At 70.6% G+C, this 115,343-nt stretch carries 103 protein-coding genes, 3 tRNA genes, 1 other RNA gene and 1 riboswitch (2 of these 108 running past the window's edge); of the genes, 51 read left to right on the top strand and 56 right to left on the bottom strand.

Going from position 1 to position 115,343, the window contains the following annotated elements:
- From A4U64_RS09245 to A4U64_RS09220, 6 genes are all read right to left on the bottom strand, one after another.
- On the bottom strand, positions 1-391 hold the 5' portion of the coding sequence (locus tag A4U64_RS09245) for an SRPBCC family protein (RefSeq protein ID WP_006933347.1). The gene continues 47 nt to the left of window position 1, outside the view; 391 of the gene's 438 nt are visible here — the first part of the coding sequence; it begins with the start codon at positions 389-391; its stop codon lies off the left edge, out of view.
- 129 nt (positions 392-520) lie between these two features.
- Positions 521-919, bottom strand: a complete 399-nt coding sequence (locus A4U64_RS09240; RefSeq protein ID WP_065922488.1) for a polyketide cyclase / dehydrase and lipid transport — start codon at positions 917-919, stop codon at positions 521-523.
- Positions 920-996: 77 nt separating this feature from the next.
- Positions 997-2,124, bottom strand: a complete 1,128-nt coding sequence (locus tag A4U64_RS09235; protein ID WP_006933343.1) for a glycosyltransferase family 4 protein — start codon at positions 2,122-2,124, stop codon at positions 997-999.
- A 42-nt stretch (positions 2,125-2,166) separates the two neighbouring features.
- Positions 2,167-3,495 (bottom strand): hypothetical protein, encoded by a 1,329-nt coding sequence (locus A4U64_RS09230; protein WP_029544220.1) that lies wholly within the window; start codon positions 3,493-3,495, stop codon positions 2,167-2,169.
- A 58-nt stretch (positions 3,496-3,553) separates the two neighbouring features.
- On the bottom strand, positions 3,554-4,600 hold the full coding sequence (locus tag A4U64_RS09225) for an NlpC/P60 family protein (protein WP_006933341.1): 1,047 nt from the start codon (positions 4,598-4,600) through the stop codon (positions 3,554-3,556).
- A gap of 202 nt (positions 4,601-4,802) precedes the next feature.
- A complete protein-coding gene (locus A4U64_RS09220; RefSeq protein WP_006932087.1) occupies positions 4,803-5,384 on the bottom strand; it encodes a C40 family peptidase in 582 nt (193 codons plus the stop codon).
- 14 nt (positions 5,385-5,398) lie between these two features.
- Positions 5,399-5,567: riboswitch (cyclic di-AMP (ydaO/yuaA leader) on the bottom strand.
- A 452-nt stretch (positions 5,568-6,019) separates the two neighbouring features.
- On the opposite strand from A4U64_RS09220, the gene A4U64_RS09215 reads away from it, so the two are divergent.
- Together A4U64_RS09215 and A4U64_RS09210 are read left to right on the top strand one after the other, a co-directional pair.
- Entirely contained in the window at positions 6,020-7,801 is a 1,782-nt protein-coding gene (locus A4U64_RS09215; protein WP_029544223.1) for a DEDD exonuclease domain-containing protein, read from the top strand.
- A 41-nt stretch (positions 7,802-7,842) separates the two neighbouring features.
- Positions 7,843-8,118, top strand: a complete 276-nt coding sequence (locus A4U64_RS09210; protein WP_006932084.1) for an Lrp/AsnC family transcriptional regulator — start codon at positions 7,843-7,845, stop codon at positions 8,116-8,118.
- Between the two features lie 27 nt (positions 8,119-8,145).
- Here A4U64_RS09210 and trpD read toward each other — a convergent pair whose 3' ends face one another.
- Together trpD and A4U64_RS09200 are read right to left on the bottom strand one after the other, a co-directional pair.
- Entirely contained in the window at positions 8,146-9,216 is a 1,071-nt protein-coding gene (trpD, locus tag A4U64_RS09205; RefSeq protein ID WP_180986951.1) for an anthranilate phosphoribosyltransferase, read from the bottom strand.
- A 68-nt stretch (positions 9,217-9,284) separates the two neighbouring features.
- The gene (locus A4U64_RS09200; RefSeq protein WP_029544227.1) at positions 9,285-9,731 is read right to left on the bottom strand and encodes a hypothetical protein; all 447 of its coding nucleotides are present in this window, start codon (positions 9,729-9,731) and stop codon (positions 9,285-9,287) included.
- Positions 9,732-9,868: 137 nt separating this feature from the next.
- On the opposite strand from A4U64_RS09200, the gene ctaE reads away from it, so the two are divergent.
- From ctaE to qcrB, 4 genes are all read left to right on the top strand, one after another.
- Positions 9,869-10,480: an aa3-type cytochrome oxidase subunit III gene (ctaE, locus tag A4U64_RS09195; protein ID WP_006932077.1), complete on the top strand. Its 612-nt coding sequence runs from the start codon at positions 9,869-9,871 to the stop codon at positions 10,478-10,480.
- Positions 10,481-10,543: 63 nt separating this feature from the next.
- Positions 10,544-11,413, top strand: a complete 870-nt coding sequence (gene qcrC / locus A4U64_RS09190; protein ID WP_006932071.1) for a cytochrome bc1 complex diheme cytochrome c subunit — start codon at positions 10,544-10,546, stop codon at positions 11,411-11,413.
- Positions 11,410-12,537, top strand: a complete 1,128-nt coding sequence (gene qcrA / locus A4U64_RS09185; RefSeq protein WP_029544230.1) for a cytochrome bc1 complex Rieske iron-sulfur subunit — start codon at positions 11,410-11,412, stop codon at positions 12,535-12,537. The genes qcrC and qcrA overlap by 4 nt, the downstream gene beginning before the upstream one ends.
- Entirely contained in the window at positions 12,534-14,180 is a 1,647-nt protein-coding gene (gene qcrB, locus A4U64_RS09180; protein WP_029544233.1) for a cytochrome bc1 complex cytochrome b subunit, read from the top strand. Before qcrA ends, qcrB begins: the two co-directional genes overlap by 4 nt.
- 756 nt (positions 14,181-14,936) lie before the next feature.
- On the opposite strand, the gene A4U64_RS09175 is transcribed toward qcrB, so the two are convergent.
- Together A4U64_RS09175 and ctaC are read right to left on the bottom strand one after the other, a co-directional pair.
- Positions 14,937-15,353 carry a cytochrome c oxidase subunit 4 gene (locus tag A4U64_RS09175; protein ID WP_006940002.1) on the bottom strand — a complete coding sequence of 139 codons (417 nt, stop codon included), beginning with the start codon at positions 15,351-15,353 and terminating at the stop codon, positions 14,937-14,939.
- A 31-nt stretch (positions 15,354-15,384) separates the two neighbouring features.
- On the bottom strand, positions 15,385-16,449 hold the full coding sequence (gene ctaC / locus A4U64_RS09170; RefSeq protein WP_144415028.1) for an aa3-type cytochrome oxidase subunit II: 1,065 nt from the start codon (positions 16,447-16,449) through the stop codon (positions 15,385-15,387).
- Between the two features lie 272 nt (positions 16,450-16,721).
- Between ctaC and asnB the strand changes: the two genes are divergently transcribed.
- The gene (gene asnB / locus A4U64_RS09165) at positions 16,722-18,647 is read left to right on the top strand and encodes an asparagine synthase (glutamine-hydrolyzing) (RefSeq protein ID WP_065922487.1); all 1,926 of its coding nucleotides are present in this window, start codon (positions 16,722-16,724) and stop codon (positions 18,645-18,647) included.
- Positions 18,648-18,710: 63 nt separating this feature from the next.
- Here asnB and A4U64_RS09160 read toward each other — a convergent pair whose 3' ends face one another.
- Together A4U64_RS09160 and A4U64_RS09155 are read right to left on the bottom strand one after the other, a co-directional pair.
- Positions 18,711-19,682: a carbohydrate kinase family protein gene (locus A4U64_RS09160; protein ID WP_006947778.1), complete on the bottom strand. Its 972-nt coding sequence runs from the start codon at positions 19,680-19,682 to the stop codon at positions 18,711-18,713.
- Between the two features lie 137 nt (positions 19,683-19,819).
- Complete coding sequence (locus tag A4U64_RS09155) at positions 19,820-20,170, bottom strand: HesB/IscA family protein (protein ID WP_029544238.1); 351 nt, start codon at positions 20,168-20,170, stop codon at positions 19,820-19,822.
- Between the two features lie 145 nt (positions 20,171-20,315).
- Between A4U64_RS09155 and A4U64_RS09150 the strand changes: the two genes are divergently transcribed.
- A complete protein-coding gene (locus A4U64_RS09150) occupies positions 20,316-20,981 on the top strand; it encodes a DUF3043 domain-containing protein (RefSeq protein ID WP_006947776.1) in 666 nt (221 codons plus the stop codon).
- 21 nt (positions 20,982-21,002) lie between these two features.
- Here the strand turns inward: A4U64_RS09150 and A4U64_RS09145 are convergent, their stop codons facing one another.
- A complete protein-coding gene (locus A4U64_RS09145) occupies positions 21,003-21,221 on the bottom strand; it encodes a hypothetical protein (RefSeq protein WP_006947775.1) in 219 nt (72 codons plus the stop codon).
- A gap of 134 nt (positions 21,222-21,355) precedes the next feature.
- On the opposite strand from A4U64_RS09145, the gene cobT reads away from it, so the two are divergent.
- Both cobT and A4U64_RS09135 read left to right on the top strand, forming a co-directional pair.
- Positions 21,356-22,459, top strand: coding sequence for a nicotinate-nucleotide--dimethylbenzimidazole phosphoribosyltransferase (gene cobT / locus A4U64_RS09140; protein WP_050035372.1), 1,104 nt, complete (start codon positions 21,356-21,358; stop codon positions 22,457-22,459).
- 53 nt (positions 22,460-22,512) lie between these two features.
- Positions 22,513-23,265, top strand: a complete 753-nt coding sequence (locus A4U64_RS09135) for an adenosylcobinamide-GDP ribazoletransferase (protein ID WP_006947773.1) — start codon at positions 22,513-22,515, stop codon at positions 23,263-23,265.
- A 98-nt stretch (positions 23,266-23,363) separates the two neighbouring features.
- On the opposite strand, the gene A4U64_RS09130 is transcribed toward A4U64_RS09135, so the two are convergent.
- Together A4U64_RS09130 and gcvT are read right to left on the bottom strand one after the other, a co-directional pair.
- Positions 23,364-24,467 carry a branched-chain amino acid aminotransferase gene (locus tag A4U64_RS09130; RefSeq protein ID WP_065922486.1) on the bottom strand — a complete coding sequence of 368 codons (1,104 nt, stop codon included), beginning with the start codon at positions 24,465-24,467 and terminating at the stop codon, positions 23,364-23,366.
- Between the two features lie 33 nt (positions 24,468-24,500).
- The gene (gene gcvT, locus A4U64_RS09125; protein ID WP_065923447.1) at positions 24,501-25,601 is read right to left on the bottom strand and encodes a glycine cleavage system aminomethyltransferase GcvT; all 1,101 of its coding nucleotides are present in this window, start codon (positions 25,599-25,601) and stop codon (positions 24,501-24,503) included.
- 73 nt (positions 25,602-25,674) lie between these two features.
- Here gcvT and A4U64_RS09120 point away from each other — a divergent pair, with 73 nt between their 5' ends.
- From A4U64_RS09120 to A4U64_RS09095, 6 genes are all read left to right on the top strand, one after another.
- Positions 25,675-27,183, top strand: coding sequence for a leucyl aminopeptidase (locus A4U64_RS09120; protein ID WP_065922485.1), 1,509 nt, complete (start codon positions 25,675-25,677; stop codon positions 27,181-27,183).
- Positions 27,184-27,440: 257 nt separating this feature from the next.
- Positions 27,441-29,189: a 2-oxoglutarate dehydrogenase, E2 component, dihydrolipoamide succinyltransferase gene (sucB, locus tag A4U64_RS09115; protein ID WP_065922484.1), complete on the top strand. Its 1,749-nt coding sequence runs from the start codon at positions 27,441-27,443 to the stop codon at positions 29,187-29,189.
- 110 nt (positions 29,190-29,299) lie between these two features.
- Positions 29,300-30,190 carry a TIGR01777 family oxidoreductase gene (locus A4U64_RS09110; RefSeq protein ID WP_065922483.1) on the top strand — a complete coding sequence of 297 codons (891 nt, stop codon included), beginning with the start codon at positions 29,300-29,302 and terminating at the stop codon, positions 30,188-30,190.
- Between the two features lie 46 nt (positions 30,191-30,236).
- Complete coding sequence (gene lipB / locus A4U64_RS09105) at positions 30,237-31,019, top strand: lipoyl(octanoyl) transferase LipB (protein WP_006947767.1); 783 nt, start codon at positions 30,237-30,239, stop codon at positions 31,017-31,019.
- A gap of 68 nt (positions 31,020-31,087) precedes the next feature.
- A complete protein-coding gene (lipA, locus tag A4U64_RS09100; protein ID WP_006947766.1) occupies positions 31,088-32,098 on the top strand; it encodes a lipoyl synthase in 1,011 nt (336 codons plus the stop codon).
- Between the two features lie 55 nt (positions 32,099-32,153).
- Positions 32,154-32,894, top strand: coding sequence for a DUF4191 domain-containing protein (locus A4U64_RS09095; RefSeq protein WP_029544250.1), 741 nt, complete (start codon positions 32,154-32,156; stop codon positions 32,892-32,894).
- A 77-nt stretch (positions 32,895-32,971) separates the two neighbouring features.
- Here A4U64_RS09095 and A4U64_RS09090 read toward each other — a convergent pair whose 3' ends face one another.
- Positions 32,972-33,448, bottom strand: a complete 477-nt coding sequence (locus A4U64_RS09090) for an RDD family protein (protein WP_065922482.1) — start codon at positions 33,446-33,448, stop codon at positions 32,972-32,974.
- Positions 33,449-33,661: 213 nt separating this feature from the next.
- Here A4U64_RS09090 and glnA point away from each other — a divergent pair, with 213 nt between their 5' ends.
- Positions 33,662-35,098 carry a type I glutamate--ammonia ligase gene (gene glnA / locus A4U64_RS09085; RefSeq protein ID WP_006947761.1) on the top strand — a complete coding sequence of 479 codons (1,437 nt, stop codon included), beginning with the start codon at positions 33,662-33,664 and terminating at the stop codon, positions 35,096-35,098.
- Positions 35,099-35,235: 137 nt separating this feature from the next.
- Here the strand turns inward: glnA and A4U64_RS09080 are convergent, their stop codons facing one another.
- Positions 35,236-36,396 (bottom strand): hypothetical protein, encoded by a 1,161-nt coding sequence (locus A4U64_RS09080; protein ID WP_065922481.1) that lies wholly within the window; start codon positions 36,394-36,396, stop codon positions 35,236-35,238.
- Positions 36,397-36,408: 12 nt separating this feature from the next.
- Positions 36,409-37,335 carry a metal-dependent hydrolase gene (locus A4U64_RS09075; protein ID WP_065922480.1) on the bottom strand — a complete coding sequence of 309 codons (927 nt, stop codon included), beginning with the start codon at positions 37,333-37,335 and terminating at the stop codon, positions 36,409-36,411.
- A 246-nt stretch (positions 37,336-37,581) separates the two neighbouring features.
- On the opposite strand from A4U64_RS09075, the gene A4U64_RS09070 reads away from it, so the two are divergent.
- Positions 37,582-38,232, top strand: a complete 651-nt coding sequence (locus A4U64_RS09070) for a TetR/AcrR family transcriptional regulator (protein ID WP_065922479.1) — start codon at positions 37,582-37,584, stop codon at positions 38,230-38,232.
- A 112-nt stretch (positions 38,233-38,344) separates the two neighbouring features.
- Here A4U64_RS09070 and A4U64_RS09065 read toward each other — a convergent pair whose 3' ends face one another.
- On the bottom strand, positions 38,345-39,886 hold the full coding sequence (locus tag A4U64_RS09065; protein WP_006947747.1) for an amino acid permease: 1,542 nt from the start codon (positions 39,884-39,886) through the stop codon (positions 38,345-38,347).
- A gap of 217 nt (positions 39,887-40,103) precedes the next feature.
- On the opposite strand from A4U64_RS09065, the gene A4U64_RS09060 reads away from it, so the two are divergent.
- On the top strand, positions 40,104-40,613 hold the full coding sequence (locus tag A4U64_RS09060; RefSeq protein WP_006947744.1) for an Lrp/AsnC family transcriptional regulator: 510 nt from the start codon (positions 40,104-40,106) through the stop codon (positions 40,611-40,613).
- A gap of 83 nt (positions 40,614-40,696) precedes the next feature.
- On the opposite strand, the gene A4U64_RS09055 is transcribed toward A4U64_RS09060, so the two are convergent.
- Together A4U64_RS09055 and A4U64_RS09050 are read right to left on the bottom strand one after the other, a co-directional pair.
- The gene (locus A4U64_RS09055) at positions 40,697-41,788 is read right to left on the bottom strand and encodes a Glu/Leu/Phe/Val family dehydrogenase (RefSeq protein WP_029544260.1); all 1,092 of its coding nucleotides are present in this window, start codon (positions 41,786-41,788) and stop codon (positions 40,697-40,699) included.
- A gap of 55 nt (positions 41,789-41,843) precedes the next feature.
- Positions 41,844-45,305 (bottom strand): indolepyruvate ferredoxin oxidoreductase family protein, encoded by a 3,462-nt coding sequence (locus tag A4U64_RS09050; RefSeq protein WP_065922478.1) that lies wholly within the window; start codon positions 45,303-45,305, stop codon positions 41,844-41,846.
- 690 nt (positions 45,306-45,995) lie between these two features.
- On the opposite strand from A4U64_RS09050, the gene A4U64_RS09045 reads away from it, so the two are divergent.
- On the top strand, positions 45,996-46,316 hold the full coding sequence (locus tag A4U64_RS09045) for a PASTA domain-containing protein (RefSeq protein WP_065922477.1): 321 nt from the start codon (positions 45,996-45,998) through the stop codon (positions 46,314-46,316).
- A gap of 210 nt (positions 46,317-46,526) precedes the next feature.
- On the opposite strand, the gene thiM is transcribed toward A4U64_RS09045, so the two are convergent.
- The 4 genes from thiM to A4U64_RS09025 form a co-directional block, all read right to left on the bottom strand.
- Positions 46,527-47,375, bottom strand: coding sequence for a hydroxyethylthiazole kinase (thiM, locus tag A4U64_RS09040; protein ID WP_065923446.1), 849 nt, complete (start codon positions 47,373-47,375; stop codon positions 46,527-46,529).
- 38 nt (positions 47,376-47,413) lie between these two features.
- Complete coding sequence (locus A4U64_RS09035; RefSeq protein WP_065922476.1) at positions 47,414-50,425, bottom strand: bifunctional [glutamine synthetase] adenylyltransferase/[glutamine synthetase]-adenylyl-L-tyrosine phosphorylase; 3,012 nt, start codon at positions 50,423-50,425, stop codon at positions 47,414-47,416.
- Between the two features lie 120 nt (positions 50,426-50,545).
- Positions 50,546-51,883 (bottom strand): glutamine synthetase family protein, encoded by a 1,338-nt coding sequence (locus A4U64_RS09030; protein WP_029544266.1) that lies wholly within the window; start codon positions 51,881-51,883, stop codon positions 50,546-50,548.
- 84 nt (positions 51,884-51,967) lie between these two features.
- Complete coding sequence (locus A4U64_RS09025; RefSeq protein WP_065922475.1) at positions 51,968-53,512, bottom strand: alpha/beta hydrolase; 1,545 nt, start codon at positions 53,510-53,512, stop codon at positions 51,968-51,970.
- Between the two features lie 192 nt (positions 53,513-53,704).
- On the opposite strand from A4U64_RS09025, the gene panB reads away from it, so the two are divergent.
- The 3 genes from panB to pip all read left to right on the top strand — a co-directional run bounded on the left by panB (position 53,705) and on the right by pip (position 56,046).
- The gene (panB, locus tag A4U64_RS09020; RefSeq protein ID WP_006947723.1) at positions 53,705-54,553 is read left to right on the top strand and encodes a 3-methyl-2-oxobutanoate hydroxymethyltransferase; all 849 of its coding nucleotides are present in this window, start codon (positions 53,705-53,707) and stop codon (positions 54,551-54,553) included.
- A 93-nt stretch (positions 54,554-54,646) separates the two neighbouring features.
- Complete coding sequence (locus A4U64_RS09015; RefSeq protein WP_006947721.1) at positions 54,647-55,087, top strand: hypothetical protein; 441 nt, start codon at positions 54,647-54,649, stop codon at positions 55,085-55,087.
- Positions 55,087-56,046: a prolyl aminopeptidase gene (pip, locus tag A4U64_RS09010; protein ID WP_065922474.1), complete on the top strand. Its 960-nt coding sequence runs from the start codon at positions 55,087-55,089 to the stop codon at positions 56,044-56,046. Before A4U64_RS09015 ends, pip begins: the two co-directional genes overlap by 1 nt.
- Before the next feature lie 3 nt (positions 56,047-56,049).
- On the opposite strand, the gene A4U64_RS09005 is transcribed toward pip, so the two are convergent.
- From A4U64_RS09005 to rnpB, 4 genes are all read right to left on the bottom strand, one after another.
- Entirely contained in the window at positions 56,050-56,646 is a 597-nt protein-coding gene (locus A4U64_RS09005) for a CHAP domain-containing protein (protein WP_006947713.1), read from the bottom strand.
- A 27-nt stretch (positions 56,647-56,673) separates the two neighbouring features.
- Positions 56,674-58,083 (bottom strand): RNB domain-containing ribonuclease, encoded by a 1,410-nt coding sequence (locus A4U64_RS09000; RefSeq protein WP_065922473.1) that lies wholly within the window; start codon positions 58,081-58,083, stop codon positions 56,674-56,676.
- Positions 58,084-58,099: 16 nt separating this feature from the next.
- Positions 58,100-58,279: a hypothetical protein gene (locus A4U64_RS08995; RefSeq protein ID WP_006947711.1), complete on the bottom strand. Its 180-nt coding sequence runs from the start codon at positions 58,277-58,279 to the stop codon at positions 58,100-58,102.
- Between the two features lie 211 nt (positions 58,280-58,490).
- An RNA gene (gene rnpB, locus A4U64_RS08990) (RNase P RNA component class A) lies at positions 58,491-58,904 on the bottom strand.
- Positions 58,905-58,960: 56 nt separating this feature from the next.
- Between rnpB and A4U64_RS08985 the strand changes: the two genes are divergently transcribed.
- A complete protein-coding gene (locus A4U64_RS08985) occupies positions 58,961-59,485 on the top strand; it encodes a DUF1697 domain-containing protein (RefSeq protein ID WP_065922472.1) in 525 nt (174 codons plus the stop codon).
- 76 nt (positions 59,486-59,561) lie between these two features.
- Here A4U64_RS08985 and A4U64_RS08980 read toward each other — a convergent pair whose 3' ends face one another.
- The 3 genes from A4U64_RS08980 to A4U64_RS08970 all read right to left on the bottom strand — a co-directional run bounded on the left by A4U64_RS08980 (position 59,562) and on the right by A4U64_RS08970 (position 62,619).
- Entirely contained in the window at positions 59,562-60,665 is a 1,104-nt protein-coding gene (locus A4U64_RS08980; protein ID WP_006947709.1) for a bifunctional RNase H/acid phosphatase, read from the bottom strand.
- The gene (locus A4U64_RS08975; RefSeq protein WP_065922471.1) at positions 60,662-61,399 is read right to left on the bottom strand and encodes a zinc ribbon domain-containing protein; all 738 of its coding nucleotides are present in this window, start codon (positions 61,397-61,399) and stop codon (positions 60,662-60,664) included. Before A4U64_RS08975 ends, A4U64_RS08980 begins: the two co-directional genes overlap by 4 nt.
- 86 nt (positions 61,400-61,485) lie before the next feature.
- Complete coding sequence (locus A4U64_RS08970) at positions 61,486-62,619, bottom strand: Nif3-like dinuclear metal center hexameric protein (RefSeq protein ID WP_006947706.1); 1,134 nt, start codon at positions 62,617-62,619, stop codon at positions 61,486-61,488.
- 79 nt (positions 62,620-62,698) lie between these two features.
- On the opposite strand from A4U64_RS08970, the gene A4U64_RS08965 reads away from it, so the two are divergent.
- From A4U64_RS08965 to A4U64_RS08950, 4 genes are read left to right on the top strand one after another with little or no spacing between them, the layout of a single operon-like run.
- On the top strand, positions 62,699-63,400 hold the full coding sequence (locus A4U64_RS08965) for an HAD hydrolase-like protein (RefSeq protein WP_006947703.1): 702 nt from the start codon (positions 62,699-62,701) through the stop codon (positions 63,398-63,400).
- A gap of 49 nt (positions 63,401-63,449) precedes the next feature.
- On the top strand, positions 63,450-63,857 hold the full coding sequence (locus A4U64_RS08960) for a low molecular weight protein-tyrosine-phosphatase (protein ID WP_232334196.1): 408 nt from the start codon (positions 63,450-63,452) through the stop codon (positions 63,855-63,857).
- 28 nt (positions 63,858-63,885) lie between these two features.
- Positions 63,886-64,725 carry an SURF1 family cytochrome oxidase biogenesis protein gene (locus A4U64_RS08955; RefSeq protein ID WP_006947694.1) on the top strand — a complete coding sequence of 280 codons (840 nt, stop codon included), beginning with the start codon at positions 63,886-63,888 and terminating at the stop codon, positions 64,723-64,725.
- Positions 64,726-64,748: 23 nt separating this feature from the next.
- A complete protein-coding gene (locus tag A4U64_RS08950; RefSeq protein WP_006947692.1) occupies positions 64,749-65,108 on the top strand; it encodes a DUF5655 domain-containing protein in 360 nt (119 codons plus the stop codon).
- A 33-nt stretch (positions 65,109-65,141) separates the two neighbouring features.
- On the opposite strand, the gene A4U64_RS08945 is transcribed toward A4U64_RS08950, so the two are convergent.
- Both A4U64_RS08945 and A4U64_RS08940 read right to left on the bottom strand, forming a co-directional pair.
- The gene (locus A4U64_RS08945; RefSeq protein ID WP_006947691.1) at positions 65,142-66,980 is read right to left on the bottom strand and encodes an AMP-dependent synthetase/ligase; all 1,839 of its coding nucleotides are present in this window, start codon (positions 66,978-66,980) and stop codon (positions 65,142-65,144) included.
- Between the two features lie 64 nt (positions 66,981-67,044).
- A complete protein-coding gene (locus A4U64_RS08940; RefSeq protein ID WP_006947690.1) occupies positions 67,045-68,715 on the bottom strand; it encodes an MFS transporter in 1,671 nt (556 codons plus the stop codon).
- Between the two features lie 505 nt (positions 68,716-69,220).
- Here A4U64_RS08940 and A4U64_RS28745 point away from each other — a divergent pair.
- The 4 genes from A4U64_RS28745 (at position 69,221) to A4U64_RS28475 (ending at position 70,937) form a co-directional block, all read left to right on the top strand.
- Positions 69,221-69,532: a hypothetical protein gene (locus A4U64_RS28745; RefSeq protein ID WP_006947688.1), complete on the top strand. Its 312-nt coding sequence runs from the start codon at positions 69,221-69,223 to the stop codon at positions 69,530-69,532.
- Positions 69,469-69,828: a hypothetical protein gene (locus tag A4U64_RS28740; RefSeq protein WP_232334195.1), complete on the top strand. Its 360-nt coding sequence runs from the start codon at positions 69,469-69,471 to the stop codon at positions 69,826-69,828. The genes A4U64_RS28745 and A4U64_RS28740 overlap by 64 nt, the downstream gene beginning before the upstream one ends.
- A 61-nt stretch (positions 69,829-69,889) precedes the next feature.
- Positions 69,890-70,102, top strand: a complete 213-nt coding sequence (locus A4U64_RS08925) for a hypothetical protein (RefSeq protein WP_231772735.1) — start codon at positions 69,890-69,892, stop codon at positions 70,100-70,102.
- Positions 70,103-70,343: 241 nt separating this feature from the next.
- Positions 70,344-70,937 carry a hypothetical protein gene (locus A4U64_RS28475; protein ID WP_185713552.1) on the top strand — a complete coding sequence of 198 codons (594 nt, stop codon included), beginning with the start codon at positions 70,344-70,346 and terminating at the stop codon, positions 70,935-70,937.
- A gap of 522 nt (positions 70,938-71,459) precedes the next feature.
- Here the strand turns inward: A4U64_RS28475 and A4U64_RS08920 are convergent.
- Entirely contained in the window at positions 71,460-72,269 is an 810-nt protein-coding gene (locus A4U64_RS08920; protein WP_006947676.1) for a hypothetical protein, read from the bottom strand.
- A gap of 979 nt (positions 72,270-73,248) precedes the next feature.
- Here A4U64_RS08920 and A4U64_RS08910 point away from each other — a divergent pair.
- Complete coding sequence (locus A4U64_RS08910; protein ID WP_050035387.1) at positions 73,249-74,679, top strand: DUF1254 domain-containing protein; 1,431 nt, start codon at positions 73,249-73,251, stop codon at positions 74,677-74,679.
- Positions 74,680-74,735: 56 nt separating this feature from the next.
- Here the strand turns inward: A4U64_RS08910 and A4U64_RS08905 are convergent, their stop codons facing one another.
- From A4U64_RS08905 to A4U64_RS08890, 4 genes are all read right to left on the bottom strand, one after another.
- Positions 74,736-76,397, bottom strand: coding sequence for a SulP family inorganic anion transporter (locus A4U64_RS08905; RefSeq protein WP_221776294.1), 1,662 nt, complete (start codon positions 76,395-76,397; stop codon positions 74,736-74,738).
- Positions 76,398-76,650: 253 nt separating this feature from the next.
- A tRNA-Val gene (locus A4U64_RS08900) sits at positions 76,651-76,725 on the bottom strand.
- Positions 76,726-76,759: 34 nt separating this feature from the next.
- Complete coding sequence (locus A4U64_RS08895) at positions 76,760-77,224, bottom strand: peroxiredoxin (protein WP_006947670.1); 465 nt, start codon at positions 77,222-77,224, stop codon at positions 76,760-76,762.
- 46 nt (positions 77,225-77,270) lie between these two features.
- On the bottom strand, positions 77,271-77,693 hold the full coding sequence (locus A4U64_RS08890; protein ID WP_006947669.1) for a DUF3052 domain-containing protein: 423 nt from the start codon (positions 77,691-77,693) through the stop codon (positions 77,271-77,273).
- 356 nt (positions 77,694-78,049) lie between these two features.
- On the opposite strand from A4U64_RS08890, the gene aceE reads away from it, so the two are divergent.
- The 6 genes from aceE to A4U64_RS08860 all read left to right on the top strand — a co-directional run bounded on the left by aceE (position 78,050) and on the right by A4U64_RS08860 (position 86,487).
- Positions 78,050-80,902: a pyruvate dehydrogenase (acetyl-transferring), homodimeric type gene (gene aceE / locus A4U64_RS08885; RefSeq protein WP_065922469.1), complete on the top strand. Its 2,853-nt coding sequence runs from the start codon at positions 78,050-78,052 to the stop codon at positions 80,900-80,902.
- 42 nt (positions 80,903-80,944) lie between these two features.
- Positions 80,945-82,258: a PucR family transcriptional regulator gene (locus A4U64_RS08880; protein ID WP_006947663.1), complete on the top strand. Its 1,314-nt coding sequence runs from the start codon at positions 80,945-80,947 to the stop codon at positions 82,256-82,258.
- 128 nt (positions 82,259-82,386) lie between these two features.
- Positions 82,387-83,304 (top strand): ACP S-malonyltransferase, encoded by a 918-nt coding sequence (locus A4U64_RS08875; protein WP_029544298.1) that lies wholly within the window; start codon positions 82,387-82,389, stop codon positions 83,302-83,304.
- Between the two features lie 115 nt (positions 83,305-83,419).
- Positions 83,420-83,698, top strand: coding sequence for a meromycolate extension acyl carrier protein AcpM (gene acpM, locus A4U64_RS08870; RefSeq protein WP_006947659.1), 279 nt, complete (start codon positions 83,420-83,422; stop codon positions 83,696-83,698).
- Between the two features lie 8 nt (positions 83,699-83,706).
- A complete protein-coding gene (locus A4U64_RS08865; RefSeq protein WP_050035391.1) occupies positions 83,707-84,954 on the top strand; it encodes a KasA/KasB family beta-ketoacyl-ACP synthase in 1,248 nt (415 codons plus the stop codon).
- A 99-nt stretch (positions 84,955-85,053) separates the two neighbouring features.
- Entirely contained in the window at positions 85,054-86,487 is a 1,434-nt protein-coding gene (locus A4U64_RS08860; RefSeq protein ID WP_065922468.1) for an acyl-CoA carboxylase subunit beta, read from the top strand.
- 70 nt (positions 86,488-86,557) lie between these two features.
- On the opposite strand, the gene A4U64_RS08855 is transcribed toward A4U64_RS08860, so the two are convergent.
- From A4U64_RS08855 to A4U64_RS08845, 3 genes are all read right to left on the bottom strand, one after another.
- Positions 86,558-87,064 carry a DUF3145 domain-containing protein gene (locus A4U64_RS08855; protein ID WP_006947655.1) on the bottom strand — a complete coding sequence of 169 codons (507 nt, stop codon included), beginning with the start codon at positions 87,062-87,064 and terminating at the stop codon, positions 86,558-86,560.
- Between the two features lie 103 nt (positions 87,065-87,167).
- Entirely contained in the window at positions 87,168-87,998 is an 831-nt protein-coding gene (locus A4U64_RS08850) for a serine hydrolase domain-containing protein (protein WP_065922467.1), read from the bottom strand.
- A gap of 37 nt (positions 87,999-88,035) precedes the next feature.
- Positions 88,036-89,163 carry an NDMA-dependent alcohol dehydrogenase gene (locus A4U64_RS08845; RefSeq protein ID WP_065923445.1) on the bottom strand — a complete coding sequence of 376 codons (1,128 nt, stop codon included), beginning with the start codon at positions 89,161-89,163 and terminating at the stop codon, positions 88,036-88,038.
- Between the two features lie 818 nt (positions 89,164-89,981).
- On the opposite strand from A4U64_RS08845, the gene A4U64_RS08835 reads away from it, so the two are divergent.
- The gene (locus A4U64_RS08835; protein WP_157127577.1) at positions 89,982-91,586 is read left to right on the top strand and encodes an MBL fold metallo-hydrolase RNA specificity domain-containing protein; all 1,605 of its coding nucleotides are present in this window, start codon (positions 89,982-89,984) and stop codon (positions 91,584-91,586) included.
- A 324-nt stretch (positions 91,587-91,910) separates the two neighbouring features.
- Here the strand turns inward: A4U64_RS08835 and A4U64_RS08830 are convergent, their stop codons facing one another.
- A complete protein-coding gene (locus A4U64_RS08830) occupies positions 91,911-92,750 on the bottom strand; it encodes a class I SAM-dependent methyltransferase (protein ID WP_006947644.1) in 840 nt (279 codons plus the stop codon).
- Positions 92,751-92,954: 204 nt separating this feature from the next.
- On the opposite strand from A4U64_RS08830, the gene A4U64_RS08825 reads away from it, so the two are divergent.
- Complete coding sequence (locus A4U64_RS08825) at positions 92,955-93,605, top strand: sigma-70 family RNA polymerase sigma factor (RefSeq protein WP_065922465.1); 651 nt, start codon at positions 92,955-92,957, stop codon at positions 93,603-93,605.
- A gap of 52 nt (positions 93,606-93,657) precedes the next feature.
- Here the strand turns inward: A4U64_RS08825 and A4U64_RS08820 are convergent, their stop codons facing one another.
- On the bottom strand, positions 93,658-94,122 hold the full coding sequence (locus tag A4U64_RS08820; RefSeq protein ID WP_065923443.1) for an ArsI/CadI family heavy metal resistance metalloenzyme: 465 nt from the start codon (positions 94,120-94,122) through the stop codon (positions 93,658-93,660).
- 191 nt (positions 94,123-94,313) lie between these two features.
- Between A4U64_RS08820 and A4U64_RS08815 the strand changes: the two genes are divergently transcribed.
- A complete protein-coding gene (locus A4U64_RS08815; RefSeq protein WP_006947641.1) occupies positions 94,314-95,054 on the top strand; it encodes a PIG-L deacetylase family protein in 741 nt (246 codons plus the stop codon).
- Positions 95,055-95,472: 418 nt separating this feature from the next.
- On the opposite strand, the gene A4U64_RS08810 is transcribed toward A4U64_RS08815, so the two are convergent.
- Positions 95,473-96,873, bottom strand: a complete 1,401-nt coding sequence (locus tag A4U64_RS08810; RefSeq protein WP_157127576.1) for a sensor histidine kinase — start codon at positions 96,871-96,873, stop codon at positions 95,473-95,475.
- Positions 96,870-97,550 carry a response regulator transcription factor gene (locus tag A4U64_RS08805; protein ID WP_006947639.1) on the bottom strand — a complete coding sequence of 227 codons (681 nt, stop codon included), beginning with the start codon at positions 97,548-97,550 and terminating at the stop codon, positions 96,870-96,872. Before A4U64_RS08805 ends, A4U64_RS08810 begins: the two co-directional genes overlap by 4 nt.
- A 411-nt stretch (positions 97,551-97,961) precedes the next feature.
- On the opposite strand from A4U64_RS08805, the gene A4U64_RS08795 reads away from it, so the two are divergent.
- From A4U64_RS08795 to A4U64_RS08780, 4 genes are all read left to right on the top strand, one after another.
- Positions 97,962-98,261, top strand: a complete 300-nt coding sequence (locus A4U64_RS08795; protein WP_065922462.1) for a hypothetical protein — start codon at positions 97,962-97,964, stop codon at positions 98,259-98,261.
- 1 nt (position 98,262) lies between these two features.
- Entirely contained in the window at positions 98,263-99,225 is a 963-nt protein-coding gene (locus tag A4U64_RS08790) for an FAD:protein FMN transferase (RefSeq protein WP_231772717.1), read from the top strand.
- Complete coding sequence (locus tag A4U64_RS27665) at positions 99,222-100,721, top strand: 2Fe-2S iron-sulfur cluster-binding protein (protein WP_084648615.1); 1,500 nt, start codon at positions 99,222-99,224, stop codon at positions 100,719-100,721. Before A4U64_RS08790 ends, A4U64_RS27665 begins: the two co-directional genes overlap by 4 nt.
- A 328-nt stretch (positions 100,722-101,049) precedes the next feature.
- Entirely contained in the window at positions 101,050-102,840 is a 1,791-nt protein-coding gene (locus A4U64_RS08780) for a glycoside hydrolase family 15 protein (protein ID WP_065922460.1), read from the top strand.
- A gap of 253 nt (positions 102,841-103,093) precedes the next feature.
- On the opposite strand, the gene A4U64_RS08775 is transcribed toward A4U64_RS08780, so the two are convergent.
- Together A4U64_RS08775 and A4U64_RS08770 are read right to left on the bottom strand one after the other, a co-directional pair.
- A tRNA-Ile gene (locus A4U64_RS08775) sits at positions 103,094-103,167 on the bottom strand.
- Positions 103,168-103,392: 225 nt separating this feature from the next.
- Positions 103,393-103,465, bottom strand: a tRNA-Asn gene (locus A4U64_RS08770).
- A 147-nt stretch (positions 103,466-103,612) separates the two neighbouring features.
- Here A4U64_RS08770 and A4U64_RS08765 point away from each other — a divergent pair.
- A complete protein-coding gene (locus A4U64_RS08765; RefSeq protein ID WP_010594277.1) occupies positions 103,613-103,858 on the top strand; it encodes a hypothetical protein in 246 nt (81 codons plus the stop codon).
- A gap of 16 nt (positions 103,859-103,874) precedes the next feature.
- Here A4U64_RS08765 and dnaG read toward each other — a convergent pair whose 3' ends face one another.
- From dnaG to A4U64_RS08750, 3 genes are read right to left on the bottom strand one after another with little or no spacing between them, the layout of a single operon-like run.
- Positions 103,875-105,797: a DNA primase gene (gene dnaG, locus A4U64_RS08760; protein ID WP_006947623.1), complete on the bottom strand. Its 1,923-nt coding sequence runs from the start codon at positions 105,795-105,797 to the stop codon at positions 103,875-103,877.
- A 17-nt stretch (positions 105,798-105,814) separates the two neighbouring features.
- Positions 105,815-107,086 (bottom strand): deoxyguanosinetriphosphate triphosphohydrolase, encoded by a 1,272-nt coding sequence (locus A4U64_RS08755; protein WP_006947621.1) that lies wholly within the window; start codon positions 107,084-107,086, stop codon positions 105,815-105,817.
- Between the two features lie 11 nt (positions 107,087-107,097).
- Complete coding sequence (locus A4U64_RS08750; protein WP_373566438.1) at positions 107,098-107,787, bottom strand: YdcF family protein; 690 nt, start codon at positions 107,785-107,787, stop codon at positions 107,098-107,100.
- A gap of 84 nt (positions 107,788-107,871) precedes the next feature.
- Here A4U64_RS08750 and A4U64_RS08745 point away from each other — a divergent pair, with 84 nt between their 5' ends.
- Complete coding sequence (locus tag A4U64_RS08745; protein ID WP_065922459.1) at positions 107,872-109,890, top strand: TPM domain-containing protein; 2,019 nt, start codon at positions 107,872-107,874, stop codon at positions 109,888-109,890.
- A gap of 67 nt (positions 109,891-109,957) precedes the next feature.
- Here A4U64_RS08745 and A4U64_RS08740 read toward each other — a convergent pair whose 3' ends face one another.
- Complete coding sequence (locus A4U64_RS08740; RefSeq protein WP_006943913.1) at positions 109,958-111,349, bottom strand: glycine--tRNA ligase; 1,392 nt, start codon at positions 111,347-111,349, stop codon at positions 109,958-109,960.
- A gap of 168 nt (positions 111,350-111,517) precedes the next feature.
- On the opposite strand from A4U64_RS08740, the gene A4U64_RS08735 reads away from it, so the two are divergent.
- Entirely contained in the window at positions 111,518-111,904 is a 387-nt protein-coding gene (locus tag A4U64_RS08735; RefSeq protein ID WP_006943912.1) for an ArsR/SmtB family transcription factor, read from the top strand.
- A gap of 8 nt (positions 111,905-111,912) precedes the next feature.
- Positions 111,913-112,341 (top strand): Fur family transcriptional regulator, encoded by a 429-nt coding sequence (locus tag A4U64_RS08730; protein ID WP_006943911.1) that lies wholly within the window; start codon positions 111,913-111,915, stop codon positions 112,339-112,341.
- Positions 112,342-112,351: 10 nt separating this feature from the next.
- Here the strand turns inward: A4U64_RS08730 and A4U64_RS08725 are convergent, their stop codons facing one another.
- The 4 genes from A4U64_RS08725 to recO are packed head-to-tail and all read right to left on the bottom strand — an operon-like array spanning position 112,352 to position 114,912.
- Positions 112,352-112,867: a T3SS (YopN, CesT) and YbjN peptide-binding chaperone 1 gene (locus A4U64_RS08725; protein WP_006943910.1), complete on the bottom strand. Its 516-nt coding sequence runs from the start codon at positions 112,865-112,867 to the stop codon at positions 112,352-112,354.
- Positions 112,864-113,337 (bottom strand): hypothetical protein, encoded by a 474-nt coding sequence (locus A4U64_RS08720; protein ID WP_065922458.1) that lies wholly within the window; start codon positions 113,335-113,337, stop codon positions 112,864-112,866. The genes A4U64_RS08725 and A4U64_RS08720 overlap by 4 nt, the downstream gene beginning before the upstream one ends.
- On the bottom strand, positions 113,334-114,140 hold the full coding sequence (locus A4U64_RS08715; protein WP_037200968.1) for an isoprenyl transferase: 807 nt from the start codon (positions 114,138-114,140) through the stop codon (positions 113,334-113,336). The genes A4U64_RS08720 and A4U64_RS08715 overlap by 4 nt, the downstream gene beginning before the upstream one ends.
- Positions 114,097-114,912, bottom strand: a complete 816-nt coding sequence (recO, locus tag A4U64_RS08710) for a DNA repair protein RecO (protein WP_080688608.1) — start codon at positions 114,910-114,912, stop codon at positions 114,097-114,099. Before recO ends, A4U64_RS08715 begins: the two co-directional genes overlap by 44 nt.
- Before the next feature lie 286 nt (positions 114,913-115,198).
- On the opposite strand from recO, the gene A4U64_RS08705 reads away from it, so the two are divergent.
- Positions 115,199-115,343, top strand: the start of a protein-coding gene (locus tag A4U64_RS08705; RefSeq protein ID WP_157127575.1) for a permease. The gene runs 1,370 nt beyond the window's last position; only the first 145 of its 1,515 coding nucleotides appear in the window; the start codon lies at positions 115,199-115,201; its stop codon lies off the right edge, out of view.

Here is a 115,343-nt window from a genome sequence, read left to right as displayed (position 1 = left end):
TCACCTTCTCGGCCTTTCGTTTGAACAGGCCGATCATCGGGATGGTCAGGTCCACCGTCAGCTCGTAGTACACGGTGGTGCCGCCCTCCGGCGCTTCAGTCAGGATGTAGGAGCCGAACTGGGCCTTCTGGATCTCGCCCGCGACGAGCTCCCAGCTGACCGATCGGCCGTCCGGGGCCCACTGGTAGACCAGCTCGTAGGTGTCGCGCACCACCCCTGCGTCGAGCACGAACCGGACCCGCTCCGCGCGTCCCCCGGACTCGACGGCGAGCACTTCCACGGACTTCGCCGCCGAAACCCAGGCGGGGTACGCGTCGAAGTCGGCGATCACGGCCATCACCCGATCGGACGGAGCATCGATGGTGATCGACCTCTTGGTCTTCTCGGCCATGCGACCAACGCTTCCTTTCCCTCTGTCCCCGCCGTCCGTCCCACCGGTCGGCACACGCGGGAACCGTTGTCTATCACACCGTAGTAGTTCCGGGGAGGGCTCGTCGCCTGCAGGTGCTCGGCCGTCGGATCAGGGATTTCCGTCCCGGGGCGGTTCGCCGGCGGCGCGGTCCGCGTCCAGTCGCCGTTTGACGTCGAAGGTCATGGCCTTGCCGGCGACGCGACGCCGGTGGTTCATCGTGGCGAGGTCGAGTTCGCCCACCCGCTCCGGCGGCACCCCGGTCGGTTCGCAGTGCAGGAAGTAGTGCACGATCGCGCCGTCGAGCATCGGCTCGAGCCAGACCTCCATCGTGCCGTTCAGCGCGCCGGCGACCGACCACCGGATGCCCTTGTCGGCCCGGTCCTCGCGGACCGTCAGAGCCAGGTCGGGCCACCACGCACGCCAGCGGCGGGGCTCGGCGATCTCGGCCGCGATCCGCCGCGGCGCCGCGGCGACGAAGGTCTGATCGGCCACCTGAATGCTGCTCACGGGGAAAGCTTCACACACCGCCGGTTCCGGCTCGTCCAGGGGGCCGGGTCGGTCGGGCGCGCGGGCCGGTCGGGGCGTCAGGCCAGCAGGCGCCGCAGTTTCGCACCGAGCACGTCCCACCGCCATTCGGCGCCGACCCAGGCGCGGCCCGCCGCGCCCATCGCCGCCGCCCGGTCGCGGTCGGCGAGGACGTCGGCGACGGCGCCCGCGACCGCCGCGACCGACGTGCCGTCGACGACGACCCCGGTCTCCCCTGCGCGTACGGTCTCCGGCGCACCGCCGGACCGGCCCGCCACCACGGGCACCCCGGTGGCGGACGCCTCGAGGTAGACGATCCCGAGACCCTCGACGTCGAGGCCGGCGCCGCGCGTACGGCACGGCATCGCGAACACGTCCGCGATGGTGTGGTGGGCGGGGAGTTCGGCAGCCGGCACCCCGCCGGTGATCACGACGTGGTCGTCGACCCCGACCGCGCGGACCAAGTCCCGGAGGCGGTCCTGGTACGGGCCGCCGCCGACGATCACGAGCACCGCCCCGTCGATGCGACGGCGGACCTCCGGCAGCGCACGGATGAGCATGTCCTGGCCCTTGCGGGGCACGAGCCGGGACAGGCACAGCACGGTGGGCCGGTCGCCCAGCCCGTACCGGGCGCGCAGTTCCGCGCGAGCGGCGGGGTCCGGCCGGAACACCTCGGTGTCCACGCCGGAGGGCAGATGCTCGAGCCCCGCGCCGGGCCCGAACGCCGAGGCGAATCGACCGCGGGTGTACCGGCTGACGTACGTGACGGCGTCGGTGTGGTCACCGATGCGGCGCAGCGCCTGCCGTCCGGCGGGCACCATCGACCAGCCCACCTCGTGCCCGTGGGTGCTGGCCAGGACCCGGCGGGCACCGGCGCGGCGCAGCACGGGCGCGAGCAGGGCGAGCGGCGCCGCGGCGCCGAACCACACGTTCTCGCAGGCCCGGTCGCTCATCAGCCGGGTGGCCCGCCGTGCCACTGCGGGGGTCGGCAGCATCAGGGTGGTGGGGTGGCGGACAACCTCGAAGGGTTGCCGGGCGTCGAACTTCACGTGGCTGTCACCGCGCCATCGCGGGGCGTACACGACGAGTTCGTCCGGGGGCAACTGGGACGCGAACGCCTGCAGGTAGGACTGGATCCCCCCGGGCCGGGGCGGAAAGTCGTTGGTGACCAGCAGCGTTCGGGGCATGCGCTCACCGTAGGCGGTGCCGTGGCGGGCGCGGACGCCGGGTCAGCCGACCCGGGCCGGCACCTGCGCCTCGAGCCAGGTCTGCCATCGGGCGACGAATTGCTCCGCATCCGCACCGAGCACGTCGCCGAGCGCGGCGTCGAGTTCCGCGGCGTCGACGGGCCCGGTGGCCAGCCGCCGGTACAGGGCGGTGAGACGATCGCCGCCGAACTCCCCGGCGACGAACGTCGCGATCGACCACGCGCTCTCGTACGCCAGACGCGCACCGTCGCCGGCGAAGTCGGCGTCTGTAGGCAGCGCGGTGGGCGCCCCACGCTCGGCGACGGCGGCGGCGAGGGTGGGCGCGATGACGCCGAGGGCACCGTCGGCGTTGCGGTAGCCCACGTAGTCGGCGTAGCCCTCGAGGATCCACAGCGGCGACCCGTCGACCGTGTCGGTGCGGGCCGCGACGTGGGTGAGTTCGTGGCGCAGGATCGCCCGCAGGCCCGCCGCGTCCAGCCGCTGCCCGGCGGCGGGGCTGAAGACGATGCGCTGGCCGGTGGTCTCGCCGCGCTCGTGGTCGACAGCGTCGGACACGGCGACGGCGGCGATCTCCGCGCCGTTGTAGCGGCTGCCGACCTGGGCGGTGAACTCGTCGTGCGAGGCGGTGACGAGCACGAGGGCGCGGCGGGGCCACTCGGTTCCCCACGCGGCGTCCACGGCCTCCACCGCGGCCTCGAGTTCGCCGGCGATGTCCGAGACGAGGGACGAGTGCTCGGGGTGCCCGACGACGAGGGACCGCCCCCCGGCCCCGGTGTCCACGGCCCGGACCAGCAGCGGTCCGTAGTCCCACGGCCCCCGCCAGGTGGTGGTCTCCGCACCCGGCAGCGGGCGGTCGTCGACGAGGCGCCACTGCTCACCCCGGCGGGCGAGGAGCAGCGTGACGGGCTTGCGCGTCGGTTCGTCGTCGATGCCCTCGACGGCGTAGCGCAGCAGGACGGTGTGGGCGCGGGCCTCGTCGGCGCCGAGGCGGGCCCCGACGTCGTCGGTCACGTCGGTTCCGGGGTCCTGGCCGAGCTCGTAACCGAAGTCCGCCAGCGGCAACGCGGCGAGGGCCTCGGCGCGCCGCACCTCCGCGTCGAGCAACCCCGGGCGGGCCTGCGGGTCCACGAGGGCCGCCAACGCCGCCCGGTCGGCGGAGCGCACGGCCCGGGACCAGGTGTCGAGCAGCCCCTGCACGGCCGTGCGCGACGCCGGTTCGGCCGGCTCGTCGTCGGGCGTGAACGCGAGCGTGAGGCCGACGGCCACGACCGCGACGATCAGCCCGGCCACGCCGAGTCGCTCCCACCGGCGGCTGCCGGGGGGACGGCGGGACGAATCGGGCGCGGGCACGGCGGCCAGTGTAGGTCGCGCTCACACCGGCGCCGTGGGGGTGGCGGCACGACGGGCGTCAGTACCGGCGGGCGTTGTGGAACGGCATCCTGTCCATCGGGGCGACCTTGACGGGCACGCCGTACGTGGAGGCGTGCAGGACGTTGCCGTTGCCCGCGTACAGCCCCACGTGCGAGGCGTCGTCGTAGAAGGTCACGACGTCGCCGGGCTGGAGCTGGTCGCGCGGGACGGGGGTGCCGCCCTGGGCCTGGGCCTGGCTCGAGCGCGGCAGGCTCTTGCCGATCTGCTTGTAGGCCCACACCACGAGGCCGGAGCAGTCGAACGCGGAGGGGCCGGTGGCGCCCCAGCTGTACGGGCTGCCGATCCTGGTCATGCCGGCCTGCAGGGCACCGCTGCCGCTACCGGGGGCGAGGCCCGACAGGATCTTCTCGGCGTCGAATCCCGGCGGGAACGGCGCGCCGGCCAGCGTGGCCTTCTCCTCGGCGCTCAGCTCGGCGAAGGCGGCGAGCACCTCGTCGATCTGGGCCTCGAGCTCGCTCTGCTGCCGCTGCAGATCGTCGCGCACGGCTTGCGCCTGCTCGGCGGCGGCACGCGCCTCGTCGACCGAGCGCTGGGACGCCAGCGCCGCCTCCGCGGCGGCCGACGACGCGGTGCGGAATCCCGCGACCTGGTCGGCGGTCTCCTGGGCGATGACGTCGAGTGCCGACATCTGGTCGAGCAGCTGCTGGGGTGAGTCGCTGACCATCAGGGCGAACAGCCGGTTGGTGCGGGCACCGCGGTAATTGGCGACGGCGAGCTTGTCCACGGTCGGGCGGAAGACCGCGAGTTCTGCTTCCGCGGCGGCCAGCGCCTCGCGGTCGCGGGCCAGCTCCGCGTCGGCGGCGCGCTGGGCGTCGACCTTCGCGTCGAGATCGATTCCGGCATTGTGCAGCGCCTCGGTGGTCTGCTCGGACTTGCGCGACAGCTCGGCGAGCCGCTCCAGGGCGACGGTGGGGCTCTCCCCCACCGGGTCGGCTCCGGCCGGGGCGGCCGCGAACGCCACCGTCAGCAGCACTCCGATTGCCACCAGCGCCCGAAGCGACCGTTTCGTCCTGTCCACCACCACGGGACCAGGTCCTTTCGTTCGACGTTGCGCACCCGTTACCCGAAAAATCTCGATCAGGTTACGGAAGGGCATTGGTTCGTGTCTACCCACCGGTAGGTCACGCAGCGCCGGGTAGGCGAATCCCGGAAAACCGGCGGGGGCGGACCGGCATCGACCGGTCCGCCCCCGCTGCGCCACTGCGTGGCAGTCGTCGAGTCGTCGCTCAGTAGCGACGGGCCCCGTCGACCGGCATCGAGTTCACCGGGGCGACCTTCACGGGCTGGCCCGAGGTCGACGCGTGGATGACGTTGCCGTTGCCGATGTAGATGCCGGAGTGGCTGCCGCCGTAGAAGGACACGACGTCGCCGGGCTGCAGCGCCGAAACGTCCACGGCGCGACCGGCGGAGGCCTGCTCGTAGCTGGTGCGCGGCAGGTTCAGGCCGGCCTGCTTGTAGGCCCACTGCACCAGGCCGGAGCAGTCGAAGGCGTCCGGGCCGGCGGCGCCGTAGACGTACGGGGCGCCGAGCTTGGTGTGAGCGGCGTCCACGGCGCGCTGTGCGACCGAGGTGACCGGCGCGCTGAAGGGCGCGGCCGGCGCCGGCGCGGCACCCTGCGGGGCCGGCGGGACGAGGTTGGTGACCTCCGGCGGGAGGGTCACACCCGCCGGCAGCTCGAACGAGCCGACGCCGGGAATGGTGATCGGTTCCGCGAGGGCGGGACCCGCCGAAACAGTGACCGCGCCGAGAGCGAGGGCACCGGCGACGACGGCGCGCCGCACGGTGCGCTTGGAAATCTGAGACGCCACGAGGGGGTTGCTCCATTTCTTCCGTTCGTCCGCCGACCGAGTTAGCTGACGGGTTCGGGCTGGGAAGATCAGCCCTACCCCTTCGTCCCGCTGGCGCGGTCGGAGGGGATTCACCCCAGAGGACAACGTGGGTCCCCGGCTCGGGCACCCGCTGCGGGTGCGCCGATTAGGCGGTGACCGAGCGGCGTCTCCCCTCTGGTGGTTCGACATCCTCACCGCTTGGTCTCGAAAAGATTACGAAATCGCATCGGAGGATGTCGACCGTCCGCGCCGGAGACGCCGCGGATTGACGGGTATGTCCGATTCGGGTCCCACGACCCGGCCCGTTCGATCACGGAAACATAACGGTCGGTTCGGGACGCGGCAGGCCCGCGGCCGCTCCGGGCGCCTCCGGCGGCCTGCGCCCGGAACCCGTCGCGTTGTCGCAGGTCGAACCGGCGATCGCGAGCGCATCGACGAAGCGAGAAGCCGCCGACCGAGGCGGCGCCTGCCCTCCGGTCGCGGTATCGATACCCTCTCGCGCCGCCGCCCACACCCACACGGCCGACCGAAGATGTGATCCTCGTCTCCCCGGACCGTTCCGGGTGTCTCCGCCCCGTCCCCGGGGTGTCGGACCCGCCCCCTACCCTGGCGTCGTGACCGTGCCCCACCGAACCGAGCCCGCCGTCGGGGTGCAGCTCGGTTTCGACGAATTGGACACGCCGCTGCGGGAGACCACCTTCGTCGTCGTCGATCTCGAGACCACCGGCGGCAGCTCCACGGACGACGCGATCACGGAGATCGGGGCGGTCAAGATCCGCGGCGGCGAGGTGCTCGGCGAGTTCGCCACGCTCGTCGACCCGGGCCGGTCGATCCCCCCGAACATCGTGCAGCTCACCGGCATCACGACCGCCATGGTCCGTGCCGCGCCCCGGATCGAGCAGGTCCTGCCCTCGTTCCTCGAGTTCGCCGCCGGATCCGTGCTCGTCGCGCACAACGCGGGCTTCGACGTGGGATTCCTGCGGGCCGCGGCGTCCCGGTCCGAGGTCGCGTGGCCCCGCTTGCAGGTACTGTGCACGGTCAAGCTCGCGCGCCGCGTCCTCGGCCGGGACGAGGCACCGTCCGTGCGGCTGTCCGCGCTCGCCGAGCTGTTCCGGGTGTCCACCACGCCCACGCACCGCGCCCTCGACGACGCCCGGGCAACCGTCGACGTCCTGCACGCGCTCATCGACCGCGTCGGCAACCAAGGGGTACACAGCCTCACCGAACTGCGGGACTATCTGCCGGCCGTCACCGCCGAGCAACGCGCCAAACGGTCCCTCGCGGCGCACCTGCCGCGGCGGCCCGGCGTGTACCTGTTCCGCGGGCCCTCGGACGAGGTGCTGTACATCGGGACCGCGGTCGACCTGCGCCGCCGCGTGCGCAACTACTTCACCGGATCCGAGACCCGGCCCCGCCTGAAGGAGATGGTGGCACTCACCACCCGGATCGATCACGTCGAGTGCGCCCATGCCCTCGAGGCCGGGGTGCGGGAGCTGCGGCTGCTCGCCGCGCACGCCCCGCCCTACAACCGTCGCTCCAAGTTCCCCACCCGGGGCTGGTGGATCACCCTCACGGACGAGGCGTTCCCCCGGCTGTCCGTCGTCCGCACACCGACCACGGCGCCCCCGGCCCCGACGTGCGGCGGCCCGACCGACGCCGTCGGCCCGTTCTCGTCGCGGGCCGACGCCGTCGCCGTCGCCACCACCGTCGCCGAGTTCTGCCTGCTGCGGACCTGCACCCGGCGCATCCCCCGCACGAAACGGCACGGCGAGCACTGCCCTCCGGAGGCCGTGGGGGCCTGCGCCGCCGCCGCGGCCGGGCTGCAGACCCCCGTCGAGTACGCGCGGCAGGTGGACCTCGCCCGGGCGCTGCTGCGCGGGGAGGACGACGCGCCGCTGCATCGGATGCGCGAGCGCATCGACCATCTCGGCGCCGCCGAACTGTTCGAGAGCGCGGCCCGGCTGCGGGACCGGGCGGCCGACGCCGTGTTCGCGCTGCGCCGGACGCAGCGCCTGGCCGCCCTCGCGGCGGTGGACGAGCTGATCGCCGCCCGCCGACGCGCCGAAGGGGGTTGGGAGTTCGCGGTGATCCGGGCCGGCCGGCTCGCGGCAGCGGGAGTCGCTCCACGCGGCGTCCCGCCGATGCCCGTCGTCGACGCGATCGCCGCCGCGGCCGAGACCGTGCGCCCGACGACCGCGCCGCTGCGGGGTGCGCTCGTCGAGGAACTGGGACTGCTGGCCCGCTGGCTCCACGACGACGGAGTCCGCATCGTCCGGACCACCCAGGGCTGGTCCGAGCCGCTCCGCGGCGCCGGGGCGTGGGCGCAGTGGGGTGAGCTCGCCCGAACGGCACGCGCCGGGGCCGAGCCGGTCACGATCGCGCACCCCCTACGCTGAGGGCTCGCCCGCAGGTCCGTCCCCGGAAGCCGAGGAGAGCAATGATCCACGCCATCGTCCTGATCCACGCCGACGCCCACCGCATCCCGGAGACCGCCCAGGCGGTCGCGGACCTGGCCGGCGTCGACAAGGTGTACTCGTGCGCCGGCGACATCGACCTGATCGCGCTGCTGCGGGTGCGCGACCACGAGGAGATCGCCGAGGTGGTCACCCGCGGCATCAACAAACTCGACGGCGTGACCAGGACGGCGACGCACATCGCCTTCCAGTCGTACTCGAGCGCCGACGTCGAGGCCGGGTTCTCGATCGGCGAATAGGACGGACGCCCCGGCCCGTCGTCGCGCTCAGCCCGCGGCGGCGAGCCGGTTGGTCACCTCGACCCAGCGGGCGAGCACCGCAGCCGCCGCGCCCGAGTCCAGCGCCTCGGCTGCCGTCTGCATCCCCGCCGCCAGGGCACTGGCGAGCGATCCCTCGAACCCCCGGAAGGCGGCGATCGCCCCGGCGGCGTTCAGCAGGACCGCGTCGCGTACCGGCCCGTGCTCCCCTGCGAGCACCGCCCGCGCGATCACGGCGTTCTCGGCGGCGTCGCCGCCGCGCAGCGCGTCCAGCGGCACCCGGGCGACGCCGAGGTCGGTGGGATCCAGGCTCACGGTGCTCACGCTGCCGTCCCGGACGACGTACACCGTCGACGTCGTGGAGGTGGTCAGTTCGTCCAGCCCGTCGTCGCCCCGCACGACGAGCGCCGAGTTGCCCCGCTCGGCGAGGACACCGGCGACCGTGCCGATCAGCTCCGGAAAGGCACATCCGATCAGGCCGGCGCGGGGCCGGGCCGGGTTGGTCAGCGGCCCGAGCACGTTGAACACCGTCGGGATACCGATCTCCTTACGCGGTGCGGCCGCGAACCGGAGCGCCGGGTGGTAGACGGGGGCGAAACAGAACCCGATGCCGGCCTCGGCGACCGACTCCGCGACGGCCTCGGGACCGAGGCTGATGTGCACGCCGAGCGCCTCGAGCACGTCCGCGCCGCCGCTCTTCGACGAGGCCGCCCGGTTGCCGTGCTTGACGACGCGGATGCCGCACGCGGCCACCACCAGCGACGCCATGGTCGAGATGTTGACCGTGTTCGCCCGGTCCCCGCCGGTGCCCACGATGTCGACGACGTCGTCGTCCACCGGCACCAGCCGGGCGTGGCCCAGCATCGAGTCGGCGAGGCCGAGCAGCTCCTCGGGCGTCTCCCCCTTCATCTTCAGCGCGACGCCGAACGCGGCGATCTGCGCGGCCGTGGCGTTGTCGGACATGATCTCGTCCATCGCCCACTGGGCCTCCGCACGCGCGAGGTCGCGTCCGGCGGTGAGCCCACCGAGGACCGCCGGCCAGCTCCGGGCCACCGCATCCGCCTGTCGTCCAGCGTTCATCGCACCTGCCCTCGCCGCATCTCGCTCCTCGGTGCGCCGCCGTCGTCGGCGGCGCATGCCGGAAGAGCTTAGCCAGGGCCGATCTCCGGCTGCAGGGCGTCCCACCCGAGCGCGGTACCGCCGAGCCGTTGCGCCAGACCGGCCATCCGCGACCGCTCCTGCGAACAGTGCAGCGCATCGAGCACCTGCACCCGCTGCAGCAGGACGGCCTGGAGGCCGGGCCCGGCCGGGTTCGCCGGCTGCGCCGGGGCGTACCCGTCCTGCGCGGCCAGGGCGATCGCCCGCTCCACGGAATCGGCCGGCAGCTCGAGATGGTGCCGCAGGACGGCCTCCGACTCCGGCGACCAGGCCGGTTCGGTCGCCGCGCCCCGCTCGAGGGCGGTCGAACAGGCCTCGACGTCGTCGAAGGACGAGACCACCACCACCAGGTCCGGCCGTGCCGGATCCAGGGGCTCCGGACCCCTGCGCGAGAACGCTCGCCGGACCCGGCCCCACACCCCTCCGCCACTGCTCATCGCACCACGATCCCACGCGCCACGGGCAGTGCACGACCGCCCCCGGAAAACGCGATCGCACGGCGCCCACCAGCGAAGACGCGCCGATTTCGGCCCCGATTGCCCACGAGTTACTACGAGCAGTCATACTTGCGAACGTGACGAGCGCAGTAGGGACTTCAGGAACTGCAATCACCCAGCGCGTGCACTCGCTGAACCGGCCCAATCTGGTCAGCGTCGGCACCATCGTGTGGTTGTCCAGTGAGCTCATGTTTTTCGCAGGGCTCTTCGCCATGTACTTCGTGGCGCGGGCGCAGGCCGACGGCAACTGGCCGCCGGAGCCTGTCCACCTCAATCTGGCGTTGGCGGTGCCGGTCACCCTCGTGCTGATCGCCTCCTCCTTCACCTGCCAGATGGGTGTGTTCGCAGCCGAACGTGGCGACGTGTTCGGCCTCCGGCGGTGGTACATCATCACCCTCGCCATGGGCACGTTCTTCGTGCTCGGCCAGGGCTTCGAGTACACCCAGCTGGTCGGCGAGGGCGTGACGATCTCGAGCATGGTGTGGGGTTCGGTCTTCTACATCACGACCGGCTTCCACGGCCTGCACGTCATCGGCGGCCTCGTCGCCTTCGTGTTCCTCCTCGTGCGCACGAGGGTCAGCAAGTTCACGCCGGCGCAGGCCACCGCGGCGATCGTCGTCTCCTACTACTGGCACTTCGTCGACATCGTGTGGATCGCGCTGTTTGCCACGATTTATTTCATCCGTTAGCCAGCTGAACGCCCAGGCAGCCCCCTGACGTCCAGTCCGTCCCGACATACCAAAGGGATACAGATGAGTTCATCCCCACCTCTCGCTTCCGAGGGTGACATGCCCGGTCAGTCCGCGGCCGCGTCCGCCAAGTCCCGCCGTCAGCGCAAGCTGCGCCGCCGCGTCACCGGTGCGCTGGTGCTCGCCCTCGGCCTGCTCAGCGCCGGCTTCCTCGCCTCCGCGCTGACTCCCGCGCCGCAGGTGGCGACGGCGAACGAGGACCAGTCGGCCCTGATCCGCGAAGGCAAGCAGCTCTACGAGACCTCCTGCGTCACGTGCCACGGCGCCAACCTGCAGGGTGTGCAGGACCGCGGCCCCAGCCTGATCGGTGTCGGCGAGGCGGCCGTGTACTTCCAGGTCTCCACCGGCCGCATGCCGATGATGCGCAACGAGGCCCAGGCCGTGCGCAAGACGCCGAAGTTCGACGCGGCCCAGACGGACGCCCTCGGCGCGTACATCCAGGCCAACGGCGGCGGCCCGACGCTCATCCGTGACGAGAACGGCGAGATCGCCCAGTCCTCGCTGCGCGGCAACGACGTTGCCCGCGGCAGCGAGCTGTTCCGCCAGAACTGCGCCTCATGCCACAACTTCACCGGCCGCGGCGGCGCGCTGTCGTCCGGCAAGTTCGCGCCGGCGCTGGATCCGGCGAACGAGCAGCAGATCTACACGGCGATGCTGACCGGCCCGCAGAACATGCCCAAGTTCTCCGATCGTCAGCTCACGCTGGAGGAGAAGGAGGACATCATCGCCTACGTCAAGGCCTCCGGCGAGACGAACAGCCCCGGCGGATACGGCCTGGGCGGTTTCGGCCCCGCCTCCGAGGGCCCGACGATGTGGGTGGTCGGGATCGTCGCCGTCGTCGGTGCGGCACTGTGGATCGGAGCAAGGTCATGAGTGGCGGCGAAACGCCGAACAAGCACACGATCGAGAACCTCGATCAGATGAGCCGCGACGATCTCGTCGCGCTCGGCACCAACCTCGACGGCGTGGACGTGGCGTTCCGCAAGGACCGCTGGCCCGTCGCGGGCACGCGCGCCGAGAAGCGCGCGGAACGGAACGTCGCCTTCTGGTTCGGGCTGGCGGGTGTGTCGGCTCTCGCGTTCATCGCGGTCTTCATCTTCTGGCCGTGGGAGTACCAGGGCCCCGGTGAGGACAACTACACGCTGTACAACCTGTACACGCCGCTGCTGGGCCTGACCCTGGGTCTGGCCATCCTCGGCGTCGGCGTCGGCGCGGTGCAGTTCACCAAGAAGTTCATCCCGGAAGAGGTGTCGATCCAGGATCGGCACGACGGAGTCTCTTCGGAGGTCGATCGGCGGACGATCGTCGCCGAGCTCTCCGACTCGCTGGACACCTCCACGCTGCCGCGTCGCAAGCTGATCAAGCGCACGGCACTGTTCGGTGGCGGCGCGCTCGGCCTCGGCCTGATCATGCCGCTCGGCGGCCTGATCAAGAACCCCTGGGCCGAGGGCGACGAGTCGCCGCTGTGGGTCTCGGGCTGGACGCCCCGGTACCCGGGCGAGACGATCTACCTGCGTCGCGACACCGGACGCCCGAACGACATCGTCCTGGTCCGCCCGGAGGACCTCGATGCCGGCGGCATGGAGACCGTGTTCCCCTTCCGCGAGTCGGACCGCGGTGACGAGCACGCCCTCCTCGAGGGCCTGCGCGGCATCCGCAACGCCGTCATGCTGATCCGCCTCCGGACCGAGGACACGGCGAGGGCGATCAAGCGCAAGGGTCAGGAGAGCTTCAACTACGGCGACTACTTCGCCTACTCGAAGATCTGCACCCACCTGGGCTGCCCGACGTCGTTGTACGAACAGCAGACCAACCGCATCCTGTGCCCCTGCCACCAGTCGCAGTTCAATGCCCTGGAGTACGGCAAGCCCCTGTTCGGTCCTGCTGCTCGCGCACTGCCGCAGTTGCCTATTACAGTGAACGAAGAGGGCTTCCTCGTCGCCAACGGTGACTTCATCGAGGCTCTCGGTCCGGCATTTTGGGAGCGTCGCCCGTGAGTACTGCAACACCATCCCGCGCCGCCCACGCGGCGGAGAACATCGACTCGCGCTATCACCCGGCCGCCGGGCTGCGGCGTCAGATCAACAAGGTGTTCCCCACCCACTGGTCCTTCCTCCTGGGTGAGATCGCCCTGTACAGCTTCGTGATCCTGCTGATCTCGGGTGTGTACCTGACGTTGTTCTTCGATCCGTCCCTCGCGCACGTCACCTACGACGGCGCCTACACCCCGCTGCGCGGCGTCACGATGTCGCGTGCGTACGAGACGACCCTGGACATCTCCTTCGAGGTGCGCGGCGGTCTGTTCGTCCGGCAGATCCACCACTGGGCTGCGCTGATGTTCGCCGCGTCGATCATCGTGCACCTGCTGCGCGTGTTCTTCACCGGTGCGTTCCGCCGTCCGCGTGAAGCGAACTGGGTGATCGGCTCGCTGCTGCTGATCCTGGCGATGTTCGAGGGCTTCTTCGGCTACTCGCTGCCCGACGACCTGCTTTCCGGCACCGGCCTGCGGGCCGCGCTGTCCGGCATCACCATCAGCATCCCGGTGATCGGCACCTGGATGCACTGGCTGATCTTCGGCGGCGACTTCCCCGGCATGCTCATCATCCCGCGCCTGTACGTCGCGCACGTGCTGCTGATTCCGGGCATCATCCTCGCCCTGATCGCAGCCCACCTGGCCCTGGTCTGGTACCAGAAGCACACCCAGTTCCCCGGCCCCGGCCGTACCGAGCAGAACGTCGTCGGTGTCCGGATCCTGCCGGTGTTCGCGGTCAAGTCCGGTGCGTTCTTCGCCATCACCTTCGCCGTGCTGGCGCTGATGAGCGGTCTGCTGCAGATCAACCCGGTCTGGAACATCGGCCCGTACAACCCGTCGCAGGTGTCCGCCGGCTCGCAGCCCGACATCTACATGATGTGGACGGACGGCCTGGCCCGTATCTGGCCGGCGTGGGAGATCTACCTGTTCGGCCGCTACACGATCCCCGCGGTGTTCTGGATCGCAGTGATCATGGGCCTGGTCTTCACGGTCCTCATCGCCTACCCGTGGATCGAGAAGAAGTTCACCAAGGACGATGCGCACCACAACCTGCTGCAGCGTCCGCGGGACGTGCCGGTCCGGACCGCGATCGGCGCGATGGCTCTGACGTTCTACGCCATCGCGACCATCATGTGCATCAACGACATCATCGCCTACAAGTTCGACATCTCGCTGAACGCGATGACGTGGATCGGCCGCATCGGCATCCTGCTCGGCCCGCCGCTCGCCTACTACCTGACCTACCGGTTCTGCCTGGGCCTGCAGCGCAGCGACCGCCAGGTGCTCGAGCACGGCATCGAGACGGGCATCGTCCGTCGACTGCCGCACGGCGAGTACATCGAGATCCACCAGCCGCTCGGCCCGGTGGACGACCACGGTCACCCGATTCCACTCGAGTACCAGGGTGCACCGGTGCCGAAGCGCATGAACAAGCTCGGCACCGCCGGCAAGCCCGGCGCGGGCAGCTGGTGGAGCGCGGACCCGGCCGAGGAGGCGACGGCACTCGAGGCCGCGCACCACGAGGCCGAGGTCGAGCAGCGCGCCATCCTGAGCGAGTACCAGACGCGCGTCCACGGCACCACGGACGGCGACGGCAAGGCGCACTGACGGTCGCTCGAGTCCGAAACCACGGGAGGGGCCCCGAACCGGAAACGGTTCGGGGCCCCTCCCGTTTCTCCGTGGTCCCTGCGGCTTCCATCCCCGGTGGCTTCCGGTCGGTGCGGACGACCGGATCCGGTCCCCGCACCCCACCCCTCCCCCACTGCGACGGACGGCCGGGAACCCGAGCGGACCGTCGGCTCACCGGCCCTCGGACGGGCCGGGCGTGTCGCGGTACGCGAGTCGGTTCGAGCGCGGTACCGCATCGGCGTCTGCCCGGGGGCGCGCGGTGTCCTGCCGCCGCGTTCCGCGCGGTGTCCTGCCGCCGCGTTCCGCGCGGTGTCCTGCCGCCGCGTTCCGACGGGACCATCCGGGTTCGATTCCGACCCGCGGCGCGGTATCACCCCACCGCCGGCACGGCGGCGAGCGCCACCTCGACGAGGTCGCCGCCGTAGTACCTCAGCAGCGCCCGCCTGTGGATCCGCCGTGGCTACGCCGGGCGGGTGAGTAGGCGTGAGGGCTCTCGCGGCCGGGACAGCGGCGCGCCGCGACACTGCCCGCCCGGCACCCCCGGCGTCGGCCCCGTTCCCCACGACCGGGCCATGGACGATTCCCCGGTGACACCCCGCCGAGCCGTGACGCGAACCGCGCACGGCGAGCACGGCCCGAGGCTCCCCGTCCGGGCACGGAACGGAAACGGCCGCGGGGCGGCCTCACCGTGTGGTGAGGCCGCCCCGCGGCATCGGATCTACGCGCTGTGTGCGCTCAGTGCTTCTCGGGTCCGACGTGGTACTCGAACACCAGGCCGGCCGCAGCAGCGAGGATCAGGATCACGGCGAGGACGATCAGCCACGGCTGGAAGAAGGCCAGCGCGATGGCGGCGAACGCAGCCGCCCCGGCCAGCAGGATCGGCCAGTAGCTACCCGCGCTGAAGAAGCCCAGGTCGCCTGCGCCGTCGCTGATCTCGGCCTCCTCGTAGTCCTCCGGGCGGGTGTCGAGGCGACGGGCCACGAACCGGAAGTAGGTGCCGACGATGAGCGTCAGGCCGGCGGAGAGCACGATCGCCGTCAGGCCGGCCCACTCGATGCCCGTGCGGGACAGGCCGGTGAACACTCCGTACACGATGGCGACGAGCACGAAGAACACCGTCACGACTTCGAAGAGCTTGGCTTCGATCTTCATATCAGCTTGTCCTTGGTCGGAGGTTTACCGGTCAGTTGCCCGCGGTGACGACACCACTGGCCGCGCGGTCGGTGCGGTCGGTCTTGAAGGGGGTGGTGGACGTCGCGACCGGGGACTCGCCGATGCGCTCGAGCGCCTGCGCGTTGGTCAGGCCCTCGCCACCGTCCTCGACGGGCTTGCGGAGCTCGATGTACTCCGCGAACCGCTCCGGGCTCACCGCGCGGACCTCGAAGTTCATCATGGCGTGGTAGGTGCCGCACATCTCGGCACAGCGGCCGACGAACGCGCCTTCCTCCTGGATCTCGGAGATCTGGAAGACCGGATCGGAGCTGTTGTTCAGCGGGTTCGGGTTGACGTCACGCTTGAACAGGAACTCCGGCACCCAGAAGGAGTGGATCACGTCGGACGAGGCGAGCACGAACTCGATCCGGCGATCGGTCGGCAGGACGAGGACCGGGATCTCGTTGCTGGTGCCGACCGTCTCGATCTTGTTGTAGTGCAGGTACGACAGGTCCTCGGCCTCCTGGCCGTGGATCGGGGCCGGGATCTCGTGCTCGCCGCCGGCATGCTCCTCGGTGTCGCCCTCGACCGCGGCCTGCGCGATCTCGTCCGTCCCCTCGTAGCGCGCCGTGCCCTCACCGAGGTCGACGGTGCGGTAGCCGAACTTCCAGTTCCACTGGAACGCCGTGACGTCGACGACGACGTTCGGGTTGTCCTCCTTCTCGAGGACGTAGTTCTGCACCACCACGGTGAAGTAGAACAGCACCGCGATGATGACGAACGGGACCGCCGTGTACAGCAGCTCGAGCGGCACGTTGTAGGCCGTCTGCCGCGGGAATTCCGGCGAGTCCTTCTTCTTGCGGTGGAAGATGACCACCCAGAAGGTCAGGCCCCACACCAGTACACCCATGACGAGGGCGGCGACGACCGACCACGTCCACAGCTCACGCATACGCTCGGCCTGCGGGGTAATCCCCTCCGGCCAGCCGAAACGCAGGACTTCCTCGCTGCTACATCCCGTCAGCAGCACGGCTGCAATACCGAGAGATGCTGCCAGCCCGAACCGCCGAAGGATCCGACCTTGCGCCACGTTCACGCCTTCCTGATCGCCGCAATTCCACTAGGGCACACCCGGAGGGCAGACCCAATTACTACGCAGCGTAGACCAAACCCGGCCGCGATCCATCCCCGGGGCGCACACAACGTGTCGCGTCGTCGCGTGCCCGCTGCTCACGGCCCGGGTCGACGCCGGCCACCGGCTGCCGCGACCCCCGGCCTGCGGCATACTGCCATGCAGACCGTCGGTCCCTGCTGCGGCAACATCCCGGGGGCCGAATCCATCCCAACCGGAATGAGGTATCGGACGCCGTGTGCGGACTGCTCGGGTTACTGACCACTGACGGCACCAGCGACGACGCCGTCGCCAGGGTCGACTCCGCGATGCACTGCCTGCGTCATCGCGGACCGGACGAGCACGGCACCTGGCACGACGGCGACCTGGTCTACGGGTTCAACCGGCTGTCGATCATCGACATCGCGCACTCGCACCAGCCGCTGCGGTGGGGCCCGCCGGAGTCCCCGGAGCGCTACGCCCTGACCTTCAACGGTGAGATCTACAACTACGTGGAGCTGCGGGCCGAGCTGGCGGAGAAGTACGGGGCGCAGTTCGCCACCGAGGGGGACAGCGAGACCATCGTCGCCGCGTACCACTACTGGGGCACCGAGGCGGTGCGACGGCTGCGGGGCATGTTCGCGTTCGCGATCTGGGACACCGAGACGCGCGAGCTGTTCCTCGCCCGCGACCCGTTCGGCATCAAGCCGCTGTTCCTCGCCACGGGCACCGGCGGCACCGCGTTCGGCAGCGAGAAGAAGAGCCTGCTCGAGCTGGCCGATCTGATCGGGATCGGCACCGAACTCGCCCCCCGCGCCGTCGAGCACTACACGGTGCTGCAGTACGTTCCCGAGCCGGAGACCCTGCACAAGGAGATCCGGCGGCTCGAGTCCGGCTGCTACGCCCGGGTGCGCCCGGGGGGCCGGCCGGAGATCACGCGCTACTTCGAGCCGACGTTCCCGGTCCGGCCCTTTGCCGCAGGCCGCGAGCGCGACCGGTACCGGGAAATCGCCGAGGCGCTCGAGGATTCCGTCGCCAAGCACATGCGTGCCGACGTGACGGTCGGGTCGTTCCTGTCCGGCGGCATCGACTCCACGGCCGTCGCGGCGCTCGCGATGCGGCACAATCCGAACCTGATCACGTTCACCACCGGGTTCGAGCGCGAGGGCTACTCGGAGGTCGACGTGGCGGCCGAGTCCGCCGCCGCGATCGGCGCCCGCCACGTCGTCAAGGTCGTCTCCCCCGCCGAGTTCGCCGCGGCGATCCCCGAGATCGTGTGGTATCTGGACGACCCCGTCGCCGATCCCGCGCTGGTGCCCCTGTGGTTCGTCGCCAAGGAGGCCCGCAAGCACGTGAAGGTGGTGCTCTCCGGGGAAGGTGCCGACGAGCTGTTCGGCGGCTACACCATCTACCGCGAGCCGCTGTCGCTGAAGCCGTTCGAGTACCTGCCGAAGCCGTTGCGGCGCGCGGCCGGGAAGCTGTCCGAGCGCATCCCCGAGGGCACCCGCGGCAAGAGCCTGCTGCATCGCGGGTCGATGACCCTCGAGGAGCGGTACTACGGGAACGCCCGCAGCTTCAACGACGCGCAGCTGCGGGCGGTGCTGCGCGACTTCCGTCCGGAATGGACGCATCAGGACGTCACCGCACCGATCTACGCCCGCTCCGCCGGCTGGGATCCCGTCGCGCGGATGCAGCACCTCGACCTGTTCACGTGGCTGCGCGGCGACATCCTCGTCAAGGCCGACAAGATGACGATGGCGAACTCGCTGGAGCTGCGGGTGCCGTTCCTGGATCCCGAGGTCTTCCGCGTCGCCTCGCAGGTGCCGCTGGATCAGAAGATCACGAAGAACACCACCAAGTACGCGCTGCGCCAGGCCCTCGAGGATATCGTCCCGCCGCACGTGCTGCACCGCGCGAAGCTCGGCTTCCCCGTGCCGCTGCGGCACTGGCTGCGCGGCCCGGAGCTGTTCGAGTGGGCCCGCGCCGTGATCGCCGAGTCGGGCACCGAGCACCTGCTGGACAAGGCGGCCGTCGGCCGGATGCTCGACGAGCACCGCGAGGGCCGCGTCGATCACAGCCGCCGGCTGTGGACGGTGCTGGTGTTCATGATCTGGCACGGCATCTTCGTCGAGCAGCGCATCGTGCCGGACATCCAGGAGCCGGCCTACCCCGTCGAGGTGTAGGGCCGCTACGCGGCCGGTGTGTCCTTCGGGCGGTGGGAACCGCCCGAAGGACACACCGGCCGATCACGGCAGGATCGCGGCGATCTCGTCCGCGGCCGTCTGCCCGTACGCGACCGCCAGCCGCTTGACCGCGTCGGGACGGTCGAAGGTCCATTCCTGGGTGCCGGTCGTCTCGAGCACGAGCACCGCGACGAGCGAGCCGAGCTGGGCGGCACGCTCGAGACTGAGGCCCGCGCGGTGTCCCAGCAGGAAGCCCGCCCGGAATGCGTCGCCGACGCCGGTGGGATCCACCTTGGCCCGCTCGGGCACGACGCCGACGTGAATCCGGTGGCCGTCCCGTTCGACGATCTCGACGCCGTGGCCGCCGAGCGTGGTGACGCGCAGACCGACCATTGCGCGGATCTGCTCCTCGGTCAGGCCGGTCTTCTGCTGCAGGAGCCCCCACTCGTACTCGTTGGTGAACAGGTAGGCGGCACCGTCGATCAGCCGGGCCGCCTCGTCGCCGCTCAGACGGGCGAGCTGCTGGGACGGGTCGGCCGCGAACGGCATGCCGAGCTGTCGGCACTCGTCGGTGTGCCGGGCCATCGCCTCCGGGTCGTTCGCGCCGATCAGGACCAGATCGACCCCGTGCGCCCCGGTCACGTCGGCGAGGGAGATGTCCCGGGCCTCGGACATCGCGCCGGGATAGAACGAGGCGATCTGTGCCATCGCCTCGTCGGTCGTGCACACGAAGCGCGCGGTGTGCGCGGTCTGCGACACGTGCACGGGGTCGCAGTTGACGCCGTTGCCCTCGAGCCACGCACGGTACTCGGCGAAGTCGGCGCCGACCGCCCCGACGAGCACCGGCGACCCGCCGAGCACACCCATCGCGTAGGCGATGTTGCCGCCCACGCCGCCGCGACGGACCACCAGGTCGTCGACCAGGAAGCTGAGCGAGATGTGGCTGAGCTGGTCTGCGACGAGCTGCTCGGCGAAGCGTCCGGGGAAACGCATGAGGTGGTCGGTGGCGATGGAACCGGTCACGGCGATGGTCACGTGGCTGGGCCTTTCAGCGAAGGACTGGGACCGATCTCACGCTACCCGCACCCACCCGCACAGCACTGCGGCCCCGACGCGAGTGCGCGTCGGGGCCGCAGTGCGGACCGCGTCCTTCGGACACGGGCGGACTTACGTCAGTTGAACGAATCGCCGCAGGCGCAGGAGCCGGTGGCGTTCGGGTTGTCGATCGTGAAGCCCTGCTTCTCGATCGTGTCGACGAAGTCGATCGACGCGCCTTCGACGTAGGGGGCGCTCATGCGGTCGACGGCGAGAATGACGCCGCCGAAGTCGCGGGTGAGGTCACCGTCGAGCGTCCGGTCGTCGAAGAACAGCTGGTAGCGAAGGCCCGCACACCCACCCGGCTGCACGGCGATGCGCAGCGAGAGGTCGTCGCGGCCCTCCTGGTCGAGCAGCGCCTTCGCCTTGGCGGAGGCGGCCTCGGTCATGGTGACGCCGTGAGTGGCGGTCTCTTCCTGCACAGTCATGGGCGCTCCCTAGTCTTTCGTGTTCCAACCCGGTTGCCTCAACGGTACCGCGCGCGCATCTATTCCTCATGCGCGCCTCGGACCGCACGCGGGCCTGACCGGGGGCGATTTTCCGGCCGGGACGGTTTTCCCATAGCCTGGAGGGGTGAAGTTGCTACGCCGCGGCGGTTCCGACGAATCCGACAACGGGGACCTCGGCGCGTCCGAGTCCGTCGCCGACCCGCAGTCCGAGGGCGGCAAGGGAACGACCGGCAAGGGCCGTCCGACCCCGAAGCGCCGAGAGGCCGAGGCCCGCCGGCGTGGTCCCGTCGCTCCGGCTCCGTTGACCGCCAAGGAAGCCCGGGCGCGCCGCAAGGCCGCCAAGCAGTCCCTCTCCAAGGAGGAGCGCAAGGCGCAGTCCGCGGAGCGCCGCGCCGCCGCCGGCGAGCGCCGCACCCGCATGCTCGCGGGCGAGGAGAAGTACCTGCTGCCGCGCGACAAGGGGCCCGTGCGGGCCTACGTGCGCGACCTGGTGGACAGCCGCCGCAACCTCGTGGGCCTGTTCATGCCCATGGCGCTGGTCCTGATCATGACGATGTTCCTCGGGCCGGTGGTCCAGCAGTACGTGACGCTCGCGATGTTCGCGATGATCGTGCTCATGGTGATCGAGGGGATCTACCTCGGCCGCCTCGTGAACAAGAAGGCCCGGGCCCGCTTCCCCGACACCACGGAGGGCGGCTTCGGCCTGGGGTGGTACGCGTTCGTGCGAGCCTCGCAGATCCGCAAGCTCCGGGCGCCGCTGCCACGGGTTTCCCCCGGCGACGCCGTCTGACCGCGCGGGCCTGCGCACCGGTCAGTGGTGCGGTGCTCGGCGCGCATCGATCGTGCTGCGCACCCAGCCGGCCGACGGGTCGCCGCACAGGGGCGACGACGGATCGTGCGGCCGGAAGTGGTTGTGGCGCCACCAGGCCCGCGTCACCCACCGCGGGGCGGGGCGGGAACGGGCCCGCGCGAGTTCGAGGCCGGCGACGAGCGCGGCCAACACGAGGACGATCACGACGACCTGGCTCATGACGGACAGTCTGTCGCCGGTGCAACGCCCGAGACAGTGGCAGCAAAGCCATCTACCGTCGATTTTCTGCCACGGCGCGGGTTGATAGCGTCCAGCGGTGGCTTCGACCTCCGCCACTTCGTGAAAGGTGCCCCGTGAGCAGCGAATCGGTCCACTCCGCCGACGTCGTCTTCCCGCCCGTCGTCGCCCCCGACCGGGAGGTCCGCCGGCGCGCCGACGCCCGGCAGCGCGATCTCACCAAGCCTGCCGGTTCCCTCGGCCGGCTGGAGGAGCTGGGGTGCTGGGTCGCGTCCTGCCAGGGGCAGGTACCGCCCCACCCGTTCACCCGTCCCCGGGTGGTGGTGTTCGCCGGCGATCACGGTGTGGCCCGCGGCGGTGTCTCGGCGTATCCCCCCGAGGTGACCGCTCAGATGGTCGCCAATTTCCTCGCCGGCGGCGCCGCGGTCAACGTTCTCGCCGCCACCGCCGGCGCCGGGGTCCGGGTGGTGGACATGGCCGTCGACGGGGACACGGATCCGGCGGTTTCCGCACACAAGGTGCGCCGGTCGAGCGGCTCCATCGACCGGGAGGACGCGCTCACCGAGGAAGAGACCCTCCAGGCGATCACCGCCGGGCGAGCCGTCGCCGACGAGGAGGTCGATGCGGGAGCCGACCTGCTCGTCGCGGGTGACATGGGGATCGGCAACACCACCCCCGCGACGGCGCTGATCGCCACGCTCACCGGCACCGAGCCCGTCGCGGCCGTGGGACGCGGCACCGGCATCGACGACGCCGCCTGGATGCGCAAGGTCGCCGCGATCCGCAACGCGATGCGCCGCGCACGGCCCCACGCCCGCAACCCGGTGGCGCTGCTGCGCACCGCGGGAGGCGCCGACCTCGCCGCGATGGCCGGGTACCTCGCGCAGGCGTCGGTACGCCGGACCCCGGTCGTGCTCGACGGGGTCGTCGTCACCGCCGCGGCGCTCGTCGCCGAGGAACTCGCCCCGGGAGCCCGGGACTGGTGGATCGCCGGGCACCGCTCCACCGAACCGGCCCACACGCTGGCCCTGCGGCACCTGAATCTGGATCCCCTCGTCGACCTGGGGATGCGTCTCGGCGAGGGCTCGGGGGCGGTCGCCGCGCTGCCGATCCTGCACGGCGCGGTGGCGGTCCTCACGAACATGGCGACGTTCGCCGAGGCCGGCGTGAGCACCCGCGACGAGGACGCCACGCCGGGCGCCGATCCGCGCGACGACTGATGCGTGGCATCGCCCTGCAGCGACTGATGCGTGGCATCGCCCTGCGGCGACCGATGCGTGGCATCGCCCTCGCCCTCTCCTGGCTCACCGTGCTGCCGGTTCAGGGACCGGGGCGCATCGATCGCGGCGCCGGGGGCGCGGCTATCGCCGCGGCGCCGGTCGCCGGCCTCGTGCTCGGTCTCGGGACCGCAGGCGTGCTGTGGGCGGCGGTCGCCGCCGGCTGCACTCCCCTGCTCGCGGGCCTGATCGGGGTGGGGTTCCTGGGCCTCGCGACGCGCGGCATGCACCTCGACGGCCTGTGCGACACGGCCGACGGGCTCGGCTGCTACGGACCGCCGGAGCGGGCTCGTGAGGTGATGAAGTCGGGCGGCGCCGGACCATTCGGGGTGGCCACCCTGGTGGTCGTGCTCGGTGCGCAGGCCGCCTCGTTCGGGGCGCTCGCCGACGCGCGATCCTGGCCCGCCGTGATCCTCGCCGTCACCGCCGGCCGGGTCGCGGTCGTCCTCGCCTGCCGACGCGGCGTGGCCGCAGCCCCGGGCAGCGGGTTCGGTGCCCTGGTGGCGGGGACACAGCCGCTCGGGGTGGGCGCGCTGTGGGCCGGCGTCGCGCTCGTCGCGGCGGCCTGGTGCGTGCCCGGCTCCTGGTGGGCCGGCCCGGTGACGGTGGCCGTGGCGCTCGGTGCTGCACTGCTACTGGTGCGGCACTGCGTCCGCCGGTTCGGCGGCCTCAACGGCGACGCGCTCGGGGCCGGCCTCGAGACGACGGTGACGATCGTGGCCGCGGCGCTGAGCGCGGCCGTCGCGTAGGCCCGGCCGAGCCGGGCTCAGCGCAGGGCCCGGCCGAGCCGGGCTCAGCGCAGGGCCCGGCCGAGCCGGGCTCAGTGCAGGGCCCGGCCGAGCCGGGCTCAGCGCAGGGTGGTGAGCCAGCCGTGGGTGTCGGCGAACGTCCCCCGCTGGATGCCGGTGAGGGTGTCACGCAGGGCCATGGTGACCTTGCCGGGCTCGCCGTCGGCCACGGTGAACTCGCCGTCCCGGCTCTTGACGGTGCCGACCGGGGTGATGACCGCCGCGGTGCCGCACGCGAAGACCTCGGTGATCTCGCCGGTGGCGACCTTCGACTCCCATTCCCCCACCGAGATCTTGCGCTCCTCCACCTCGAGGCCGGCGTCCCTGGCCAGGGTGAGCAGGGAGTCGCGGGTGATGCCGGGCAGCAGTGAGCCGGACAGCTCCGGCGTCACCAGCCTCGCGTCGGCGCCCGATCCGAAGATGAAGCACAGGTTCATGCCGCCCATCTCCTCGATGTAGCGGCGCTCGACGGCGTCGAGCCACACGACCTGGTCGCAGCCCTGCTCGGTGGCCTGCGCCTGCGCCAGCAGCGACGCGGCATAGTTCCCGGAGAACTTGGCGTCGCCCGTGCCGCCCGGCGCGGCCCGCACGTACTCCTGCGAGATCCACACGCTCACCGGCTTGACGCCGCGGGGGAAGTACGCGCCGGCCGGGGAAGCGATCAGCATGTACCGGTACTGGTTCGCGGGCCGCACGCCGAGACCGGCTTCGGTGGAGAACATGAACGGCCGCAGATACAGCGACTCCTCGCCACCGGCGGCGGGCACCCATTCGTGGTCGGCCTCGACCAGCTCCGCGATCGAACGGACGAACAACTCGTCCGGCAGCTCGGCCATGGCCAGGCGCCGTGAGGACCGGCGCATCCGTTCGGCGTTGGAGTACACGCGGAAGGCCGCGATGCTGCCGTCGGGCTGCCGGTAGACCTTCAGACCCTCGAAGATCGCCTGCCCGTAGTGCAGCACCATCGCGGCCGGGTCGAGCTGCATCGGGCCGTACGGCTGGACGGTGGCGTCGTGCCAGCCGCGGCCCTCGGTGTAGTCGATCGTGACCATGTGATCGGTGAAGTACCGGCCGAACCCCGGATCCGCCAATATCTCTCCACGCCGCTCCGCGGAGGCGGGCGAGGGGTGCGGAACGTGGGCGAATTCGAGGACACCGGTCATGACCGTTGATCCTATCGAACCGCCCGCGCCGCCCTACTTGGTGTGGTCGGGGACGAACGGTGCGACGACCAACCGGGCGCGCAGGGCGCGTCCCCGGACGTCGACCGCGACCTCGTCACCGGCGGCCAGGCCCGCCGCCGTATCGAGGAGCGCCAGCGCGATACCGACCTTGAGCGTCGGGGAGAACGTGCCGGACGTGGTCTCCCCCACCGCGTTTCCGTCGCGCAGCACCTTCAGGTCCGGCCGCAGCACGCCACGGTCGAGCGCCTGCAGCCCCCACAGCCGTCGCGCGGGACCGGACTCCTTCTCCGCGACGAGCGCCGCACGTCCCCGGAACGCCGGCTTGCTCCAGCCCACCGCCCAGCCGCAGCGGGCCTGCAGGGGCGAGATCGCCTCCGACAGCTCGTGCCCGTGCAGCGGGTAGCCCATCTCGGTGCGCAGAGTGTCGCGGGCCCCGAGCCCGGCAACCTGACCGCCGGCGGCACGCACGGCGTCGGCCAGCGCCCGGAACAGCGCCTCGGCGTCGGCCCAGCGCGGCACCAGTTCGAAGCCGCGCTCACCGGTGTAGCCGGTGCGGCACACGCGGACCGGCACGCCGTTCCACTGCGCGTCCACGAAGCTCATGTAGCCGAGGTCGGTGGGCAGCCCCAGCCCCTGCAGGACAGCTTCGGAGGTCGGTCCCTGCACGGCGAATACGCCGTGGTCGCGGTGCTGGTTCGTCACCGTCACGCCCTCGGGCGCGTTCGCGGCGAGGACGGCGACGACCGCGGCGGTGTTCGCGGCGTTCGGCACGAGGAACAGCTCCTCGTCGGAGACGTAGTAGACGATCAGGTCGTCGGTGACACCCCCGGACTCGGTACAGCAGAGGGTGTACTGGGCCTTGCCCGGGCCGATCTTGCGCAGGTCGTTGGTGAGCGTCGAATTGACGTAGTCGGCCGCGCCCGGACCGGCGACGAGGGCCTTGCCCAGATGGCTGACGTCGAACAGGCCCACGTTCTCGCGCACGGCGGTGTGCTCGGCGACGGTGCCGGCGTACGAGACCGGCATCTGCCAGCCACCGAAGGCCGCGAAGGTCGCACCGAGTTCGGTGTGGACGGCGTGGATCGGGCCCTGCAGCAGTGACTGGTCGCTCATGCGCCCCACGCTATCCCACCCCCCGGGATCATTAGCATCGGTGCCACGACCCCCTTCCCCCTAGGAGACGCCCGTGAGTGCCCTTTCGCCCACCCTGCCCGAACTCGTTCTCGCCGGAAGCGTTTCCAAGCGCGCGGACGTCCTCGTCATCGGCCTGACCGCAGGCGACGACGGTCCCGAGGCCCTGCTCGGCAACGGACTGGTCGACGAGGACGTCCTCGGCGGGCTGCTCGACGCCCTGCAGTCCGTCGGCGCCAAGGGCAAGGCCGAGGAGGTCACGCGGATCCCCGCGCCCGCCGCCCTGCCGGTCACCAGCGTGCTCGCCGTCGGGCTCGGCGCCGCCGGCAAGATCGACGCCGAACAGGTGCGCCGCTCCGCCGGCGCCGCGGCGCGCGCCCTCGCCGGCGCCTCCGTGGTCGCGACGACCCTGTCCGCCGTGGATCTCGGCGCCGCCGCGGAGGGCTTCGCGCTCGGCGCGTACACGTTCACCGAGTTCCGCACCGCGAAGTCGAACTCCGGCGACGTGCAGCCCCCCGCCCGGATCGAGCTGCTCGTCGCGTCGCCGCGCGCCCGCGAGGTCAAGGCCGCGCTGGCCCGGGCGACGGCCGTCGCCGAGGCGGTCGCCACCGCCCGCGAGTTCGTCAACACCCCGCCGAGCCACCTGTTCCCGGCCGAGTTCGCCGACCGCGCGCAGGCGCTCGGCGCCGCCGCCGGGCTGCGGGTCGAGGTGCTGGACGAGAAGGCGCTCGAGCAGCAGGGCTACGGCGGCATCGTCGGGGTCGGCAAGGGGTCGTCGCGCCCGCCGCGGCTCGTGCGGCTGAGCTACTCCGCCAAGAAGCGCAAGGCCCCGAAGGTGGCGCTCGTGGGCAAGGGCATCACGTTCGACACCGGCGGCATCTCCATCAAGCCGGCCGCCGGGATGGAGAACATGACGTCCGACATGGGCGGGGCCGCGGCGGTGGTCGCGACGGTCGTGCTCGCCGCGAAGCTCGGGGTGGCGGCAGACGTGACCGCGACGGTGCCGATGGCCGAGAACATGCCGTCCGCGACGGCACAGCGTCCCGGCGACGTGCTCACCCAGTACGGCGGCACCACCGTCGAGGTGATCAACACCGACGCCGAGGGTCGTCTCATCCTTGCCGACGCCATCGTCCGTGCCTGCGAGGACGAGCCCGACTACCTGATCGACACCGCGACGCTCACGGGCGCGCAGATGGTCGCCCTGGGGACGCGGACGCCGGGCGTCATGGGCACCGACGAGTTCCGGGACCGTGTCGCACGGCTCTCGCAGGAGGTGGGCGAGAACGGGTGGGCGATGCCGCTGCCGGCCGAGCTGCGCGCGGACCTGAACTCCCGGGTGGCCGATCTGGCCAACGTCACGCCGCACCGGTGGGGCGGGATGCTCGCCGCCGGCCTGTATCTGAAGGAGTTCGTGGCCGAGGGCGTGCAGTGGGCCCACATCGACGTGGCCGGGCCGGCTTTCAACACCGGAAGCCCGTTCGGCTATGTCGGCAAGGGCGGCACCGGTGTGCCGGTGCGCACGCTGTTCGCCGTCATCGAGGACATCGCGGCCAACGGCTGATCCGTCCGGCGCGTCCCTGCCGGGCGGCAGGGACGCGCGGGCGCGCGTGACCCAACCCTCGTCGAACGCCGCGATTGGATCAGTGCAAGGATGGTCGAGGTCATACCCGGCATCGGGTGTGGTCTCAATCGAACACCGCAAGACACCGCACGAGACCGTGGCCTCGAGCACAATGGTCTGCGACCACACAATGGTCCGCGACCATCGGTCGGCACAACTCAACACACCCGAACACAACCGTCGAGGAGTCAACAGACATGGCCTTCTCCGTCCAGATGCCAGCGCTTGGTGAGAGCGTCACCGAGGGAACTGTCACGCGATGGCTCAAGCAGGAAGGAGACACGGTCGAAGTCGACGAGCCGCTGCTCGAAGTTTCCACGGACAAGGTCGACACCGAGATCCCCTCGCCCGCGGCCGGTGTGCTGGTGAAGATCGTCGCCCAAGAGGACGAGACGGTCGAGATCGGCGGCGAGCTGGCGGTGATCGGTGACTCCGCCGACGACGCGGGATCGTCCACCACCCCTTCTGCCGCCCCGACCGAGGAGGCGGCACCCGAGGAGCAGCCCACCCCCGAGCCCGAGCCGGAACCCGAGCCCGCTCCGGCTCCGTCCGGTTCCGACGCCGGCGCCGCCGAGGGCACCCCGGTCACCATGCCGGCGCTCGGCGAGTCCGTGACCGAGGGCACCGTCACCCGGTGGCTGAAGTCCGTCGGTGACGAGGTCGCGGTCGACGAACCCCTGCTCGAGGTGTCCACCGACAAGGTCGACACGGAGATCCCGTCCCCGGTTGCCGGTGTGCTCCTCGAGGTCAACGCCCAGGAGGACGACACCGTCGAGGTCGGTGGGCAGCTCGCGGTGATCGGATCGGGAACCCCGGCCGCGGCACCGTCGAAGCCCGAGCCGAAGCCGGAACCGAAGCCCGAGCCGAAGGCGGAACCGAAGCCCGAGCCGGCGAAGCAGGCGGCCCCCGAGCCGGTGAAGCAGCCCGCCCCCGAGCCGGTGAAGCAGGCCGCTCCGGCCCCCGCTCCGGTCCCCGCGGCCGAGGAGACCTCGGGTGGAGCCACGCCGTACGTGACGCCCCTCGTCCGCAAGCTCGCCGCCGAGCACGGCGTCGACCTGTCGACGGTGTCCGGTACCGGTGTCGGCGGCCGCATCCGCAAGCAGGACGTGCTCGCCGCTGCCGAGGCCGCGAAGGCCCCCGCCGCCCAGGCGCCGGCGCCCGCCGCCAAGGCCCCGGCCGCCGCTCCGGCCGCGACCGCCGGTGTCCGTCCCGAGCTGGCCCACCTGCGTGGCACCACGCAGAAGGTCAACCGGATCCGCCAGATCACCGCGATCAAGACCCGCGAGTCCCTGCAGACCACCGCGCAGCTCACCCAGACCTTCGAGGTCGACGTCACCAAGATCGCGCACCTGCGGGCGCAGGCCAAGGCGACCTTCGCCGAGCGCGAGGGCGTCAACCTGACCTTCCTGCCTTTCTTCGCGAAGGCCGTCGTCGAGGCCCTCAAGGCGCACCCGAACATCAACGCCTCCTACGACGAGGACAAGAAGGAGATCACCTACCACGCGGCCGAGCACCTCGGCATCGCCGTGGACACGGAGCAGGGTCTGCTCTCCCCGGTGATCCACAACGCCGGTGACCTGTCGCTGGCCGGCCTGGCCCGCGCGATCGCGGACATCGCCAAGCGTGCCCGCAGCGGTGGCCTCAAACCCGACGAGCTGGCCGGGGGCACCTTCACGATCACGAACATCGGCAGCCAGGGCGCCCTGTTCGACACGCCGATCCTGGTGCCGCCGCAGGCGGCGATGCTCGGCACCGGTGCGATCGTCAAGCGACCGGTGGTCGTCACCGACGAGGTGGGCAACGAGTCGATCGGTGTCCGTTCGATGTGCTACCTGCCGCTGACCTACGATCACCGGCTGGTCGACGGCGCGGACGCAGGCCGGTTCCTCACCACGATCAAGCACCGCCTCGAGGAGGCGGCGTTCGAAGCCGACCTGGGTCTGTGACCCACGGGGTGTAGCCCGGCACTCACCGGACCCGCAGCGGGGGCATCGTCACACCGACGAGGCCCCCGCTTCCGCGTTCCGATCCCCGCAGATGCGGGAGAATCTCCGGCATGCGCATCCTCGTGGCCGGCTCGTCGGGGCTGATCGGAACTGCCTCGGTCGCGTGGCTGCGGGCGCACGGCCACGAGGTGCGCCGCCTGGTGCGGCGTCCGCCGGGGGCGCCGGACGAATGGTCCTGGGACCCGCGGACGGGGCGGGTCGATCCCGCGGCGCTCGACCGCGTCGACGCCGTGGTGAACCTGTGCGGGTCGAGCGTGGGTGCGCGGCGCTGGTCGGGCGCGGTGAAGCAGGAACTGCGCGACAGCCGGATCGTCCCCACCGACGTCCTCGCCGCCGCCGTCGCGGCCGCCGGGGTGCCGACGCTGGTCAACGCGGGCGCCGTCGGCTTCTACGGGGACACCGGCGAGACGGTGGTGGACGAACGCAGCCCTGCCGGGCAGGGGTTCGTGGCCGACCTGTGCCGCGACTGGGAGGCTGCCACGGCGCCGGCGCGTGAGGCCGGGGTCCGCACGATCGTTCTCCGCACCGGGATCGTGCTCGCGCCGCACGGGGGCATCCTGCGCCGGCTCGAGCCGCTGTTCCGGCTCGGGCTCGGTTCCCGGCTCGGCGACGGCCGGCAGTACATGTCGTGGGTGGCGCTCGAGGATGCGGTGGCGGCGGTGGGCTTCGTCCTCGGTCGCGGCGACATCGCCGGACCGGTCGATGTCACCGGGCCGGCCCCCGTGACGAATGCCCGGTTCACCGAGGCGCTGGCGCACTCGGTGCACCGGCCCGCGCCGTGGACGACCCCCGGTTTCGTGGTCGCCGCGGTCGCCGGGGAAATGGCGCGCGCACTGGTGCTCACCGGGCAGCGTGCCCTGCCGGTGGTGCTCGAGTCGACGGGCTTCGAGTTCCGGTACCCAACGATCGGTGCCGCCCTGGGAAACGCGCTCGCGTCCTGAAGTCACCTCTTCGCGAGGGCTCGCCGACGGCGTAGGGTCGTGGACTATGAGCAGCGCATCCTCCTCCGCCCGTTTCGATTCCGAACCCGTCGCGGTGGCGCACCTGGGGCTGATCGGTTACCTCGAGGCGTGGGAGCGGCAACGGGAGATCGCCGCCGACCGGGCCGAGGGCCGCGGCGTCGACACCCTGCTGTTGCTCGAGCATCCGCCCGTGTACACCGCCGGTAAGCGCACCGCCCCCGAGGATCGCCCCACCGACGGCACCCCGGTGATCGACGTCGACCGCGGGGGCAAGATCACCTGGCACGGTCCCGGCCAGCTGGTGGGCTACCCGATCATCCGGCTCGGCGAACCCATCGACGTCGTCGGCTACGTGCGGCGTCTCGAGCAGGCCCTGATCGAGGTCTGCACCGACCTCGGGCTCACGTGCGGCCGCGTGGACGGTCGCTCGGGCGTGTGGCTGCCGGCCGAGCTGCGCGACGGGCACTGGCTGCCCGAGCGCAAGATCGCCGCCATCGGGGTGCGGGTGCAGCGCGGGGTGACGATGCACGGGTTCTCCCTCAACTGCGACGCCACCCTCGACGCGTTCGACTCGATCGTCCCGTGCGGCATCCGCGACGCGGGTGTCACCTCGCTCACGGGTGAGCTCGGACGAGACGTCACCGTCGCCGAGGTGATGCCGGCGGTGACGGCGGCGGTGATCGACGCTCTCGACGGCCGCCTGCCGGTGACGGACCACGACATCGAGCGGGTGACGTTCGAACAGGCCGTCGGTGCCGAGCCGCCGCAGACCCCGCGGCCGGAGTTCACCACGGTGCGGTACGGCTGATCGCCGCCCGCCACGGCCGCGCCCCCAGGGTGGGTCCGGCCGGTACCGGCGGGCGTAGGATCGAGCCCGTGACTGTGGCCCCAGAAGGACGCAAACTGCTGCGGATCGAGACCCGAAACGCGCAGACGCCGATCGAACGCAAGCCGAACTGGATCAAGACCCGGGCGAAGATGGGCCCGGAGTACACCGAGCTGAAGGGACTGGTGCGGCGCGAGGGCCTGCACACGGTCTGCGAGGAAGCCGGTTGTCCCAACATCTACGAATGCTGGGAGGACCGGGAGGCGACGTTCCTCATCGGCGGCGAGCAGTGCACCCGTCGATGCGATTTCTGCCAGATCGACACCGGTAAGCCCGCCGAGCTCGACCGCGACGAGCCGCGCCGCGTCGCCGAGTCGGTGCAGGCGATGGGTCTGCGGTACTCGACGATCACCGGTGTCGCCCGCGACGATCTGCCCGACGGCGGCGCGTGGCTGTACGCCGAGACCGTGCGGCAGATCCACGAGCTCAACCCGGGCACCGGCGTCGAGAACCTCATCCCCGACTTCAACGGCAAGCCCGAACTGCTCACCGAGGTCTTCGAGTCGCGTCCCGAGGTCCTCGCGCACAACGTCGAGACCGTCCCCCGGATCTTCAAGCGCATCCGCCCGGCGTTCCGCTACCAGCGGTCGCTGGACGTGATCACCGCGGCCCGCGAGTTCGGCCTGGTGACCAAGTCCAACCTGATCCTCGGCATGGGTGAGACACCGGAGGAGGTCACCGAGGCGCTGCACGACCTGCACGCCGCCGGCTGCGACATCGTCACCATCACCCAGTACCTGCGTCCGTCGCCGCGGCACCATCCCGTCGAGCGGTGGGTCAAGCCCGAGGAGTTCGTCGCGCACTCGGAGACCGCCGAGGAGATCGGCTTCGCGGGCGTGATGGCCGGGCCGCTGGTCCGGTCCTCGTACCGCGCGGGCCGCCTGTACGCGCAGGCCATGGCACACCACGGTCGCGAATTGCCCGCCGCCCAGGCGCACCTGGCCGAGGGGGGCACAGCGGCCCAGGAAGCCAGCTCCGTGCTCGCTCGCCTCACGCCGTAGCCGTACCGGACCCGCGGTGGTGAAGGGGTCACCGCGGGGAAAGTATCCTGGGTGCATGGCGAAAGGCAGCAAACCCGACAAGGAAGCGAAGGCCGCGGCGAAGGCCGCGCGCAAGCAGGCGTCGAAGGAGCGGCGAACCCAGCTCTGGCAGGCGTTCCAGCTGCAGCGCAAGGAAGACAAGCTGCTGCTGCCGTGGATGATCGGCGCGATCGTCGTCTCCACCCTGGTGTTCTTCCTGATCGGGCTGATCTTCGGTATCGAGTGGTTCCTCCTGCCGGTCGGCCTGCTCGTGGGGGTGCTGCTCGCGTTCGTCATCTTCGGTCGCCGGGTGCAGAAAACGGTCTACGGCAAGGCCGAGGGCCAGGCCGGCGCGGCGGCGTGGGCGCTGGACAACCTGCAGGGCTCCTGGCGCGTCACGCACGCGGTGGCCGGCACAGCGCAGCTCGACGCCGTGCACCGCGTCATCGGCCGCCCGGGCGTGATCCTGGTGGCCGAGGGATCGCCGCAGCGCGTGAAAGCGCTTCTCGCACAGGAGAAGAAGCGGGTGGCGCGCCTCGTCGGCGACACCCCGATCTACGACGTCGTGGTCGGCAACGACGAGGGCCAGGTCCCGCTGTCGCAGCTGCAGAAGCACCTGTCCAAGCTGCCGCGCAACATCGACACCAAGCGGATGGACGCGATCGAGGGCCGGCTGGCCGCCCTGAGCACCAAGAAGACCGGCGCCGCGCTCCCGAAGGGTCCGATGCCGGCCGGCGCGAAGATGCGCAGCGTCCAGCGCACCATGCGCCGCCGCTGAGCCCCGCTCCGACGACGGGAGCCTGCACCCGGATCGACCCGGTGCAGGCTCCCGTTCCGCGTTTCGGGGAGGGTGCGTCAGCGGGACCGTACGAGGGCCGTGCCGGTCGCCCGGTCCTGCAGGCCGCGGCCGTCGACGTCGGTGACGATCGCCGGCGCGATGAACACGAGCAGCAGCTGCCGCGCCAGGGCGCGAACCGGCCCCACTCGTACGGGCGCGTCGACCCGGGCGACCTGGAGGCCGACCAGATACTGCCCCGGGGTGAACGAGAACAACGTCACCGTGAGCACCCCCACCACGAACCACACCAGCAGGGTGTAGGTGGACAGCTGAGGGTTCTCGAAGGGACGTTCGCCGACGATCGCGGTGGCGATACCGACGGAGGTGAACCAGTCGATCGCCAGAGCGCTCGCCCGCCGGCCGGGGCCCGCGAGCGCGCCCGGCCCCTCCTGGGGCAGGCCGAGCAACTGCCCGCGGTAGTCCTGGGCCTTTTCCTGCCCCTTGGGGATCGCCGCAGCGGGTCCGGAGAGCCAGCTGCCGGTCATACGTGCCATGCTGTCCAGGATAGGGTGCAACGAGCGGACCGGCCCGACCCCACGTGCACGCCGGTGACTTCTACCACAAAAGTAGTCCTCACGACACCGGAAGACGAGCTGTAACATCGGTGAAACATGGGATTGATGGTCGGGCAACACCAGCTCAATACGGTCTGTATCCGACGCAGACGCCCCATCCCCATGGCGCGCATTGACTGAAGGAGCACAAGCGTGGCGTTCACCTCGGCCGAAGAGGTCATCAAGTACATCGAGGACGAAAACGTCGAGTACGTCGATATCCGATTTAGCGACCTCCCCGGCGTTCAGCAGCACTTCTCGATTCCCGCGAGCGCGTTCACCAAGGACGTGTTCGAGGACGGCTTGGCGTTCGACGGCTCGTCCGTTCGCGGCTTCCAGTCCATCCACGAGTCGGACATGATGCTGCTGCCCGACGTCACCACCGCGCGCATCGATCCCTTCCGGGCCGCCAAGACGCTGAACATCAACTTCTTCGTCCACGACCCGTTCACTCGCGAGTCCTACAGCCGGGACCCGCGCAATGTCGCCCGCAAGGCCGAGGAATACCTCGTCAGCACCGGCATCGCCGACACCGCATTCTTCGGTGCCGAGGCCGAGTTCTACATCTTCGACTCGATCCGCTACGACTCGCAGATGAACGGCGCGTTCTACGAGATCGACTCGGTCTCCGGTTCGTGGAACACCGGCGTCGAGCTCAACGCCGACGGCAGCCCCAACCTCGGCTACAAGGTCCGCCCGAAGGGCGGCTACTTCCCCGTCGCACCGTACGACCACTACGTGGACCTGCGCGACGAGATCTCCACCAACCTGCAGAACGCCGGCTTCGAGCTCGAGCGCGGCCACCACGAGGTCGGCACCGCCGGTCAGGCCGAGATCAACTACAAGTTCAACACGCTGCTCGGTGCGGCCGACGATCTGCAGCTGTTCAAGTACATCGTCAAGAACACCGCCTGGAAGCACGGCAAGTCCGTGACCTTCATGCCGAAGCCGCTGTTCGGTGACAACGGTTCGGGCATGCACGTGCACCAGTCGCTGTGGAAGGAAGGCAAGCCGCTCTTCCACGACGAGTCCGGCTACGCGGGCCTGTCCGACCTGGCGCGCTGGTACATCGGCGGCATCCTGCACCACGCGCCGTCGCTGCTCGCGTTCACCAACCCGACGATCAACTCGTACCACCGTCTGGTGCCGGGCTACGAGGCTCCGATCAACCTGGTCTACAGCCAGCGCAACCGCTCCGCCGCCGTGCGCATCCCGATCACCGGCAACAACCCGAAGGCCAAGCGCCTCGAGTTCCGCGCCCCGGACTCCTCGGGCAACCCGTACCTCTCGTTCGCCGCGCAGATGCTCGCGGGTCTCGACGGCATCAAGAACAAGATCGAGCCGATGGCCCCGGTCGACAAGGACCTCTACGAGCTCCCGCCGGAGGAGGCCAAGAACATCCCGCAGGCTCCCACCAGCCTCGAATCGGTCATCGACAACCTCGAGCGCGACCACGAGTACCTGACCGAGGGCGGCGTGTTCACCAGCGACCTGATCGAGACCTGGATCTCGATCAAGCGGGAGCAGGAGATCGCTCCGGTCAACCTGCGGCCGCACCCCTACGAGTTCCAGCTGTACTACGACTGCTGAGCCGGTTCCGCACGTAGTTCGTCACGAGTCCACCCGCCTTGCGATTCCGCAAGGCGGGTGGACTCGTGTGTGCGGCCTCGTCGGCCGGAGGGCGCAACTCCCCCACCGCCGGCCGCCCTCGGTGTGCGCCGAATCTGCTATCCGGCGTGCGTCGCGTCCCGCTCGTGCGCGGGCGATGTGTCGCCCGGTTCACCCCCTCCGCGGTGTGCGGTGAACGTGGCGGCGACGCACAGCAGTGCGACGACGAAACACGCCAGCGTGTACCACAGGTTTCCCACCGGATCTCCGGTGCTCGTCACGCCGTCGACGGCACGGAGGAAGTCGGGCAACGCGGCCGCCCAGAGGAACGCCATGACGCACAGGTACACCACGCTGTAGGCCTGGACGAAGCGGTTCGTGTAGGGAGGAACGTCCGGCTCGCCCCGCCACAGCCGCACCCATCGGCGCACGAGCACCACGCTCGCGACGAGTGTGACGACGACCAGTTCCACCGCGTACAGCACTCCCCGGACCGTCGTGCTTCCCATGCCCAGGACCGTCGCCGGGAGCGGGAGGACGAACGTGCCCAACGACGCCAGCAGGCCGATCACGACCGTGCGCCACACCAGCTCGAGACCGGAGAAGTGCCGGCCGCGGTCGACGTGGCGACCGACGAAGAACTGCACGCACAACGCGAGTGACATCGGCCAGAGCGCGGCGAACACCACCACACTCGGGAGCGGGACCGCATCGAACATGGGCTGGTTGACCGGATTCGTCACCGACCAGTGCCACCATCGCAACTGCGGTCCGAGGTGGTCGAAGATCTCGTAGAACGCGTGGTGAACGAAGCCCACGCAGACCGCACCGACGAGAACCCCGTAGCGCCGGAAAACGCCCAGCATTCTGACGATCTCGAAGGCCAGCGTGGCCATCAGCGGGTAGATCGCGACGATGTACAGCGGGAGCCGGCCCCACAGGAACTCCACCGTGAACACGTTGTGGGCGAACATCGTGTCCACGTACTCCTCGATGCCGAAGGCGGCGGGGAAGTACAGCGGTGGCTCGATGAGGAACAGGTAGGCGGTGGCGCCGAACCAGAGCACCAGGTTGGTGGGATCGCCGTGACGACGCAGGCGCACGACGGCGAGCACGAGCGCGAGCACGGCACCGAACACGACGGTGACCTCGAGAACCGGAAGGGTCCAGTTCTCCAGGGCCGACGGGTTGCGGACCTCGACGAGGCCACCGGCCTCCTCGCACGAGAAGCCCAGGGACGTGGCGAGTTCGGCGAAGGTGGGTGCGCACAGGTCGGTCATCGCTCCGGCCCCCTACGATGCGACCGCGTCGGCGGTGTACCAGCGCGTGACGTCGTAGCCGTCCTCATAGCGCCGGAACCACACGTCCGCGAGTGCCGGCAGCTTCTCGTGGGCCGGGTTGTGCTTCGGCAACTGGCTCCGGACGACTCCCGCCAGGGCGACGAGTTGCTCACCGAGCGGCAGATCGTCGAACGCGCGCGGCAGGGGGCCGTGGTCCTCCGCGTGCAGCAGCGGCAACCACGTGCGCAGGCGCTGCTTGCGCCGGTAGGACGCGAACATCGACAGAGCGTCGATCCTCCGGTCCGCCAAGGGAACATGCTCGTTGAAGCCCTCGCAGGCCAGCCGGATGACCTTCAGCACATGACGGAAGACCGAGGGGGCCACGCGCATCCGGTAGATGTCGGAGCCGACGACGGAGTCGAAGACGACGAGCGCCGAACTCCGGTGTTCGACCTCCTCGACGAAGTGCCAGATGAACAGCGACGCCACCCGGTCGTCTCCGGGCCGGAACAGGGCCGCCTCGTTGTCGAGCATCAGCTTGAACACCGGAGTGAAGGTCGCTTCGAGATCCGCGGTGTAGGCGAGCCGGTAGTTCAGCGAGGTCTCCGCGGTGAGCCGGTCGAACTCTCCGATGACGTCGTCGAGAGTCTCCCGGAGCCCCGGGTACCGCTTGATCAGGGCCTTGACGTGTTGGCGGTGCGCGGTCGAGTGCTGCCCCTCCTGACGCATGAACGCGTCCGCCTCCGCGGCGACCTCGGGGTCGGTGATCAGCGGCTTGGTCTGGAGAATCATCTTCACGATCATCTTCTCGAAGCCGATCGCCAGGAACGAGACCGCGTTGGCCATGCTCGAGAAGGCCGGATTCGCGTCGTTCCACAGGAAGGGCACGTCGTAGTCCTCGAACGCGAAGTTCATCTTTCGGATCTGCAGATCGGTCACGCGCTACCCCTCGTCGTCCGGAAATGGGCTGGGCCGGGGCCCCGCAGAGGCCCCGCGCCGCGGTGCCGTGATCATACATAGATCGACCCTAACGTATGATGAGAACGTGTTATCGAGACCGTGGACGGCCCCGCGGGCGGCGGGCCACCCCGTGCTACCGTCGGTCGTTCGAGCGGACGGCCGACAGGCCCCACCATGCGGAGGGCCCGTCGTTCCGGATGCGGTGCGATCCGAGGAAGCGGAGCAGTGGCACGGAGACGCGGGTGGGGCGGCAGCCCCCCGGAGAACGACGACGAAGCGTCCCGCCGGATCGTCTCCGCTGCAGTCGATCTGATCGGGCGTACGGGTTCCGTCATCAGCATCGCCGATGTCGCGGAGTCGCTGGGCGTCATCCGCCAGACGGTGTACCGCTACTTCCCCAGCGCGGATGCACTGATGCGGGCCGCGGCGATCGCATCGGTCGACGGATTCCTCGCTCGACTGACCCGGCACATCCGCGGCATCGAGGATCCCGTCGACGCGATGACCGAAGGCGTGGTCTACACCCTGGCCGAGGTACGCCGGACGCCACATCTGGGCATCCTGCTCACGGGCACGTACTCGAACGTCCATCCCGACGGCCTCACCTCCGAAGAGGCACGCGAGTTCGGGATGACGATGATCAAGCGTTTCGACGTCGACTGGGAGCGCTACGGGTACGACGACGCGGCACTCCACGAACTCGTCGAATACGTGCTGCGCACGATGCAGTCGTTCCTCGTCTCCCCCGGCAACCCCCCACGGAGCGACGACGAGCTGCGGCGCTATCTCCGACGCTGGATGGGCGCCGCGATCCTCGCCCAGCGCCCGACCGCGGCACGCGCCTCCTCCGGCGGCGTCCGAGACGACAGCGCGTGACGGGAACCGGCCCGGACCGGCGATCCCGGGTGCGCCCGCCGGTGCCGATCGCCCGCCGTCGCACGGCCGCGGCCCCGGAGCGGTCGCTCCGGGGCCGCGGCCGATCGCCGCGCTACACCGGCTCGGGCTCGCGGACGACCTGCGGCGTCTCCGCCCGCTCGGCCGCCTCGGCCCGCAGCCGCTGCCCGAGCACCGACTTGCGCCGACCGTAGACGAAGTAGATCACCACGCCCAGGGCCATCCAGGCCACGAACCGCATCCACGTCTCGACGGACAGGTTGAGCATCAGCCAGCCGCACGCGAGGACCGCGAGGATCGGCACCAGCGGCACGAGCGGCACCCGGAACCCGCGCGGCAGGTCGGGGCGGGTCCGGCGGAGCACCATCACGCCGATGCACACCAGCACGAAGGCGAACAGCGTGCCGATGTTGACCATCTCCTCGAGCACACCCATCGGGAACACCGCGGCGAGGACGGCGACGATGCCGCCGACCAGCAGGGTGATGCGTACCGGGGTGCCCTTGCGGCCCGTCGTGGCCAGCTGCCGCGGCATCAGCCCGTCCCGGGACATCGCGAACAGCACGCGGGTCTGGCCGAGCATCATCACCATCACGACCGTGGTGAGGCCGGCGAGGCCGCCGACGTTGATCGCCATCTGCGCCCACGTGATGCCGTGCGCCTCGAACGCGGTGGCCAGCGTGGCGCTGCCGTCGCCGACGAGCGCGCTGCCCGTCCGCAGGTCGGTGTACTTCACCATGCCGGTCAGCACCAGCGTGACGCCCACGTAGAGGACCGTGACGATGGCGAGCGAGGCGAAGATGCCGCGCGGCAGCGCCTTCTGCGGGTTCTTCGTCTCCTCCGCGGTGGTGGCGACCACGTCGAATCCGATGAATGCGAAGAACACCAGGCTCGCGGCGGCGAGCAGGCCGTACCACCCGTAGCTGCTGCCGTCGGCTCCGGTGAGCGCCGAGAACAGCGACTGGTGCACGCCGCTCGCGGTGCTCTGCGCCCCCTCGGCCGGCGGGATGTAGGGCGAGTAGTTGCTCTTGTCGATGTAGAAGACGCCGACCACGATGACCAGCAGGACGACCGCAACCTTGATGGCGGTGACGACGGCCGACACCCGCGAGGACACCTTGGTGCCGACGACGAGCACGACCGTGATCGCGCCGACGATGAGCAGCGCCCCCCAGTCGACCGCAAGCGGCCCGAGATGCATCGTGGTGTGCCCGCTGCCGCCGAGCATGCCGCCGAGGTACAGCGACCAGCCCTTGGCGACGACGGCGGAGGCGAGCGCGAACTCGAGGATCAGGTCCCAGCCGATGATCCAGGCGACGAACTCACCGAAGGTGGCGTACGAGAAGGTGTAGGCGCTGCCGGCGACGGGGACGGTCGACGCGAATTCGGCGTAGCACAGGGCAGCGAGACCACACGTGATCGCGGCGAGCACGAATGCCAGCGAGATCGACGGGCCGGCGACGTTGCCCGCGGTGCGTGCGGTGAGGGTGAAGATGCCGGCGCCGATCACCACGGCGACGCCGAACACGGTCAGGTCTTTGGCGGTCAGCTCTCTTCGCAGCCGCGAACAGGGTTCGTCGGTGTCCGCGATCGACTGTTCGACGGATTTGGTGCGCCAGATGCCGACTCCGGGCATGATGTGCTCCTCGGGATGGGATTGTGGGCCCGCCGGACCTCGTGGGCGACCGGGGGCGTGACACTCGCAGGCGACGCATTGTGGTGCCGCAGAGCGGGATTGCGTGAGCAATTCAGTGCAGCAATCATGGCACTGTCACAATTCGTGTCAATATCTTCCGCACCAGCTATTCACAATGCTCAAATGTGATGCGCATCACAACGGAAAGGGTGTCACCGTGCTCAGTTTCGATCGGCTCGACGCGGCTCTTCTCGCCGAGCTCACCCACAACCCGCGGGCCGGCATCGTCGATCTGGCAGCGAAGCTCGGCGTCGCGCGCAACACCGTCCAGTCGCGGATCCGGAAGCTCGAGGAGTCCGGCGCCGTGACGGGATACCGGCCGGTGGTGGATCTGCCGAAGCTCGGCCTGCCGCTGCAGGCGTTCATCGGCGCAGAACTGGTGCAGGCCCGGATGGGTCACGTCATCGCGGAGCTCGAGCGGTTCCCCGAGGTGCTCGAGGTGCACGCGACGACGGGCCGGGAGGACCTGCTGATCCGGATGGCGGCGCAGTCGCAGGAGGATCTGCTCCTGCAGCTCGAACGAATCCATGCGATCGAGGGCGTCGCGCACACCACGACCACGCTGGCGCTGACGACGCCGGTGCCGTACCGGACGCAGCCCCTGCTCGAACACCTCACCCGCGACTCCGGGCACGGGCGCTCCGCGCCGGTGAGCGACCGGCACTGAGGGACCGGCGTTGAGGGACATCGGTCTCCGGGTACGCGAGAAGGGGGAGGCACCGCGGTGCCTCCCCCTCGCCGTACCGCCCGTCAGGCGGCGTCGATACGCCGCTCGGCGACCCGGTTCGCGGCCGCGCCGGGCCCGATGTCCAGGGTCCGCGACATCTCGAAGATCTCGGCCGTGCGGTCGAAGATCGCGTCCACCCGGGACCGGACGACGGTCGGGTCGGATCCGTCGACCTCCCCCGCGACCTGGATCAGGCCGCCGGCGTTGGCGACGTAGTCCGGCACCCACGTGATGCCGCGGTCGCGCAGGATGTCCTCGACCTCCGGGCGGGCCAGCTGGTTGTTCGCCGCACCGCACACCAGACGCGCACCGAGCACCCCGGCGGTCGACGGGGTCAGCGTTCCCCCCAGGGCACACGGTGCGTACACATCCAGCGGCGCCGCGACGACGCCGTCGGCGACCCGTGCCGCCGGGAACTCGGCGGCCACCCGGGCGAGAGCCACCGGGTTCACATCCGAGACCACCACGTCGGCGCCGTCCGCGGTGAGCAGCCCCACCAGTTCGTAGCCCACCTTCCCGAGCCCCTCGACACCCACGGTGCGGCCGGCGAGAGTCGTTGTTCCCCAGACATGCTCGGCTCCGGCGCGCATCGCCTGGAACACGCCGAGCGCGGTGAGCGGCGAGCTGTCCCCGGATCCGCCGGCCGCGGGAGTGCGTCCCACCGCGTGCGAGGTCTGGCGGCCGATCACGTCCAGGTCGCCGGCGTGGGTACCGACGTCGGCGGCGGTGATGTAGCGGCCACCGAGGGACTCGACGAACCGTCCGTACGCGGCGAGCAGCGCCTCGCTCTTGTCCGTGGCGGGGTCACCGAGGATGACGGCCTTGCCGCCGCCGAGGTTCACGCCCGCGACCGCGGCCTTGTAGGTCATGCCCCACGACAGCCGCAGCACGTCCTCGAGCGCCCGGGCCTCGTCGGCGTACGGGTAGAAGCGGGTGCCGCCGAGCGCGGGCCCGAGCGCGGTGGAGTGGATCGCGACGATCGCGCGCAAGCCGGTCGCAGCGTCCTGACAGAAGACGACCTGCTCGTGTGGGCGGTCGGACAGGCACCGGGATCGGCCGAAGACACCGGCGGGGGCGTCGGAGGTGGCCGAACGGGCGAGGGTCGAGGTGGTCACGTGATGGGTTCCTTTCCGGAAGAATGTATTCGGGATGTCGAGAATCGGTGGCGGCTCAGAAGTCGATCTCGACGCCGAGCTCGGCGAGCCGCGCGCGGTACTGCTCGACGGAGCGCAGCTTGACGTCCTCATAGCCGCGGACCGTGTCCGGCAGAGCCGCGACCTGCACCGCGCGGTCGTAGGTGGCGGCATCGAGGTCGGCGGCGAGGCGATCGACCGTGGCCGTGTAGTGCGCGAGCAGGGCGCGCTCGACCTTCCGGACGTGCGCGTAACCGAACGGATCGAGGCGGGTGCCGCGCAGGCGCCTGCCCTTGGCCAGGATCCGCAGCGCCGCGTGCGACTTCGGTCCGAACCCGATCTTCTTGGTGCGGCCGAGCGCCCGCAGGACCGGCGGGTGCAGCCGGTAGGTCAGCTGCTCACCGCCGGGCACCTGAGCGCGTACCTCGTCGAGGAACGTGGGGTCGACGAGCAGTCGCGCGACCTCGTACTCGTCCTTGTAGGCGGTGAACTTGAACAGCCCGCGCGCGACGGCCTCGCTGAGGTCGGTGCGGTCGGTGACACGGCGTTCGGCCGCCCACACGGACTGCACCCGGTCGATGTAGCGGGCGGCGAGGCGTTCGCCCTGGAAGTCGATGAGCGCGGCGGCACGCACCCGCACGAGCCGCAGCACCTCGCCGTCGAGGGTGGTGTCCGCGAACAGGGCGTCCGGGGCGACGGTGACCTTCGGCTGCGGGCGGGCCGGTTCGGTTGCGGCCGCGAACGCGCCGGGGTCGGCGATCGCCACGCGGCCCCACCGGAACGCCGCGATGTTCGCCGCCACCGCGACACCGTTGATCTCGATCGCCTCCTCGACGGACTCGGCGGGGATCTGCAGGCCGCCGAGTTGATGGGCGGCGCCGACGATCAGGAAGTTCGCGGCGGCGGTGTCGCCGAACAGTGCCTGTGCGGCGGCGAGAGCGTCGAACGAGGCCGACCGGCGGGTCGCCGCGTCCAGCCGGGACAGCAGCTCCTGTTCGTCGGGGTGGCGGATCGACCTGTCGTACACCATGTCCCCGGTGGGGGTGCGGCTCGTCGAGGCCACCGCGACGGTCGTGGCAGGATCGGCGTAGGCGAGGTTCTTCGCATCCGCCGCGGTGAGCAGGTCCAGCGCCAGCAGGCACGACGCCCCGCCGGTGGTCACCCGGTTGCCGGGTTCGAGACCGTCGGCGGCGAACCGTAGGTGCGAGACCACCGGGCCGGCCTTCTGGCTCATACCGATCTGGTCCAGGGATTCGACGTCGAAGCCGGCGCGCAGCGCGGCGGTCGCGAGCACCTGGTTGACGGTGACGATGCCGGTGCCACCGATGCCGGCGAGGAAGATGTTGCGGGTGCCCACCGCGGAGCCGGGATCGGGGTCGGGCACGGCCGGGGGCACCGGGACGGTGCGGCGCTGCGGCGTGCGTCCGGGCGCGACCTCGACCGTCACGAACGACGGGCACTCCCCGTCGAGGCAGGAGTAGTCGGTGTTGCACGACGTCTGGTCGATGCGAGTCTTGGACCCGAACTCGGTGTCGACCGGCTGCACCGACAGGCAGTTGCTCTTGACGCCGCAGTCGCCGCAGCCCTCGCACACCGCCTCGTTGATCACCACGCGCGTGGTGCGGGCGGGCAGGGTGCCGCGCTTGCGCTGCCGCCGCGCATCGGCCGCGCAGTGCTGGTCGTAGATGAGCACGGTGACGCCCGGGACCTCGCGCAGCAGCCGCTGCGCCTCGTCGAGCCGGTCGCGGTGCCAGACCGTCACGCCGCGGGCGAGGGAGCGCTTGCGGTGCCGCTTCGGTTCGTCGGAGCAGACGATGATCCGCCGCACCCCCTCGGTGGTGAGCTTGTGGGTGAGCGCGGGAATCGTCAACGCGCCCTCGGCGTCCTGCGCCCCGGTCATCGCGACGACGTCGTTGTAGAGCAGCTTGAAGGTGATGTTCACCCCGGCCGCGACGCACGCCTGCACGGCGAGCTGGCCGGAATGGAAATACGTTCCGTCGCCGAGGTTCTGGAACATGTGCGGGATGTCGGTGAACGGTGCCTGGCCGATCCACTGCGCGCCCTCGCCGCCCATCTGGGTCAGCCCGGTGACGGCGCTGTCGGCGCGGCCGGACATCGTGACGAGCGCGTGGCAGCCGATGCCGCCGCCGCCGATCGAGCCCTCCGGCAGGGCGGTGGAGCGGTTGTGCGGGCAGCCGCTGCAGAAGTACGGGGTGCGCTTGGCCGACAGCACCTCCAGGGGCAGCGACGGGAGCGGCGCGGGTCCGAGGTCCACGTGGCCGCGCAGTACCCGGCGCAGCGGCCCGCGGATCCGGCCGGCGGTCAGTTCGCCGTCGACGGGCATCAGCGGGCGGCCGTCGGCGTCCTTCTTGCCGACGATGCGCGGCGGGGCGTCGGTGCCGTAGAGGATCTCGCGGATCTGGGTTTCGACGAACGCGGTCTTGTCCTCGACGACGACGAGTTGGTCGAGGCCGGAAGCGAATTCGCGGACCAGGTCGGGGCCGATCGGGTACGGCATGCCGATGCGCAGCAGCCGGATCCCGGCGCGATGCAGGTCGGCGTCGGTCACCCCGAGGTCGAGCAGCGCCTGCCGCAGCGCGTCGAACGTGGTGCCGGTGGCGGCCAGCCCGATCCGGGCGTGCGGGGGGTCGACCTCCACGACGTCCAGCCCGTTGGCCTTCCCGTAGGCGTGGACCATCGCCCAGCGCGGCCCGTACAGGTCGGCCTCGGCGATCACGCTGTCGCTCGGCGCAGCCATCGGACGCTGACGGTAGACGAACGGCTTTCCCTCCCAATCGATCTCGGGAACCGTGATGCGCAGGTCCGCGACCGAGCCGTCGACGGACCACGCGCCGTCGGCGACGTCCGCGACGATCTTGAGCGCGACGAGGCAGCCCGAGGCGCGCGACAGCGCGACCCCGTGCAGGCCCATCGAGACGATCTCGGCGGCGTTGCGGGGGAAGAGCACCGGGATGCCGAGGGCCGCGAGGGACCGTTCGCTCACCGCGGGCACGGTCGACGACTTCGATGCCGGGTCGTCGCCGACCATCAGCAGCACGCCGCCGTTCGGGTCGACGCCGTACATGTTGGCGTGCCGCAGCGCGTCGGTGGCCCGGTCCAGACCGGGGCCCTTGCCGTACCAGACACCGACGACAGCATCGTGGGTGGGCGTGCCCGCCCCGAGCCGGCCCTGACTCCCCCACACGGACGTCGCGGCGAGTTCCTCGTTGAAGCCGGGCACGAAGGTGATGTCGTGCTCGGCGAGAACCTTCGGCATGCCGTGCAGCAGCTTGTCGAGGCCGCCGAGGGGGCTGCCGGGGTACCCGGAGACGAACGTGGCCACGCGACGTCCGTCGCGGATGTCGCGCACGTGCTGCTCGACGAGCTGCCGGGCGATCGCCTGGACGCCGGTGAGCAGCACCGTGCCCGAGCCGGAGCGGTACCGGTCGTCCAGGTCGTAGGGAAGACGCTCGATTTCGCGGACCGCGGTCTCGGTCATCGCACACCACCGTTCCTTTGCTGCGACATGTGTTGTGCAGCGTCGCTCAAGTCACATCAACTGGTGCAGCAATGATCGACATAGCTGATTGATTTCGTCAACACACAAGTTTTCAGCGAATCATAATGCTCAAATGTGACCCGCGACACACTCGACAAATGGTCACCGTGATCAGCGGGCGGGTGTCGCACCACCGGCGACGCGGACCCGGCCGGCTCGATGCGCCGTAGCGGACCGGCCCGTCCGCCCTCGCTCCGGGGTCCGACACCGGCTTCGTGCGCGGTTCCGTTCGATGGGCAGATCGGGGCCGTGGACACCGATGCCGGGGGCACCGATGCCGGGGGCACCGATGCCGAGGGCACGGCCACCGAAGCCGTTCCGCCGAGGCTGCCAGTTCTGCCGGATTTGTCAGGAGCCGGGAGTACCCTGAAGTGGCGCCGGCCGGTTCCGGGCCGGAGCGCCTGGGGAACTGCCGATGAAAGCTTGCGTACCCCGCCATGCCGGGGCACTGTCGTCCACGGCCGGACCGTCGTCCGTGCCGCGGGGCCGCGCGCCGCCGCCCGGTCCCGTCCTCCCGACCGCGCCGATAGACCACATCTGACGGACCCCGCTCACCGGCATGCCCGGGCGGAACGGGTGTCCCCCACCGGATTCACTCCATCGCGACATCGTTCCCGAAAGGACGTTGTCATGCGCACCACCCTCCCGACCGCCCTGTGCGCGGCCGCCGCCACCCTCCTTCTCGGATCCGGCATCGCCGCAGCGCAACCCGCGCCCGATGTCGTCGGCCTCAGCGAACAACAGGCGATCGCCCTCCTGGACGCGGAAGGCATCCCGTACCGGATCACCAACCGCGCCGGCAATCTGTCCGGCGAGTGCCGCGTCACCGAACAACGGGATCGCGGCTATCGCACCGAAGTCGACTACGTGTACGACCACGACGACGACGAGTTCGATCGTGTCGAACGGCAGGTGTGGTTGGGCGTCGGCCTCGTCGTAGTCTGCCGCTGACCTCTCGCTTCGCGAACCACCGTGCGCCCCTCGCGACCCGGGGGGATGCACGGCGGTGCCGCATGCGCCCAACCGATCCGGCGGAATCGCCTCGCCGAACGCGTTCTCCCGCACCCTCACCGGGCACGCATCGAGCGCCTTGCCCGAATTATCCAGTCCCGCAGGGGAATCACCCCCTGGTGGCACCCGACGTCCGGGGGCGATCGGCCCTCACGCCTGCGCCGGGATGTCCAACGGCTCGACGCGGGCACGGAGCCGGAGGACGTCCGCGTTCACCGAGTACAGGGCGTCGAGGAACGCGACGGCGAAGGAGCCCGGGCCCGTGGCGTTCCCGTCGGCGATCTCCGCGGCCACCGCGACGTGGGCGTGCGCGGCGGCGAGTCCGATCAGCGCCGTGGGGGCGACGGCGAGGTATGCCGCAGCGAGGGCACCGAGCGCGCAGCCGGTGGAGGTCACGCGCGGGAGCAGGGCACTGCCGCCACCGATGCGCAGGCCGGTCGTCGCACCGGCGGCGTCGCGGCCGACGAGGTGGTCCACGGGACCGGAGGCGGACACCGCGTCGGCGTGGGCCAGCAGCGCCAGCGCGGCCCGCACCGCGGCGGCGGGGTCGTCGGAGCTGTCGACGCCGCGGGTGTCGCCACCCAGACCGGCCAGCGCGATGACCTCGGAGGCGTTGCCGCGGATCGCCGTCGGACGGAACGGGAGCAGATCCGCGGCCAGGCCGGTGCGCCACGGGAGGCCCCCCACGCCGACGGGATCGAGCACCCACGGGGTGCCCGCGTCACGGGCGGCCTCGGCGGCCAGGGTGAACGCCGCCGCCGTCCCGTCGTCGGGGGTGCCGAGGTTGATCAGCACGCCCCCGGCGATGCGGGCGAATCCGGCGGCCTCGTGGACGTTGTCGATGTGGGCGTTGCTCGCGCCGGCGGCGAGCAGGACGTTGGTCAGGAAGTTGGCGGAGACGACGTTGGTGAGCGACTGCACCAGCGGCACCCGGGCGCGGAGAGCGTCGAGGGCGGCGGCGAGATCGTCGACGGTCGGGGGAATCGGGGCAGTGGTCACGATGAAGTCCTGAGCTGGTTCCACGGGAGGTCGGGGCCTCACGTCCCGAACACCCGCTCCACGACCCCCCGGGCACGTCGAGTGACCCGCAGATAGTGGTCGAGGAACTCGGAGGCGTCACCACCCGACCAGCCGGCGACCTGGGCGACCGCCGACAGCAGCTTGCCCGGGCCCGGCAGCTGGTCGGTTCGCTTGCCGCGCACCAGCACGAGCGCGTTGCGGGCGCGGGTGGCGGTGAGCCACGCGTCGCGCAGCAGTGCGACGTCCGCGCTGCTGAGCAGTTCTGCGGCGCCGATCGCATCGAGCGTCTCGAGCGTCGAGGTGTTGTGCAGCGACTCGATGTGGTGCGCGTGCTGCAGCTGCAGCAGCTGCACGGTCCACTCGATGTCGGCCAGGCCACCGCGGCCCAGCTTGGTGTGGGTGGCGGGGTCGGCACCGCGCGGCAACCGCTCCGAGTCGACCCGGGCCTTGATCCGCCGGATCTCGCGCACCGCGTCGTCCGACACGCCGCCGGCCGGGTACCGGGTGGCGTCGATCATGTGCAGGAACTGCAGTCCGAGCTCCGCGTCGCCGGCGACGGCGTCGGCCCGCAGCAGCGCCTGCACCTCCCAGGTCTGCGCCCACTGGGCGTAGTACGCCTGATAGGACGCGAGGGTGCGCACCATGGGTCCGCTGCGCCCCTCGGGGCGCAGGCCGGTGTCGACCTCGAGCGGCGGATCCGTGCTCGGCGCGCCGAGCAGGGTGCGCACCCGCTCGGCGACCTGGTTCGCCCACTTCACCGCGGCGGTTTCGTCCGCCCCGGGGTTCGGCTCGCAGACGAACAGCACGTCGGCGTCGGACCCGTAGCCCAGTTCGCCACCGCCCAGACGCCCCATGCCGATCACCGCGAGCCGCGCCGGCGCCGGCCCGTCCTCCTGCTCGGACGCCTTGATCACCGCGGCCAGGGCAGCCTCGAGCACCGCCGCCCACACCGCGGACAGTGCGCGGCACACCTGCGGTACGTCCAGCATCCCGAGGATGTCGGCGCTCGCGACGCGGGCGAGTTCGGCCCGGCGCAGCGACCGGGCCGCGTTGATCGCCTTGTCGGGGGCGTCGTAGCGGGCCGAGGAGGTGACGATGGCCTTGGCGACCTCGTCGGGCCGCGGTTCGAGGAGCCGGGGCCCGCCGGCGCCGTCGGCGTAGAGCCGGATGACGTCCGGGGCCCGCAACAACAGGTTGGACACGTAGGCGGAGGACCCGAGCACGGTCATGAGCCGGTCCGCGACGGACGGCTCGTCGCGCAGCGTCCGCAGGAACCACACCCGGTCGACGAGCGCCTCGGACAGGCGGCGGTAGGCGAGCAGCCCGGCGTCGGGGTCGCTCGTCTCCCCCAGCGCCTCGAGCAGTTGCGGCAGCAGCAGCGCCTGGATGCGGGCCTTGCGGGAGGCACCGCCGGACAGTGCCGTCAGGTGGCCGAGCGCGTTCTCCGGTGCGCTGTAGCCGAGCGCGGCGAGCTGCCGGACCGCGGCGTCGGGCGACAGCCGCAGCGCCTCCTTGTCCACCCGGGCCACCGACTCGAGCAGAGGCCGGTAGAACAGCTTCGCGTGCAGCTTGCGCACCCGCGCCGAGTTGCGCTTGATCTCCGACTCGAGCACCCCGAGCGCGTCGTGCCGTCCGTCGGGGCGCATGTGCGCGGCGCGGGCGAGCCAGCGCATCGCCTCCCGGTCCTCCGGGGGCGGCAGCGTGTGGGTGCGTTTGAGCCGCTGCAGCTGCAGGCGGTGCTCGAGCAGCCGCAGGAACTCGTAGGAGGCCCGCAGGTTCGCGGCGTCGTCGCGCCCGACATAGCCCCCGTCGGCGAGGGCGGACAGCGCCTGCACGGTGTTCGGTACGCGCAGCGCCTCGTCGGCGCGGCCGTGCACCAGCTGCAGCAACTGCACCGCGAACTCCACGTCGCGCAGGCTGCCCCGGCCCAGCTTGAGTTCCCGCTCGCGCAGCTCGGCGGGCACGAGTTCCTCGACGCGCCGGCGCATCGCCTGCACCTCGGGCACGAACGCCTCCCGCTCGGAGGCCGTCCACACCATGGGGCTGAGCGCCTCGACGTAGCGGCGACCGAGGTCGAGGTCGCCGGTCATGGGCCGGGCCTTGAGCAGTGCCTGGAACTCCCACGTCTTGGCCCAGCGCTGGTAGTACGCGACGTGCGAGTCCAGGGTGCGGACCAGTGCGCCGCGCTTGCCCTCGGGACGCAGCGCGGCATCGACCTCGAAGAACGCCGAGGTGCCGATCCGCATCATCTCCCCGGCGATGCGGCCGGCGCGGGCGTCGGCCGGCTCGGCGACGAACACGACGTCGACGTCGCTGACGTAGTTGAGCTCGCGGGCCCCGCACTTGCCCATCGCGATGACGGCCAGGTCGACGGGGCAGGGACCGTCCGGGACGACGCTGGCGACGGCCACCGCCAGGGCCGCCGTCAGGGCCGCGTCGGCGAGGTCCGCGAGCCGCTGCCCCACCTCGAGGTACGGCAGGACCGGTTCGTTCTCGACGACGGCCGCGAGATCGGCGGCCGCGAGCAGCGCCAGCTGGTCGCGATAGCCGGTGCGCAGCGCAGCCACGGCCGCCGGACCGGTGATCGTCGCCCGGTAGATCAGACGGTTGTCTCCCGTCCCGGCCTCGGGTTCGGCCTCGACGTAGCCGAGCATCCGATCGGTGAGGGTCCGCCGGTCGGGCAGCTGCAGCATCCCGGCGAGGCCACGCCACCGATCCGGGTGGGCCACGATGTGGTCGCCCAGGGCGGACGACCCGCCGAACAGGCCGAACAACCGGCCGCGCAGCCCCTTGTCGGTGCGCAGCGCCGCGTCGAGTTCGGCCCAGCCGTCGCCGAGCGCGTCGTGCAGCCGGGCAAGGGTGCGCAGGGCGAGGTCCGCGTCGGGTGCGCGGGAGAGGGCCCACAGCAGTTCGGTGCTGTCGGTGTCGGTCCAGCCGAGCTGCCGGAGTTCGTCGGGGGCGGTCGGGGCGAGGAGGCCGAGCCGACCGGCGCTCGGTATCGCCGAACGCGCCGTCGGCGGTCTCACCATGCCGCCACCGTCGCTCCGGCGCGGGACACTACCGCCCGAGTGGGCACGGACCTCACCTCTTCGTCGTCGTCGACCGTCCGGTCCGCGGCGACGCCCTCGTGCGGCCGCGGCCGGCAGGGGTTACAAGCCCAGGTACTGATCCAGTTCGTACGGGGTGACCTGGCTGCGGTAGTTCTCCCACTCCGTCCACTTGTTGCGGAGGAAGAAGTTGAACACGTGCTCGCCGAGCGCCTCGGCCACCAGTTCCGACTTCTCCATCTCGCGCAGGGCGATGTCGAGGTCGGTCGGCAGCTCCCGGTACCCCATGGCGCGCCGCTCCGCGGAGGTCAGCGCCCACACGTCGTCCTCGGCCTCGGGGGCGAGCTCGTAGCCCTTCTCGATGCCGCGCAGGCCGGCGGCGAGGAGCACCGCGAACGTCAGGTACGGGTTGCAGGCCGAGTCGGGCGTGCGGATCTCCACCCGGCGCGAGGACGCCTTGCTCGGCGTGTACATCGGCACCCGCACCAGAGCGGAGCGGTTGGACGGGCCCCAGCAGGCCGCGGTGGGCGCCTCGCCGCCGTGCACGATGCGCTTGTAGGAGTTGACCCACTGGTTGGTCACGGCACTGATCTCGTTGGCGTGCTCGAGCACCCCGGCGATGAAGGCCTTGCCGGTGGCCGAGAGCTGCAGCGGATCGTCGGGATCGTGGAAGGCGTTGTTCTCCCCCTCGAACAGGCTCATGTGGGTGTGCATGGCCGACCCCGCGTGCTCGCGGAACGGCTTGGGCATGAACGTCGCGCGCACGCCCTCCGACATCGCGATCTCCTTGACCACGTAGCGGAAGGTCATCACGTTGTCGGCCATGGACAGCGCGTCGGCGTAGCGCAGGTCGATCTCCTGCTGACCAGGCGCGGTCTCGTGGTGGCTGAACTCGACGGAGATGCCCATCGACTCGAGCGCGTCGATGGCGTGGCGGCGGAAGTTCGGGGCCGAGCGGTGCACCGACTGGTCGAAGTAGCCGCCGTCGTCGGCCGGCACGGGCGGCGCGCCCGGTTCACCGTTCTCGACGAGGAAGAACTCGATCTCGGGGTGCACATAGCAGCTGAAGCCGAGGTCGGATGCCTTGTTGAGCTGGCGGCGCAGCACGTGCCGCGGATCGGCCCAGCTGGGGGTGCCGTCGGGCATCGTGATGTCGCAGAACATGCGGGCCGAGTACTGCTGACCCTTGCTGTCGGCCCACGGCAGCACCTGGAAGGTCGAGGCGTCCGGCCGGGCGACCATGTCGGCCTCGGAGATGCGGGAGAATCCCTCGATGGCCGAGCCGTCGAACCCGATGCCCTCCTCGAAGGCTCCTTCGAGTTCGGCCGGGGCGATCGCCACGGACTTGAGCGTTCCGACCACGTCGGTGAACCACAAGCGCACGAACCGAATGTCGCGCTCTTCGAGGGTGCGGAGCACGAACTCCTTCTGGCGATCCATACGGCCGAGACTAGGCACAGTGCGTTAAATCCGTGTTACATCCGCGGGTTGTGGCCCCGGCGTGTCGCTCACATCGTCGCGCCGTCAGCACCGCGGGTCCGCCGCCGGCGCCTGCCCGGTCACGAAATACCTGATCACCGGGTCGTCGACGCAGGCCTCGCCGTCGAGCACGACGGTGTGCTGGGTACCCGTGAAGGTGACGAGTGCGCCGCCGAGTTGCCGCGCGAGGTCCACCCCCGCCTGGTACGGCGTTGCGGGATCCTCGGTGGTGGAGACGACGAGCACGGTCGGCAGGCCCGGCACGTCCGGGGTGTGCGGCTCACCGGTGTGCGGCACCGGCCAGAAGGCGCACAGATCCCGCGGCGCGGCGCCGCTCGCGCGGCCGTCGTCGAGGAACGGCGCGGCCTGCCGGTACAGCCGGTCGGCCTCGGCCGCGACGGCCGCGTCCGTCACCGGCGGGTCGTCCACGCACCGGATCGCGTTGAAGGCGTCGGTGGAGTTGGTGTAGGTGCCGTCGTCGCCGCGTCCCTCGTACAGGTCGGCGAGCAGCAGCAACGTGTCGCCCCGGCCCTCGGTCAGCGCCGCGAGCCCCGCCCGCAGCGAGCCCCACAGCCGCGGCGAGTACAGACCCTGCTGCACCCCCGTGATCGCGTCCCGGTGGCTCAGGCCGCGCGGATCCGTGGTCTCCGCGGGCGCCGCGATCAGCGGGTCCACCAGGGCCCGGAACCGGCCCACCGCCGCGGCCGGGTCGGTGCCGAGGGCACAGTCGTCGTGGCGGGCGCAGTCCGCCGCAAACGCGTCGAACGCCGTCTGGAATCCGGCCGCCTGCAGCAGGACCTCGTCGAGGGGGTCCTGCTCGGGGTCGAGCGCACCGTCGAGCACCATCGTCCGCACCCGGTCGGGGAAGGTCTCCGCATAGAGCGTGCCGATCCGGGTGCCGTACGAGAACCCGAGGTAGTTCAGTTTCTCGTCGCCGAGGACGGAGCGGAGCACGTCGATGTCGCGCACGACCTCGCGGGTGCCCACGTGGGCGAGCAGGCCGGTCCCGGCGCGCTGCGCGCAGGCGTCGGCATAGTCGCGGTGCCGCTGTTCCGTCCGCGCGATGCCCTCGGGGCTCATGTCGCCGTCGTCGGACGCGCGGTCGGCGTCCGCCTCGGCGTCGGTGCGGCAGCGCACTGCGGGCTCGGAGGCCCCGACGCCGCGGGGATCGAATCCGATCATGTCGAAGCGGTCGGTCAACTCGGTGCCGTCGGCAACGGTGGCGAGCCCGATCCCGGCCGCACCCGGCCCGCCGGGATTGACGAGCAGCGAGCCGATCCGCTGCCCGGACGCGGGCGAGCGGGAGATCGCCACCGTGATCGTCTCCCCGTTCGGGTCGTCGTAGTCCAGCGGCACCGTGATCCGCGCGCACTGCACGCCGCGGGGCAGTTGCTCGGCGTCGGGGCCGTAGTCCCGGCAGGACCCCCACTGCACCTGCTGCGCGTAGAACTGCTCGAGGCCGGCCGGGGCGCCGATCGGCGACGTCCGCGGCGGCGCGGTCTCGGTCGTGGTGCTGCAGCCGGCGGCGAGCAGCACCGCGGCGGTCAGCGCGACGGCGCGCGCCGGGACGCGGAGAGAAGGGGACGACACCCAGCGATGGTGCCACGGGGCAGCATCCGCGCCGACGCGGCCGGTTCGGGTCCGGTCCGCCGCCGCATCCGGCGGATGTGACCAATCGCACCGCCGGCGCCGCTACTGCCCGAATGGAGCCGGTGGCAGACTGAGACCGTCATCACCCAACCCGGGGACCCGCACGGGCCTCGAGGCAGAAAGGGACCTCTGATGTCCGAATCCACCGCTGCCCTCTACGGCGGCTCCGCCCCGTCCGCCGCCCCTCGGCGCAAGACGCGGGTCCATCACCTGCAGGCCATGAAGGCCGAGGGTCGTCGCTGGGCCGAACTGACGGCGTACGACTACTCGAGCGCCCGCATCTTCGAGGAAGCCGGCATCCCGGTGCTGCTCGTGGGCGACTCCGCCGCCAACGTCGTCTACGGCTACGACACCACCGTGCCGGTCACGGTCGACGAAATGCTCCCCCTGGTGCGCGGCGTGGTGCGCGGCGCGCCGCACGCCCTGGTGATCGCCGACCTGCCGTTCGGCACCTACGAGGCGTCGCCCGAGCAGGCTCTCGCCACCGCCATCCGCTTCATGAAGGAGGGCGGCGCCCACGCCGTCAAGCTCGAGGGCGGCGAGCGGGTCGCCGCGCAGATCGCCGCGATCGCCGCCGCCGGCATCCCCGTCCAGGCCCACGTCGGGTTCACCCCGCAGTCGGTCAACAGCCTCGGCGGATTCCGCGTGCAGGGCCGCGGCGACGGCGCCGAACAGCTCATCGCCGACGCCATCGCCGTGCAGGAGGCCGGCGCCTTCTCCGTGGTCATGGAGATGGTGCCCGCCGACATCGCCGGCCAGGTCACCCGCAAGCTGACCATCCCCACGGTCGGGATCGGTGCCGGCAACGAGTGTGACGCCCAGGTCCTCGTGTGGCAGGACATGGCCGGCTACACCAGCGGCAAGACCGCGAAGTTCGTCAAGAAGTTCGGCAGCGTGGGCGACGAGCTGCGCCGCGCCGCGGCCGAATATGCTGCAGAGGTGGCGGCCGGGACGTTCCCCGGTCCCGAGCATTCCTTCTGATCCGGCAGGACGAGGGGAACCTGCGGCCGGTCCGGCCGGAGGTTCCGCTCACCCGTAGGCCCGGGCCTTACCGACCCGCGAGGTGCACCCCACATGATTCGTCCCCGTCGCACACTGCTCGCCGTTGCCGTCGCCGGTGCGACGATCGCCGCCCTGGGCGGGTGCGCGTCCGGCGGTCAGCCCGCCCCCACCGGCTCGACCACCGCGTCGACGCAGCCGACGACCGGCACCGGCGCGGCGGCCGAGCCGAGCGCGCTGCCCGGTGGGGTCACCGAGGCCCAGGCCGCCGAGCTGTGCTCGCAGATGGAGGCCCAGCTGCAGAGCTGGCGGACCTACACCCCGTCCATGAGCAAGCCCGGCTTGAACCTGCTGGTCGGCGAGTGGGCGGCCCGCAACGGGATCGACATGCTGGCGCTCGCCCAGGACCGTGACCGTGTCGACACGATCGCCTCGGCCCAGTGTCCGGAGGTGCGCAGCCAGGCGCTCGAGGCCCTGCAGATCCCGACCCTCGCCTCCGCGCTGGTCGGCTTCTGATGCCGTTGCGGCGGCCGTACCCGCCGATCGAGCCGTACGAGCAGGGCCTGCTCGACGTCGGCGACGGCCAGCGCATCTACTGGGAGGTCAGCGGGAATCCCGCCGGCAAGCCGGTGGTGTTCCTGCACGGCGGTCCGGGCGGCGGCACCATGCCCGCCCACCGGCAGTTCTTCGATCCGGAGGCGTACCGGATCGTGCTGTTCGATCAGCGCGGCTGCGGTCGGTCGGTGCCGCACGTCGCCGAGGGCGCGGATCTGTCCGCCAACACCACCGAGTATCTGCTCACCGACATCGAGACCCTGCGGCGACGTCTGGGGATCGGCCGCTGGCAGGTGTTCGGCGGCTCGTGGGGGTCGACGCTGGCCCTGGCCTATGCGCAGCGCCACCCGCACCGGGTCACCGAGCTGGTGCTGCGCGGCATCTTCCTGCTGCGCAGCAGCGAGATCGACTGGTATTACAACGGTGGCGCCGGACAACTGTTCCCCGAGCTGTGGGAGCGTTTCCTGGAGCCGCTGGCCGGGGCGCCGGACGGTGAGCATCCCGTCGACACGTACCACCGGCTGCTGCATTCGCCCGACCCCGACGTCGCGCTGCGGGCCGCCGTGGCGTGGTCGACGTGGGAGGGGGCGACCAGCGCCCTGCTGCCCACCCCGGAACGGGTCGTGGAGACGTCGGAACCGCGTTTCGCTCTGGCGTTCGCGCGCATCGAGAACCACTACTTCCGCAACCGTGGCTTCCTCGAGGAGGGGCAGCTGCTGCGCGACGCCGGACGGCTGCGCACCATCCCCGGCGTGATCGTGCAGGGTCGCTACGACGTGGTCTGCCCCGCGACGAGCGCGTGGGAACTGCACAAGGCGTGGTCCGGCTCGGAACTCGTCGTCGTCGACGACGCCGGGCACGCCGCGAACGAGCCCGGCATCACCCATCACCTGCTCGAGGCGACCGACCGCTTCCGCTGATCCTCACCCGAGGCGGCCGAACCCGACGACCGCCGAGTCGGACGTGACGTCGACGGTGTGGACGCGGATGCGGCCGAGTTCGTTGCCGCCGACCGTCGTCGCGGTGTCGCCGTCGACCGCGACGACGATGTTGGTGTGCTGGCCGACCCACAGCTCGTTCTCGTACAGCACCACGTCGCCCACCGCCGGCCGGTACCCGTCGCCGGCCGGTTCGAATCGTCCGACCGACTCGTAGTACTCCTGCAGGGTGTACACGCCGGGGATCCGCCAGTGCCCGGAATGCGGATTGGCCAGCGGCCGATCCGCTTCCCGCATGATCCAGCTGACGAAGTTCGCGCACCAGGGCTCCTCGGCGCCCTCGGAGTAGAACGTCCCGGGCCGCTGCGTCCGGTGTTCGTCCTCGAGCAACTCCACGATCCGCGCCTGCGGGAGCGTCAACGCCGACGTGTCCACGTCCGGGAAGTCGGCGGTGTCCCAGGGCAGATACCGGCTCGGTGCCACGCGGAACACCAGCACCGCCAGGACCACAAGCACCGTCGTGAGGACGGCGAGGCCGACGAGCAGGCCCCGCGGCCGGCGCGGCGGTCGGGACGCGTTCACGGCCGCCGCTCCCGCCCGGCAGCGACGTCACGCCGGGTACGCAAACCGCACCTTCCGGGCCCGCGGGTCGGCGTGCGTCAGCCGGATCCGGATCCGGCTGCCCTCCTTCGGCTCGCCGGCGCACGGGGCGATCACGGTGGCGTCGGGCACGAACACCTCGGCGTCCCGGCGGCCGTTCGCCGCACGCAGGACCGTCGCCTCGAACGACTCCCCCACGTGCGGGGCGAGGACCGTCGCCTCGGTGAGTTCGATGCACGCACGGGTCACCTTCCCGGCGAGCGCGTCGGAGCCGGACATCGTCTCGGGAAGCTCCGGGAGCACGGCGCGCACCGGGTCCGGCACGTCGGTGCCCGCGCAGAGCGCCAGGCACACCTCCGTCACGAACCGGTCGGCCAGCCGCCGCAGCGGCGCGGTGACGTGTGCGTACGGCGCACCGATCGCCCCGTGTCCCGGCTGCTCCGGAATCGCACCGTCGAACGCCACGTACGACGCGCCGCGCAGCAGCGCCGGGGCCTCGCTCATCAGCACCAGGGTGCCGGGCAGGTTCACGTCGAGGCCGGCCAGGAAGGTACCCACCGGCACCTGGTCCGGCCACGGCACTCCCAGGGCGGAGGCGGTGCGCCGCAGTTGCGCCACGGCCTCGGGAGCGGCCGGCGGCAGGGTCCGCAGCAGCCCGATCCGCGCGTCGAGCATCAGTCGCGCCGCACACATCCCGGTCAGCAGCGACACGTGGGAGTTCCAGTCGTCGACCTCGGTGCGCGGCTGGGTGGTCAGCCGCCAGCCGTTCCCGTCGGCGACCACGTCCTGCTCGGGCAGGCGCAGTTCGATCGCGCCGCGTGCGCGGGCCGCGGCCTCGCGGAGCCGGCCGAACTCGGATAGTGCCGCGATCGACGGGTGCACGACCCCGGCGTCGACGCCGGCCTGCACTCCGGCGTAATCGAACCGGGCGACGGACCGGACCAGTGCGCGCCGCACGCTCACGTCCACGGGCTCGGCGGCGTCGTCGAGAACGATGCGCCACAGCGCCGCCGGACGCACGCGGCCGGGGAGGAGGCTGGCCGAATCCTCGGACAACGGCCGGGGGTGCAGCGGGACCGACCCGTCGGGCAGATAGTAGGTCTGTCCGCGGCGCCGGCTCTCGCGGTCGAGCGCGCCGTCGGGTGCGACGACGGCCGCGACGTCGGCGATCGCGTAGTGCAGGACGAAGCCGTCGACGGTGCGCTCGAGGTGCAGCGCCTGGTCGAGATCCATCGAGCCCGGCGGATCGATGGTCACCAGGGGCAGATCCGTGCGGTCCACCCGCGCGGCGGACCAGCGGTCGACCGCGGCCTCGGCCTCGGCGACGGCGGCCAGGGGATAACTGTCGTCGAGCGCGAACTCGGCGCGGACGGCACCGAAGTCGATCGCGGGCGCGACGACGATGCGGGTGTTCGTCACCGTGCTGGGGAACCGCTCAGCGGTTCCACTCCTCGTCGGCCTCGTCCGCGGCCTTGTTGCGCTCGGCCGCGATCTCGAGTGCCCGTTCGGCGGTGGCGCGGTCCGGATACGGCCCCATGCGGTTCAGCGCACTGGGGTCCTTTCCCTGGCTGACCTTTCCGGTGTGGACGTCGTAGTACCAGCCCTCGTCGCTCATGACTCCCAGTCTGCCCCAACCGACGCCGAGTTTCGGGGTAACCCGCACGCGCGGCGCGGCTGGTACCGTCGGCCCCTGGTCCCCGCTCGACGACTCGAAAGGCACCGCATGTCGTACCTGCTCTACGACTTCCTGCTCCCCTACCTGGGGCACGAGGCCGCCTCCTACTGGGCGCACCTGCTGGTCGTCGCCCCGATCTGAGCCGGGTGGGCGGACGAGCCGGCCTGTAAGCCGGATCCTGTACCCCGCCGAGGCGGGGTGGCGACCATCCATCTGGGCACACCGTCGCCGGGTACCTCGAGCGGTTCACCCGCAGGCTCGGGCGAGCAGCCCTCGGACACCTGCGCAGCCGCACCGAACGAGTCGGTGCGGCCTTCAACCTTGCTCCGGGCGGGGTTTACCGAGCCGCCCCGGTCACCCGGGGCGCTGGTGCGCTCTTACCGCACCGTTTCACCCTTACCCACCCCGAGGGGTGGGCGGTCTGTTCTCTGTGGCACTGTCCCGCGAGTCACCTCGGGTTGCCGTTAGCAACCGCCCTGCTCTGTGGAGTCCGGACTTTCCTCGATCCAGGGCCTGGCACCGCCACGGTGCCGGTTCCCTGAGCCGCGGTCGCCCGGCCAACTCGTCCGCGTCGATCAGGGTACTGCCTCACCTGTCTCGAATGCGAACTACGGTACCGCCATGGCGAGATATGCGGCCCTGCTGCGGGGAATCAACGTCGGTGGCATCACCATCGCGATGGCGGATCTGAAGGACGTGTTCGCCGGGCTCGGTTTCGGCAACGTCCGCACCGTGCTCGCTTCGGGCAACGTGGTGTTCGATGCCGACACCGCCGACACCGCCGAAGCGAAGGCCCGGATCGAGGCGGCCCTGCGTGATCGATTCGGGTACGAGGCGTTCGTGTTCGTCCACGATCAGGCGGCCGTCGCGGCGATCGTCGACGCCTACCCGTTCGAGGAGCGTGACGGCCGGCACGCGTACGCGGTGTTCGTCGCCGATCCCGCGGTTCTGGACGAACTGGCGGCGACGGCGGAGGGTCTCGACCCGGCGGTCGAACGCGTCGCCCGGGGCAACGGCGTCCTCTACTGGGACGTCGAGCGCGGGCAGACGGTCAAGAGCGCCTTCGGCCGGAACACCGGCAATCCGCGCTACAAGGCGGTGACCACGACGCGGAACCTGCGCACGCTCCGAAAACTCCAGGTGTGAGCGGCCGGGACGCTGCCGGCGGTGTGTCCTTCGGGCGGTGGGCGCAGCCCGAAAGACACACCGGCGCCGACGGCGCCTACAGGTGCGACGTGTCGTTGACCAGCCGCACGGCCGCGCCGCCGTCGGGATAGAACTCGGCGATGCTCAGCGACGCGAGGTCCAGGTGCAGGCGGTACAGCAGCGACGGCCCCGCGTCGAGCGCCATCTGCAGCAGTGTCTTGATCGGCGTGACGTGGGAGACGACGAGCACGTTCGCCCCGCCGTACTCCGCGACCAGATCGTCGCGGACGGTGGCGAGACGGCCGCGGACCTCGTCGAAGCTCTCCCCACCCGGCGGGCGCACCGACGTGTCCCCCAGCCAGCGCCGGTGCAGATCGGGATCGCGCTGCGCCGCCTCGAGGAAGGTCAGCCCCTCCCACTTGCCGAAGTCGGTCTCGATGAGGCCCTCGTGCACCGTCACGGGCAGACCGAGCGCCGACGCCGCGGCATCGGCGGTCTCCCGGGCCCGCCCGAGCGGCGACGACACCACCGCGGCGACGTTGCCGCGCTCGCCGATGCGACGCGCGGCCGCGCGGGCCTGCGCACGGCCCAGTTCCGTCAGCGGCGGGTTGCCGCGGCCGGAGTAGCGGCGCTCCACCGACAGCGGGGTCTGCCCGTGCCGCAGCAGCAGCATCCGGGTGGGCGTGCCGACAGCGCCGGTCCAGCCGGGCGATTTCACCGGTGGGGCCGCCGATTCCGGTGTGGGAGAAGCAGATTCGGAACCCGAAGCAACCGACGCGGCGGCGTCCATCGCCTCGTTGGCGAGCCGGTCGGCGTAGGCGTTCTCCGCGCGTGGCACCCAGGTGAACTCGACCCGCGAGAATCCCCGGGCCAGCTCGCGGGCGCGGGCGGCGAGCGGAATCATGTCCGGGTGCTTGATCTTCCATCGGCCCGACATCTGCTCGACGACGAGCTTGGAATCCATCCGGACGTCGACCTCGTCGGCCCCGAGTTCGGCGGCGGCGGTCAATCCGGCGATCAGGCCCTGGTATTCGGCCACGTTGTTGGTGGCGCGGCCGATGCTCGCGCTGCGCTCGGCCAGCACCGCCTCATGGTCGGCGCCGAAGACCACCGCACCGTAGCCGGCGGGGCCCGGGTTGCCGCGCGAGCCGCCGTCGGCCTCGACAACTACCCGGCTCAAATCCCGGATTCCTTGGTACGCACCAGGATCGCGTTGCACTCGGGGCAACGTACGAGGGTCTCGGGGGCGGCGGCGGCGATGCGAGCGATCTCGCCGCGGTCGAGCTCGAGGCGGCATGCGCCGCACCGGCGCGCCTGCAGCAGGGCCGCGCCGATGCCCGTCTTCGTCCGCTGCGCCTCGTACTGGTCGACCAGCTCGGCCGGGAAGGCCTCCACGAGTGCCGCGCGGTCGCTCAGGCACCGCTGCTCGGCGACCTCGATGTCGGCGAGCGTCTCGTCGCGCAGGCGGACCGCGTCGGCGAGTTCCTCGTCGACGCTCGACAACCGCGCGCCGGCGTGGTCGTGATCGGCCTTGGATGCCTCCCGGCGTTCCATGACCTCGAGCAGCTCGTCCTCGAGCAGGGCCTGCCGGCGTTCGAGGCTGGTCAGCTCGTGCTGGAGTTCGGACAGCTGCTTGGCGCCCACGCCGCCGGCGGCGAGGAGCTTGCGGTCGCGATCCTCCCGCTGGCGGACCGCCTCGACCTCCCCCTCGAGCTTGCGAATGTCGCGGTCGAGGTCGTCGAGGATGATCTCGACAGCGACGGCGGCGTCCCGGCGCGCGGTGCGTTCCGCCTCGAGCCGCTCGACCTCCTGCTGTTCGGGCAGGGTGCGGCGCCGGTGCGCCAGGCGGGTCACCTCGGTGTCCACAGCGGCGAGGGCCAGGAGCTTGGACTGCACGGCGGGTTCGACGTTCACTCGGCGGGTTCCTGCTTTCGGCGACGAGATCAAGGGGGGTGGTAGCTGCCTACCGTACCGCGCGGCCGGTCACGGGGAACCCGGACCTACCGGGCTGCGGTGGTCCAGGGATCGGTGCGCAGCGCGCTGACGCGGGTCGACCAGCCGTCGCGGTCGGCGAACACGTCGTCGAGCACACCCTTCGCCTGGGCGCACCACGGGTACTCGCTGGCCCAGTGCGCGACGTCGACAAGCGCGGGGCCGCCGGCGCGCAGGTGCTCGTCGGCGGGATGGTGCCGCAGGTCCGCGGTGACGTAGGCATCGACGCCGAGCCGGCCGACGGTGCCGAGGAAGGAGTCGCCGGAGCCGCCGCACACCGCAACGGTGCGGATCATCCGGTCGGGGTCGCCGGCACCGCGCACCCCCCACTCGGTGGCCGGCAGTGCGGCCGCGACCCGCTCGGTGAACTCGCGCAGCGTCTGCGGCGCCGGGAGTTCTCCGACCCGGCCGAGACCTCGGGAGCCGGGCAGAGCGGCGAGTTCGAGCACGTCGAACGCGGGTTCCTCGTACGGGTGCGCCGCGCGCAGGGCAGCAAGCACCCGGCCGCGCACCGATCGCGGGGCCACGACCTCGATGCGGTCCTCGGCCAGGCGTTCGAGTTCGCCGACGGTGCCGACCGCCGGATCCGCCCCGGCCTCGGGACGGAACTGTCCGGTCCCGGAGGTGGTCCAGGAGCACTCGCGGTAGTTCCCGAGCCGGCCCGCACCGGCGTCGAACAGGGCGGCGCGCAGCGTCTCGGCCGAGTCGGCGGGCACGAGGACCACCCACTTGTCGACCGCCGGTTCGGGCTTGGGTTCGATCGGCCGCAGGCCGGTCAGGCCGAGCGCCTGTGCCAGCGCATCGGACACGCCCGGGTCGGCACGGTCGGCGTTGGTGTGGGCGGTGAACAGCGCGCAGCCGCCTCGGATGAGCCGGTGGATCAGGGCGCCCTTCGGGGTGTGCGCGCCGACGGTGTCGACGCCGCGCAGCAGCAGCGGGTGGTGCACGAGGAGCAACTGCGCACCCCAGGCCAGGGCTTCGTCGACGACGGCGGCGGTCGCGTCGACCGCGAGCAGGACCCTGCTCACGGGCTCGGAGGGATCACCGGCGACCAGCCCGACGGAGTCCCACGACTCGGCCAGCGACGGCGGATAGGCCGTCTCGAGCACGTCGATCACCTCGCGCAGCGTCACCGCCGTCACCGCTCCTCCTTCGTCGTCTCCCGGGTGCTGCCCGAGACCCTACGCGGCGGGCTTCGCCGGGAGCCGGGACAATGGGGACGTGACGACTCTCGCCGACCTGCATCCACTGCTGCTGCCCGCACCCGTCGTGCTGTTCGACCTCGACGGCACCCTCACGGACTCGGCGGCGGGCGTGCTCGACGGGTTCCGGCATGCGCTCGCCACGGTGGGCGTTCCGGAACCGGCGCACGACGAGCCACAGCGGGTCCTCGGTCCGCCGATGATCGACACACTGCGCGGGCTCGGTCTCGACGAACAGCAGGTGGATCGGGCGCTGACCGCGTACGTCGAGCGCTACGACGCGCGCGGCTGGGCGGAGAACTCCGTGTTCGACGGGGTGGCGGCGATGCTCGAGCGGGTGCGCGACGCCGGGAGCCGGCTCGCCGTCGCGACGTCGAAGAACCAGGGCTTCGCCGTCCGCATCCTCGAGCACTTCGGGCTGGCCGCCCACTTCGAGTTCATCGGCGGCGCGAGCGACGACGGGAGCCGGCGGGCGAAGTCGGACGTGATCGCGCACAGTCTGGCCTCGCTCGGGGTGGACCCGGTCGCCGCGGAGGACGGCGGCACCGCGGGCGTGGTCATGGTCGGCGACCGCGAGCACGACGTGACGGGCGCGGCGCGGTGGGGTATTCCGACGGTGTTCGTCGAGTGGGGGTACGGCGCCGACGACGAGGCGGCCGTCGCCCACCGGTCCACGGCGAGCGTCGACGAACTGACGAGGGTGCTGACCGGTGACCGCTGAGCGCCTGCACGTGACGTTCGTGTGCACCGGCAACATCTGCCGGTCGCCGATGGCCGAGAAGATCTTCGCCGAGCACCTCCGCCGGGCCGGTCTCTCCGAGCGCGTGCGGGTCACCAGCGCCGGCACCGGCGACTGGCACGCCGGCGAGGATGCGGATCCACGCACCACGGACCTGTTGCGGCGGCACGGCTACCCGACCGGGCACTGCGCCCGGCGCGTGACCGACGAGCAGCTCGCCGCCGATCTGGTGGTCGCACTGGACGCCGGCCACGACCGGGTGCTCGCGCAGCTCGGGGTGCCCGCCGAGCGCCGGGTGCTGCTGCGCAGCTTCGACCCGGACGCCGAGGGCGAGTCGGTACCGGATCCGTACTACGGCGACCGGCACGAGTTCGAACTGGTCCGGCGGCAGATCGAGGCGGCGATCCCGGGCCTGCTCGACTGGGTGCGACGGCAATGAGGCCCGCGTCACCGGTTACCGTGGTTACGTGCGACGACTGACGTTCCTGCTCCGCCCGAGCTGGCTGGTGCTGGCCCTGGTGGTGGGCGGCTTCGCCTACGCGTGCTTCACAGTGCTCGCGCCGTGGCAGCTCGGCAAGAACACCACCACCGAGGAGCGCAACGACCGGATCACCGCCTCGCTGGCCACGGACCCCGTGCCGGTGGAGGAGCTGCTGACCGGTGCCGCGCCGGCACCGGAGGACGAGTGGCGGCGCGTCGTCGCGACCGGGTCCTACCTCCCGGATTCGGACCTGCTGGTGCGGTTGCGCAGCGTCGAGTCCTCCCCCGCCTACGAGGTGCTCACGCCGTTCCGGCTTGCCGACGGCCGCACCGTCCTGGTGAACCGTGGATACGTGCGCCCGGAGCGGGGCACCGAGATCCCCGGGTTCGCCCCGGCACCGGCCGGTCCGGTGACCGTCGACGCCCGCCTGCGGATGTCCGAGGGGACCGCCGAGGGCAAGACCCCGTTCCGCGACGCCGGCCACACCCAGGTCTACTCGATCGACCCTGCGCAGATCGCGGCGTTCACCGGCCTGGAGCTGACGGGCGGATACCTGCAGCTGTCCGAGAACCAGGCCGGGGGGCTGGGCACGATCCCGTTGCCGCAGCTCGACGCCGGCCCCTACCTGTCGTACGGGCTGCAGTGGGTGGCGTTCGGGATCATGGCGCCGCTGGGCCTGGGGTACTTCGTATGGGCGGAGCTGCGCGAGCGCCGCAAGCGGAAGGACCCGGCGCCGGCCGCCGCCCCCGAGGCCGAACCGGTGCCCGCTCCGGTGGAGCGCAGCACCGAAGACAAGCTCGCCGACCGTTACGGCCGGTCCCGTTGAGCCACCCAGGCGAGGAGCCCGCGATGCACGCGACGATCGACGACTACCTGGCCGACAAGGATGCCGCCGCCGTCGACATGTTCTGCCGGCTCCGCACGCTCGTGCTGGGCCTCGGCGACGACGTCGAGGAGCAGGTCCGCACCGCCGAGGTGCGGTGGGGGCGCGGTCGCGTGTTCGCGGCGGCATTCGTCTATTCGTCGCGGCTCGAGATCGCGATCGACCTGCCGCGGCGGGTCCATCACCCGCAGCTGCGGGAGGCCTTCCCGACCACCGGAAAGGTGACGACCCACCGGTTGAGCATCGCCACCCCGGATCAGCTCGACGACGGCGTCGTCGCGTTGCTGGCGGAGGCGTACGCCACGGTCGGCGCAAGCACCCGATAGCAGGTTCCGCAGGGCGGTGAGCCGCGACGGGCGTCAGACGTAGAGCTGCTCGATCCGGTCGGCGAAATTGTCGACCACCAGCTTGCGGCGCAGCTTCATGCTGGGCGTCAGATCCCCCGCCTCGATGGACAGCTCCCGGTCGAGGACCGTGAACTTCTTGATCTGCTCCCAGCGGTTGAGCCGGTCGTTGAGCCGGTCGATGCAGCCGGCGATCAGCTCGCGGGTCCGCTCGTCCCGGGCGATCTCACCGAACTCCCTGCCGGCCATGCCGTTCTTGTCCGCCCACTCCGTGATCGCCTCGGCATCGAGACCGACGAGGGCGACGCAGTAGGGCCGGCTCTCGCCGTACACGACGATCTCGCTGGCATAGGGGCAGATGCCCTTGAAGGTGGCGGAGATCGCGGACGGCGCGACGTACTTGCCCTGGCTGGTCTTGAACAGATCCTTCTTGCGGTCCGTGATCCGCAGGAACCCGTCGGCGTCGAGTTCCCCGATGTCGCCGGTGTGGAACCAGCCGTCGGGTTCGAGGGCCTCTGCGGTGGCATCGGGCCGCTCGTGGTAGCCGTCCATGACGCCCGGCCCGCGCAGCAGTACCTCCCCGTCGCCGGCGATCCGCACCTCCGTGCCCGGGAAGGGCCAGCCGACGGTGCCGAGCCGGTACGCGTACGGGCGGTTGATGAACGACGCTGCGGACGTCTCGGTCAGGCCGTACCCCTCGAGGATGATGATGCCGGCCGCGTCGAACCACTGCGCCACGGCACGGTCGAGCGGGGCCGCCGCCGAGACGAAGAACCGCAGGCGACCGCCGAAACGCTCCTTGATGGTGGAGAACACGAGACGGTCGGCGAGCCGATACCGGAGCCGGTCGAGGCGAGAGGGTGCGCGGTCCTCCTGCCGGGCCTGCGAGACACGCAGTCCGACGCCGAGGGCCCAGTCGAAGATCTTCTTCTTCGCCCCGCCCTCCTCGGCGATCATCGCCTCGATGCGGGCGTGTGCCTTCTCGAAGATGCGCGGCGCCGCGCCCATGAAGGTGGGATGCACGACGGCGAGGTTCTCGACGATCTTCTCGACGCGGCCGTCGATCACGGTGGTGAAACCGATCTGCAGGGGCAGCGCCAGCATGACCTTGCCGAAGGCGTGCGACAGCGGCAGCCAGAGGAAGTTCAGATCGTCGGGTCCCAGGATGTTCACCGCGTCGACGGCCGCAGCCGTGTACGTCCACCCCGAGTGCGGCAGCAGCACGCCCTTCGGCTTCCCGGTGGTGCCGGAGGTGTACATGATGCTGGCCAACTGTTCGGGCCGGATCGCGTCGACCCGGTCGGCGACGACGCGGGGCGACTCGGCAAGCAGTTTCCGGCCCCTGTCCTCCAGGTCGGCGAGGCTGATGACCCAGTCCCCGTCGCCCTCGCCGTCGATGACCACCACGGTCCGCACCTTCGGCAGGTCGGCGCGGTGGGCGACGAGCTTGTCGACCTGGGTCCGGTCCTCCGCGATCACGACGCCGCTGCCCGAATTGGCGACGATGAAGGCGACGTCGGGGGCGTTGGTCGTGGGGTAGATCGTGGTGGTCGCGGCACCGGCGCACATCACCGCGAAGTCGGCGAGCACCCATTCGTACCGGGTCGACGACGCGACCGCGACCGGATCCTGAGGCTGGACCCCCAGGGCGATCAGGCCCGCGGCGAGCGTGTCGACCCGCTCGCCCACCTGCCTCCAGGTCACGCTCTCCCAGCCGTCACCCTTCGGATACCGGAAGGCCTCGGCCTCGGGAGTCGCCGCAACCCGGTCGACGAACAGCCGGGCCACCGACGGCGCCCGGTTGTCGAGCTTCGAAGAGTCCACCGGTTCGTCCGCCACCCGCAGCGCAGCCATGCGCCGAGTGTAGGACTGTCCCGGTCTCCGACCTGGGCGGTTGCGCAAACGAGGGCACCCCCGGTCACCGACGCCGGGCAGGTACCCGCGGGAGTCGTAGCGCGACAACGTAGCCGACGGTCGACATGACCGCCATGGCGCCGACGGCGAAGGTCAGGGCCCGGTTCCTGGCGTCGGCGTTGATCCGCACGAGCTCGTCGGCAGCGGGACCCCCGACGCCCCGTGCCGCGAGGTTGGCACCGACCTGGTCGTCGCTCAGCGCGGTGACCTGGACCTGCTGGTCTACCGTCTGCTGGACGAGCTGCTTCTCCGCGGCGTTCAGCACGGCGCTGTCGTCCACCCCCGACTGGAACGAGGAGACCAGCGCCGTCGTCAGGAACGCACCGGCCAGTGCCACTCCGAGTGAGCTCCCGAGGTAGTTGATGCTCCGCGACAGGCCCGTCACGTCGCTCACCTCCTCCGCCGGCGGCGTCGACTGGATCAGGTCGGTCAGCGTCATCGTCATGCCCTGGCCGACACCGAGGAGGAAGAGCCCCGGCGCGAGCGCCAGGCCCGTCGCGGTCTGCCCCGTCTCGCGCGGGTCGAACATGGCGGCGACCGCGACGCAGCCCGCGATCATGAACAGGAACGACCACAGCTGGGCGGTCCGATGAGTCATTCGGCGGCCGGCGACGAGCCGGGCCGCCGCCGAGGCGGCGACGATCAGCCCCAGCGTCACGGGCAGCATGGCAAGGCCGCTCCACAGCGCGTCGAAACCCAGCGTCGTCTGCAGGAAGACCGGCACCAGGAACAGGACACCCGCGGTCACCAGCGCCTGCATCGCCAGGGTCTCCGAGCCGGCCCGCGTCGTCCGATTTCGCAGCACCGCGATCCGCACCAGCGGATCTCGACCGTTCGTGACGAGGTGGCGCTCCCACGCGGCGAACGCGACCAGGACCACCAGCCCGGCGCCGCCCAGTACGAGCACGGGCGACACCCCGCCCCGTTCGAGCACCGTGTACCCGAGCACCTCGAAGTCCTGCCGGGCCCGGACCAGGCCGTACCTGCCGGCCAGCAGCGTCCCGACGACGAGGAGCCCGAATCCGGTCGCGGACAGCACCGCTCCCAGGACGTCGAACCGGCGATCCTCCGCCGGAACGCTGCGTCGCCCCGGTTCGGCGACCCGGCGCATGAGGAGCAGCACGACAACCGTCACCACGGTTCCCATGAGGAACGACACCCGCCAGCTCAGGAAACTGGTGATCACGCCACCGACGATGGGGCCTGCCGCCGCGGCAACCCCGCCGACCGTCCCGATCGTCGACAACGCCCTCGTCCGCGTGGCGCCGGTCAGGGCGTCGGTGAGCAGGGCAAGCATGGCCGGGATCATGAGCGCCACGCCGATCCCCTGGAGCAGGGACCAGCCGACCAACATGAAGACGATACTCGGGCCGACGGCAGTGATGAGCGTGCCGAGCCCGAAGATCTGCGCGCCCAGGACGAAGGTTCGTCGGTAGCCGAGACGGCCTCCGAGCTTGCTGCTCGTGATCAGGAACGCGGCGATGACGAGGGAGTACAGCGAGATCGCCGACTGTACGGCGGTCAGAGTGGTCTGCAGATCCGCGACTATGGCCGACATGGCCACGTTCATGGCGGTCGAGTTGTAGACCATCAGGAAGTTCTGGACCGCAAGGGGGAGGAACAGGGCTCCGGCGACGCCCGGTCCCGGTGTGCCGGTCCTTCCGCCGCCGTTCACGTCGGCATGGGCGACGACCCTGATGCCGCCGCGCCCGCGCGGACACCGACTGCTGCCGCGGCCGCGGCGGACACAACGGAAAGGGCGATGCCCGGAAAAGCGGGTGCCACCCCGGCGGACGACGTTGCGGTACCACGAAGTCGCACGACGAGCCTCGATTCTGCCCGTGGCCGGTGGCATCACGACCGGCCCGTGAGTTCGACGGTACGACCTCCGGACGGCCCGACGGCGAGAATCGGCGACGTGCCTGGTTCCGCCGTTCGACGACGATCTCGCGACTCCGTTCAGTCTGGGCCACAACAGGTCCGAAGGGTCGAGCCGGGAGTGGTCGGTCAGGCGGTGTGCTGATCGGAGACACCCGGCCGGCGCTGCCGGCTCCCCGAGCGGCCATCGGCGGTACGTATCCGCGAAGGTGGAGGATAGAAGTCCCACAGACGCGTCACATCTCATCGATGCCCACTCCCGTCTGCGAAAGCGCAGACCTGTCTCAGGCAGATGGAACGTGATGGACGAGGTAAGCGGTGCGATCCGATTCCCGGCCGCGTTCACCGCGATCGAGAACCATTTCACATGGAAGCTCCAGACCGACGACGGCCGGACCGGCTTCGTCCGGATGGCCGAGGACTACGCGCGGCGACACCACACCCGGCTCGATCTGCCGGCGTTGCGCGCGTTCGCCGATCTGCGTAACGCCCGCAACGCCCACTCGCGTCTTTCGGATTCGACGATCCGCTCCGCTCGGTCCTCGAGGAGATCCGCCGGCACCACTACTCGCAGTTTCCCATCTGCGACGACCGCACCTACCGCGGTCTGCTGACCACCAACTGCATCGCACGCTGGCTCGCACACCGCCTGGCCACCGACGAGATCGTCGAAGGCGAGACCGTGGGCGCGGCACCGGAGTTCGTCGAGCCCCACGATCGAGCCATCCATCTGTCCCCCAAGACGACCGTGCCGCAGGCCCTCAAGAAGCTCTCCCCACCCGCCGACGGCGGACTCCCGCCGACCGCCTTGATCATCACGCACAGCGGCAAGCCCCACGAGAGCCCACTGTCCCTCGTCGTCGCGGACGACCTGCCGGTCCTGGTCGCCGCGATGAGCGCGGGAACATAACTGGGCACATTGCCGATACTCCTGTCGACGGCGGCAACTCGATTCCGACCGGGAGGTCCCCGTGAGACCCGGCGAAGTGCGGCTCGGCCAAGGAGTCTGGTGGGCCGAGGAATATTGGCGGGTGATGGGCGTCTACGACGACGGCAGACTGCTGCGCCTGGCGAGACCGACGCACTTCGAGGACGGCAGCTTCTCGTTCACCGAAAACGTGGTCAACGACGTACCCCGTCGAGTTCGTCTCGCCCCCCGACTCGCGTGGACCGGCTGGACATAGCAGGCGACGACAGCGCCACTCCGGGTCACGAAGAGGGAATCGTGAGATCACTCTGCCCAACGGCATCGTCATCGAGGACGACGACCCATCCGCTGCCGCGGCCGCTGCCCTCGCGGGCCTCGCACCCGTCGTTGACGATGCCGGCCCCGCCCCGAATGACGTCCCGGACGAAGAATCCGCCGGTTGCTCGGAGGACGCGGCACTCGAAGCCCTGCACATCGTGCGTGCTCGACCGAAGCCGGTGACCGCCACGTACCTCGCCAGGAGATTGGGCATCACCCCGGAGGACGCCCTGGAACGACTCGCGATGCTTGTCGTGATGGGCCGGGTCGAGCAACTGTCCGACGGCATCTACCGCCCGATCGACAACGTCAACGACGTCGACGAGAGCGAGCCTCGGGACACCGCGGCGATGAATGCCGGCACCCCGGCCGAGGAGTCCGAGACGGTGCCCTCCGCGGAACCCGACCCCTTCGATGCGATCATGACTTTCAGGCGTGAGGTGCAAGCCCTGCTACCGACCCGACGTGACCGCGAGACCTACGACCTGTTCGTCTCCCGACGCAAGCGTTTGTCGAGTGCACGTGCCGCTGCGCTGCTCGAGCTGTCCCATCGTCGGGCGATACAGGCTCGGCTCGACGACGACCGCGACCGGCAAACCTTCGAGTTGTTCGTCGAGAACGACGCCTTCCAGTCGGAGGGCACGGTCGCCGGTTCGCCCTTCATCACCCGCCGTGAGGCCGAGGACCGGCTGCAAAGACTGGTCGCGCGCGGAGTCATCGGACGCAAACCAACTGGCTACGGGACCTACAACCGCTACTACGCCATCGACTGACTTTCTCCGAGTAGGCGAACAGTGCTGGACTGCATCCTTCGGGCGCTCATAGACGGTCGGTAACAACGCCACCAGCAGCTTCTGCGACATCCCTGGTTGTCGAGGATCTGCGCCGACCGGTCCGCCGAGGAGCCCATAGCTCCCGATCACCGCGGCGAGGAATTCACTGTGCAGGTCCTGGCTCGCCGAGAACGGCTGCATGGTGCCGCCTGCGCCTGCTGCAGGGTCTCGGACTCTTCGAGCCGGTCCCGAATGTAGGTGACGACGTTGCGCACGGTCGAGTCGGGGTGGTCACCGGAGCAGGCACTGCGGGACCGGCGCATACCCGAGGGGGCGACGAACGAGCGGCACTCGTTACCCGCCGGAACGATTCGAGGATCGGGTCGGGCCGGTCGGCGCAGCGCCGGACGGCTGCCGGGCCGTGTAGTCCGTACGCTGTGCCGTCCATCCGGCCTCACTGCGGAGCGGCTGAGAGGGCGGGGAAGACCACGCGGTAGACCGACGGAACGGCACCTCCGGGCGTCAGTCGCCGGTCCCTCCGAACTCGGGAGGGGTGTCGCGGTAGGTAAAAGGTTCCAACGTCACCATTGCGCCGGTGCCTTCGTCACCGTCGACGAGTTGGGCCGCCGTGGCTCGGAATTCCACGCCGACGGTCCTCACGTACCCGTCCGCCTCCCACTGCCCGACCCTCCACCGCAAGTAGTCCCGCAGATCGTCCAAGCTCGCGAAGAACGTCACCGACTTGGGTGCGAGAACCACGCCGTCCTGCCGCCACGACTCTTCCAGGCCGTAGTAGCCGCGGGTGTGGCCGGCCCAGACCTCGTCGAGGGACACAATCAATTCACTGGGATCGCGTATCGGAACAGGACGCCATCCGTCCTTCGCGGGCTTGCCCTCGAGCACACGATCGGGTGCGCCACTGAGCGTCACGAGGGCCTGCATCTCGGCATCCGGCAGTTCGCGGAACGCCGCGGGGCCGTTGACTGCATTCGAGCTCTCCAGGGGCGTCCCCGCTTTTCGCTCGTGCACCGGGAACGCCGGCGTCAGCCAGTGGATGGGCTGCAAGTAGATTCTGCGAACGCCGGGCTCCCCAGTCAGCTTGGTGACCGTGCAGAACCCGACCACGGACTTCGAATCGGTCTGATAGGCCGCCACCACGTCCCCGGCCGTCACTTCTTCGGCGAGATGCTTGGACACCTCACCCGACAGCGTCGAGTAGTCCCCGCCCCACTCGACAGGTGCACCTCGACTGAACACGCCCCGTAGCCAGTCACCGTAATACCCGGACGGCCCGCCTTCCGCGGCGTTGCACTTGTAGAGCCAGAACCCCATCTCTACCTCTCCCGGTGACCGCAACAGACCGAAGCTGGGCCTTCCCAGTCCGGGGTAACCTCGCGAACTCCGCCTACCCGTTTCTGTGCCTTTCAAAAGCGGCGGGTCCTCGATTGGGAGAATCGGCCGCCGGTGGCTGGTGCCGCCCGCACAATCGCAACCACGGAGCTGGACGGTAATGACCTCGGAAGGCTGCGCCGAGTCGCGGACCCACTCAGTGTCCCGACGTCAGAAGCAGGTGATTTCACGCCCTGGCTTGCCGAGAACATCGACCTCCCGGCTGAGTAGCTCGAGAGGCCGTTGACGGTCGTGTCCACACAGGTCGCTGTCGGCGAATTCTGCTTCGACATCCAGGCGGAGGACGACAACGGCCGCACCGTCGTCATCGAGAAACCAACTCGAGCGAACCGATCACGGGCACCTGGGCAGAGCCTGATGTACGCAGCCGGCTTCGACGCCGCGGCCATCGTTTGGGTATCGACACGGTCGGTGAAGATCACCGAAGCGCGCTCGACTGGCTCAACGAACGCACTGACAGCTCGGTCGGCTGTTCGACGACGACCTCGAGGCGGTCGCGAGCGCCCCCTCGGAGGCGCGAGCTCGGGCGAATGTGGGCAAAAGCCCTTCCGGCGGTGAGGTACCGGACCCTGAACAGGCTGCTGGGCAGCGTGGGTTGCAGCAGCTGCTCGACGGCACCTATGACATCCCCGGCGTCGTGCGTACGCGCTACGGGGATACCCGTCACCATCCTCCAGGTCGGCCTCACCCAGGTGAGTGCGCTCCTTCCACCCAGGGCAGCGGTTCATGAATGCCACAACCGGCGACCGCGAGACCGTGACGGGTGTACCACGCCGTCCCGTGTTCCCTCGTCGATCCGGCACACAGTGAGGGCAGAGACGGCGCATCCTGAGTGGGTGGCGCGAGCCGTCGGGTCGGCGGCGGAGAATCTCGGCAAGGGCTATCGACACAGGAGGACGCGATGACCTCACATGCGAACAGCACCCCGATTCCGCCCGGCATCGAGATGCCGGACGAGGTCCGCACCCGGTTGGGCACGCTGCGGTCCTTCGACGGAGTCCCGGACGACGAGACGACCCGGACACTGTTCGACAACCTGGACTTCCAGCGGGCGGTGCAGGCGTACCTGCTGGCGCAGCATCCGGTGTCGTGGGCGGCGTGGCGCCGGGGGCTGCTGCGCTGGGGCCCGGCGAACACCACGATGGCGCTCTGGGAGGACCTGTGCCACCCGTGCACCGTCGGACCGGCGATGCACACGACCGTTGTGTACTTCTACATGTGGATCGACCTCCACGATGGACCCCTCGTCCTGGACGCCCCGCCCGACGTGTACGGCCTGATCGACGACTCGTGGGGGCGCTGGGTCGTCGACATCGGCGCGACCGGACCCGACAAGGGCCAGGGTGGCAAGTACCTGTTCCTGCCGCCTGCATACGACGGCGAGGTCCCGGACGGCTACTTCGTGGTGCGGTCCCGTAGCTACGGGATGTGCCTCGTCTCGCGCGGTTTCCGCGACGAGCACGGCGACCCGCATCCGGCCGCCGACATGATCAAGGCGAAGACCCGGGCTTACCCGCTGGCTCAGGCCGACGACCCGCCGCCGATGCGATTCGTGAACGTCTCCTTCGAGCCGTGGGTCACCATCCCGGCCGCCGACTACCAGTACTGGGAGCTGCTCAACGAGGTGGTGCAGTCCGAGCTGCCGGAGTCATCCGACCCGGTCACGCTGGGGATGTTCGCCGCCGTCGGGATCCAGCACGGCAAACCGTTCGACCCCGACGAGCGGATGCGGGCAATCCTGACCGAGGCAGCCGCGGTCGGCGACGCGACCGCCCGCGCGCTCCTTTACCGGGTCCGCCAGCCCGAGGCACGCTACTACCCGGACGGCGCCTGGCGGGTCTTCCTCTTCGCCGGTTACCAGTTCCAGGACAATGGCGCCGCGATGCTCGACACCGCCGCCGCGCTCGGCTTCATAGGGAGCGGATCGAGTCCGGCGTACCTGACGGAGATGGTCGGCGCCGGATCGCAGTATGTCACGGCGTTCGTCGACGCCACCGACGCGCACTTCGACGGCGGCAGGACCTACCGGCTGCACGTCCCGCCGAACGTGCCGGTCAACACCTTCTGGTCGATCGTCGTCTACGACACCCAGACCCGGTCGATGCTGCAGACCGACCAGGAATGGCCCACCGTTGCCAGCGACCGCGACATGATCTCGAACGCGGACGGCTCCGTCGACGTCCACTTCGGTCCCGAACGGCCGGAGGGCAGCCGCAACTGGATCCAGACCCTGCCCGGCAAGAGCTGGTTCGCGATAGTCCGGCTCTACGGTCCGCTGGAACCGTGGTTCGACAAGACATGGAGACTGCCCGACATCGAACCGCTCGCGTAGCAACCGGGAATGGTCCGCCCTGACGGCCGGTGCCTCTCCACCGGCCGTCAGGGAGGTCACGCCGACTTCTGGTCGGTGTCCGGCGGGTGGTCGAGGTTGCGACGGGCCGCGGTGACGGCCGCGTCGACGGTCGGGTGTGCGTCTGTAACGACACTGGCGATGCCGGTCGCGCTGAGCAGGTCGCGCACCTGGCCGATCTCGCCGGCGAAGAGCAGCCGAATGTGGTGGTGTTCGAGGTCGGCATACAGCCGGTCCAGCATCTCGACGGCGGTGATGTCGATTCCCGGCACAGCTGCGGTGTCGAGGACGACGGCCCGCGTGTCGTCATGGACATGGCCGCGTACGGCCGCTGCCACGTTGTCGGCGTTGGCGTAGATCAAGCCGGACTCGGGCCGCAGCACCACGATTCCGGGCTCAGTGAGCGCGTCGGGATGGCGCTGCAGGTCGACCCAGCGGCTTTTGTCCGGTGTGCGGCCCAGCTCGGCGACGTGGGGCCGAGAGGCCCGGAACAGCAGGAGCAGGACCGACACCGCGACACCGAGGAAGAGCCCGGGAAGGATGTCGAAGACCAGCACACCCACCATGGCGCTCGCCGCGGCGAGGAAGTCCGCGTACGCCGCGACGCCGTAGATCCGCCGCAGGCTCGGGGTCGCCAGGCGCGCGTACTTGCGCAGCGTCCGGAAGTCGACGAGCTTCGTGACGGCCGCGATCACCACGGCGGCGAGGGTGGCCTCCGGCAGGTTCGCGAACAGACCGGTCAGGAACAGCAGCGTCATCACCGTCAGCGCCGCCACGACGATGCCAGAGATCTGCGACACCGCCCCGGCCGAGACGTTGACCGCGGTCTTCGACAGGGACCCGTTGACGATCATCCCGGAGGACAGTCCCGCGCCGATGTTCGCTGTGCCCACCCCGAGCAGCTCCTGGTTCGGATCGATCTCGTAGTGTTCCTTGGCGGCGTAGTTCTTGGCTGCTCCGACGCCCTCGGCGAACGCCACCAGCAGGATCCCTGCCGCCGACGCGAGCAGCGTGACGTAGTCGGATCCAGGGAGGCCGGGGAGCCCGAGCGGAGGTAGCCCGCCTTCGATCCGCCCGACGATCTCCACTCCCTTGGCGTCGAGGCCGAGGACCGAGACGGCGACGATTCCCAGGACGACCGCGACCAGCGGTGCGGGCAGCCGGGGCGACACCCTGTGCAGGACCAGTACGACCGCAAGGGAGCCGGCGCCAACGGCCAACGTCCAGCCGTTCGTCCCACCCAGCGACGTGACCAGGTGCCAGGCTTTTTCGAAGAAGTCCCCCTCTCCCCTCGGGACTCCGAAGAGCTTCGGGAGCTGGCCGACGATGATCGTCAGCGCCAAGCCGACGATGAACCCCTTCAGCACCGGCTCGGAGATGAAGGAAGCCAGAAACCCCAGACGCAACAGCCCCGCGAGAATCCCGAGCGCACCAACCAGCAGCGCCAGACCGGCCGTCAGCGCTGCCGAATCGGCGTCACCGGAAATGCCGGCAACAGCAGCACCCGAAAGCGCCGCGGTGGCCGCCATCGGCCCCACCACCAGGTGCCGGGAGCTGCCGAACAGCGCGTAGAGGAGCAGCGCCGCGGGCGCGGCATACAGGCCGATCACCGGGGACACCCCGGCGATCGTGGCGTACGCGAGGGCCTCGGGCACCAGAACCGCCCACACCGTCAGGCCGGCCAGCAGGTCACGTCCCATCTGGTTGGCCCGATAGCCCTCGAACGACGTGAGCAGCGGCACCTTCACAACACGAGCACAGCAAACCCGGCCCGGCCACGACAGAGCCCAAAGACCCCGGGTGACGCCGCACGATCCCCGGCACACCGCGGCCCCGGCCTGGCCGTGTCCGCGGGTGTCAACGTAAAGGCCCTGCAGTGGATGTCGGGTGGGCAGAAGCCCCCTCGAGCGGTGAGGGACCGGCCGCTGACCAGGTCTTTCACCGCCACTCCCCTGGTGGGCGCGGAGGGTTTCGAACCCCCGACCGCTGGTGTGTAAAACCAGAGCTCTACCACTGAGCTACACGCCCGCAAATCCGACGGCTCGCGCCGCCGGACTGTGCCTCAGGACTTTAGCGCGGCCAGCGCTCGCACCCAAGCGCCCTGGTCACGGGGTTCGCCGGGCTGATTCTCCTCGGCGAACCGGATGATGCCGTCCTTGTCCACGACGAACGTGCCGCGGTTGGCGAAACCGAACTTGTCGTTGAACACGCCGTAGGCCTGGGCGACGGCGCCGTGGGGCCAGAAATCGGACAGCAGCGGGAACGTGTAGCCCTGCTCGGCGGCCCAGATCTTGTGCGTGGGCGAGGCCCCCACCGAGACGGCGATGATCGCGGTGTCGTCGTTCTCGTACGTCGGCAGGTCGTCCCGCACGGCGCACAGCTCGCCCTGGCAGACCCCGGTGAACGCCAGCGGGTAGAACACGAGCAGCACGTTCTTGTGCCCGCGGAAGCTCGACAGGGTCACTTCCTGGTTGTTCTGGTCCTTGAGTGTGAAATCGGGCGCCTCGGCACCCACCTCGATCGCCATCGCGTCGGTCGTCCTTACTTCGGTGGAGGTGAACTGAGCGGTGCGCTCAGCGCTTGGTGCGGGCGGCCTTCGGCTGCACCAGCCGGCTGCCCACCCAGTCGCCGAGGTTGGCGGTCGAGGTCTGGGTCAGGCCGGCGGTCGTGGCCGATTCGGCGATCTCGCTGGGCTCGACGTGATCCGCGCGGCCGGTCTTCGGGGTCAGCACCCAGACGACGCCCTCGTCTGCGAGCGGGCCGATCGCATCCATGAGCGCGTCGACGAGGTCCCCGTCGCTGTCGCGCCACCAGAGGAGCACCACGTCGACGACCTCGTCGGAGTCCTCGTCGAGCAGGTCCGATCCGATGGTGTCCTCGACGGCGGCCCGCAGGTCGTCGTCCGTGTCCTCATCCCAACCGAGTTCCTGAACCACCTGGTCGTGGGTGATACCGAGCTTCTGAACGTAGTTCTGGGCGTCCGCCGCGGCGACCACGGTGGTGTCCTCCTTCGGTTGGGCCGCGGGCCTGCCGCGTACCGGATGTCACGAGCGATTTTTCAAAGCGAACATCCTCGGGGGGCTCAACGCAAGCCGAATCGCAAGGAAAGTCACAACATTCTTCCGGGGACGTTACCGCGAGGAGCTCCGCACCGCCGATTCTGCCGCGCGGAGTCGAACGGTCCGGATACCCGCCTCGCGGCCGCTTCACACCCGGGGGGATGCCTCCCACCGCGCGATGGGGGAAGATGAGCAGTGCATCTCGTTCAGATGTCGATGAGTCGGCTCCCACAAGAGCCGGCCTACGGAGCGGGCGCCACACCTGCGCGCCCCACCACGATGAGGAGCAGACGTTGACAGACCTGATCCACGAGCCCGATTCCTCGACGAGCGCCGCCACACAAGGCGCCTCGGAAGCGGGATCCTCGCCGAACACCAGCGGGGCCTCCGACGGCCGCGTGCGGGTCATCCGCGAGGGCGTGGCCTCCTACCTGCCGGACATAGACCCGGCCGAGACCACGGAGTGGCTCGAGTCCTTCGACGGGCTGCTCGAGTCCGCCGGTCCTGCGCGTGCCCGGTACCTGATGCTGCGCCTGCTCGAGCGTGCCGGCGAGCGGCACGTCTCGATCCCGGCACTGACCTCGACCGACTACGTGAACACCATCCCGACCGAGAACGAGCCGTGGTTCCCCGGCGACGAGGAGGTCGAGCGTCGCTACCGTGCCTTCATCCGGTGGAACGCCGCGATCATGGTGCACCGCGCGCAGCGCCCCGGCATCGGCGTCGGCGGCCACATCTCCACCTACGCCTCCTCCGCGGCGCTGTACGAGGTGGGCTTCAACCACTTCTTCCGCGGCAAGGACCACCCCGGCGGCGGCGACCAGATCTTCATCCAGGGTCACGCCTCTCCCGGCGTCTATGCCCGCGCCTACCTCGAGGGCCGCATCCCGGCCGAGCAGCTCGACGGGTTCCGCCAGGAGGCCAGCCACGCCGACCAGGGCGGCGGCCTGCCGTCCTACCCGCATCCGCGGTTGCTGCCCGACTTCTGGGAGTTCCCGACGGTGTCGATGGGCCTCGGCCCGATGAACGCGATCTACCAGGCGCGGTTCAACCACTACCTGAACGACCGCGGCCTGAAGGACACCTCCGACCAGCACGTGTGGGCGTTCCTCGGCGACGGCGAGATGGACGAGCCGGAGTCGCGGGGTCTCGCGCACGTCGCGGCGACCGAGGGTCTGGACAACCTCACGTTCGTGGTCAACTGCAACCTGCAGCGCCTCGACGGTCCGGTCCGCGGCAACGGCAAGATCATCCAGGAACTGGAATCGTTCTTCCGCGGCGCCGGCTGGAACGTCATCAAGGTGGTGTGGGGTCGTGAGTGGGACGCCCTGCTGCACGCCGACAAGGACGGCGCGCTGGTCAACCTGATGAACGCGACGCCGGACGGCGACTACCAGACCTACAAGGCCAACGACGGCGCCTTCGTCCGCGAGCACTTCTTCGGCCGCGACCCGCGCACCAAGGAACTGGTCAAGAACCTCAGCGACCAGGAGATCTGGAACCTCAAGCGCGGCGGCCACGACTACCGCAAGATCTACGCGGCGTACGCGGCGGCGATGGCGCACAAGGGCCAGCCGACGGTGATCCTCGCGCACACGATCAAGGGGTACACCCTCGGCAAGCACTTCGAGGGCCGCAACGCCACGCACCAGATGAAGAAGCTCACGCTCGAGGACCTCAAGTACTTCCGCGACCTGCAGCGCATCCCGATCTCGGACGCCGAGCTCGAGGCGAACCCGAAGATGCCGCCGTACTACCACCCGGGCAACGACTCCCCGGAGATCCAGTACATGCTCGAGCGGCGGCGCGCGCTCGGCGGGTTCCTGCCCGAGCGCCGTACCGCCAAGGCCCCGCTGACGCTGCCCGACGACAAGGCCTACGAGGTGATCCGCAAGGGCTCCGGCAAGCAGCAGGTGGCCACCACCATGGCGCTGGTGCGCATCATGAAGGAGCTGCTGCGCGACAAGGAGATCGGTCCGCGCATCGTGCCGATCATCCCGGACGAGGCCCGCACCTTCGGTATGGACTCGTGGTTCCCGTCGCTGAAGATCTACAACCGCAACGGCCAGCTGTACACGTCGGTCGACGCGGAACTGATGCTCGCCTACAAGGAGAGCGTCGTCGGGCAGATCCTGCACGAGGGCATCAACGAGGCCGGTTCCACCGCATCGTTCACCGCCGTCGGCACCTCGTACGCCACGCACGGGTTGCCGATGATCCCGCTGTACATCTTCTACTCGATGTTCGGCTTCCAGCGCACCGGCGACGGGCTGTGGGCGGCGGCCGACCAGATGGCCCGCGGTTTCGTGCTCGGCGCGACGGCCGGCCGCACCACCCTCACCGGTGAGGGCCTGCAGCACGCCGACGGGCACTCGTTGCTGCTGGCGTCCACCAACCCGGCGGTGGTGTCGTACGATCCTGCGTTCTCCTACGAGCTCGCGCACATCGTCAAGGACGGTCTGCGCCGCATGTACGGCGGCACGGAGGGTGTCGACGGGTTCGGCGGCGAGAACATCTTCTACTACATCACCCTCTACAACGAGCCGTACGTGCAGCCGGCCGAGCCGGAGAACCTCGACGTCGAGGGCCTGCTCAAGGGCATCTACCTGTACCGGCGCGGCGAGGGCTCCGGGCCGAAGGCGCAGATCCTCGCCTCCGGTGTGCTCATGCCCGAGGCGCTGCGGGCGCAGGAAATGCTCGCCGAGGAATGGGGCGTGGCCGCGGACGTGTGGTCGGTGACCTCGTGGGGCGAGCTGCGCCGTGACGGCGTCGAGTGCGAGCGGCAGGCGTTGCTCGACCCGGGTGCCGACGCTCCGACGCCGTACGTGGCCAAGGTCCTCGCCGACGCCGCCGGTCCGTTCGTGGCGGTCTCGGACTGGATGCGCGCGGTACCGGACCAGATCCGGCAGTGGGTGCCGGGCGACTACACGACGCTCGGCGCCGACGGGTTCGGGTTCTCCGACACCCGCCCGGCCGCGCGCCGGTTCTTCAACATCGACGCGGAGTCGACGGTGGTCGCGGTGCTCGCCGCCCTCGGCCGGGACGGCGCGATCGATCGCTCGCAGGCGGTCGAGGCGGCCCGGCGGTACCGCATCGACGACGTGGCGGCGGCTCCGGAGCAGACCTCGGATCCCGGCGTGGCCTGATCCGACCCGCTCCGCCGCGGGCGACGGGCGTAGTTTCGTCCCATGGTCGCAGAACCCGCAGAGCCGCGTCCGAGGCGGGCACCGGGCGTCCCTACCGGGCGTCCGGTGCCGCCGGCGCGGCCGGAGCGTGATCCCCTGCCCGACGCGCTCCTGCGCCGGGTCAAGCAGTTCTCCGGGCGGCTGTCCACCGAGGCCGTCCACGCCATGCAGGAGCAGTTGCCGTTCTTCGCGGATCTCGACGCGTCGCAGCGATCCAACGTGCAGCTGATCATCCAGACGGCGGTCGTCGACTTCCTCGAATGGGTGCGCAACCCCGACAGTGATCTGCGGTTCAGCCTGGACGCGTTCCAGGTGATCCCGCAGGATCTGGCGCGGCGGCTGACGCTGCGCCAGACCGTGGACATGGTCCGCGCCGCCATGGAGTTCTTCGAGCAGTGGCTGCCCGCGCTGGCGCGCAACGAGCAACAGCTCGTCGCACTGACCGAGGCGACGCTGCGCTACGGCCGGGAACTGGGCTTCGCCGCAGCCTCGGTCTACGCCAGCGCGGCCGAGTCCCGCGGCGCCTGGGACACCCGCCTCGAGGCGCTGGTCGTCGACGCGGTGGTCCGCGGCGACACCGGTTCGGACATGCTCTCGCGCGCCGCGACGCTGAACTGGGATGCGACGGCGCCGGCCACCGTGATCATCGGCACTCCCCCGCCGAACGAGGGTGTGTCGGTCGTGACGACCGTGCACTCGATCGCGCAGCAGCACGGCCGCGCCGCGCTGGCAGTGGTGCAGGGCGAGCGGCTCGTGATGGTGGTCAGCGGGGAGCTGCACGGCAGCATCGAGGCGATGACGTTCCGCTCCGAGCTGATGCGCAGCTTTTCCGACGACCCGGTGGTGATCGGTCCTACCACGCCGACCCTCGCGTCGGCGCACGCGTCCGCGGTCGAGGCGATGGCCGGCATGGAGGCGGTGGCCGGGTGGCGGGGAGCGCCGCGGCCGGTGCACGCGGCGGAACTGCTGCCGGAGCGGGCGCTGCTCGGCGACGCGGGGGCGATCGCCGCGCTCGAGGACGACGTGGTGGCTCCGCTCACCGAGGCGGGTCCGGCGCTGGCCGACACCCTCGACGCATACCTCGACTGTGGGGGTGCTGTCGAGACCTGTGCCCGACAGCTGTTTGTTCATCCAAATACCGTCCGGTACCGGCTCAAGCGGATCACAGAAGTCACCGGCCGCGACCCCACGAATCCCCGTGATGCTTACGTGTTGCGGATAGCCGCCACCGTGGGAAGGCTGGCTCGAAGTCATAACGAATTACGAACTCCAGTCCCACCAGTCTCCCGTTTCACACTGCGCGAACCGGGCACGTAACGGGAGGCGGCGTTCCGTCGATGGTGGACGCCGACGTGCTGTTTTGTGGGAACCCTACAAAACAGCAAGCGAGAGTTCATCCCTACCGACATCTCGCAAGGCCCTGTCCAGGGTGTTCTCTGATCATCGTGATTTCGCTGCTCGCCCCCGGTCAGGGCTCCCAGACACCCGGCATGCTCGCCTCCTGGTTGGAGCAGCCCGGCGCCCGCGATCGCATCCAGCTGTGGTCGAAGGCCTCGGGCCTCGACCTCGAACGCCTCGGCACCACCGCGACGGCCGAGGAGATCACCGACACGGCGGTGACCCAGCCGCTGGTCGTCGCGACGGCGCTGCTGGCCTACGAGGAACTCGAGGCCCGCAACCTCGTCCCGGACGACACGATCGTCGCCGGCCATTCGGTCGGCGAGCTCGCGGCCGCGGCAATCGCCGGGGTCATCAGCGCGGACGAGGCGGTCATGCTCGCCGCCGTCCGCGGTGCCGAGATGGCCCGGGCGTGCGCGATCGAGCCGACCGGGATGTCGGCCGTGCTCGGCGGCAACGAAGAGGACGTGCTCGCCCGGCTGGCCGAACTCGACCTGACGCCGGCCAACATCAACGCGGCCGGCCAGATCGTCGCCGCCGGTCGCCTCACGGCACTCGAGGAGCTCGCGGCGAACGCTCCGGAGAAGGCCCGGATCCGGCCCCTGCCGGTCGCCGGCGCCTTCCACACCGTATTCATGGCCCCGGCCCAGGAAGCCGTCGCCGAGGCCGCGGCGAAGATCGTGCCCAGCGATCCGACCCGCACGCTGCTGTCCAACTCCGACGGGGCACCTGTCACATCCGGAGCGGACGCACTGACCAAGCTTGCCGCGCAGGTCACCCGACCGGTGCGCTGGGACCTGTGCACCGCGACCCTGCGCGCGGCCGAGGTCTCGGCGGTCGTGGAGCTTCCCCCGGCCGGCACCCTGGTCGGCATCGCCAAGCGGGAGATGCGCGGCACGCCGACCACGGCACTCAAGACCCCTGAGGAGATCTCAGCGCTGGCCGAATCGCTCCGCGTCGGCTAGTTTGCTGCGCGCGCGTCGCGCAGTACGGGACCTGCCCTCGACGGGCACCCGGAATCCGGGCGGAATCCGCCACCCGGTCCGATCAGCAAGACGAAACGAAGAAGGGAGCCACAACGTGGCCGCCACCCAGGAAGAAATCATCGCCGGTCTCGCGGAGATCATCGAAGAGGTCACCGGCATCGAGCCCTCCGAGGTGACCGTCGAGAAGTCCTTCGTCGACGACCTCGACATCGACTCCCTGTCCATGGTCGAGATCGCCGTGCAGACCGAGGACAAGTACGGCGTGAAGATCCCCGACGAGGACCTCGCCGGCCTCCGCACCGTCGGTGACGCCGTCGCCTACATCCAGAAGCTCGAGGCCGAGGGCGTCCAGGCCACGAACGACAACGAGTGAGCTCAACCGTGACTTCCGCCTCTCCCCGCACCGGGACATTCCCCAACGTCGTCGTCACCAGCCTCGCGGCCACGACATCGATCGCTGGTGACGTGGATGCCACGTGGAAGGGCCTGCTCGCCGGTGAGAGCGGCATCGATACGCTGACCGGCTTCGTCGACGAGTTCGACCTGCCGGTTCGCATCGGCGGCAAGCTCAAGACCAGCCCCGACGAAACCCTCTCGCGCGTCGAGATCCGCCGGATGAGCTTCGTCGAGCGGCTCGCGCTGGGCCTCGGCCGCACCGTGTGGGAGAACGCGGGCAGCCCGGAGGTCGACCGCGAGCGCCTCGGTGTCGTCATCGGCACCGGTCTCGGTGGCGGCGAAGCGCTCATCGACGCCGTCGACAAGCTGCGCAACGACGGCTACCGCAAGGTGTCCCCGTTCGCCGTGCAGATGGTCATGCCGAACGGCCCGTCGGCGACGGTGGGCCTCGAGCTCGGTGCGAAGGCCGGCGTGCTGACGCCGGTGTCCGCCTGCTCGTCCGGCAACGAGGCCATCGCCCACGCCTACCGGATGATCGCGATGGGCGATGCCGACATCGTCGTCGCCGGTGGCGTCGAGGGTCAGCTCGACGCGGTCGCCACCGCCAGCTTCGCCATGATGCGGGCGCTGAGCACCCGCAACGACGACCCGAGCAGGGCGTCGCGTCCGTTCGACAAGGACCGCGACGGCTTCGTCTTCGGCGAGGCAGGCGCGCTGATGGTGCTCGAGACCGAGGAGCACGCCAAGGCGCGCGGCGCCACCATCCACGCCCGCCTGCTCGGTGCGGGCATCACCTCGGACGGATTCCACATCGTGGCACCCGATCCCGAGGGGACGGGCGCGGCGCGTGCCATGACGAAGGCCATCAGTGGCGCCGGCCTGTCGCCGTCCGACATCGGCTTCGTCAACGCGCATGCCACGGCCACACCCATCGGCGACATCGCCGAGGCGAAGGCGATCAATTCCGCGGTCGGCAACCATGCCGCGGTGTATGCACCGAAGGGAGCCCTGGGGCATTCGATCGGTGCGGTCGGCGCGCTCGAAGCGGTCCTGACGGTCCTGAGCCTGCGGGACGGGGTCATCCCGCCCACGCTCAACGTGGACAACCAGGATCCAGAGATCGATCTCGACGTCGTGAAGGGCGAAGCCCGTTACGGCCGGATCGATTTCGCGCTGAACAACTCGTTCGGTTTCGGTGGGCACAACGTTGCGCTCGCGTTCGGCCGGGCCTGACCCGACCGGACTTCGCTCGCCGTCGGGGTGGGGGTCTCGTCACGGGACCCCCACCCCCGGCGCCCATCCCCCGCTCTTGCCTTGCCCGAGGAGAACGCGATGACCGTCCTGGAACCTGCTCAGACGCGCGACGCCGCCGTCGACCCCCGCGATCCGCTCCGGCGGCTCGAGCGACTGTTCGACGCGGGCACCCTGAGCCTGCTGCACCCCCGGGACAAGTCCGGCATGCTCGCCGCGATCGGTTCCATCGACGGCGTCCGGACCGTCGCGTACTGCTCGGACGCCACCGTGATGGGTGGCGCCATGGGCGTGGACGGCTGCAAGCACATCGTCGACGCCATCGACACGGCCCTCGAACAGGACGTCCCGATCGTCGGGCTGTGGCACTCGGGCGGCGCTCGGCTCGCGGAGGGCGTCGACTCCCTCCATGCCGTCGGCCTGATCTTCGAGGCCATGGTCCGCGCTTCCGGCCGGATCCCCCAGATCTCCGTGGTTCTCGGCTTCGCGGCGGGCGGCGCCGCCTACGGCCCCGCACTCACCGACATCGTCATCATGGCGCCCGAGGCCCGCATCTTCGTCACCGGCCCCGACGTGGTGCGCAGCGTCACCGGCGAGCAGGTCGACATGGAATCCCTCGGTGGGCCGGACACCCACACCAAGAAGTCCGGCGTCGCCCACATCGCCGCCCACGACGAGGACGACGCCCTGCACCGGGCCCGTCGCCTCGTGTCGATGCTCGCCGAGCAGGGCGAGTTCGACCTCGACGCCGCCCGTCGCGGCGACACCGACCTGCGGGCGCTGCTGCCCGAATCCCCCCGCCGCGCCTACGATGTCCGCCCGATCGTGCACGAGCTGCTCGACAACGTCGAGGGCGAGTCCACCTTCGAGGAACTGCAGGCCGGATGGGCCCGGAGCGTCGTCACCGGCTTCGGCCGGCTCGGCGGACGCACGGTCGGCGTCATCGCGAACAATCCGCTGCGTCTCGGCGGCTGCCTGGACTCCGTCAGCGCGGAGAAGTCCGCGCGTTTCGTGCGCCTGTGCAACGCCTTCGGCGTTCCCCTCGTCGTCATCGTCGACGTGCCCGGCTACCTGCCCGGCGTGAGCCAGGAGTGGGAGGGCGTGGTCCGTCGCGGAGCCAAGCTGCTGCACGCATTCGCCGAGTGCGAGGTGCCCCGCGTGACGCTGGTGACCCGGAAGATCTACGGCGGCGCCTACATCGCGATGAACTCGCGCGCACTGGGCGCGACCGCCGTGTTCGCCTGGCCGGACGCCGAGGTCGCCGTGATGGGCGCCAAGGCGGCGGTGGGCATCCTGCACAAGCGGGCCCTGGCCGCGGCGCCGGAGGAGGAGCGGGAGGCACTGCACGACCGTCTCGCCGCCGAGCACGAGGCCATCGCCGGCGGCGTGGGCCGGGCGATGTCGATCGGCGTCGTCGACGAACTGATCGATCCGGCGACGACCCGCAGCACCCTCGCCCAGGCGCTGGCCGCGGCTCCCGCGTGCCGCGGCCGCCACAAGAACATCCCGCTGTAGGCGGCTGCGCGGCCGGTGCGTCTTTCGGGTTGCCCCAGCAGCCCAAAGGACGCACCGGCCGCGCAGCGGCCTACCCCACGTTCCGGCGCAACCAGGTCACCTCGGCGCCCTCGCCGCCGCTGCGGTAGGGCTCGAGCGCCTCGTCCCAGGCCGTTCCCAGCACCCGGGTCAGTTCCTCCTCGATGTTGCCGCCGGCGAGCAGCGCCCGCAGCCGCATCTCTCCGACCACGACGTCCCCGTTCGCGCTCGTGTTGCCGCGCCACAGCCCCAGTCCCGGCACGTGGCTGTAGCGCTCGCCGTCGACGCCGTCGCTGGGGTCCTCGGTGATCTCGAAGCGGATCATCGGCCACACCCGGAGGGCGTCGACGAGGCGTGCGGCGGTCCCCACGGGACCCGCCCAGTTCACAGTCGTGCGCAGTTGTCCGACGTCGACCGGTTGACCGATCCAGGTGAGATCCGGACGGCAATCGAGGGTGGCGGCCAGTGCCCATTCGATATGCGGGCAGACCGCAGCAGGCGACGAGTGGATGTAGACCACCCCGGTCGTCGCATCCGCGAACTGGTTCGACGCGCGCACTACACACCTCCACTTCGACGAGGGACGTCTTCCCCAACGGCCTGACATCGAAGCGGTCGCGCATGGCGACAGGGGACAGTCTGCCTGTGTTACTCCTGTTTCGCTAGGGAACGGATGAGGAATTTGAGAATTCGGTGAGTACGTCGTCCGCGAGGGCCGGCCACCGCGGCTTGGCCCAGTCGCCGAAAGCCCTGTCGGTCAGCGCGACACACGCGATCTCCGCGCGGGGATCGACCCACAGGAATGTACCGGATTGGCCGAAGTGCCCGTACGTTTCGGGCGAATTGGCCGAACCGGTCCAGTGCGGGTTCTTCCGGCCGCGGATCTCGAACCCGAGCCCCCAGTCGTTGGGCTTGTGCATGCCGTATCCGGGCACGATCCCGTCGAGCCCCGGGAACTGCACCCGGGTGGCCTCCGCGAGAGTCTGCGCGGACACCAGGCGGGGCGCGAGCAGCTCCGCGGCGAAGTGCGTCAGGTCGGCGAGCGACGACTGTCCCCCGTGCCCGGCGGGTCCCGGCAGCGACGATTCCCGCATGCCGAGCGGCTCGAAGACGGCCTGGGTGAGGTATTCGGGGAACGGGATGCCGGTCTCACCCGCGACGAGCTCCGCGAGGATCTCGAAGCCCGCGCTCGAGTAGATCCGTTTGCGCCCGGGCTCGGCCTGCGCCCGGCGTTCGTCGAAGGCGAGTCCCGACGCGTGTGCCAGCAGATGGCGGACGGTGGACCCCGCCGGACCGGCGGGCTGATCGAGCTCGACCGCACCCTCCTCCACGGCGACGAGGACCGCGTAGGCGACGAGCGGCTTGGTGACCGACGCGAGACGGTAGAGCCGCAACTGGTCGCCGTGCCCGGCGACGACACCGCCGCCGCGGGTGAGAACCGCGGCGGCGGCGTGGTCGACGGGCCAGTCGGAGATCGCGTCCAGGCTGTTCACGTACCCAGCCTAGAAGACGGCGCAGGCTACCGCGCGATCACCGATCGGCGTCGGTGTACTTGATGACGCCGCGGATGTTCTTCCCGTCGAGCATGTCCTGGTAGCCGTCGTTGATCTGTTCGAGGGTGTAGGTGCGGGTGACCATGTCCGCGAGGTTGAGCTGTCCGGACTTGTACATCGCCAGCAGGTTGGGGATGTCGACCCGCGCGTTGCAGCCGCCGAAGATGTTGCCCTGCAGATCCTTCTGCAGCATCGCGAACAGGAACGCGTTCAGCTTCACGTCCATGTCCGTCATATGCCCCATCGCGGTGACCACGCAGCGGCCGTTCTTCGCCGTCAGCTGCAGGGCCTCCTCGACGTATTCGCCGCGCATCTCGCCCACGGTGATGATCGTCTTGTCCGCCATGCGGCCCCAGGTGGTCTCCATGATCGGCATGAGCGCCTCGGCCATCGACGCGTAGGCGTGCGTCGCGCCGAACTTCAGGGCCTGCTCCCGCTTCCACGGCACGGGGTCGATCGCGAAGATCTGCCGCGCCCCGGATGCGACGGCGCCCTGCAGCGCGCTCATCCCCACACCCCCGATGCCGATGACGGCGACAGCCTCACCGGGCTTGACGTCTGCGACGTGGGTGGCCGACCCCCAGCCGGTGGGCACGCCGCAGCCGACGAGGGCGGCCAGCTCGAACGGGATGTCCTTGTCGATCTTGACGACCTGGGTCTGGTTGACCGTCATGTAGGGCGCGAAGGTACCGAGCAGGCACATCGGGATCACGTTCTGGCCGCGTGCCCGGATCCGGTAGGTGCCGTCGGAGATGGCCATGCCGCTGAGCAGGCCGGCGCCGAGGTCGCACAGGTTCGAGTGGCCGGTGGCGCACGACGGGCAGCGGCCACAGGCCGGAATGAAGGACAGGACGACGTGATCGCCGACTTCGAGGCCCACGACTCCCTCGCCGACCTTGGTGATGACACCGGACCCCTCGTGGCCACCCATCGCCGGGAAGGACGGCATGGGCGTCGCTCCCGTGACGATGTGGTGGTCCGAGTGGCACATGCCCGCCGCCTCCATGCGGATCTGCACCTCACCCGCGACCGGGTCGCCGATCTCGATTTCCTCCACCGACCACGGCTCGTTGAGACCCCACAGGATCGCGCCCTTGGTCTTCATCTGCATCGCCCTCCGTCACAGTGCGTGTGTACGCATGTGACCATAGCCACAAGACGGCGAAATTGGAACAGGTTCTATGTGTGGCGCGCTGCCGGGTCCCCGCCCGGTCCCGGGTGGGGACTCCGCATGGACACGGCAGCCGAAAGCCGGACCGCCCCCCAGGACTCCGCCCACGGTCACCGAACCCTCCCCGCCGGCCGGGGCAAACCGGACCGACCGCGCGAACAGGACTCGGACCAGGGTGAATCGCAGGGTGAAGCTCGGGAACCGCGTAACCCTCGGCCGTCCGGCAGCGGTGTAGACGGCATGAACGTGATCGCGTCGCTGCTCGTCGCGTGGGTGGCCGTTGCTGCGGTGGTTGCCACGATCGTCGGGGCAGCGATCGCCCTCAGAGCCGAGCACCGGTCGCCGCGGTCCGCCCCGCGGCGGACGAACGGGCCACGGCGATCACCGCACCGTGCGGCACGCGGCGAGCGACTCCGCACCGGCGTGTGCGCGGACTCGCGGGACTGACGCGACGAACACCCCCGCCCCGTCTGCTCGAGGCGGGGGCGTCCGGTATGCGGTGACGCCGAGCGTCGGGGTGCCCGGCGCCACCACGATGTCCATCGACCGGCCGCCGGCGGACGTAACGGCCGACGAGGGTGATAGCCGGGGTGATATTCACGGCCCGGGGTGAAGCCGCGGGTGAAGACCTCCGGGCCCGACCGGCGCCGCCGAAGCCGCGAGATTTCCAAGCAGGGCTGCCCGACCCGGATGTTCGGATAGCTTGGCTGTCGTACCTGCAATTTCGGCGGGCGATTCCGTAGGAGCTGCGCGTGAGGCAACATCCGACTCTCGTCTTCCACGGTGCCGCGAAGACGGTGACCGGCTCGTGCATGGAGGTCGCCCTCGGCGACACGCGGATCCTGGTGGACTGTGGCCTGTTCCAGGGCTCACGCAGCCTCGAGGAGCTGAACCACAGCGACTTCGCGTTCGCGCCGCACGAGATCGACGCCGTGGTCCTCACCCATGCCCACATCGATCATTGCGGCCTGTTGCCCAAGCTGGTGGCGCAGGGTTTCGACGGACCGATCTTCTGCACCGGCCAGAGCGCCGACCTGCTGGAATTCATGCTCGCCGATGCCGGGCGCATCCAGGAATTCGAGGCCGAGCGGCGAAACCGGCGGCGCGATCGCACGCGTGAGAAGCGGTTCGTCCCGCTCTACACCGAGGAGGATGCGCTCGCCGCGTGGGGGCAGACCCGTGCGGTCGCACTCGAGGAGTGGTTCGAGCCCGCCGCGGGCTTTCGTGCGCGACTGTGGAACGCGGGGCACATCCTGGGTGCCGCATCGGCGGAGATCGAGGCGGGGGGCGTGCGCCTGCTCTTTTCCGGCGACCTCGGCCCCGCGCAGAAGGCGTTCCACCCCGATCCCGAGGGCCCATCCGGATCGGACCATGTCGTCTGCGAATCCACCTACGGCAATCGGACTCGGGTGCGGATGACGATCGACCAGCGACGCGACCTGCTCGAAGAGGAGATCCACCGGGCCGTCGGGCACGGCGGTAATCTCGTCATCCCCGCCTTTGCGCTGGAACGGACGCAGGAGCTGCTGCTCGACATCGCACACCTCGCCGACGAGAACCGCATCCCCGCGGTGCCGGTGTTCGTCGACTCACCGCTCGCCAACCGCGCCACCTCGGTGTTCGCCGAGCATGCGGGCGAGCTCGAGGACCTCGAGGGGAAGGACATCTTCCGCCATCCCGCGATCCACTACGTCGACGACGCTGCCGTCTCCAAGCGGATCAACGACATGTCGGGCGCGATCATCATCGCCGCCTCGGGCATGTGCGAGGCGGGACGCATCCGTCATCACCTGAAGCACAATCTCCACCGCCGGGATTCGACGATCCTGTTCGTCGGTTTCCAGGCGCAGGGCTCGCTGGGCCGCGTGATCCTCGACGGCGCGAAGCGCGTCCGCATCTCGGGTCAGGACATCGACGTGCGAGCGCAGATCCGCCGGATCGACAGCTACTCCGCCCATGCCGATCAGACCGAACTGCTGGACTGGATCAAGGCGCGCAGCCCCGTGTCGGGCAGCCTGTTCCTCGCGCACGGCGAACCGGAGGCAGTCGCTGCGCTGGCCGAACTGGTGCGGGAGGTCGACCCTTCGCTGTCGATCATCACCCCGGCGATGGGGGAAGGCTACCTGTTGGCGCCCGGCACCCCGGCCACGCGAATACACCCCGCCCGCGCGGATATGCCACGCCTGACCGGCCGCGATTGGCAGAACGACTACGCCGAACTTGCGGTGAGCCTCAAACAGCAGCTCGCGCGCATCGCGGATGCCGGCTCGCGCCGGAAGGCCATCGCCGAGATCCACGAGATCCTGGACAGCTACACGGACGTCCGCGACGCGGGGCGGCGGACGAAACGGGGTTGAACCGAGCCCGAAGCGAGAGCCACATCGCCGAAGGTCGCCCGAATTGCACCGATCGGGACCTTATGCCCTACCCGAATGGGCCGTTCTACTTCACATCGCCCCGCAGGCCGAATACGCTCGGATCCGGCCGCTATCCCCCCTGCACAGTGGCCCTGCCCCGCCGGCGACGACGCGCGAAGCCGGCGGGGCTTCGCTTTCTCCCTTCGGCACCCCTGCTGTTCTCTCCTCTTCGGCACCCCTGCTGCTTCTCCCCTTCGGCACTACTGCCGCGGCCGCACGAGGTCGGCGTGGCGCTGCGGTGAACGCCCGCACCGACCGGGCCGGCTACCTCTTGCGGGCGGTGAGCAGCAGGTACTCGGCGTCGTACGCGGTCCGGCCGGGCTGCCCGGCTCGGTTCCAGTCGGTGAGGAACTGCAGGAACTTCCGGTCGAGATCTGCGGTCCGGTCGGGGTCCACGGCGTTGAACCGGTACACCGCGATCGTCGGACCGTAGTTGTGCTTCCAGTACTCGCGAAACTCGGTCGGATCCGCGCTGTGGTCCATCACCACGATTCGGCGATCCATGCTCAGGTCGGTGATCCGATCGCCGAACAACTCCCGGACGTGCTGCTCGTCGCCCCACAGCGGGGGCGGCGAAGCGCCGGGCGGCGGTGGCGGCGCATACGGGGCCATGAGCCGGAACAGCTGACCGATGAAGCCCTCCGGCGTCCAGTTGATCATCGCGATCGTCCCGCCCGGCCGGCACACGCGGAGCAGCTCGTCGGCGACGGCCTGGTGGTGGGGTGCGAACATCGCCCCCACGCTCGAGAGCACGACGTCGAAGCTGCCGTCGGGGAACGGCAGGGCCTCGGCGTCCGCTTCCACCCACTCGAGGTCCACGCCCCGCTCCGCCGCGGCTGTGCGGCCCGCGACGAACAACTCCGGCGTCAGGTCGGCGGCGGTGACGATCGCGCCCCGTTCGGCGGCCGGGATGGCAGCGTTGCCGGATCCGGCGCCCACGTCGAGCACCCGCCGGCCCGCCGTCACCCCGGCCGCGGCGACGAGCGTCGGGCCGAACGTCGGGATCAGGTCGGCCGCGACCGCCGGATAGTTCCCGGCCGCCCACAGCGCCCGGTGCTTGGCCTTCAGCGCCCGGTCGGCGTCACGTTCCACGGTGCCGGTCATGGTTACTCCTTCGTCCGGTGTTGCGGGACCGTGCCCCGCACTGGCATCCACACAGACGTCACCGCCACCGCGGGGACGCACACCCGACCCGGACGGGGCGTGCCGGCACCGGCGACTTCGGCAGGGGACCTGCGTCCTTTCGCCGGTACCGTCGTCTGTGAGGGACACCGCCCGTACAGCGCCCCTTCCCCGGAGGACCAGACCATGACCAGGGCATCGACCAGTTCCGCGGCCGGCGCGGACGCCGTGACCACCGAAGCCAGGACCACCGAAGCCATGACCACCGAAGCCGTCTGGCGCGAGTTCGGTGCGCAGCTCCGCGCCTTCGTGCACCGGCGGATCGCGGATCCGGACCGCGCCGACGACGTGCTCGGCGAGATCCTGCTGCGCGTCCACAAGAACCTCGGCCGTGTCGAGGACCGCGAGCACCTGATCCGGTGGGTGTATCGGATCGCCCGCAGCGCGATCATCGACGACTACCGCCGGGCCGCCCGGGATCGGGACCGGCTCGCGCCGCTCACCGGCGATGCACCCGACCAGGCCGGGCAGGAATGGGACGACGACGCGGCGACCACGCTGCGGGAGCTGGCCACCTGCCTGCGCCCGCTGCTCGAGGGGCTCTCCCCCGAGCAGCGCCGAGCCGTCGAGCTGACCGACCTCGAAGGACTGACCCAGGCCGACGCCGCCGCCCTCGAAGGCGTATCCGTGTCCGGAATGAAGTCCCGCGTCCAACGCGGCCGGCGGAAGCTGGCCGAGCTGCTCGGACGGTGTTGCGCGCTGACCCTCGATGCCCACGGGATGCCGATGGACTACACCGCCCCGACCGACTGCCGCTGCGCCGGCAGCCCCCGCTGATCCGGCGCGCCCCGGTGTGCCGTCGCAGGACGGCCCACCGGGGCGAGTGCTGTCAGCCGCAGCAGGCACCCGCGACCGGGCTGTCCTCACTCGCGCACGCAACCGCACACGCCGAGCCCGTCAGCCCGTCCGGGTTGGCGGGGTTGTCGTCGGTGACGGCGTAGTACTCCCACCACCCGTTGGGCACGTCCGGCGCGTCGACGAACACCTTGTCCTGCACGGCATGGCAGCACAGATCCTGCTCGGCCACCGTGGCGGTCAGACCGGCGGCGCGGAACCGGGCCAGCGCTCCGGACACCTCCTCGGAGCCGGCCGCCTCGATCCCCAGGTGGTTCAGGCGTTCGCGCGCACCGGGATTCTCGATCAGCACCAGCTTCAGCGGGGGATCCTCGATCGCGAAGTTGGCGTACCCGGGGCGCTGTTTGTGCGGGGACACCCCGAACAGCGCGGTGTAGAACTCGGTCGCCGCGGTGATGTCCTCGACGTTGAGAGCGAGCTGGACTCGGGTAGCAGGCATGGTGGTCACTCCTCGAAATCGGGACACCGGCCCGGGAATCCACCGCGGATTCTCGTCACCGTGTGTCCTCCCTACTGACGACTGCCGCCCCCGACGGACGCACCCACCGGCACCCGCGCCCCGAGGATGCGTCCCTCGCGCCGCTGCAACGTCGGAAAGAAGACCCAGCCACTGTCACGAAAGGTGCCGTCATGAACACCACTTTGGCCCCGCTGCCCGAGAACTGGAACCGCGCAATGGCCGTCGTCGCCCATCCCGACGACCTCGAGTACGGCGCCGCCGGCGCCATCGCCCGCTGGACCCGGTCGGGCAAGTCGGTGGCCTACGTCATCGCCACCGACGGCGAGGCCGGCATCGACGGCCGTACTCCCGCCGAGGCGGCACCGCTGCGACGCCGCGAGCAACTCGACGCCGCCGCCGTGGTCGGCGTCGAGGACGTGACGTTCCTCGGATACCGCGACGGTGTCGTCGAATACGGACTCGACCTGCGCCGCGCCATAGCCCGCGAGATCCGGCGGTTCCGTCCGGAGGTGTTGATCACCGCCACGTACGAGCCGACCTACGGCCTGAACGGTGGTCGGATCATCAACCAGGCCGACCACCGCGCCGTGGGCGTCGCGGTGCTCGATGCCGCGCGCGACGCCGGCAACCGCTGGATCTTCCCCGAGCTGCTCGACGAGAACCTGCCACCGTGGGACGAGGTCGGCCTCGTGTACCTCATGGGCGCGAACCAGCCTTCGCACGCCGTCGACGTCACCGAGAGCCTCGACGCCGGTATCGAGTCACTGCGCGCCCACCGGTCCTATCTGGACGGACTGGGCCGGGACTTCGATCCCGCGGCATTCCTGCACGAGTTCACCGCGGCGGCCGGAGCGCGCATCGGCGTGCAGCATGCCGTCGCCTTCCAGCAGATCCGGCTCCAGGGAGTGTGACGGTCGAAATCCCGGAGGGTCCGCCGGCACCTGCGCCGCCACCGTCCACGTTTCGTCCGGCCCGAGCGCCCGGTGCCGACTTCCGGGCCGGGAAAACGGCGGGCCGGGCGGGCCCAAATTCGCGACCGAATCGATTATGAGGCAAGCGAATTCAGACTTTTCCCGGCGGGCACCGAACCATCCAGCAGGCCGGTAGGACTGGGTGGACGGCAGTGGCGAGAAACGGGCGGCACCGATTCCGATGTCCGGTTTCGATGTGGATGGTGGGAAACCGGTGGGATTTCGAACGCTCTCGCCCATCGCCGCCACGGCGCACTGCTCCGCTGTCACCGACGCTACCGGCACGGTGGTGCGAGGGTGTGCGCACGCGTTCTTCGTCGATGCACGTGGTCCCTGCGGGGTCGGTGGTGCAGTTCTGCTAACGGCACGCGGGCGCACGAAACCGGATATGGGCATCGAGGCCCCCGTTCGGGGTGCGAGGTAGCAGCTCGGCGGTGGCTCCGCTGGCACGGGCAAGTTGCGCGACGATGGCCAGGCCCAGTCCGCTGCCTTCGGTGTCGGTGCGGGCACGCCAGAACCGATCGAAGGCCCGGAGGCAGTCCTGCGGGGACAGGCCGGGGCCCTGGTCCAGGACGTGCAAGTCGACGACATCGGCGGCGGCGACCGGGGCGACGGTGACCTCGATGGTGGATCCGGGGTCGGACACTGCCAGGGCGTTGTCGAGGAGGTTGTCGATGATCTGCTCGGCGGCGCCGGGCACGGCGAACGTGAGCGCGGCCGTGGGTGCTGTCACGGTGAGCCGGACGTCGGATTCGTCGGCGAGCGGTGCCCATTGTTCGACGCGCGTGCGCGCGATCTCGGCCAGGTCGATCTGCTGGGGTGCGGTGCCGGCGTCGTCGGCGCGGCTGAGCACCAGGAGTGCATCGATGATGTGCTGTAGCCGCAGGGCCTCGTCCTGGGCCGAGGCGAGGGTGCTGCGGACAGCATCGGGATCGGACTCGACGAGGTCGGCTGCGCTGTCGACGCGCAGGCGCAGGGCGGTCAACGGGGTGCGCAACTGGTGGGAGGCATCGCCGGCGAACGCGCGTTGCTGGCGCAGCAGGTACTCGAGCCGGTCGGCCATCCGGTTGAACGAGCGAGCCAGGCTGCGGATCTCCGGCGCCCCGGCGTGCTCGGGGGTGCGTGCCGCCAGGTCGCCTTCGGCGAGTTGTTCGGTGGTGCGGCGCAGCTGCTGCAAACGGCGGGTGACGGGGCCGGCGATGAGGACGGCCACGATTCCGGCCAGGAGCACGGTGATGCCGGCGACGAGCCAGAGCATGCGTAGTTGCCGGTGGACCTGGTCGGTCACCACCTGGGCTGGGTAGGTCAGCCGCACAGCGCCGACGACGCTCTCGCCGCTGAGAACCGGGACCGTCACGTACAGCAGGTCCGTGCCGAGACTGTCCGAACGGCGTTGGCCCGAGGTGATCTGTCCCGACAGTGCCGCACTGATCTCTGGGCGGGACAGATAGGAGGCGCCGGCGCTGGATTGGTCGTCGTCGGAGGTCAGCACGGCGGTGCCGTCGGCGTCGACGATCACCACCCGGGCGCCGCTGGCACGGTGATAGCGCCGGGTGTCGGCGGCCAGTGCCGGATCGATTCCGGTCCTGGCTTCGAGAGTGTCCTCGCTGCGGCCGGCGAGCAAGAACGCGTCCCGCTCGAGGGAGGTGGTGATGCGTTCGCGTTCGACCTGCATCAGGTAGTTGCCGAGCGGGACGTCCTGTACTACCACCACGACGAAGGTGACGGCCATGAACGCGGCCATCAACCGCCATCTCACGGACGATCCCCGAGCCGGAAGCCGACCCCGCGGACTGCTTCGATCCAGCAGGGGTCGCCGAGCTTCTTACGGAGGGCGGCCACATGGGCATCGACGGTCTTGGTGGTGCCGTACCAGTTGGCACCCCACACCTGGTGCAGGATGTCCGAGCGCCGGTACACCGCACCGGGATCCTCGGACAGGTAGCTGAGCAGATCGAATTCCTTCGGCGTCAGGTGGATCTCTCGTTCCTTCAGGTGCACCCGTCGAGTACGGCGGTCGAGGGTCAGGCCCCCGATCGTGCGGATGCCGGTGTGCTCGTGGGCTGTCTCCCCGGGTGCGCCGACCCGCCGTCCGACGGCGCGGATACGGGCGATGAGTTCGCGCATTCCGAACGGTTTGACCACGTAGTCGTCGGCGCCCAATTCCAATGCCAGAACCCGGTCGATTTCCTCCCCGCGGGCGCTGAGCACGATGATCGGAATCGGCGACCGGGCGCGAATGGTGCGACAGACGTCGGTGCCGTCCATGTCCGGTAGCCCCAGATCGAGCAGGACGAACTCCGGGCCCGACTCGGACACCGCCGCGACGGCATCGGCGCCGGTAGCCACCCACCGGGCGTCGAACCCCGCACGGGTCAACCCGTCGCACACCCCGGCGGCGACGGATTCGTCGTCTTCGACCACGAGCACCTGCATGCCCCGAATTATCGGCTCGCACCGAGCCGGGCGTCGATCCGACCACCGCCGGGGGACGAACCCTCGAGTGATCTTGGACGAATCTTGGATCTTTGCGGGACCATCCTTCGCCGATCCGTCCCTACGGTGAAGACATGAGATCGAAAGTGGCGGTGGCTGTTGCCGTGCTATTTGTCCTGGCGATCGGAGCAGCCGCCCTGGCCGTCAACACCCGGATCCTGAGCACCTCCTCGAACAGTGACATCGGACGCGCGAACGAGGTACTCGTCCCCAGCAGTCCCACTTCCGGGGCACCGAGCATCTCCGCCCCGACTCCGGCAACGACCCCCACGTCGACCCGCACGGCGGTACCGACGCGCGAACACGAACCGCCGTCGAGCGAGGATCACGAGGAGCCGGACAGGACCGAGCATGAACCCGACGACTGACCCGAACCTGTCGGGGCGGTCGCCGGCGCATCGGTCCAAGATCACCGCCTCGATCCTGTCCGGCGGTGCCGTGCTCGCCATCGTGTCCGCCATGGCCGCCAATGCCCCCGATCGCTTCGCCGACTCCGGCGCCGACCCCGGCCAGGTCGGCGGGGCCGCTTCCTCGACCGCTGCTACCGGCGGCGTGTCCGATCGAGCGGACACGGCCGCAGTGCCCGCGCCGGCTACCGGCCGCAGCGCCGTGACTGCTCCACACGGCGTCTCCCGCGGATCAGGCGGCTGAGATGGCTTCTCCTCCGCATGCCGGCGCGGCCGGCGCCCGAGCCGGCAGCGAGGCGACGACGATGCGGGCCGTCCGGCAGGACCGTCGCCCCGCTATGGGCGGCACCGCGGCGATCACGGTGGTCGGCGGGCCACCGGGTCTCGTCGACGACTGCTTCGCATTGCTGGACGAACTCGAACAGGCGTGGAGCCGGTTCCTCGACACCAGCGACGTCTGGCGGCTGAACTGGGCGCAGGGGCGACCGGTGCAGGTCCGCTCCTGCACCGTCCGCCTGGTGCGCGAACTGATCCGCGCTTGGGCGCTGACCGACGGCGCCTTCGACCCGACCACGCTGCCGCAGCTGGTCGCCGCCGGCTACGCCACCAGCAGCACCGACCCGACCCGGACTACCATGCTGCCCGACACCGCCACCTGGCCGGGATCCATGACCGACATCGACATCGACGGTCCTCTCGTGCGGCTTTCTGTCGGCACCACCCTCGACCCCGGGGGGCTCGGCAAAGGACTGGCCTCCGACATGCTCACCGAGTTCGTCCTCGACCGCGGCGCCGACGGCGTCCTCGTCGAAGTCGGCGGAGACCTCGTCGTCGCCGGAGCCGCGCCCGACGGCGGCGCCTGGAGCATCGGCATCGAGGACCCTTTCACCGGTGAGCTGCTGACCGTCGTGCGGTTGACGCGTGGGGCCGTGGCCACCTCGAGCCGCCTGGTGCGCATGTGGACCGGCGCCACCGGTCCTGCCCACCACCTGATCGACCCGGCCACCGGCGTCAGCGCTGTCACCTCGACGGTGACCGCCACCGTCGTCGCCGGCAGCGGCGCACGAGCCGAGGCCTTGACCAAGCTCGCCTTCGTCCGAGAACCCGAGGCCCTGCTGGGGCAGGTCCCGCGTCTCGGCGGTGCCGCCCTGGTGCTGTCCGCCGACCGGCGACAACGGCGTTCCGTGAACTGGAGCGATTTCGAATGAGCGATCTGCACCTGTGGTGGTACGTCACCCGCGCCAGCGCCCTCGTCGCCTGGGTCAGCCTGACCGTCGCGGTGCTGTGGGGAGTGCTGCTGTCGACGCGAATCCCGCAGACGGTCGCCAACCCGGCGTGGTTGCAGGATCTGCATCGCTGGCTCGGGGGCACCGCCCTGATCATGACCGGCCTGCACATGTTCTCACTCGTGCTCGACTCGTGGTCCCGGTTCTCCCTCACCGACGTGCTCGTCCCGCTCTCCGCCGGCTACCGGCCCTGGCCGGTAGCCCTGGGCGTCGTGGCGTTCTATCTCCTGCTCGCCGTCTACGGGTCCTCGCTGCTCCGGGCACGCATGTCGCCGCGGTGGTGGAAGCGCCTGCACTACGGCAGCTATGCCGCAGTGGTGCTCGTGTCTTTCCACGCCGGATGGTCCGGCACCGACGCCGGCGCCTGGGGATATCGACTTGTCGCCTTGATCCTGGTGGTCTCGACGATGGTGGCCGTGCTGACGCGTGTTTTGACCGGTGGCGGTCGGCCCCCCGCGTCCCGTCGGACACCGCGGCGGCCGCGGTCGGCACCACAGCCGATGACCGTAGGCGCTACGCATCTGCTGGCCTCCGGCATCGTCGGCATCGACCTGACCGCCCGCGACGGGGGCGAGCTGCCCGTGTGGACACCCGGATCGAATGTGACCGTGTACCTGCCCCACGGCCTCCAGCGCCGTTACTCGCTGTGCGGCGACCCCGCCGACCGCACCCGATACCGGATCGCGGTGCACCGGGCGCCGCACTCCCGGGGTGGCAGTTCCTGGTTGCACGCCAGCGCCCGCCCCGGCACGGTCCTGTACGTCGGCCCGCCGGAGAACCACTTTCCGCTCGAACCCGCACACGACTATCTCTTCCTGGCCGGGGGCATCGGGATCACCCCGATCAAGGCAATGATCGAATCGCTGCCGGCGCACCGCCGATGGCGGCTGATCTACCTCGGTCGCAGCCGAGCCACCATGGCGTTCTGCGAGGAACTCGAGCAGCGATGGCCGCAGAACGTGAGTATCCATGCCCACGACGAAACCGGCAGCCGCCTCGACCTTGCCCCCATCCTCGCCGCTGCCACCGCCGGCGCGGTGTACTGCTGCGGCCCCGCGGCGATGATCGACGAGGTCGTCGCCCGGGTATCGCCCGCACGCCTGCACATCGAACGGTTCACCGCGGCACCGGGACAGTCCCCTGGTCCGCGTCGGCCGATCGATGTCACCTGCAGCCGCAGCAATCGTCACGTGCACGTGTCGGAGAGCCAGTCCGTGCTCGAAGCGCTCGAGAACGCTCGTGTACCGGTAATGGCCTCGTGCCGGGAGGGCGTGTGCGGGGCGTGCGAGACTCGGGTATTGGCCGGCGAGGTCGAGCATCTCGACGCGGTGCCGCACACCCCGGGCAAGGATCGGCTCGGGGTCATGTATCCGTGCATCTCCCGCGCCCACAGCCCCACTCTGGTCCTGGATTTGTGACGCACCCGGCCGGGCGTCACGGTTGCCAAGGTCAGCCGTCGCCATTCCATCCCGGATCCGGTGGCAACGATCGGCCTCACCGGCGCGGGGGGTTGCACGGAGAGTACCGATCGTCACCCACCCCGGCGATCATCGCCGGCAGCATCTTTCGATGATCGGCTCGCCGGCGTGCACCGACACCAGGTCGACCGACCTCGCCCGCCGGTTCTGTCGGGCTCGGCATACTGGACGGGCACAGCGCGCCGGGGACGGCTGCGCCGCGGCCACGGTCGGGCATCGTGCACACCGGCAGGGGCCGTGGGCCGAACATCGGGAAGGTCGACGGGTGATGCAGCAGCGCATCGAGGACTACGCGTTGATCGGTGATCTGCACACCGCCGCGCTGGTGGGCCGGGACGGCTCGATCGACTGGTTGTGCCTGCCCCGGTTCGATTCCCCGGCGTGTTTCGCGGCGCTGCTCGGTGACGACGAGGCCGGACGATGGCTGCTCGCCCCCGCCGACGGCGGTCTGTGCACCCGGCGGGCGTACCGCCGCGACACTCTCGTCCTGGACACCGAGTGGGTCACCGCCACCGGGACGGTGCGGGTCACCGACTGCATGCCGGTGCGGGCCGAGGCCGCCGACGTCGTCCGAGTCGTCGAAGGCCTGGCCGGGTCGGTGCGGATGAACACCGAGCTGCGGCTGCGGTTCGACTACGGTCACGTCGTCCCGTGGGTGCGCCGCGTGCCCGGATCCCTGACCGCGGTCGCCGGGCCGGATGCGGCCTGGCTGCGCACCCCGGTGCCGTTGCACGGCCACGACATGAGAACCACCGCGCAGTTCGAGGTCCGCGCCGGCGAGAGCGTCCCGTTCGTGCTGACCTATGCCTTGTCCTACGGGCACACCCCCCGCCCGCTCGACGCCCTGCAGGCGATCGCCGACACCCAGGCGTACTGGACGGAGTGGATCGAGCGGTGCGACTACACCGGTGAGTACCCCGAGGCCGTGCACCGTTCCCTGATCACGCTCGAGGCCTTGACCTACCGGCCGACCGGGGGGATTCTGGCCGCGGCCACCACCTCGCTGCCCGAGCAGATCGGCGGCAGCCGCAACTGGGACTACCGGTACTGCTGGCTGCGGGACGCCACCTTCACCCTGCAGGCCCTTCTCGGCTGCGGATTCGTCGCCGAAGCCCGGGCCTGGCGGAACTGGCTGGTGCGGGCGGTGGCCGGGAATCCGGCGGACCTGCAGATGATGTACCAGCTCGACGGGGCCCGGCGGGTGCCGGAATACGAGGTGCCGTGGCTGTCCGGCTACGAGGCCTCCGTGCCCGTGCGCATCGGCAACGCCGCCGCCGGGCAGTTCCAGCTCGACGTGTGGGGTGAGGTGCTCGACGGTCTGCACCTGGCCCGGCAGAGCGGCCTTCGCGGTGACCCGGCCTGGGACATCGAGGTGGCATTGCTGGACTTTCTCGAAGGGCACTGGCAGGAACCCGACAACGGGCTGTGGGAGGTACGCGGGCCGGCTCGCCCGTTCGTCCATTCCAAGGTGATGGCGTGGGCCGGGGTCGACCGCGGTATCCGGGCGGTCGAACGGTTCGGTCTGCCCGGCCCGGTCGACCGTTGGCGCGTTCTGCGCGAACAGATCCGAACCGAGATCCTGACGAAGGGATTCGATCCCCACCGCGGCACCTTCACCCAGTTCTACGGCAGCCGCGGCGTGGATGCGGCGTCGCTGCTCATTCCCCGCACCGGGTTCCTGCCGTGGGATGATCCCCGCGTGCTGGGCACCGTGGCCACTGTCGAACGTGAGCTCAGCCGGGACGGCTTCCTGCTGCGTTACCGGCCGGAGCTCGAACACGTCGACGGCATCGCCGAGCCGGAAGGAGCGTTCCTGGCCTGCAGCTTCTGGCTCGCGGACGCCCTGCACGGCGCCGGCCGCACTCGCGACGCCCACGCCCTGTTCGAGCGGTTGCTGTCGGTGCGCAACGACGTCGGGCTGCTCGCCGAGGAGTACGACCCCCACGCCCGTCGGCAGCTCGGCAACGTGCCCCAGGCCTTCAGCCACGTGGCGTTGGTCAACACCGCACGCCACCTCGCCGGCCATGCCGTCCATACCCACCGCCCCACTTCGCGGTGACCACCCGAGCAGCCGTCCGGTCCGGGTCGACCACCTGCTGCCCTCGACGCTCTGCGCGAGCGCCGTGTGTCCCCGATCGCCGAGCGGTCGCCGATCTGGGCCTTTCCCTCGTCGACCGGGATGCTGAGCGACTCCAACAGCTTCCGCAAGTCCGGGCGCCGTCTTTGCAGCTGCCGTCGGCGACGAAGGCGTCCACATCCATAGGTTTCGGCTACCGAGGCCGGACGTAAACCGTCCTGAACAGGGACGATTGTGGGGCGGGCGGGGCTCGAACCCGCGACCAATGGATTATGAGTCCACGGCTCTAACCGACTGAGCTACCGCCCCGTCCGCGCGCATCCGGAGGTACGCGACGTGTGGCGAATGCTACCGGCTGCGGCGGCCGGCCCGCGTCGCGGGTCACCCCCGTGTCGCCCGGCGCGGGCTGTCGCCGACCCGTCGCGGCGGCACCACACGGCTCCTGTAATTTCCGTCACACCCAGCGTCTTTCGTGGCGGCGCAGACGAGAAAACCCCTCCCACCCGAGATCGGGTGGGAGGGGTTTTCTTGGAGCTCCCCCGGCTGGACTCGAACCAGCAACCGTTCGATTAACAGTCGAATGCTCTGCCAATTGAGCTACAGGGGATTGTCCTGCGGTGCTCCGCCGTTTCCCGCGGTGCGTGAAGAACTGTAGCGCCCCACCCGACGCGGCACCAAATCGCCTGCCTGTGAGCCCGAGGGCGAGGATCGGGCAGGATGGGTGGGACGTTGACACGGCTGAATGGAGACGACGTTGATCGGACTGTTGGTGGGGGTTGCCGCGGGCTACGTCCTGGGGACACGGGCGGGCCGCGCCCGGTACGAACAGCTCAGCAGGACGGCGAAGGCGGTCGCGGGTAGTCCGGTGACGAAGAAGGCGATCGAGGTGAGCCGGCAGAAGCTGGCCGACTCGCTCAGCCCGGAGCCGAAGCTCGAGCCGATGAAGCCGCTCGACGAGCAGACCACGATCCTCGTCCCCCGCGACCAGTTGCGGCGGTGATGCGGGTGGCGTGAGTTCAGCCGGCCAGGCCGTCGCCGCTGGTGTCGCCGATGGCCTGGTCGAGCAGGCTGCGCCGGTACTGCTCGAGCGCGACGAGGTCCCCGAGCAACGAGTGGAACTCGTCGGATTCGGTGGCCGGGGAGATGCGCTGCAGTTTGGACTTGAGTTCGGCGACCTGCTCCCCCACCCAGACCTCCTGCAGCCGGGCGAGGACCCCGCCGATGTAGCGGGGCATCCGGTCCTCCTCCGCGGGCAGTGGGTCCACCGCGAGTTCCATGACCAGCGAGTGCACCATCGGGTCGGTGGCGGCGCGCCCGACGGCGTCCACCCATTCCGCGCCGCCGAGTCCCGCGCTCGTCCCGCCGACCGCGGCCACAGCCTCGCGCACCGCCGCGTAGGCCGGGTCGGTGAACGTCTCGGCGGGCAGCGAATCGAACACGGTGCCGGCGATGCCGGGGTACTGCAGCGCCGCCTTGAGGGCGTCGCGCTGCGGCCACAGCGCCGGATCGTTGGGGCGGGGCCGGCGCAGGACCGTGCCCGCCGCGGCCGTCTCCGCCCGCTGTTGCGGCGCGGCGGTGCGCGGCTTCTCGTCGCCGCCGCGGGCGACGCGCCGGGACTCGTCCTGCACGCGCCGGCGCACGGCCGGAATGTCGTCCCAGCCCACCCAGTGCGACAGCTGCACCGCGTAGCTGTCGCGCAGCGTGCGTTCCTTGATCCGGGCCACCACGGGAACCGTGCGGCGCAGCGCCTCCACCCGCCCCTCGGCGGTGTCGAGGTTGTGTTCGGTGAGGATCGACTTGACGACGAACTCGAACATCGGGGTGCGCCGGGCGACGAGGTCGCGCACCGCCCCGTCGCCGGACTTCTGCCGCAGCTCGCACGGATCCATGCCCTGGGGCGCGATCGCGACGAACGTCTTGGCCGTGGTCTTCTGGTCGCCCTCGAACGCCTTCATCGCCGCGGCCCGGCCCGCTGCGTCGCCGTCGAAGGTGTAGATGATCTCACCGCGGAAGTAGCTGTCGTCCATGAGCAGGCGCCGCAGCATCGCCAGGTGCTCGTCGCCGAATGCGGTACCGCACGCGGCCACAGCGGTTTTCACGCCCGACAGGTGCATCGCCATGACGTCGGTGTAGCCCTCGACGATCACGGCCTGGTGCGCCTTGGCGATCTCCCGCTTGGCCAGGTCCAGGCCGAACAGCACCTGAGACTTCTTGTAGAGCAACGTTTCCGGGGTGTTGACGTACTTCGCCGTGAGCGTGTCGTCGTCGAACAGCCGACGGGCACCGAAACCGATGACGTCGCCGGCGAGATTGCGGATCGGCCACAGCAGCCGCCGGTGGAACCGGTCGATGGGTCCGCGGCGCCCCTGTTTGGACAGCCCGGCGGCCTCGAGCTCGGCGAACTCGAAGCCACGGGTGAGCAGGTGCTTGGTGAGGGCATCCCAGCCGTCGGGGGCGTAACCGCACCCGAACACCTCGGCCGCGGACTCGTCGAAGCTGCGCTCGGTCAGGTAGTCCCGCGCCGCCTGCGCGCCGGGCGTACGCAGCTGCTCGGCGTAGAACTCCTGCGCGGCCGCGTTGGCGGCGACGAGCCGGGCGCGGGTGCCCCGGTCGCGCTGCACCGACGGACCGCCGCCCTCGTAGTTGAGGGTGTAGCCGACCCGGTCGGCGAGCTGCTCGACGGCCTCGACGAAGCTGATGTGCTCGATCTTCTGCAGGAACGAGTACACGTCGCCGCCCTCGCCGCAGCCGAAGCAGTGGAAGTGACCGTGGTTGGGGCGGACGTGGAAGGACGGGGACTTCTCGTCGTGGAAGGGACACAGCCCCTTCATCGAGTCGGCGCCGCCGCGCCTGAGGGCGACGTACTCGCCGACGATGTCCTCGATCCGGACGCGGTCGCGGACGGCCGCGATGTCTCTGTCTGAAATACGCCCGGCCACGACGACGAGTCTAGGCGCTACCCCCAACTCGCCTGAGCGGCGAGGCTGTCGCGGTCGATCCGTTCGAGCCGGGCCTCGGTGCACGAGGCGATCTGGTCGACGATCACCCGCATGCGGGCGGCGTCGTCGACGGCGGCGTCCCACAGCGGCACGAAGAACGGGTCGAGGCCGACCGGCGCCGTGCGCATCAGCCATTCGGCGACGCGGTGGATCCGCTCACGTTGCCGTTCCTGACGCTGTCGGTGAGCAGCGTCGGACATCACGAACTGCAGGGCCATGGTCTTGAGCAGCGCCACCTCGGACGCGACGACGGGCGGAACGACGAGGTCGGCGTCGTAGCGGGTGACGGGCCGGTCGCCGGTGACGGCACGGGTGCCGATGATCGCTGCCGTCGCGAATCGGCCGACGAGCTCGCTCGTGAGGCGCTTGAGTGCCACCGAGCACGCGAGGCTGCCGTCGTAGGTGTCCACGGCCTGGACCACCGGCATCTGCGACAGTCGCTTCGCCGCCTCCACCAGCTCGTTCGGGTCCAGGCCGGAGAACTCGCGCATGCCGAGATCGACGAGCGTGTTCACCGACGCCGGGTCGGTGAGCACACGCAGGTCGATCCGTCCGTCGATGACGCCGTCCTCGACGTCGTGGACGGAGTAGGCGACGTCGTCGGACCAGTCCATGATCTGGGCCTCGAGGCACTTGCGCCGGTCGGGCGCGCCGTCGCGCACCCAGGCGAGGACCTCGGCGTCGTCGTCGTAGGCACCGAACTTCGCGCCGGGCGCCGGGCGGGTCCACGGGTACTTCAGCGTCGCGTCGAGTGTCGCGCGCGTGAGGTTCAGACCGGCGCTCGTGCCGTCGGGGTGGAGGATCTTCGGCTCGAGGCACGTGAGGATCCGCAGATTCTGCGCGTTGCCCTCGAACCCGCCGCAGCTCGCGGCCACCTCGTCGAGGGCGCGTTCCCCGTTGTGGCCGTACGGCGGGTGTCCGATGTCGTGCGCGAGGCCGGCGAGGTCCACCAGGTCGGGGTCGCAGCCGAGGCCCTCGGCGATGCTGCGGCCGATCTGGGCGACCTCGATCGAATGGGTGAGCCGGGTGCGCGGAGTGTCACCGTCGCGGGGGCCGACCACCTGGGTCTTGTCGGCGAGCCGTCGCAGCGCGGCGCTGTGCTGGACGCGGGCACGGTCCCGCGCGAACGGCGTACGGCTCGCGGTCGCCGGCTCGGCACCGGCGAGCGCCGACACCTTCGGGACCTCGGCGACGCGCCGCTCGAGTTCGTGTTCGCTGTAGCCCGGCATCACGTCCTCCTTCACTGCGCGGCCGTGTAGGGGAAGTCCGCCGAGTCGTGGGTGAGCTGGTACCAGATCAGCGCGCCCGTCTCGCGGGCGATCCCGTGCAGCTGCGACTCCCGGGTGTACACGGCGGGGCCGGTGCGGGTCGGCGCGGTCCACGCGTCGAGACCGGCGTCGCGGGCCATGGTGCGAGTGCGCAGCGAATGCCACGGATCGCTCACCAGCACCGCGGAGTGCAGTCCCTGCCCGGCCATCTCCCGGCTGACCGCCTCGACGCTGAGCAACGTGTCCGACCCCTCTTCGACGGCGGTGATCGCCGACTCCGGCACTCCCTGCGCGATCAGGTAGTTCTTGCCGGACGCCGCCTCGGTGAAGAGGTCGCCCTCCTGCTTGCCGCCGACGGTGACGATCCGCTCGGCCACCCCGTTCTCGTACAGGGTGAGGGCCTGGTCGAGCCGGGCCTGGAACACCGACGACGGGGTGCCGGAGTACTGGGCGGCGCCGAGGACCACGATGGCGTCGGCCCGGCTCCAGTCGTCGATGCGCGCCACCTGCCACACGCGGACCGCGGTTCCGGCGAGGACGGCGATCGCCGCGAGCAGCACCCCGAGCACCAGCCGGCGCGTCCAGCGCGCGACGCCCGCACCGAACCCGCGCGGGGGTTCGGGCAGGGACGGGGCCGGGCGTGGGCGGGCTGCGGTACTCACTCCCCGATTCTGCCAGTGTTCCGAGCGCGCCCACCCGGCGACGCGCCACGGGCGACAGCGCATGCGAGCCGATAGATTCGACGCATGTCACCGTATTCGGTCGCCGTCCGGCCGCTTCCGGCCCGCCCGCTCCGCCGCTCGCTGTCGATGTCGGTGCCGATCCTGCTCGCGGCCCTGGCCTGGCTGGTGCTGCCCGGTTCGGCGACGGCCGAGCCGCCCTTCCGGCTTCCCCAGCCGATCACCGACACCGCCGGAGTACTGGATCCGGCAGCGACGGCGCAGATCCAGCAGGCAGCAGACGCGCTCTACGCCGAGCACGGGGTGCAGTTGTGGGTGGCGTACGTGCCGACGTTCTCCGGACTGTCGTCCGACGACTGGACCGAGCGGACTGCGCAGGCCAGCAACTTCGGGACGGACACGGCCCTGCTCGCCGTGGCCACGCAGGACCGCGAGTACGCGCTGTGGACGCCGAACGCCCTGTCCGGGGTCACCGCGTCCGAACGGGACGCCATCAGCGCGGACCGGATCGTGCCGCAGTTGCGCAGCCAGGACTGGGCCGGGGCCGCGGTGGCGGCGGCCGAGGGTCTCGACGCGGCGTTGTCGGCGTCGGGTTCCGGCTCCGGCACCACGCTGCTCGTCGGCGGCGGAGTGATCGCGGCCGGGGCCGGGGGGGTGTACCTGTACTCCCGGCGCGCGAAGCGCAAGCGGGCCGAGGCGGGCGCCCAGGCGGCGGCGGCCACCGACCCGACCGACACCGACGCGCTGCGCGAGCTGCCGCTCGAGGGCCTCGAGCTGTACGCCCAGAAGATCCTGGTCGAGACGGACAACGCCGTTCGCTCGAGCGCCGAGGCGCTCGAGCTGGCGCGCGGAGAGTTCGGCGATGCCGCGGTCCAGCCGTTCGACCGCGCCTATCGACAGGCGCAGTCGGCTCTGGCGTCCGCATTCGAGATCCGGCAGCGGCTCGACGACGCCATCCCCGAGACGCCCCAGCAGCAGCGCGACATGCTCGTGCAGTTGATCTCGTCGTGCGGCCAGGCCGACCGGGAACTCGACGCGCAGGTCGAGGCGTTCGACCGGATGCGCGACCTCCTGCTCGACGCACCCGCCCGCCTCGACGCGCTCACACAGCGCGCGATCGCGTTGCGCGCGCGGTTGCCCCAGGCCGAGGCGACGCTGACCGAGCTGCGAACGGAGTTCCCGGCCGGCGCGCTCGCCCCGATCACGGACAACGTGACGCTGGCGCAGGACGAGATCGAGTTCGCCGAGAAGTCCGTCGATCAGGGCCGCACCGCGGTGGCACGTCCCGTCGGCGAGCAGGGCGACGCCGTGCGAGCCATCCGCGAAGCGGAGGGTGCTCTCGGGCACGCTGCCACGATGCTCGACGCAGTCGACCACGCCGCCGACGACATCCGGCGGGCGATCGCGACGTTGCCGGCCGCGATGGCCGACGCCGCACAGGGCATCGCCGACGCCGAACAGCTCGCCGCCGCGGGTGGTGCGGAACTCGCCGAGGCCCGCAAGGCCGCGCAGGCGGCCCTCGACCACGCCCGGGCGGACATGAACACCGACCCGCTGGGCAGTTTCACCCGGGTCGTGGAAGCGGACGCACGACTCGACGCGCTGCGCGATCGGACCCGTCAGGCGCAGGAGGAGGCGCAGCGCACCCGCCGGCGCCTCGAACAGGATCTGGGGGCGGCTCGATCGCAGGTCACCGCCGCGGCGGACTTCATCGGGACGCGGCGCGGTGTGATCGGCGCCGAGGCCCGCACCCGGCTGTCCGAGGCGCAGCGCCACCTGGACGCCGCGCAGCGGCTCGCCGCGCGGGAACCGGGGCAGGCGCTGCAGCACGCTCAGGCGGCCGCGACCCTCGCGGCGAACGCGCTGCGCGCAGCGCAGAACGACGTGCAGCGCTGGGAGCGTCAGCAGCGTCCGCCCCGCGGCGGCGCCTCCGGCGGCAATATCGCGGGTGCGGTGCTCGGCGGAATCCTCATCAACAGCATCCTGACCGGTGGCCGTGGGGGCGGCTTCGGGGGCGGCGGCTTCGGGGGCGGGGGCTTCGGCGGAGGCGGGGGCTTCGGGGGGTCGAGCGGGGGCCGGTTCTAGTCCCGGCCGCGCAGCGTGAGAGGGCCGGTCGCGCGAGGCGGCCGACCCTCTCACGGAGGCTCTGTGGTCAGGCGCCGATCAGCCGCTGGGCGAGGTAGCCCTCGACCTGGTCGAGGCCGACGCGCTCCTGCGCCATGGTGTCGCGCTCGCGGACGGTGACGGCCTGGTCCTCGAGGGTGTCGAAGTCGACCGTGATGCAGAACGGGGTGCCGATCTCGTCCTGGCGACGGTAGCGGCGGCCGATGGCGCCGGCGTCGTCGAACTCGATGTTCCAGTGCTGGCGCAGCTGCGCGGCGAGGTCCTTCGCCTTGGGGCTCAGGTCCGCGTTGCGCGAGAGCGGCAGCACCGCCGCCTTGACCGGGGCGAGCCGGCGGTCGAGGCGCAGCACGGTGCGCTTGTCGACACCACCCTTGGCGTTGGGCGCCTCGTCCTCGCTGTAGGCGTCGACGAGGAACGCCATGAGCGACCGCGTCAGGCCCGCTGCCGGCTCGATGACGTACGGGGTGTACCGCTCGTTGGTGGTCTGGTCGAAGAAGCTCAGGTCGGCGCCCGAGTGCTGCGCGTGCGTCGACAGGTCGAAGTCGGTGCGGTTGGCGACACCCTCGAGCTCACCCCACTCGCTGCCCTGGAAGTGGAAGCGGTACTCGATGTCGACGGTGCGCTTCGAGTAGTGCGACAGCTTGTCCTGCGGGTGCTCGTACAGGCGCAGGTTGTCCTTGTTGATGCCGAGCCCGGTGTACCAGTCCATCCGGTAGTCGATCCAGTACTGGTGCCACTGCTCGTCCTCGCCCGGCTTGACGAAGAACTCCATCTCCATCTGCTCGAACTCGCGGGTCCGGAAGATGAAGTTGCCCGGGGTGATCTCGTTGCGGAAGCTCTTGCCGATCTGGCCGATTCCGAACGGCGGCTTCTTGCGCGACGTGGTGAGCACGTTCGCGAAGTTCACGAAGATGCCCTGTGCGGTCTCGGGGCGCAGGTAGTGCAGCCCCTCCTCGCTCTCGATCGGGCCGAGGTAGGTCTTGAGCATCATGTTGAAGTCACGGGGCTCGGTCCACTGGCCCTTGGTGCCGCAGTCCGGGCAGGAGATCTCCGACATGGGAACCGAGTCGGGATCGTCGAGCTTGTTCTTCTCGGCGTACGCCTCCTGCAGGTGATCCTGGCGGTGGCGCTTGTGACAGCTCAGGCACTCGACGAGCGGATCGTTGAACACCCCGACGTGGCCCGACGCCACCCACACCTGACGCGGCAGGATGACCGACGAGTCCAGACCGACGACGTCCTCGCGGCTGGTGACCATGTTGCGCCACCACTGCTTCTTGATGTTCTCCTTGAGCTCCACGCCGAGCGGCCCGTAGTCCCAGGCCGACCTCGTACCGCCGTAGATCTCACCGCAGGGGTAGACCAGGCCCCGGCGCTTGGCCAGGTTGGCGACGGTATCGATCTTGGATTTCGGTGCCACTCGGATTCACTCCATCTTCGATGCGGGGTTTCGCAGCGTGCGTCGACCCGTAAGCCTATCGCTCCGCGCGGGGCGGTCGAACTGCACGCCGGTTGACATGCACATTCATGCATATCAAAATGGAATCGGTTTGCAATAACGCGGCCGCCAGTCCACGAAGGAGATCCGTTGAGCGTTGCCGACACCGGCCCCGGCGGCGACGCCGCGGCCCCGGACCGTCCGTACGACGACTGCCGCCCGGGATCGGCGACGCCGTCCCCCGTACCCGCCCCGTCGCGGGAAACCCTCGCCGCCGCCGGCGAGCTCCTGCGCGCGCTGGCCGCACCGGTGCGCATCGCCATCGTGCTGCAACTGCGCGAATCCGAACGCTGTGTACACGAACTGGTCGGCGCGCTCGGCGTCACCCAGCCGCTGATCAGCCAGCACCTGCGCATCCTCAAGGCCGCGGGCGTGGTCCGCGGCGAACGCGCCGGCCGCGAGGTGCTCTACCGTCTGGTCGACGACCATCTCGCCCACATCGTCGTCGACGCCGTCGCCCACGTCGAGGAAGGTTGACCGTAGTCGTGTCGCCCGCCCACAAACCCGTAGTCGGAGTCCGCTCCACCAAGCAGCGCAGCGCCATCTCCGCGCTGCTCGACGAGATCGAGGAGTTCCGCTCCGCCCAGGACCTGCACGACGAACTGCGCAAGCGCGGCGAGGGCATCGGCCTGACCACCGTCTACCGCACGCTGCAGTCCCTCGCCGAAGCCGGCACCGTCGACGTGCTGCGCACCGACAGCGGCGAGTCCGTCTACCGGCGCTGCTCGTCCGGTCACCATCACCACCTCGTGTGCCGGGCGTGCGGTTACACGGTGGAGGTGGACGGGCCGGCGGTCGAGCGCTGGTCGCACGAGGTGGCCGAGGACAACGGTTTCGTCGACGTGAGCCACACCGTCGAGATCTTCGGCACCTGCCGCGACTGCGCGGACGCCGCGCCGGCGACGTCGCGCTGACCGACGACGGTCAGCGGCACCCGCAGCCGTCGCAGCCGCACCCGCCCAGCAGGTCGACCACCTCGCCGGCAGTCTCGTCGCCCGGCTCGTCGAACACGCACGCCCGGCCGCCGAGCCGCGCCGCCAGTTCGGGCACATGCGGCACCAGCGCCGCGACCACCGCGACCGCGCGCGCCAGGTGCACCGGCACCAGCGGGCGCGCCGGGACGCGCTGCACCGCCGTCACCCGGTCCTGGTGCAACTCGAGCCGCGCGTCCGGCCATTGCGCCTGCAGGTCGACGAGGACCTCGGCCGCGCGGGTACGACCGGCGATCCGCTCCACCAGGTACGTCGTCAGCTCCACCACCCCGGCCCGCGAATCGACGACGGCGTAGGTGAGCACATCGTCGACCCAGATCGGCACGTCGCCGTCCGTGTCGGGTTCGATCTCCTCGGCGAGGACCGCCGAGAAGACACGCAGCACGGCGGCACGCAGCGCGTCGTCGTTCCCGGTGGCGATCGGGGAGTCCCAGTCGAGTTCGCTCACTCGGATCCGCCCGTGCCCGTGACGGCCGAGCGCGCGTCGCCGGCGCCGCCGAGCACGAGCAGCAGCATCGTGGTCAGGGGCGAGTCCCGAAGGCCGGTGGCGGGGAAGGAGTACCGCAGCACCACGTCCGCCTCGGCGTCCCGCTCGACGAGGTGTATCGACCCGAACTGCAGCGCGTCGGCCGCCCCGGCGACCCGCGTGCGCAACGCGTCGTCGAGCGGCAGGTCCCACGCGAGGACGCCGGTCAGCGACACCACGTCGAGACCCTCGGTGAGGGTCACCACCCGCACGGCGCACGGCACGCCCGCATAGTCGAATCCCAGCGCATCGTCGCCGTTCGTCCTGGGCTCGTGCATGGCGACGAACTCCGCCAGCGCGGCCGCGACCCGGTCGCGCAGGCCGAGGCCGCTCAGGTCCACCCCGCCGGGGGCCGGCCTCCGCTCCTCCGGTCCCGTTCCGGCGCCCGTCACTTCACGCCCCCGAAGCGGCGGTCGCGCGAGGCGTACTCCACGCAGGCGGCCCACAGGTCCCGACGGTCGAAGTCGGGAAACATCTTGTCCTGGAACACCATCTCGGCGTAGGCCGACTGCCAGAGCAGGAAGTTCGAGGTGCGTTGTTCCCCGGACGGCCGCAGGAACAGGTCCACGTCCGGCATGTCGGGCTCGTCGAGGTACCGCGCAACCGTGGCCTCGGTGACGCGTTCCGGGTCGAGCTCACCCGTGGCCACGCGACGCGCGATCTCCCTTGCGGCATCGGCGATCTCGGCGCGACCTCCGTAGTTCACGCACATGGTGAGGGTCATCACGTCGTTGTCGCGGGTCAGTTCCTCGGCGATCTCGAGTTCCTTGATGACGCTGCGCCACAGCTTCGGCCGGCGTCCGGCCCAGCGCACGCGTACCCCCATCTCGTGCATCTCGTCGCGGCGGCGGCGGATCACGTCCCGGTTGAAGCCCATGAGAAAGCGCACCTCGTCCGGGCTGCGCTTCCAGTTCTCGGTGGAGAACGCGTACGCCGAGAGCCACTTGACGCCCATCTCGATGCACCCGCACACGGTGTCCATCAGCACCGCCTCGCCGCGTTCGTGGCCGGCGGTGCGAGGCAGACCGCGTTCCTGGGCCCAGCGGCCGTTGCCGTCCATGACCAGGGCGACGTGCCGCGGGATCAGTTCGGGCTGCAGACCCGGCGGGCGGGCGCCGGACGGGTGCGGGTCGGGTGGCCGGATCTCGCGGTCACGCGATGCTTGCGGGGTGCGGCGTCGAATCACGCTCCCCATCCTGCCCGACCGTCTCCCCGCCCACAGCCACCGCATGGGGACGGCCGCGTTCGATCAGCGGCAGGGTCCGCAACTGCCGCTCCAGGTGCCACTGCAGGTGGGCGGCGATCAGGCCGCTGGCCTGCCCGCGGGTCGCCTCGGACACCGTGTCGGTGCCCTGCCAGCGACCGTGGAAGAGCGCGTCCATCAGATCCAGCACACCCGCGCCGGGGGTCGCGGCGCCCGGCGGCCGGCACCGCACGCATACCGCTCCCCCGGCCGCGACGTGGAACGCGCGATGCGGGCCGGGCTCGTCGCAGCGAGCGCAGCGGCTGATCGCCGGCGCCCAGCCGGCGTAGGCCATGGCCCGCAGCAGGTAGGCGTCGAGGATCAGTTCCGGCGGCCGGACCTGGTCGGACAGGGCACGGAGCGCACCGACGGTGAGGCGGTGCAGCTGCGGGGCGGGGGCGCGCTCCTCACCGGCGAGCCGTTCGGCGGTCTCGAGCACGGCGCACGCGGTGGTGTAGCGGCCGTAGTCGTCGACGAGGTCGGCGCCGAACGCATCGACGGTCTGGACCTGGGTGATGATGTCGAGGCTGCGGCCCGGATGCAACTGCACGTCGATGTGCGCGAACGGCTCGAGCCGCGCCCCGAACTTCGAGCGGGTGCGCCGCACCCCTTTCGCGACGGCCCGCACGAGGCCGTGGCGACGGGTGAGCAGCGTGACGATGCGGTCGGCCTCGCCCAGCTTGTGCTGGCGCAGCACCACCGCGTGATCCCGGTACAACCTCACCCTGCGAGTCTGTCACGCCGGGCCGACACCGAGGCGGCGGCGCGGATTTTTCGCGTTGTTCACAGACCCGGCCGACCCGAAACGCGGTCGTCACCCTCCCTGCAACCTGCACAGCAGAACCCCCTGCGGTTCGGTCATTTTCGCCCTTGCCGAACCGGGCCGGACCCAGCACCATCGGACGACATCCGGTGCGGCGACGCCCGTAGCGCGGGGCCCAGGCGGGCCTGCACCCCGCGGCGGCGCCGATCCCCCGGCCCGATGCCTCAGCCCGCTGGAGGAGCCACCCGTGACCACCGCCCATATCGTCTTCCTGCTCGGCCTCGTGTCCCTCCTCGTGGCCATGGCCCTGCGCAAGAACGTGATGATCCCGGCAGTGGTGGCGACGTTCGCCACCGCCCTCGCCTACGACGGCAACGTCGCGAACGCCGTGA

The sequence above is a fragment of the Rhodococcus sp. WB1 genome (genome assembly GCF_001700945.1).
Lineage (GTDB): Bacteria > Actinomycetota > Actinomycetes > Mycobacteriales > Mycobacteriaceae > Rhodococcus > Rhodococcus aetherivorans.
Note: the sequence above shows the minus strand (reverse complement) of the source record. Positions and strands in the feature narration are given on the sequence as shown.

Coding starts and splice junctions, on each gene's coding strand:
- A4U64_RS09235 (WP_006933343.1), bottom strand. CDS start 2,124: ATGCCCCGAACGCTGCTGGTCACCAACGACTTTCCGCCCCGGCCCGGG.
- A4U64_RS09210 (WP_006932084.1), top strand. CDS start 7,843: ATGATCCACGCCATCGTCCTGATCCACGCCGACGCCCACCGCATCCCG.
- trpD (WP_180986951.1), bottom strand. CDS start 9,216: ATGAACGCTGGACGACAGGCGGATGCGGTGGCCCGGAGCTGGCCGGCG.
- A4U64_RS09200 (WP_029544227.1), bottom strand. CDS start 9,731: ATGAGCAGTGGCGGAGGGGTGTGGGGCCGGGTCCGGCGAGCGTTCTCG.
- qcrC (WP_006932071.1), top strand. CDS start 10,544: ATGAGTTCATCCCCACCTCTCGCTTCCGAGGGTGACATGCCCGGTCAG.
- qcrA (WP_029544230.1), top strand. CDS start 11,410: ATGAGTGGCGGCGAAACGCCGAACAAGCACACGATCGAGAACCTCGAT.
- A4U64_RS09175 (WP_006940002.1), bottom strand. CDS start 15,353: ATGAAGATCGAAGCCAAGCTCTTCGAAGTCGTGACGGTGTTCTTCGTG.
- A4U64_RS09155 (WP_029544238.1), bottom strand. CDS start 20,170: ATGACTGTGCAGGAAGAGACCGCCACTCACGGCGTCACCATGACCGAG.
- A4U64_RS09145 (WP_006947775.1), bottom strand. CDS start 21,221: ATGAGCCAGGTCGTCGTGATCGTCCTCGTGTTGGCCGCGCTCGTCGCC.
- A4U64_RS09135 (WP_006947773.1), top strand. CDS start 22,513: ATGCGTGGCATCGCCCTCGCCCTCTCCTGGCTCACCGTGCTGCCGGTT.
- A4U64_RS09130 (WP_065922486.1), bottom strand. CDS start 24,467: ATGACCGGTGTCCTCGAATTCGCCCACGTTCCGCACCCCTCGCCCGCC.
- gcvT (WP_065923447.1), bottom strand. CDS start 25,601: ATGAGCGACCAGTCACTGCTGCAGGGCCCGATCCACGCCGTCCACACC.
- sucB (WP_065922484.1), top strand. CDS start 27,441: ATGGCCTTCTCCGTCCAGATGCCAGCGCTTGGTGAGAGCGTCACCGAG.
- A4U64_RS09110 (WP_065922483.1), top strand. CDS start 29,300: ATGCGCATCCTCGTGGCCGGCTCGTCGGGGCTGATCGGAACTGCCTCG.
- lipB (WP_006947767.1), top strand. CDS start 30,237: ATGAGCAGCGCATCCTCCTCCGCCCGTTTCGATTCCGAACCCGTCGCG.
- A4U64_RS09095 (WP_029544250.1), top strand. CDS start 32,154: ATGGCGAAAGGCAGCAAACCCGACAAGGAAGCGAAGGCCGCGGCGAAG.
- A4U64_RS09090 (WP_065922482.1), bottom strand. CDS start 33,448: ATGGCACGTATGACCGGCAGCTGGCTCTCCGGACCCGCTGCGGCGATC.
- A4U64_RS09080 (WP_065922481.1), bottom strand. CDS start 36,396: ATGACCGACCTGTGCGCACCCACCTTCGCCGAACTCGCCACGTCCCTG.
- A4U64_RS09065 (WP_006947747.1), bottom strand. CDS start 39,886: ATGCCCGGAGTCGGCATCTGGCGCACCAAATCCGTCGAACAGTCGATC.
- A4U64_RS09050 (WP_065922478.1), bottom strand. CDS start 45,305: ATGACCGAGACCGCGGTCCGCGAAATCGAGCGTCTTCCCTACGACCTG.
- A4U64_RS09045 (WP_065922477.1), top strand. CDS start 45,996: ATGCGCACCACCCTCCCGACCGCCCTGTGCGCGGCCGCCGCCACCCTC.
- A4U64_RS09035 (WP_065922476.1), bottom strand. CDS start 50,425: ATGGTGAGACCGCCGACGGCGCGTTCGGCGATACCGAGCGCCGGTCGG.
- A4U64_RS09030 (WP_029544266.1), bottom strand. CDS start 51,883: ATGGATCGCCAGAAGGAGTTCGTGCTCCGCACCCTCGAAGAGCGCGAC.
- panB (WP_006947723.1), top strand. CDS start 53,705: ATGTCCGAATCCACCGCTGCCCTCTACGGCGGCTCCGCCCCGTCCGCC.
- A4U64_RS09015 (WP_006947721.1), top strand. CDS start 54,647: ATGATTCGTCCCCGTCGCACACTGCTCGCCGTTGCCGTCGCCGGTGCG.
- pip (WP_065922474.1), top strand. CDS start 55,087: ATGCCGTTGCGGCGGCCGTACCCGCCGATCGAGCCGTACGAGCAGGGC.
- A4U64_RS08995 (WP_006947711.1), bottom strand. CDS start 58,279: ATGAGCGACGAGGGCTGGTACTACGACGTCCACACCGGAAAGGTCAGC.
- A4U64_RS08985 (WP_065922472.1), top strand. CDS start 58,961: ATGGCGAGATATGCGGCCCTGCTGCGGGGAATCAACGTCGGTGGCATC.
- A4U64_RS08960 (WP_232334196.1), top strand. CDS start 63,450: ATGGCCGAGAAGATCTTCGCCGAGCACCTCCGCCGGGCCGGTCTCTCC.
- A4U64_RS08950 (WP_006947692.1), top strand. CDS start 64,749: ATGCACGCGACGATCGACGACTACCTGGCCGACAAGGATGCCGCCGCC.
- A4U64_RS08945 (WP_006947691.1), bottom strand. CDS start 66,980: ATGGCTGCGCTGCGGGTGGCGGACGAACCGGTGGACTCTTCGAAGCTC.
- A4U64_RS28745 (WP_006947688.1), top strand. CDS start 69,221: ATGGACGAGGTAAGCGGTGCGATCCGATTCCCGGCCGCGTTCACCGCG.
- A4U64_RS08920 (WP_006947676.1), bottom strand. CDS start 72,269: ATGGGGTTCTGGCTCTACAAGTGCAACGCCGCGGAAGGCGGGCCGTCC.
- A4U64_RS08910 (WP_050035387.1), top strand. CDS start 73,249: ATGACCTCACATGCGAACAGCACCCCGATTCCGCCCGGCATCGAGATG.
- A4U64_RS08905 (WP_221776294.1), bottom strand. CDS start 76,397: ATGGGACGTGACCTGCTGGCCGGCCTGACGGTGTGGGCGGTTCTGGTG.
- A4U64_RS08895 (WP_006947670.1), bottom strand. CDS start 77,224: ATGGCGATCGAGGTGGGTGCCGAGGCGCCCGATTTCACACTCAAGGAC.
- A4U64_RS08880 (WP_006947663.1), top strand. CDS start 80,945: ATGGTCGCAGAACCCGCAGAGCCGCGTCCGAGGCGGGCACCGGGCGTC.
- A4U64_RS08860 (WP_065922468.1), top strand. CDS start 85,054: ATGACCGTCCTGGAACCTGCTCAGACGCGCGACGCCGCCGTCGACCCC.
- A4U64_RS08845 (WP_065923445.1), bottom strand. CDS start 89,163: ATGAAGACCAAGGGCGCGATCCTGTGGGGTCTCAACGAGCCGTGGTCG.
- A4U64_RS08830 (WP_006947644.1), bottom strand. CDS start 92,750: ATGACCGGCACCGTGGAACGTGACGCCGACCGGGCGCTGAAGGCCAAG.
- A4U64_RS08825 (WP_065922465.1), top strand. CDS start 92,955: ATGACCAGGGCATCGACCAGTTCCGCGGCCGGCGCGGACGCCGTGACC.
- A4U64_RS08820 (WP_065923443.1), bottom strand. CDS start 94,122: ATGCCTGCTACCCGAGTCCAGCTCGCTCTCAACGTCGAGGACATCACC.
- A4U64_RS08815 (WP_006947641.1), top strand. CDS start 94,314: ATGAACACCACTTTGGCCCCGCTGCCCGAGAACTGGAACCGCGCAATG.
- A4U64_RS08805 (WP_006947639.1), bottom strand. CDS start 97,550: ATGCAGGTGCTCGTGGTCGAAGACGACGAATCCGTCGCCGCCGGGGTG.
- A4U64_RS08795 (WP_065922462.1), top strand. CDS start 97,962: ATGAACCCGACGACTGACCCGAACCTGTCGGGGCGGTCGCCGGCGCAT.
- A4U64_RS08790 (WP_231772717.1), top strand. CDS start 98,263: ATGGCTTCTCCTCCGCATGCCGGCGCGGCCGGCGCCCGAGCCGGCAGC.
- A4U64_RS27665 (WP_084648615.1), top strand. CDS start 99,222: ATGAGCGATCTGCACCTGTGGTGGTACGTCACCCGCGCCAGCGCCCTC.
- A4U64_RS08780 (WP_065922460.1), top strand. CDS start 101,050: ATGCAGCAGCGCATCGAGGACTACGCGTTGATCGGTGATCTGCACACC.
- A4U64_RS08755 (WP_006947621.1), bottom strand. CDS start 107,086: ATGCCGGGCTACAGCGAACACGAACTCGAGCGGCGCGTCGCCGAGGTC.
- A4U64_RS08745 (WP_065922459.1), top strand. CDS start 107,872: ATGTCACCGTATTCGGTCGCCGTCCGGCCGCTTCCGGCCCGCCCGCTC.
- A4U64_RS08715 (WP_037200968.1), bottom strand. CDS start 114,140: ATGGGGAGCGTGATTCGACGCCGCACCCCGCAAGCATCGCGTGACCGC.